Genomic DNA, 112,929 nt, shown 5'->3' with positions numbered 1-112,929 from the left:
TCAGGCGGTGGTGGGGTTGGCCGTTGCCGCCATTCCCGAGGGGTTGCCCGCTATCGTGACCATAGTGCTGGCCATAGGTACTCGCATCATGGCAGGGAAGCAGGCGATCGTCAGACGACTGCCAGCGGTGGAGAGCCTGGGGTCGGTGACCATCATCTGCTCCGACAAGACCGGTACCCTGACCTGTAACGAGATGACGGTGGTGCGGGCCATGCTGTGGGAGGAAACCTGGCGTGTCGCGGGGGTGGGATATACCCCGGTCGGCGCCCTCTCTCCGCTGACTCGCGAGCGAGAGGTTGGTGAACCCTTACCCGCCGCCATCACTGCCCTGGCGCAGTGTGCCCTGCTCTGCAATGACGCCCATCTGTTGGCGCATGAGGGGGAGTGGCAACTGGCCGGAGACCCGACCGAAGGAGCCTTGCTGGTCTTTGCGCTGAAAGCGGGTTTGACGGTAGAACACGACCAGCAGGCCCATCCAAGTGTCGATCTGATCCCCTTCGAGTCAGAGCATCAATATATGGCCACCTTGCATCAGGGGGGCTTGCTGCTGCTCAAGGGGGCCCCCGAGCGGGTCATGGCCCTGTGCCAAATGAGTCAACAACAGCATGCGCAGTGGCAGGTGCGTATCGAGCAGGCGGCCAGCCAGGGTGAGCGGGTGCTGGCCCTGGCCGCTGCACAACTTGATGGTGCTAGTTGCCAACTGACCCCTGACATGTTGCAGGGGATGACCCTGCTTGGCATGGTCGGCATGGTGGATCCTCCGCGGGAGGATGCGGTTCACGCGATTGCCGAGTGTCAACGGGCCGGGATCCGGGTCAAGATGATCACCGGGGATCACGGTGCCACCGCCGAGGCCATAGGGCGTCAGCTGGGATTGTTGGCCTGTACCCCGACCACCGGGGGGGAGATGGATACTCTGGATCCGGCGGCGCTGGCCGAGCGAGTGCGTCATTGCGATGTCTATGCCCGTGCCAGCCCGGAGCACAAGTTGCGGCTGATCATGGCGATGCAGGCCAATGGCGAGCTGGTCGCCATGACCGGAGATGGGGTCAATGACGCCCCGGCCCTCAAGATGGCTGACATCGGGGTCGCTATGGGCCATAAGGGCACGGACGCGGCGCGGGAAGCCTCCGATCTGGTGCTGACCGATGACCACTTTGCCACCATTGCCCGAGCGGTGCGCGAGGGGCGGGTGGTCTTTGACAACATCAAGAAATCCTTGCTGTTTATCCTGCCCACCAACGGGGGACAGGCCGGGGTGTTACTGCTGGCTATCCTTGCCGGTGTGGCCATGCCGATCACCGCCGCCCAGATCCTCTGGATCAATATGGTGACGGCGGTCACGCTGGCGCTGGCCTTCGCGTTCGAGCCTGCCGAGCCGGGCGTGATGGATCATCCGCCTCGGCCTGCGGGGCAATCCTTGATCACCCCCATTCTGGCGGCGCGGATTGCCTTCGTCACCCTGTTGATGATTGCAGTGACCTTTGCGGTGTTCGAGTGGGAGTTGGCGCGGGGAAGCTCGCTGGAGCAGGCGCGGACGGCCGCGGTCAATATGCTGGCGTTGGGGGAGTTGGCCTATCTGTTCAACGTCCGCAACTTTACCGCCCCGGCTTGGGGAAGAGGGGGGCGGAGGGGGAATCCGGTAGCGATCTGGGTCTGTTTGATACTGGTGATGTTGCAACTGCTCTTTACTTATCTGCCCTTGATGCAGCAGGTATTCCACAGCGAGGGGCTAGATGTGACCTCGTGGGGGCTGATCCTGCTGTTTTCTGTCTTGATATTTCTGCTCGTGGAGTGTGAAAAAGCCTGTTGGCGTTGGCGGCAGGTCACCCGGATTTGAATCTCGCTGGGGAGTGACAACGAATGCATCAGATGTTTGCCGAGTTTGCCCTCTTGTTGCTGCTATCCGCGCTGGCGGGGGGGATTGCCATCTGGTTGCGTCAACCTGTGCTGATTGCTTACATCGCGGTTGGGATTGTGGTGGGCCCCGCGGTACTTGAGTTGGTATCCCCCCATGGCTCGATGGCTTACGAGCAGATTGATCTGCTGGCTCAGATTGGCGTGGTGGTGTTGCTGTTTGTGGTGGGTCTCAAGCTTGATCTGCAGCATGTGCGTCATCTTGGTCCCGTTGCCCTGGCGACCGGGCTGGGCCAACTCTGTTTCACCATAGTGATTGGTTTTGGTTTGATCCTGCTGCTGGGCAAGCCACCGCTGGAAGCCATCTATGTGGCGGTAGCGCTCACCTTTTCCAGTACCATCATCATCGTCAAGTTGCTCTCGGATAAACGGGAGCTGGACTCCCTGCACGGCCGGATCGCCGTCGGTTTTCTGATCGTGCAGGATCTGGCGGTGGTGTTGGCGATGATGGCCATGAGTACCCTGCGCACCGAGGGCGGTGGTTGGGATCAGGTGATACTCTCCCTGACGGTGAGGCTGGTCGCGGCGGGAGTGACTATCTTCGTGCTGATGCGTTATCTGCTGCCCTACCTGGTGCGGCGGATGGCGCGATCTCAGGAGCTGCTGCTGATCTTTGCCATCGCCTGGGCCACCGGCCTCGCGGCGCTGGGGGAGTGGACCGGCTTCTCCAAGGAGGCGGGTGCTTTTCTGGCTGGATTTACCCTGGCGTCCAATCCCTATCGGGATGCGATTAATGCCAGATTGACCGGCATTCGTGACTTCTTGCTGCTGTTCTTCTTCATCGACCTGGGTGCCAAGCTCGATTTCAGTACCTTGGGCGATGAGCTATTGCCTGCCGTGCTGCTCTCACTCTTTGTGCTGATTGGTAACCCCTTGATCGTGATGATCATCATGGGCTATATGGGCTATCGCAAGCATACCGGTTTTATGGCAGGCCTCACCGTGGCCCAGATCAGCGAGTTCTCTATCATCTTTGTGGCCATGGGGATCTCGCTGGGTCATGTGGGCAGTAGCGCGCTCGGATTGACCACGCTGGTGGGGCTTATCACCATCGCCCTTTCCACCTATATGATCCTCAACTCTCACTGGTTGTTTGCGCGCCTCTCTCCCTTGTTGGGCTGGGTCGAGCGGGCGCACCCCTATCGTGAAAACAGTGATGAGCAGGGCACCCTTGCCGAGCCTGGGGTGGATCTGCTGGTGGTGGGGCTGGGGCGCTATGGTGAACATTTACTCAAAGGGCTGTTGCAGCAAGGGATCAGGGGGATGGGGGTCGATTTTGATCCTGAGCTGGTGGGGCGATTGCGGCGGGAGGGGTTGCCGGTGCGCTACGGAGACGCCTGTGATGCCGGTTATCTCGATAGCTTGCCGCTGTCGACCACGCGGGGAGTAGTGAACACCCTGCCGGACCTGCACTCCACCATGAGGCTGCTTCACTCCCTGCGGGAACATCGCTATCAGGGGCAGGTGACGCTGGTGGCACGCCATGAACAGGATAGCTGCGTGTTGGAGCTGATGGCGGGCGCTCATGTGATCTATCCCCATCGGGATGCGGTGCAGTACGCCATCGGCGAGCTGCTTACCCGGTTGGGCAGACCCCAGTCCCATTGACATGACTCTACGCTAGCGCATTAGCCAGCGCATGCAGTTGCTGGCGCAGCCAGCGGTGGGCCGGATTTTCTCCCGCCGGGCCATACCACACCAGGCTGTGGCTCACCCTGCCGTAGTCAAAGGGTACCGGTCGGATGACCAACCTTGAGTGCGTCGCTATCTGTGTCGCCCAGCCACCGATGGCGGTGAGGATCAGGTCGGTGTGGGGCAACAGGGCGGCCGCACTGGTGAAATCAGGCAGGGTGGCGCCTATCTGTCGCCTTGCCTGTTGTTGAGCCAGGCTCTGTTCGAAAAAGGGGTTGGCCAGTTCACTGTCGCGAATGGCGAGATGGCGCCAGCTTAAGTAAGCATCGAGGTCCCAGGGACGACTCAGGGCCGGATGGTCGACCCGCAGCAGGCATACCAGCTGATCTTCGCGCAGGGTCTCCCATACCAGGCCGGGGTGACGGGGCAGGGGTTGGCTCTGATCATGGGGCAAGATCACGAAGTCGAGTCTGCCCGCTGCCAGTGCCGCCAGGCCCTGTTCATCCTTGCTCCAAATTTCGGGGACCAACCCCGGTACCTGTTGCATCAGCTGGCCGAGAAGGGGGCCAACCGGCCAGGTCATCAGGCTCTCCCGCAGTCCCAATTTCAGGGTGCCTTGCCACTGCCGGGGATCAAAGGCGCTCTGGCAGGTGAGGCCGTTGAGCTCGCTTAGCAGCCGGTGCAACGTGGGCCCGAGCCGTTCGGCAAAGGGGGTCAGCAACAGCTGGTTGCCCTGACGGTAGAGCAGCTGATCGCCGAGCAGATCCCGCAACTGGTTGAGGGTCTTGCTGACGGTGGAGGGGGTAGTGCAGAGCCGCTCGGCGGTGCGGGTGACGCTCTGGCTGTCGAGCAGCAGGTGCAGGGTCACCAGATGGCGTCCGCCGAGGCGTGAGAGCGCGATGAGATCCATAAAACCTTCCGGGATGAAGCCCGTGCGGGCGAGGATGAGGGGAACGTCTGGCAGCCGGGATTGCCCCTCCAGACGGAACAAACAAAAAGCCCCGCCGAAGCGGGGCTTGCACGGATTACCCCTTGAGCACGGCGGCCATGGCGTCGGCCACATAGTCGACGTTGCGGCTGTTGAGGCCCGCCACGCACATGCGACCCGAGCGCACCAGATAGACGGCGAACTCTTCGCGCAGGCGGTCAACCTGCTCCGGCGTGAAGCCGGTGTAGCTGAACATGCCGCGCTGATTGATGAAGTAGCCAAAATCACGGCCCGGCACCTTGGCGCAGAGCACCTCGTAGAGCTTCTGGCGCATCGCCTTGATGCGGGTGCGCATCTCGGTCACCTCGCCAACCCACAGGGCGTGCAGCTCGGGCTGGCTCATCACGGCCGCGGCTACCTGACCGCCGTGGGTGGGGGGGCTGGAGTAGTTGCGGCGCACGGTTGCCTTCATCTGGCCCAGCACCCGGCCCGCCTCTTCGGCATCTTTGCAGATGACCGACAGGCCGCCGCAGCGCTCGCCGTAGAAGGAGAGGTTCTTGGAAAACGAGTTGCTGACGAAGAAGCTGACACCGGCGGCCACCATGGCGCGGATGGCGTAGGCATCCTCTTCCAGCCCGTCACCGAAGCCCTGATAGGCGATATCCATAAAGGGAATTAGCCCCTTATCCACCACCAGCGCTATCACCTGGTCCCACTGGGCAGAGGAGAGATCCACCCCGGTCGGGTTGTGACAGCAGGGGTGCAGCAGCACTATGCTCTTCGCCGGCAGGCTGCTCAGGCAGTCGATCATGGCATCGAACTGGACGCCGCCGGTGGCCGCATCGTAGTAGGGGTAGTCGTGCACCTGGATGCCGGCCCCCTCGAACATGGCCTTGTGGTTGTCCCAGGTGGGATTGCTGACCCACACCTCGGAGGTCGGGAAGTAACGCTTGAGCAGGTCGGCGCCGATCTTGAGCGCGCCGGAGCCGCCTATGGTCTGGATGGTGGCGATGCGACCCGCCTTGACCGCTTCATGGTCGGCGCCAAACAGCAGGTGCTGCACCGCAGTGCGGTAGTTGGCGGCACCCTCCATCGGCTGATAGGGGCGCGGCGCCGGCGCGGCGGCGCGCTGGGCTTCGGCCTGCTGCACCGAGGGCAGCAGCGGAATGCGGCCCTGCTCGTCGTAATAGAGGCCGATCCCCAAGTTTACCTTCTGCTCGCGGGTGTCTTTGTGGAAGGTCTCGACCAGGGTCAGTATGGGGTCGCCAGCATAGGCATCGACGTGTTCAAACATGGGGGGTCCTTGCGAAGTGGAATCCAGTATAAGGGGATCAATGATCGGCGGTCATGATGGCGTAAAGCAGGCGAGGGCTCAAGTCTGAAACGGGCCCGCCGTGCACAGCCCTGGCCCCTTTTGCTGTAAAGGGGTCGGGTCCGGACTCGTTCCCATGGCTGGCGCCAGTGGCGAGCCGGTCGGGGAGCCTTTACTTCAGATAGGATCGCAATACCCGTACCACCTGATCCAGATCCTCCAGCCGCTCGGCCGGGGTCGCCTCTTCGGCGCCGAGATGCTCGCGCATATGGCCTTCCAGCACCTCCAGCATCAGGCCGTTGACGGCGCCACGGATGGCGGCGATCTGCTGCAAGATGGCGGCGCAGTCGGTCTCCTGCTCCAGCGCACTCTCCAGGGCGCCGGTTTGTCCCTTGATGCGCCTGACCCGGGCCAGCAGCTTCTTCTTGTCGTGAACCGTGTGTGACATGGGATCCTCTCGCACAATAAAACTATACTGGGGTATAGTATATTGCATCATCGCTCTCAGGAGAAATCCATGTCATCCCTCACCTCATGCCACTGCCATCAACCCGTCGTGCACCAGGGGAATCCGCTGGCGGAACAGAAAACCCGCTGGGCCGTGTTGCTCACCCTCGTCATGATGGTGGCGGAGATCGGTGGCGGCTGGTTCTACAACTCCATGGCGCTGCTGGCGGATGGCTGGCACATGAGCTCCCATGCCCTGGCCCTCGGCCTCTCCGTCGTGGCCTATCGCGCCGCCCGCCACTTCGCCCGGGATCACAGATTCAGCTTCGGTACCTGGAAGATAGAGGTGCTGGGAGGTTTCAGCAGCGCCCTGCTGCTGGTGGGGGTGGCGGGCCTGATGCTGTTCGAATCGGTGGCCCGGCTGCTGGATCCCAGCCCGATCCACTATCAGCAGGCCATCGGCATCGCCCTGCTCGGCCTCTTGGTGAACCTGGCCTGCGCCTGGCTGCTCAAGGATGATCATGACCATCATCACGGTCATGCTCATCATCACGACCACGACCATGACCATCACCACGGCCACGTTCATCATCACGATCATCACCAGGGTCACGACCATGATGCTCACCCCCACGACCACGGCCATCAGGATCTGAACCTGCGTGCCGCCTACCTCCACGTGCTGGCGGATGCGGCCACCTCTGTGCTGGCCATCATAGCCCTGGTGGGGGGCATGCTGTGGGGGGCCGACTGGCTGGATCCCCTGATGGGCATAGTGGGGGCCGTGCTGGTGGCGATCTGGGCCCGGGGGTTGCTGCGGGACACGGGGCGGGTGCTGCTGGATGCGGAGATGGACGCTCCCCTGGTGGCGGAGATCCGCGAGGTGATAGCCGAGCTGCCTGACGCCGAGATCCGCGATCTGCACGTCTGGCGGGTGGGACAGGTGCAGTATGCGGCCGTGCTCTCCCTGCGAATGGCGGTCCCAGTCCCGGCCCAGGCGATCCGCGAACGGCTCGCCATCCACGAGGAGCTGGTGCACCTGACCATAGAGATAGCGCAGGGATGAGGCCAGCCGGGCCTCCGGGGCCCGGCCTCAGTGTGGCGGGCGCTCGTTTTCCCCCTTGGCCTGATCCTGCCAGAGCGAGCCCAGCATCAGCTTGAGCAGCAACCCAGGGGGATCATCCAGCAGTCGACCCGGCTCCAGCAGCAGGTGGCCGTCGGCGCGAAAGCCCAGGCTGGCGTGGGTCTTTCCCTCGTCATCCAGGATCTGGATGATGCCGACCAGGGTTCCCCGCTCACCGGGCTGACAGCGCAGCCGCAGCTCGCGCGGCTCACCCAGCAGGGTGAAGGCCCGGCAGAGGGGCGGCGTTTCTTCGTAATCGGGCCAGCTGAAGAAGTGATACTGCTCGGCGAGCCCCCCGGCCTGCTGGCAAAATTGGTGGAACAGCTGGGCAATCCCCTGATACTCCTGATCCAGCCGTTTTGCCTGCTCCTCGATCCGTTTCATAGGCCATGACTCCTTGCTATCCATTTGAACGGAAATTGATTTTTCCGCCATGAACCCCTCTCTTGTGCTGGTATGGGCCCAAAGCCGGGGCGGGTCTGTGAGCGCGATCCAATTTTCGTTATGAAAACGTTATCTTGTTGAAACGGATTGGTTTTTTTTGCCCTGCTGCTCACATTTACAACAATCTCCGCTGATTAATATGGCATCGCTCGGCTACGACCGGGTACCTCGAGTATCGAGACCAACTACAGCGGGAATTATAAAAAAATGGATATGAAAAAGACCAAAGTGGCGCTGGTAACAGCCTCACTGCTCGCGCTTTTGTCAGGCTGTAACGACAACAGTTCTTCGACTCCTACCCCCACCCCTCAGGATGAGCCTGTCGCTCGTCTTCCCAACGTCCAGCCCCCGGCCGAGCTGCTGGTGGCCGGTCCCGATGAGGCCGTGATCGCCCTGGTGGATACCCAGAGCAGCGCGGCGCGCGGTATCACAGGGCCCTTCGCCAGCCACAGCCTGCACCTGTGGAATAACGATGCCTGCAGCGCCATCGATAAGACCAAGGTTCCCAGCTATGACGATTGGGACAGCAAGGCGAATGTTCCAGCCGATGCGGACAGCTTCGGCCCGGCCTGGGTGGTGCCGCTGGCCAAGATGGAGGGCTGCATCAACTTCATCGCGCGCAACGGCGATCTGGCCAACCTGACCGGCGCCAACATGGAGGTCATCTTCAGCGATCACCCGGATCGCACAGTGGCCATAGTCGCGGGCAAGAACGAGATCTTCGGCAGCCGTGCCGAGGCCTTCACCGCCGCCTTCGGCGTGGCGGGGGCCAGTGCCCACCTCATCGACGGCAACACACTCATCTGGCAAGGGGGCAAGGACAAGCCCTATGTGCGCCTCTACCACACCGAATCAGGCACCATCACCGCCAATGCCGAAGGGGTATTCGACTTCCCCTATATCAAGCTGACCCCGACCAGCCTCTCGGCCTCGCAGCAGGCCAAGTACCCGCACCTCAAGGATGCCGCCGCCTTTGCCCTGCCATCGGGCGCGGATCTCAAGCCCCTGCTCAAGGGGGAACTGGTGGCCATAGGCACGGATGACGAGGGTGTGTTGCAGGGGGCTACCCTGGTGCAGAGCGCCGGTGCCCTCGATGCCCTCTATGCCGATGCCGCCACCAAGCTGGCCTATGGCGCCATAGTGGAAGGGGGCAACGTCACCTTCCGGCTCTGGGCTCCGACCGCCAGGTCGGTCAAGCTGGCGCTCTTTGACGAGCAGCACAAGGCCCTCGGCGAGCGCGCCATGACACAAGACGAAGCCAGCGGCAGCTGGAGCCTGCAGGGCGGCAGTGACCTGGTGGGCAAGTACTATCGCTATGCCGTCGAGGTCTATCATCCGGTCAGCCGCAAGCTGGAATCCTACCAGGTGACAGACCCCTACTCCCTGAGCCTGGCTATGAACTCCGAGTTCAGTCAGGTGGTGGATCTGGACGATCCTGCCCTCAAACCCGAGGGCTGGGACAGCCTCAAGGCCCCCCACAGCCAGGCCAATCCCGCCGACATCACCATCTATGAGGCCCATGTCCGGGACTTGACCGGCAATGACGACTCCACTCCGGCCGAGCACCGCGGCAAGTTCCTCGGGCTGACCGACAGCGACAGCGTCCCCGTCACCCACCTGAAATCCCTGGCCAAGAGCGGCGTCAGCCACCTGCATCTGCTGCCGGTGTTCGACATCGCCACCGTCAACGAGGATCCGGCCAAGGTAGCCAACATCGGCGATGACTTCAGCAAGCTGTGCGAGGTCAATGCCGAGGTCAAGAACTCCAGGTTCGCCAGCCACTGCGGCGGCGGTGAGACCATTGCGGCGGTGCTGGAAGATCTGCAAGCCAGCGACAGCAAGGAGAATCCTGTGGTGCAGGAGCTGTATGGCTATCTGCGCGGGGTGGACTCCTTCAACTGGGGCTATGACCCCTACCACTACAGCACCCCGGAAGGTTCCTACGCCACCAATGCGGAGGGGACGGCCCGGATCAAGGAGTTCCGCGAGATGGTCATGGCCATCAAGCAGAACATCGGCATGAACGTGGTGATGGATGTGGTCTACAACCACACCAACGAAGCTGGCCTGGGGCCCAAATCCGTGCTCGACAAGATAGTGCCCTGGTACTACCAGCGCCTCAATCCCGAGACCGGCTCGGTCGAGAACTCCACCTGCTGCTCCAACACGGCGCCTGAACACGCCATGTTCGCCAAGCTGATGGACGACTCCCTGGTGACCTGGGCGCGGGACTACAAGATCGATGCCTTCCGCTTCGATCTCATGGGTCATCACCCGAAAGATCAGATGGTGCAGGCCCTGGCCGAGGTGAAGAAGGTCAATCCCGAGATGTACTTCTACGGCGAGGGCTGGAACTTCGGCGAAGTGCAGGATGACAAGCGCTTCGTGCAGGCGACCCAGAAACACCTGGCCGGCACCGGCATCGGCTCCTTCTCCGATCGGTTGCGGGATGCGGTGCGCGGCGGCAGCCCGTTCGACGGCGGTGAGGCCATTCGCAAGACCCAGGGCTTCGGCAACGGCGCCCTGGTGGATGCCAACGAGCTGGACGGCGTGGATCTCGCCACCGCCCTGCATCAGTCAGACCTGGTGCGCCTCGGCATGGCGGGCAACCTCAAGGAGTTCGTGCTGACCGACAAGGACGGCGTGCCGAAGAAGGGCGCCGACATCGACTACAACGGTCAGGCCGCAGGTTATGCCCAGGATCCGACCGAAGTTCAGAACTACGTCGACAAGCACGACAACCAGACCCTGTTCGACAACCTGGTCTACAAGGCGCGGGGAGGGGCCGATCTGGTGCGGATGCAGGGGGTATCGCTGGCCACCGCCATGCTGGGGCAGGGCATTCCCTTCACTCACGCCGGGGTCGAGCTGCTGCGCTCCAAGTCCATGGAGCGTGACAGCTACGACTCCGGTGACTGGTACAACCGAGTCGATTACACCCTCGGAGACAACAACTTCGACAAGGGCTTGCCGCGCAAGGACAAGGACGAGGCCAACTACGCGCTGATCGAGCAGGTGCTCGGCCAGCACGCCACGCCGGGGTCGGCCGAGATGCAGCAGATGGTGAGCTTCTACCAGGAGCTGTCCGAGCTGCGTCAATCCTCCCGTCTGCTGCGTCTTGGCAGCGGGGCTGAGGTAATCAAGCGGGTCGACTTCCGCAACACCGGGCCGGATCAGGTGCCGGGTCTCATCGTGATGAGCGTGGACGACGGTGCGAGCGCGGGTGCGGATCTGGATACCGCCATCGACGGCCTGGTGGTGATGATCAACGCCAGCAATGCCCCCCAGAGCATCGGCGACTTCCGTGACGGCAACGATCAGCCCATCGATCTCTCCGGCATGGTGCTGAGTGGCAAGCATCGCGGGGTCGACAGCATCGCCAGTGGCGCCGGCTATGACAACGGCCAGCTGACCCTCGGAGCCTGGTCTGCCGCCGTCTTCGTCAAACCACAGAGTGGCGCCCAGGGCGCGGGCCTGCCGGTGGGCAAGAAGACTGACCTGAGCACCCTGCCCCCCTTCGGTGACACCGCGCTCTTCATGAAGGGCTTCCTGGATACCAGCTTCGGGGAGAAGAACCCGCTGACCTTCACCAGCAACTTCATGTACGAGTTCAGCGCTGAAGTGACGGCGGATCAGCTTGGCAACACAGAGCTGAAGGTGGCCGACGCTGGCTGGAACATCAACTACGGCAGCTGCAACGCCGGTGACAAGCTGGTGGTGGGCACGCCGCTGACCCTGTGTGCCGGTGGTTCAACGGGCAACGTCGGGTTGGCGCTGGACAAGGCAGGCAGCTACAAGTTCGTCTTCACCGCCATGAACAAGGAGAAGCCGACCTTGAGCGTCAGCTACACAGAGCCGGTGCAGAGCTGCAAGGTGCTGGATACGGTGGCGGGCAACCCGCTGGGCTTCCCGCTCTATGTTCGCGGCAGCCTGAGCGACTGGAACGCACAACCGGCTTACCAGCTGAGCTACAAGGGGATGGAGGGCAACCTCGCCATCTATCAGGCCGCCTTCAACTACGGGGGCAGCTTTGACTTCAAGTTTGCCAACGATGACGGCAACTGGAGCAAGCAGTTCTTCGTCAAGGATGCCGGTGGCACCCTGATCGCGCTGGAGCCCGAGCAGTCCTATCCGCTGCAGCACGGCGATGGTGGCATGGGCAACAACAGCATGACTCTGGCCCAGGGCCTGTGGAGCTTCCTGGTCAAGGTCGATCCGGCCAAGACCTCTGGCGAGGTGGGCACAGTGATAGTCCAGGAGTGCAGCGCCAAGTAAGCTATCCCATCGAGCCCGGGACTGGCTCGGCAGCCCCGGGTTGAATTCCACCTCGCCAAGGGTGGGATAACCCCGAGAGAGTAAGCAAAGCGCGACTGCCAGAGGGCAGCCGCGCTTTTTCTTTGCAGGTATGGGGGGAAGGGAAAGAGAAAAGCCGTCACCCCGGGGTGACGGCTTTGTGTTGCTGGCTGAACCTCAGCGCTTGCGCAGCAGTCGCAGGGCGTTGGCGGTGACCAGAGCGGTGGCACCGGTATCCGCCAGCACGGCTATCCACAGACCCGTGATGCCGAGCAGGCTGGTGACCAGGAAGATGGCCTTGAGCCCCAGCGCCAGGGCTATGTTCTGGTGGATATTGGCGAGCGCGGCGCGGGACAGCCGGATCATGGCGGCCAGGCCGCCGAGCTGGTTGTGGGTCAGGGCCGCGTCGGCGGTCTCCAGCGCCACGTCGGTGCCGCCCCCCATGGCGATGCCGATGCTGGCCCGCTTCATGGCGGGGGCGTCGTTGATGCCATCCCCTATCATGGCCACCTTGCGGGTGCTGGCGAGCTGGCTTATCTCCTCCACCTTGCCCTCAGGCAGCAGGCCGGCCCGCCACTCCATGCCGAGCTCATTGGCGATCGCCTCGGCGGCGCGCGGGTTGTCCCCGGTCAACATGATGCTTTGCAGGCCAAGCTCCCTCAGCTCACGCAGAGCCGCCACGGCGTCTGGCCGGATCTGGTCCCGCAGCGCCAGCAGTGCGACCGGTGTGGTGAGAGCAGTTCCCTCTCCCTCTGGGAGAGGGTGGGGTGAGGGTGCCTGACAGAGCACCACCACCGTCTTGCCCTGTGCCTCCAGGTGGCTGACTTGCTGGTTGATGGCCTCGTCGAGGCTAGGGATCCGGCTCGGGGCCAGCAGCTGCCAGAGGGCGCCGTCGATGAGTCCCTCCACCCCCATGCCGGGGAGGGCGCGCAGATCCTGTGCGTTGGCCAAGGTCAGCCCCTGCTCGCTCGCGGCAGCCACCACGGCGCGGGCCAGGGGGTGGTGGGAACCCTGCTCTATGGCGGCGGCCAGGGCCAGCAGTTCGGCCTCCGGTCGGCCATCCAGGCTTGTCAGCTCGGTCAGCTGGGGCTTGCCCAGGGTCAGGGTGCCTGTCTTGTCAAAGGCAACTGTGTCTATATGGGCCAGTCGCTCCAGGGCCGCACCGCCCTTGATCAGGGCCCCTTGGCGGGTTGCGGCGGCCAGGGCCGAGGTGACCGCCGCCGGGGTGGAGATCACCAGGGCGCAGGGGCAGCCGATGAGCAGCAGCGCCAGGGCGCGGTAGATCCACTCGTCCCAGCCCTGGCCGAAGGCGAGCGGCGGTACCAGCATCACCAGCAGGGCGACCAGCATCATGGCCGGGGTGTACCAGCGGCTGAAGCGGTCGATGAAGCGCTCTATGGGGGCGCGCTGGCTCTCGGCCTCCTCGATGAGGTGCAGGATGCGATCGATGGCGTTGTTGCCGGGCTCGGAGACCACCTCGAGGCGCAGCACCCTATCCGCCGCCAGACTGCCGGCGGGCACCTTGTCACCCTGACGGCGCTCCACCGGGATGGACTCGCCGGTCAGGGCGCTCTCGTCAAAGGCCCCAAGGGCATCGATCAGGCGGGCGTCCGCAGGCAGACGGGCGCCGGGGGCGATTTCGATGATGTCGCCCGGGCGCAGTTCGTCGGCGGCCACCTCTTCCCGTCTTTCACCTTCTGCGGTGGTACGAATGCGCAGCGCCTGGTCGGGCACCAGGGCCATCAGGGCGGTGACCCCGGCGCGGGCACGACCGGCGGCGTAGGCCTCCAGGTGTTCCCCCAGCATGAAGAGCAGCAGCACCATGGCCGCCTCTGCGGTCTCGCCGAGGAAGAGGGCACCGAGCGCCGCCACCGTCATCAGGGTCTCGATGGCGAAGGGGGAGCCGCTCTTGGTCAATGCCCAGGCCTTGCGGGCGACGGGCCAGAGCCCCCAGAGTGTCGCCAGGGTAAAGAGCGGCTGGCCGAACTGGGCCGGCAGCAGGGCCGCCACCAACATCAGGGCGGCCAGGGAGAGGGGTTGCCCATATTTGCCAAATAAGTTGCCGAGCAGGGTCAGCAAGGGGCTGCGATGCTTGTCATCGGCGGCCTTGGCACTGGCCTCGCCCTTGAGCCGGAAGCCAGCGGCAAGCACGGCTGCGGTGACGGGATCGGGGGAGAGGTCGGGGGCGAGATCCACCACCAGCTTCTCGGTGGCAAACAGCACGCGGGCCTGCTGCACGCCGGCCACCCGACCGACGGCGGTCTCTATCTTGCGGGCGCAGCTGGGGCAGTCCATGCCCAGCACCTGCCAGCTGTGGCGGCGACTGTTCTGGGTCGGCGAAGCCAGGGGCTCGGGGCTGTCGGCGACCGACTGATGATCATGACCAGCATGGTCGCTATGGTCATGAGCCGGCTGCGAGTCACAGCAACCCTGACTCTGGCAACTTCCTCTGGGGGGCTCTTCATCCCCCGGTGATTCGTTTACCCCCTGCTCCTGATGGGCATGGGAGGCCGTACCGGCGCTGCAGCTGACTGGGGCCGCATTGTCGCAGCAGTGGCTGTCGTGCCCGTGTTCGTGTTGATGGGGGGCGGCCTTGCCGATGGCCTTGATGGGGGCGGCATGGGAATGGCTGCAGCAGGATTTGCTCATGATGAGTCCCTCTTGAGTGGATCCCGCCCCTGCGGGATCCCTAATGTCTGAGCCCAGTGTAAACCTTGGTGTTAAGTCCAAGGTCAAGCCCCTCTTTGCACCATCTCAGCGGGACGGGCGAGACAAGGCGGCAACAAATCCCTCTTGTTAGCGGGTGTTTGTCCCCTGCCGCTGGGCCTATACTGGGAACCCTGGATCCCCCATCGATAATCAAGGACCTAACATGAGCAATACCGTCACCCTGCAAGGCAACCCCGTCTCCGTCTCCGGCCACTTCCCCGTTGCCGGTGAGCAGGCCAAGCCCTTCTCCCTGGTTGCTGGCGATCTGTCCGATGCGACCCTGGCGACCTTCGCCGGAAAGCGCAAGATCCTGAACATCTTCCCGAGCGTCGATACCCCGACCTGCGCCACCTCCGTGCGCAAGTTCAACGAGCAGGCCAGCGCCCTGAACAACACAGTGGTGCTGTGCATCTCCGCCGATCTGCCGTTCGCCCAGGCCCGTTTCTGCGGCGCCGAGGGTCTGGACAAGGTAGTGAACCTCTCCACCCTGCGTGGCGTCTCCTTCCTGCAGGACTACGGCGTGGCCTTCTCCTCCGGTCCCCTGGTGGGCCTGGCTGCCCGTGCCATCGTGGTGCTGGATGAAAACGACAAGGTGCTGCACAGCGAGCTGGTGGCCGAAGTGGCCGACGAGCCGAACTACGCCGCCGCCCTGGCCGCCCTGTAAGTTTCGTCTTGCCCTGATTGCCGACGGCCTGCTGATGCAGGCCGTTTTTATTGCGGGCGCCGTGGCCCTAAGGGTTGAGGTGAACAGACTCGCTGGCCCATATACCCCCACTTCTTCTCACCGACCTTTTACTTATGGGGTCAGGCTGGCTAGACTTCGCCTCCCACTTCTTCCTGCCGCGTAGCCCCATGACTTTTAACGAACTCCACCTCGATCCCGCCCTGCTGGCCGCCTTGCCTGCCGAATTGCATACCCCGACTCGCATCCAGCAGCTTGCCATTCCGGCGGCGCTGAAGGGCCAGGATCTGCTGGCGCTGGCCCAGACCGGCAGCGGCAAGACACTGGCGTTCGGCCTGCCGCTGCTGCAGGGGCTGGACTCGGCCTCCGATCGGGTACAGGGGCTGGTGCTGGTGCCGACCCGGGAGCTGGCGACCCAGGTGAGCGCCGCGCTGCAGGGCGGAGCCGAGGCGTTGGGGCTGCGTCTCCTGACCCTGTGCGGCGGCGTGGCCCAGGAGCAGCAACAGGCCGAGCTGGCCCTGGGGCCCCAACTGCTGGTGGCGACCCCGGGGCGACTGCGGGACTTGCTGGCCCAGTGGCTGCTGGGACTGAGCCACCTGCGCACCCTTGTGCTGGATGAGGCTGATCGCCTGCTGGAGATGGGCTTCTGGCCCGATATCCAGTGGCTGATGAACGCCATGCCTGCCGAGCGGCAGAACCTGCTCTTCTCCGCCACCCTGCCAACCGAGCTCGAGACCCTGGCCACCGGCCTGCTGACGAACCCGGTGCGCATCGAGGCAACCCCCCTCAACAGCCTGGTGAGCGAGATCGAGGAGCGGCTCCATCTGGTCAACAAGAGCAGCAAGGTGCCGGCGCTCATCGGCTTGCTCAAGGGGCAGGAGTGGCCTCAGGTGCTGGTGTTTATCAGCGCGCGGGACGATGCCGACGCCGTGGCCAGAAAGCTCGCCAAGGCGGGCATAGCGGTGGCGGCCCTGCACGGGGAGAAGGAACAAGGGGTGCGGGAGCAGGCGCTTGCCGATTTCAAGGCGGGCAGGGTGCGGGTGCTGGTGGCCACGGATCTGATGGCGCGCGGCATCCACGTGGAGGCACTGCCTGTGGTGATCAACCTGGACTTGCCCGCCAATGCCCCCGTCTATGTGCATCGTATCGGCCGCACCGCCCGCGCCGGGCGCAAGGGCCTCGCCCTCTCCCTGGTCTGCCATGGGGAGGCTGAGACCCTCGCCGCCATCCGCACCCTGACCGGTCGTGCGCTGCCGCTGGCCGAGCTTGAAGGCTTCCCGGTCACCGACCAGCCTGCGAGCGGGGAAGGCAAGCGAGCCCCCAGGGACAAGCAGGCGAATCGCCGCACCGCCAACAAGCGCAGCGTCAAGCAGTTCAAGGGCAAGGCATGACGAACTGACCTCTTCCATGAGTCGACAGTGAACCCGGCTCATGAGGGTTCACTCAGCGCAGGTCCTGCTCCTGGCCGAAGAAGTCCCGTCGCCACTGGCCGAGCACCGCCGCCCTGTGCTGCTGCCAGCGTGCGGCGCCCATGGTGTCCCGGCTTGCCGCCAACTGCTGCTCCAGCTCGGCCAACTGCTGCTGATAGCGGGCACCTTGCTCCGCTGGCAGCCACTGCGCCATGCTGACCTCGGCCCGGGGGAAGTGGCGGCTCAGGCTTCCCCGCAACGCCTCTTCCCACCCTTGCCATATCCCGCCGGGAGAGGGCTCCTGCCAGGTCAGATGGAGCAGCAACAGCATACTCAGCAGGGCGGCATAACCGAGAGGCTTGGGCATCATAAGATCCTTGTCGAGGCTCGCCGGGAGCTGGGGAACGGGATCCATTCACCCAGATTTTCGTGACAAGGAGATGAAGGGGTCAGCGGCGTGTCGGGAGGGGAAAGGGCAGCGCGTCCAGAGACGCGCCAGGCTACACGGGGGGCAAACTCAGTCGTGGAACTGATTGATCAGGCGGGAGAGGTTTTGCAGCCGCTCCACCAGCAGGGTGATGCCATCGAGGGCCTGCCTGCTGTTGTCGGCTGTGTGGCTGGCCAGCTGATGGATCTGGTGAATGCCCTGGTCCAGGGTGCTGGTCACATCCGCCTGCTGGCTGACGGCCTGGGCTATCTCGTCACTGGTGTGAGTCACCTGGGCCAGCATCTGGTTGATCTGGTCGAGCACCTCGGCGGTGGCGCCCATGTGCTGCTGGCAGAGGACAGAGGTCTGGGCCCCCTGGGTCATGCCATCGGAGAGCTGCCGGGTACTCTGCTGCAGCGCCCCTATCATGTCGCTGATCTCGCCGGTGGAGCTGCGGGTCTTCTGGGCCAGCGCCCGGATCTCGTCTGCCACCACCGCAAAGCCGCGCCCCTGCTCGCCGGCCCGTGCCGCCTCTATGGCCGCGTTGAGGGAGAGCAGGTTGGTCTGATCCGCAATCTGCCCGATCACCTCCAGGATCCCGCTGATCTTCTGGCTGTCCTGGGTCAGGCGCGCCAACACCCCCTGACTGGCATCCAGCTCCTGGTGGAGCTGGTTGACCGAGGCACGGGTGGTCGCCAGCGCCTGCTGGCCGCTGGCTGACACCTGCTGCACCTCGCTCACCAGGGCGTTGGCCTGATGGGCGTTGTCGGCCACGTCGCGGATCGACTGACTCATCTGGGTGATGGCGGCGGCCAGCTGCTCGCTCTGGGCCCGCTGTTGCTGCAGGTGGGTGTCTATGGTCTGGATATGTCCCCTGTCATCTTCCGCCGCCTGCAGTATCTGCTGGTTGGTATCTGCACTGCGCCCTACCACGGCCCTGAGCTCGGCCTTCTTCATGCGCAGCAAGAGTTCGATGGCCGCCAGGCTGTCCTGCCGTCTGGCATAGAGCACCTGACAGAGGGGCGTGCCCAGCTCCTCCCCCGCCATGGCCAGCAGCCGGGCCAGCCGCTGCTGCAGGTGCCAGCCATGCCCCATCTGGGCCAGCAGGCAGAGCAGGGTGAGCCCGCCCCAGGCGGCCTGGCCCGTGATCAGGCTGGCCCCCATGCCGACCAGGGCGGTGCCCGAGAGCAGCAGGCTGAGTTGCCCCGGCTCCAGGGTGAAGCGACTCTGCCAGGGCAGCGTCTTGCCTGCCCGGATCCGGGCATAGAGCCGCTCCGCCCAGGCGATGTCGTGATCCTGGGGGCGGGTGCGCACCGACTGGTATTCGATGATCTGCTGCCGTTCGTTGAGGATGGGGGTGACATAGGCATTGACCCAGTAGAACTGGCCGCTCTTGGCGCGGTTCTTCACCAGCCCCATCCAGCTCTTGCCTTGCTGCAGCCGCTGCCACATGTCGGCGAAGGCGGCCCTTGGCATGTCGGGGTGGCGTACCAGGTTGTGGGGAACCCCTTCCATCTCGGTGGCGCTGTAGCCGGCCACGTCGCAGAAGTGCTGGTTGGCATAGGTGATGTGGCTGCTGGGGTCCGTGGTCGAAATCAATGATATGTGATCGGGGAAACGGATCTCCCCTTCTTGCCGGGTGGTGGTCATGTGCGCATCCTGAATGAGCCAAGCAACTGATAAATTTGTTTTTATTGTGTGTTGTTGTTACGGCTTCATTGTAGGGGCGACCCAAGTGGCCATCTTGGCTTGGGTCAATAAATCAACACTATGACGACTGAAAAAAGTAGTAGATGAAGGGCGACTTCAGGGCGGGCTCAACTGCGGGGGGTGAAGTCGTGGATCTCCCCCGTCCGGGGCTTGAAGCGGGGATCCTGACTCTGATCGCGGGAGACCCAGGCCATGGCCTGGCAGAAGCTCTCCTGCTTGGCGAACTCGTCACGGGCCTGATCGATGGCCCGCTCGGCGTTGCGCCGCTCCATCTTGCTGGCCTTGCGATCGCTGAACTGCTTCTGCTGGCTCAGCATCCATTCGAGGAAGGCCTGGCGGCATTGGCTTTCATCGGCGGCCTTGGCCGGGAGGGCAAACAACAGGGCAAGCAGGAGCAGACAACGCATAGGGAGATCTATCTAACGGACTGATGGACGAAGAGAGGCGGCATTTTATGCCGGGAACTTGAATGGGTACAGTGCGAAGAGGGGGCCAGCCGGGCTGGCCCCGAGGGATCAGTGCTTGACCAGGTAGAGCTGGCGGCTGTAGGCCACATCTTCCGGGTTGTTGATGGGATAGCCCTTGAGCCAGGGCTTGATCAGACGGGCGTTGGTGTACTGGTAGATGGGGGCGATGGGCGCCTCCTCTTGCAATATGGTCTCGGCCTCGTCGAACAGGCGTGCCCGCTCGGCGGGATCCTGGCTGCTGGCCGCCCGGGTCAGCAGGGCGTCGTAGCCGGGGTTGGCGAAGCGGGCCATGTTGCCGCTGTGGTGGGATCCCCACAGACCGAGGAAGGCGGAAGGGTCGTTGTAATCGGCGACCCAGGAGGAGCGGATCACCTCGAACTGGCCGCTCTGGCGGCTGTCGAGGTAGGTTTTCCACTCCTGATTGGTGAGCTCGACCCGGGCCCCCAGCTTCTGCTTCCACAGGTTGGCGATGGCCAGCGCCATCTTCTTGTGAATTTCAGCCGTGTTGTAGAGCAGGGTGAGCTTGAGGGGGTTGCCTGGGCCATAGCCCGCCTCTGTCAGCAGCGCCCTGGCCTTCTCGTCCAGCGCCTGCTGGCTGCTGGTGGAGAGCAGGTTAGGCTTGGGGACGAACCCGGCGGTCACATCCGGGGTGAAGTGGTAGGCGGGTTTTTCCCCCGTGCCCAGCACCTTGTCGGCGATGAGCGCCCGATCGATGGTGTAGGAGAGCGCCTGACGCACCCGCACGTCGTTCAGGGGAGCCCGCTGGGTGTTGAAGGCATAGTAATAGGTGCCGAGCTGCTCCGGGGTATAAACCTCCCCCGGGATCTGCTTCATCAGCTTGTGGTACTGCTCCTTGGGGAAGGATTCGGTGATGTGCAGATCCCCCGCCAGATAGCGGTTGGTGGCGGCACTCTCCTGATTGATGGGGACGAAGGTGACCCGGGTCAGCACCGTATGGGCGCGATCCCAGTAATAGGGGTTCGGGGTCAGCTCCAGCTTCTCGTTCACCACCCTGTGGTTCAGGACGAAGGCGCCGTTGCCGACCAGCTTGCCCGGCTGGGTCCACTGGTTGCCATATTGCTCCATGCTGGCCCTGTGCAGGGGGGAGAGGCTGGGATGGGTCAGCAGGCTCAGGAAGTAGGGCACCGGCTGGGAGAGGGTCACCTGCAGGGTGTGGTCATCCAGGGCTTGCACCCCGAGCGCCTCGGGAGGCAGCTTGCCCTCGACTATCTCGTCCACCTTGTCGAAGTGGGCCAGCTGGGCAAACCAGGCGAAGGTGGCCGCCTCTTCGGGATCCACCAGCTTGCGCCAGCCATAGACGAAATCGCTGGCGCGTACCGGATCTCCGTTGGACCAGCGGGCATCCGGCCGCAGGTGGAAGGTAAATTTCTGGTTCCCCTCGTTATCCCAGCGAGATGCCACACCGGGCAGCACCTTGCCGTCCGCCCCCTGGGTCAAGAGCCCCTCATAGAGATCTCTGAGCACTTGCAGCTCGGGCAGCCCGACCAGTTTGAGCGGGCTCAGGCTGGCCGGTTCGTCCTTGAGATGACGCACGACGGCCTGTTCGGCGGCGAGTTGGGTACCGGCCGGCACATCGGCGGCCTGGACACAGACACAGCCCAGCAGGGCCAGCAGGGGGCTCCATCCTTTCATGGCGAATCCTTCAAATTGTGTGAAGCGAGGAGAAAACTCGGCGAGAATTCATCGCCGGCAGACGGGGAATCATGATATCCCCTTTGCTGGTCAGACCGCCAGCGTGAGTCCCATGATATCCGGGGCTGCAACCCTATGTACGCCCGACCCGAGTGCGGGCAAGAGGAGCAAACGATGAGAGTATGGATGTTATTGGCCTGTGTGCTGAGCCAGGGTGCCTGGGCTCTGGCCCCTTGCGAGAAGACCAGTCAGGTGGGGAGCTGGTGCGAGGTGAGCATAGATCAACTGCATCCGACTCAGGGCGGGGTAGGGCAGTTGCAGGTCGACACCACAGTGGCTGAACTGGCGGACAAGAGCGAGAAGCAACTCGACAAGCTGATGAAAAAGAAAGAGATACCCGTGGTCATCGCCCCTGATGGCGGCTACTGGCTGGTGGACAGGCACCACCTGACCAAGGCGCTGTGGCAACAGGGGGTGAAGGAGGCGAGGGTCAAGGTGATCGCCCGCTTGCAGGACAGGGCCAGTTTCTGGAGCCAGATGCAGAACAACCATTGGGCCTGGCTCAAGGATGAGCGGGGCCAGCCGCTCACCCCGGAACAGCTGCCCGGCCATATCGGCGAGCTGCCGGATTATCCCTACCGCACCCTGGCGGGCCTGCTGCAGGATGCGGGCTACTTCAGCAAGCAGGATCAGGTCTACTTCGTCGAGTTCGCCTGGGCCAGCTGGCTCGGCCAGCAGATGGCGTGGCAGCCGGTCAATGCCGCCAATCTGGCGGATCGCCTCGCCGAGGCCAAGCGGCTGGCCTGCAACAGCAAGGCCAGTGCCCTGCCCGGCTATCCCGGCAAGCAGTGTCGCCTCAACCCGCCACGCAGTGGCAGCTGACGCGGGATCAAGAAGGGGCGCCCAGGCGCCCCCTCGTCACAATCCCTGGCAGGCCCCTTGCCAGCGGGCTGCGGCCTGTTCCAGCAGCGCCACCTCTCCTTGCTGGATCAGCGGCAGCAGGGCCTGCACCTTGTCATCCGGCCAATCCCACCAGGCGAGCGCCTGCAGCCGGGCAATATCATCGTCGCCAAAGCGCATCCGCACCACCCTGGCCGGGGTACCCGCCACCATGGCATAGGGCGGCACATCCTGATTGACCAGGGCCCGGGCGGCTATGATGGCGCCATCCCCTATGGTGACGCCCGGCATTATCATGGCTTCCATGCCGATCCAGACGTCATTGCCGATGCGGGTATCGCCAGCGGGTCTGTAGCTGCGCTTGAGCGCCGCCACCTCGGCGAACGGGTAGGTGCTGATGAAGTCGGTGTTGTGGGTGTGGTTGCCCCCCATGATGATCTTCACCCCGGCGGCTATTTGCACGTAGTCGCCGAGATGGAGCCTGTCTATGTGCCAGAGCGGCTCCCAGCCGGTGTCGGCTGAGCGGCTCCAGCTGTCGCCGTGCAGGTAGCGCACGGCTTCCTCTTCGAAAGGGCCGTCCCAGGCACCCGAGTAGTAGCTGTGTCGCCCCTTGAGGCAGATGTTGGGATTGGTCACCGTCAGGTGCAGGTACTCGACCTGCGACCAATGTTGGCAGATGGTCATGGCTGTGTTCCTCGTTGAATGGATAGGTATTGGGTGCGCGGTTCGGCGCAGCTAATAGATCCAGACCAGCAGGCGGGGCACACACAGGGTGGAGCAGCCCAGCGCCTGGGATGAACGGGGTCGTTGCATGAGGAAGGGCTCCCGACAGAAGAGGCCAGATGGTAAGGGATGGGGAGGGCGATGCCAAGGAGCAGGGGGAGGAGTTGGTCAAAACCTGCACAAAGGGTCTGGTTGATATTTATTCTCGATTAGCCATGATACAGGCTCCACTCGTATCGGCAGGAGAGAGGACAATGACGAATCAGAACTGGCAGCGTTACATGCTGGAGGCGGAGAATGCCCTTGGCATGGGGGCACTGGGCACGGCCATCTGCCTCTATCAGCAGGCCCTGGGCGAGGTGTATGAGCTGGCGTCCGGGGATCTGGACGAACTGGCCAGCATGCGGGTCGCCACCTGTCACCGCATGGCCGACTTCTGGCGCGCCATGGAAGAGCCCGCCTATGAGCTGCGCTACCTCAAGCTCGCCTCCGAGCTGGTCACCGCCCTGGTGCCCCAGTGCCCGAACCGGGAGTGCGAGTCTCTCATCAGCGAGCTGGGCTGCTGCCGCGCCGCCCTGCTCTCCTTCTTGAAGCGCCACCCCAACCCCGAGATCGCCAGGTTGATCCAGGTGCAGGACAAGGTGCAGGGCTGCGAGTTGATAGGCCGCTTCCGCCTCAACTAGCGGTTGTGCGCCCGAGCCGCCGTGCGATGCGGCTCTGGGCTTCTTCCCCTTGCAGGGCGAGGGAGAAGGCGCGGGCCTCCAGATCGATGACGAAATGCACCGCCTGCCTGAGCTCCTGCTTGAGCAGCGCCTTGCTCTTTTGCAGCGCCTTGGGTGCTTTGGCCGCGAGCTTCACCCCCTGGGCTCGGGCGAAGGGGAGCAGTTCCTCCACCGCCAGCACCCGGTTGGCCAGCCCGAGCCGCAGCGCCTCCCCGGCGTCGATGGCCTCCGCCAGCAACAAAAGCTCCGCCGCCTTCAGGTGGCCCACGGCGCGGGGCAGCAAGAGGCTTGAGGCAAACTCCGGCACCAGCCCCAGCTCGACGAAGGGCAGTTGCAGCCGGGCGTTCTCCCCCAGATAGACCAGATCGCAGTGCAGCAGCAGGGTGGTGCCTATACCCACCGCCGGGCCGCCCACGGCGGCGATCACCGGCTTGGGGAAGTCGGCCAGGGTGTGGAGGAACTGCAAGATGGGGTCATCCGCTTCCAGGCTGGATTTGCCCATAAAGTCCGCGAGATCATTGCCCGCGGTGAAACAATCGCCTTGTCCCTGTATCAGCAACACATGCACGGCGTCATCTTGTGTCGCTTGGCGTAGTGCTGCGGTGAGAGCGAGATACATCTCGGTATTGAGGGCATTGCGCTTGTCGGAACGATTGAGGGTCAGGGTGAGCAAACCATCCTGCTGCTCGGCAACGATAATGGGGTCCATGTCTAAATCCTTGTTATCACAGGCTGTCAAAAGCTTACCGCTGCGGTAATCTTCACGGCGTTTAACAACATCATAAAAGGATTTCAACCATGTTTAAACGTGTGTTTTATTCCAGCCTGGCCCTGCTGCTGGCCGCCCCTGCGCTGGCCAAGGTCGAGGCCGTCGACGGTTATGTGCGCCTGCTCCCCCCGGGTTCGCCCAACACGGCGGCCTTCATGGTGCTCAAGAATGACGCGGACAAGCCGGTGACCCTGACTACTGCTGCCTCCCCTGACGCGGGCCGTGCCGAGCTGCACACCCATTTGCACGAGAACGGCGTCATGAAGATGCGCCAGGTGGAGAGCATCGAAATTCCGGCCAGGGGGGAAGCCGTCCTCAAACCCGGCAGCCTCCACATCATGCTGTTCGAGGTGCGGGATATCTCGGAGGGTAGGCCCTTCCCCCTGACCCTGACCCTGGACGATGGCCAGACCCTGAGCCTGAGTCTGCCGGTGAAGCCGGTCGAGCCGATGAAGGGCATGCAGCACTGACATTAATGGACGCTTGTTCAGCTTTTTACTCTAGGTATTCCTTGCTCACCGAGTAAAATGACGGCCTTTCCAGTCCATAATGGAGCTATGTAATGAAGAAGACCCTGATTGCCGGCAGCCTGATTGCCCTGTTCAGCCATGCAGCCATGGCCGCCGATGACTGGCGTTTCGCGGCGGGTGCCGATATGTGGAACTCCCAGGGGAGCGGCCAGGTCAGCGGTGTCGGTGCCGATGGCAGCTATGACGACAACTACAACTGGAGCGGCTACCTGCAACTGGAGCACGGCATCTTCCTGCTGCCGAACGCCAAGTTCGAGATGTCCGATTTCAGCACCAGCGGCGGCTCCTTCAGCAACGATCTGCTGGCCTATGATCTGAGCCTCTACTATCGCCTGTTCAACAACGATCTGTTCCAGATCGATCTGGGTCTGACCGGTCGCCGTTACGATGGCGACTTTAACACCCAGCACTACTCCTACGACAAGGACGTGCTGATGGCCTACACCGGTGGTGAAGTGCGCATCCCGGGGACAGGTTTCGCGGCCTTCGGCGACATGCGTGTGCAGGATGCCGACAACTATGACTACCGTCTGGGTGGTTCCTACAAATTCTCCACAGTGCCGCTCAAGATCCGTGCCGGCTGGCGTGAGGCCGAGATGGACTTCGACCGCGTCGACCAGACCATCGACGGCTGGTTCATCGGTGGCGAATTCACCTTCTAATCTGACGAAGGGTGGCGATGCGCCACCTGGTCGTGTTTGACGGGCAAGGGTGAGGAGGCGAGATAATGGGTCATATCGTAGTGACTGGCGCGGGCTCCGGCCTTGGGCGCGCTCTGACAATCGGACTGGTTGAGCGCGGCCATAAGGTCTCCATGATGGGGCGCCGTTATCACAAGTTGCAGGAGCAGGAACAGCGGCTCGGCAGCGCCGTGGTCGGCATCGCCGCCGATCTGGCCCACCACGAAGAGGTGGAGATGGCCTTCGGTGCCGCCGTGGCCTGGGGCGGTTTGCCTTCCCTTGTGATCCACTGTGCCGGCGTCGGGGAATTCGGCCCTGTCGGTGTCTACACCGCCGAGCAGGTGCGCCGGGTGGTGGAGAGCAATCTCGTCTCCACCATACTGGTGGCCCAGCAGACGGTACGCCTCATCGGCGAACAAGGCGGGGTGCTGGCCAATGTGCTCTCCTCCGCGGCCCAGACCGGCAAGGCCAACGAGAGCCTCTACTGCGCCTCCAAATGGGGGATGCGCGGCTTTCTGGAGTCCCTGCGGGCCGAGCTGAAAGGCTCGCCCCTGCGGCTGGTGAACCTCTACCCGAGCGGGATCCGCAGCGAATTCTGGGACAACTCGGATCATGTGGACCCGAGCAGCTTCATGACTCCGGAAGACGCGGCGGCCTACATGCTGGATGCACTGGAGGCGAGAAGCAGCTGCCACGTGACCGATCTCTTTATCGGTCGCAATGGCTGAAGCGCCGTGAGCCGGCCCTGTCGCCAGATGACAAGGAAATAAAAAGCGCGCCATTTGGCGCGCTTTTTTCATTGATGTGTAGTGCTAAATTATCTTCTTGCCTGCCTGTATTTACGCCGGGCCATCATGGATTTGAAGGCGGGTAAATTTAATGTCGACATGGCATGAATGAGTGATGATGCATGTCGGCACATATTATTTCCGAGCCGCATATTCCCGCAGGAAGGATGGGATCACCTGTTTTGGCTTCTTGCCAAGGGTCAGCAGCAATTCAAAATCCGGATCGATAATGCCATATCGACACGCCAGCTCTTCCAACAAGGCAAGCCAGAGGTGGGCCGTCACCTCGGCATCCGCCAGGGCGCGGTGAAACACCCCGTCATTGGGCAGGCACCGGTATTGCACCAGGGTACCTAGCTTGTGATCCGGGGCATCGTGAAACAGGCGCCTCGACAGCAGCAGGGAACAGGCGAACTGCCCGCAGTATTGCGCCGGCAATCGCTCTATTTCCGCATCCAGAAAGCGCTTGTCGAAGGAGGCGTTGTGGGCGACCAGATTGTCATCACCGATAAAGTCGACGAAATCCGCCATCACCTCGTTGCAGGGGGGAGCCTGTTTCAGCATGGCATTGCTGATCCCGGTATATTGCTCGATGAAGCTGCTCACGTTGAAGCCCGGATTCATCAATGCCGAGAAACGCTCACTGATATGGCCATCCTTGATTCTGACGGCACCGATCTCGATGGCTCTATCCCCTTGTCCGGGTGAAAGCCCTGTGGTCTCGAAGTCGAGCACGACAACGGTATTGGCTGAGGCGATGGACATAACTTCTCGGGCAAGCTGGGTAAAGAGCGTCAGTCTAGGAAATCAGCCGTGCCGTGTACAGGGCAATACAGTTATCTCATTGGTTCACGCTGGAGACGCATTTTTGTGCATCATGGCTGAAAGCCATATAAAAAGCCCCGAGTGCCGTGGCACTCGGGGCTTTCTTATGAACAGCGAAAGGTGGTGTCGGCGTTATCAGCGACCCAGCTTGGCCTTGAGCATGGCGATGATGTCGCCAATGGCCACTTCCTGCTTCTCGCCGGTGCGGCGGCACTTGTACTCCACCACGCCGTTGTCCAGGCCGCGATCGCCGATGACGATGGCGTGCGGCACACCGATCAGCTCCATGTCGGCGAACATCACGCCCGGACGCTCTTTACGGTCGTCAAACAAGACGTCCACACCGGCGGCCTTCAGCTCGGCGTAGAACTGCTGTGCCTGCTCGGCCACGCGCTCGGACTTGTGCATGTTCATCGGCACGATTGCCACTTCGAACGGAGCTATGGCCTCCGGCCAGATGATGCCGTACTGGTCGTTGTTCTGCTCGATGGCGGCGGCCACCAGACGGGAAACACCTATACCGTAGCAACCCATCTCCATGGTGACGGACTTGCCGCCCTCGTTCAGCACGCTGGCCTTCATGGCTTCGGAGTACTTGGTACCCAGCTGGAAGATGTGGCCCACTTCGATGCCGCGCTTGAGCAGCAGCTTGCCCTGACCGCAGGGGCTGGGGTCGCCTTCCACCACGTTGCGCAGGTCGGCCACTTCATAAGTGGCGATGTCGCGATCCCAGTTGGCACCGGTCAGGTGGAAGCCGGTCTCGTTGGCGCCGCAGACAAAATCGGCGAGATGGGCGGCGCTGCGATCGACGATGATGCGACCGGCAAAGCCGACCGGGCCTATGGAGCCTGCATCGCAACCGGCGGCAGCTTTAATCTGCTCGTCGTTGGCGAAGGTCAGCGGGTTGGCAACACCCAGAAGCTTCTCTGCCTTGATTTCGTTCAGCTCGTGGTCGCCACGCAGCACCAGGGCGATGACGGCCTGCTTGCCGTGCTCGTCCGCTTCGGCCAGTACCAGCAGGGTCTTGGCGATGGCGGTCGGGGCCACGGCCAGGAAAGCGGCAACCTCGTCGATGGTGTGGACGGCCGGGGTGGCAACCTTGGTCAGGGCTTTGGTTGCGGCAGCGCGCTCACCGGCCGGCGCCAGGGCTTCGGCCATCTCGATGTTGGCGGCGTAATCTGAGCTGTCGGAGAAGGCGATCAAGTCTTCACCGCTCTCGGCCAGCACCTGGAATTCGTGGGAGCCGGTGCCGCCGATGGAGCCGGTGTCGGCCTGCACCGGACGGAAGTTCAGACCCATGCGGGTGAAGGCGGCGCAGTAGGCAGCGTGCATCTTCTCGTAGGTCTCGATCAGCGAGGCCTTGTCGATGTGGAAGGAGTAGGCATCCTTCATCAGGAACTCGCGGCCGCGCATCACGCCGAAACGGGGACGCACCTCGTCACGGAACTTGGTCTGGATCTGGTACAGATTCAGCGGCAGCTGTTTGTAGCTGTTCACTTCGTAACGCACCAGCGCAGTGATCACCTCTTCGTGGGTCGGGCCCAGCACGAAGGGACGGTTGTGGCGGTCGGTCAGGCGGCACAGCTCGGGACCGTAGTCATCCCAGCGGCCGGACTCCTGCCACAGCTCGGCGGGTTGCACCACCGGCATGGAGACTTCGATGGCACCAGCATTGTTCATCTCTTCGCGAACAATGTTCTCGATCTTTTTCAGTACCCGCAGACCGGTTGGCAGCCAGGCGTACATGCCGGAGGCCAGTTTACGGATCATGCCGGCGCGCAGCATCAGCTGGTGGCTGATGACTTCAGCGTCGGAGGGGGTTTCCTTGAGAGTGGAAAGCAGATATTGGCTGGTACGCATCGCGGTAGACCTTCGCTAGTTCGGGCCCTTGGCCCTGGAAAATTTCAAGTGCGGAATTTTAACAGGCCGAGCCCCGTGGCCCAAGGGCTAAATTCAGCCAGGCAGGGGGGAAGGGCCGCGTTGGCGCGGGCCTTGTCCCCCCGGGCAGGGGAGGGGGAGCGGGAGATCGCGGGGCAAGCCATATGCTGGATACTTATCCAGTTATTCTTTATGCTATGACCCAATTTGCAAGAGTCTGCGTGGCGAGGAAGAGAACATGATCGGTCGCTTGAGAGGCGTCATCATCGAGAAACAACCCCCTGAGGTGCTGATCGAAGTGGGGGGCCTGGGCTATGAAGTGCATATGCCCATGAGCTGCTTCTATGATCTGCCTGAGCTTGGGAAGGAAGCTGTCATTCACACCCACTTCGTGGTGCGCGAAGATGCGCAGCTGCTCTATGGCTTCAACCACAAGCAGGAGCGGGCGCTGTTTCGCGAGCTGATCAAGACCAACGGGGTCGGCCCCAAGCTGGCGCTGGCCATCCTCTCCGGCATGACGGCCACCCAGTTCGTGATGAGCGTCGAGCGCGAGGAGATAAGCTCCCTGGTCAAGCTGCCCGGCGTGGGCAAGAAGACTGCCGAGCGGCTGGTGGTGGAGATGAAGGACCGCCTCAAGGGTTGGGTCAGCCACGATCTCTTCTCCCCTGCCGCCATCAGCCTGCCCGCCCAGGAGAGCCAGCTGCGCGCCCCCGATGCCAGCGAAGAGGCGGCAAGCGCCCTGGTGGCGCTCGGTTACAAGCCGCAGCAGGCGAGCCAGATCGTGGCCAAGGTGGCCAGCGAGGGCATGTCGGTGGAAGCCATCATCCGTGAATCCCTGCGCAGCCTGGTGTGAGGATGACAATGAAGCAAGCGGACCATCCTGGGTCACTTTACTGTGACCGCGGGGATGCAGAGCGTGAGGTAGTGCATGATTGAAGCGGATCGTCTCATCTCGGCCGGTGCCGCCCGCGAGGACGAGGTCATCGACAGGGCCATCCGGCCCAAGAAGCTGGCGGATTATACCGGGCAGGATCACGTCTGCGACCAGATGGAGATCTTCATCGAGGCCGCCCGCCAGCGCGGGGAGGCCCTCGATCATCTGCTGATCTTCGGCCCGCCGGGGCTCGGCAAGACCACGCTCGCGAATATCGTGGCCAACGAGATGGGGGTCAACATCAAGACCACCTCGGGCCCCGTGCTGGAGAAGGCGGGGGATCTCGCCGCCCTGCTCACCAACCTCGAACCGAACGATGTATTGTTCATCGACGAAATCCACCGCCTCAGCCCGGTGGTGGAGGAGGTGCTCTATCCGGCCATGGAGGATTACCAGCTCGACATCATGATAGGAGAGGGGCCTGCCGCCCGCTCCATCAAGCTCGATCTGCCTCCCTTCACCCTGATCGGGGCCACCACCCGGGCCGGCTCCCTGACCAGCCCGCTGCGGGACCGTTTCGGGATAGTCCAGCGCCTGGAGTTCTACAACGTCAAGGATCTCACCGACATCGTCTCCCGCAGCGCCCGCTGCCTCGGGCTCGACATGTCGGGGGACGGTGCGCTGGAGGTGGCTCGCCGCTCCCGGGGGACCCCGCGGATTGCTAACCGTTTGTTAAGACGGGTGCGGGATTTCGCCCAGGTGAAATCCGATGGGCGTATTGATGGACCCATAGCGGCCCGAGCCATGGACATGCTGGACGTGGACAACGAGGGGTTCGACTTCATGGACCGCAAGCTATTGTTGGCCGTCATCGACAAGTTTATGGGGGGGCCTGTGGGGCTCGACAACCTGGCCGCTGCCATAGGGGAAGAGAAGGACACCATAGAGGACGTGCTGGAGCCTTATCTGATCCAGCAAGGCTATCTGCAACGTACACCCAGAGGGCGGATCGCGACACCGAGAGCTTATGCGCACTTTGGCCTGCAACGGCCAGATGAGCAGTAAAAGCAGCCTTTTGAACGACAAACCGCCCCAAGGGCGGTTTTTTATTATCCGGGCAAAAAAAAGCCCACGGCGGATGCGGTGGGCAAAGACAATTCAGGATGGATGTTCACAGACAGTGAGTGCGTCTGCAGACCGGTCGGGAAAATACAAAGGAGCCGTCGCGAGGCCTCAGAGTCGGTTCATTTGATAGAGTTGAACGAACGAAAGCTTGTAGTAACGGATAGTCTTGGCAACAAACTTTTTCATCATTAATCCCAACAAACAGGTTCGAAATGTTCATCGAATACGTACCGGGAACCCGGAATGACCGGCCTGTATCCAGAGGTGTGCCCTCACTGCGAGGCGCATTGTAGGGGCTCTTGCCGGGCCGGACAAACAAGAAAATCTATGTGTTTCGGATTAGATAAATTAATGATTTGGCGAGATGGTCCTATCCGCATAAACATGTGTTTTTGTTGGTTTTAAATTGATTTCATGATGGCCTTCGCCATTCTTTAAATAACGGGTTGATAAGGGCGTTCTTTCTCATCTCGTCTATTTATTTAACAGAATTGAAACTATTTAGATGATGGCTAAAATTGATTTAAATCAAGTATTTACAGTTTGATGTTTTTTGTGAGCAAGCTCCCAAAATTAATGGGGAACGGCTTGTAAGTTGCCTTGAAAAGGCATGTATTGATGATGGGTTTACATTGATTTCAATCAAATAAAGATGATATAAAACAGCCATCATTATAGGCGGGAATAGAACTGCAGTTATTGTTTACCAGATGTTAAACATTAGCTTTTTTTGTTCCTCTATATTGCCTTGTTGTTAATGTGGTGGCAGTCGAATCCGGTCAGTCCGCGAGGGGTGATCGACCATTCGGGGACTTCCAATGGAAGCTTTGTCCTTAAAACTTAAAATAGCCGTGCCAATAATCGGTGAGGAAACATCATGATTGCTGAGCATGTGGTAGACCTATCGCGGTTCCAATTCGCTGCGACGGCCCTTTATCACTTCCTGTTTGTACCCCTGACGCTGGGAATGGCCTTCATTCTGGCGATCATGGAGTCTGTCTATGTGATGACCAACAACACAGTGTACCGGGACATGACCAAGTTCTGGGGCAAGTTGTTTGGTATCAACTTTGCCCTCGGGGTTACCACCGGGCTCACCATGGAGTTTCAGTTCGGTACCAACTGGGCTTACTACTCCCACTATGTCGGCGATATCTTCGGGGCCCCGCTGGCCATCGAAGGCCTGATGGCCTTCTTCCTGGAGTCCACCTTCGTCGGTATGTTCTTCTTCGGTTGGGATCGCCTCAGCAAGCGCCAGCATCTGGCGGCAACCTGGCTGATGGCGCTCGGGACCAACCTCTCCGCCCTCTGGATCCTGGTCGCCAACGGCTGGATGCAGAACCCGGTCGGCGCCGAGTTCAACTTCGAATCCATGCGCATGGAGATGGTGAGCTTCGCCGAGCTGGTGTTCAACCCGGTGGCGCAGGTCAAGTTCGTCCACACAGTGGCGGCGGGCTACACCACGGGCGCCATGTTCGTGCTGGGCATCTCCTCCTACTACCTGCTGAAGAATCGTGATGTGGCTTTCGCCCGTCGCTCCTTCGCCATCGCGGCCGCGTTCGGCATGGCCTCCATCCTCTCCGTGCTGATCCTGGGTGACGAGTCCGGCTACGAGACCGGGGAAGTGCAGAAGGTGAAACTGGCGGCCATCGAGGCCGAGTGGAACACAGAACCGGCCCCGGCATCCTTCACCCTGTTCGGTATTCCGAACCAGGAAGAGATGCGCACCGACTACGCCATCAAAATCCCTTATGCCCTCGGCATCATCGCGACCCGTTCCCTGGACGGTCAGGTGACCGGTCTCAAGGATCTGAAGAGCGAGCATGAAGTGCGCGTGCGCAGCGGCATGACCGCCTACGATCTGCTGACCAAGCTGCAATCCGGCGACAAGTCGGACGAGACCCGCGCTCGCTTCGACGAGGTGAAGCAGGATCTGGGCTACGGTCTGCTGCTCAAGCGTTACACCCCTAACGTGACCGACGCGACAGACGATCAGATCAAGGCCGCCGTGGATGACTCCATCCCGCAGGTGCTGCCGCTGTTCTTCGCCTTCCGCATCATGGTTGCCTGCGGCATGTTGATGCTGGTGCTGATCGGTCTGGCCTTCTATGACAGCACTCGCCACAAGATCGGTGAGCGCAAGTGGTTGCTCAAGGCGCTGCTGTACGGCATCCCGCTGCCCTGGATCGCCATCGAGGCGGGCTGGTTTGTCGCCGAGTACGGTCGCCAACCCTGGACCATCGCCGAGATGCTGCCGACCTCGGTCTCCGCATCCAATATCCCTGCGTCCGAGATCTGGTTCTCCCTGATCGGGATCTGCCTGTTCTACACCGTACTGCTGATCATCGAGATGTACCTGATGTTCAAGTATGCGCGTCTGGGCCCAAGCAGCCTGAAGACGGGCAAGTACCACTTCGAACAGAGCAAGGCATAAGGAGAGTAACCCATGTTTGATTACGAAATGTTGCGTCTGGTCTGGTGGGTGCTGGTCGGCGTGCTGCTGATCGGCTTCGCCATCACCGACGGCTTCGATATGGGGGTCGGTGCCCTGCTCCCCTTCGTCGGCAAGAAGGATGTGGAGCGTCGGGTGATGCTCAACACCATGGGGCCGCACTGGGAAGGCAACCAGGTCTGGCTGGTCACCGCGGGTGGTGCCCTGTTCGCGGCCTGGCCCATGGTCTATGCGGCGGCCTTCTCCGGCTTCTACATCGCCATGATCTTGACCCTGATGGCGCTCTTCTTCCGTCCGGTCGGCTTCAAGTACCGCTCCCTGCAGGAAGGCGCCCAGTGGCGCACCAGCTGGGACTGGGCGCTGTTCGCCGGTAGTGCCATTCCTCCCGTCATCTTCGGGGTGGCCTTCGGCAACCTGCTGCAAGGGGTTCCCTTCAGCTTCAACCAGTTCCTGATGCTGACCTACCACGGCAACTTCTTCGGCCTGCTCAACCCGTTCGGTCTGCTGGCCGGTCTGGTGAGCCTGTTCATGATAGTGACCCAGGGCGCTGCCTGGCTGATGATGAAGACCGAAGGTGAAGTGCTGGCCCGCTCCCGCACCGCCGCCATGATCTTCTCCCTGCTGACCCTGGTGCTGTTTGCCCTGGCCGGTGTCTGGGTGAGCGGCATGGATGGTTATGTGATCGTGGGCGCCGTCGCCACCGACGCCGTCACCAATCCGCTTCACAAGGAAGTGGTGGTGCAGGCCGGTGCCTGGATGCAGAACTACAACCTCTACCCCTGGATGATTGCCGCCCCCGTGCTGGGTCTGGTGATGAGCCTGCTGACCGCGCTTGCGGCCAAGCTGGGCAAGGGCTGGATGGCGTTCCTGTTCTCCTCCTTAGGCATTGCCGGCATCATACTGACCGCGGGCTTCTCCATGTTCCCGTTCGTGATGCCCTCCAGCCTGGAGCCGTCCCAGAGCCTGACCATGTGGGATGCCACCGCCTCCTTCAACACCCTCAAGGTGATGACGGTAGTCGCAGTCGTCTTCGTACCGACAGTGCTGGCTTACACCATCTGGACCTACATCAAGATGTTTGGCCGGGTGAGCAACAAGCACATCGAAGACAACCAACAATCGCTCTACTAAGAAGGTGCCCTGATATGTGGTATTTCACCTGGATCCTGGGGCTGTTGCTGGCCTGTGCGTTTGGGATCATCAATGCGCTCTGGCTGGAGCACACCGAGAACCTGGATCGTCAGATCGATGAAGACAAGTGACAGGCTCGCCCGGCTGGCCGCTCCCCTGGAGCGCCAGCCATGGCAAGGTCTGATGTTGCTGGCGGCGGCCCTGCTGGGCGTCGCCATCTTGCAGGCACCGAATCTGGTGGCCGCCAACACCAGTGACCACGGTCTCTGGCTGGCCCCCTGGCTGATGTGGGCGGTCTGCTGCGGCGTCATGCACGGACTGGGGTTCCACCCCCGCAGCCTGGTCGGGCGCCTGCTGTTTTTCCCCTGGCTCGCCTTGCCAAGCCTGTTGTACGGGCTCTGGCTGACCAGCGGTTATTACCTGTCATAAACACAGAGGGAGGCCAGACATTTTCTGCCTCCCTCTGCTTTTGTACCCCGCAGTGCGGCCGTGGTTTTGCCCCCGGCGGATCGGCCGTTATTGCCTGCCATAAAAAACAGGGGGAGATGGGATTTCCCTGTCTCCCCCTGCTTCTTTCCTATTCAGCCCTGCGCTATGATAGCCCCCCATCTGACTGTCGAATGGATCACAGATTTTTATGGGGGAAGTCTCTGAGTTTCCGGTACGTGTCTACTACGAAGACACAGACGCCGGAGGCATCGTCTACAACGCCAATTATCTCAAGTTTATGGAACGGGCTCGCACCGAGTTCCTGCGCGCCGGCGACATCGAGCAAGATGTCCTGTTGCAGGCGGGGATCGCCTTCGTGGTGAGTCGCACCGAGATCGATTTCCGCTCCGCGGCCCGCTTCAATGAACTGCTGACCGTATTGACGCAAGTGACTGAAGTGAAACGTGCTTCCATGCGCTTTTCACAGCAGATCCTGGCGGCTGATGGACGACTGATCACCCAGGCCATGGTACAGATTGCCTGTGTCAGTCATCCGCAAATGAAACCTGTTGCAATACCTGAAAAAATCAAGGGAGTGCTGTTAAGTGCACGCTGAAATTTCGTTTATTGGTCTGTTCTGGCAAGCCAGTCTGCTGGTGAAACTGGTCATGATGACCCTGATGGGCATGTCGGTCGTCTCCTGGGCGCTGATCATCCAGCGTTCCAAGGTCATCAAGGCGGCCAACCTCGCCTCGGAGCAGTTTGAAGACAGATTCTGGTCCGGCGTCGACCTCAACCGTCTCTATCAGGAGTCCTCCTCCCGCCGCGATGACATCGAAGGCATGGAAGACATCTTCTATTCCGGCTTCAAGGAGTATGCCCGCCTGCTCAAGGCTGGTGCCCGTGGCCAGGATGCGGTGATGGACGGTACCTATCGTGCCATGCGCGTCTCCCTGTCCCGTGCGGTGGACGAGCTGGAATCCAACCTGCCAGTGCTGGCGACCGTCGGCTCCATCAGTCCCTATATCGGCCTGTTTGGTACCGTATGGGGCATCATGAACGCCTTTATCGCCCTGGGGCAGGTGCAGCAGGCGACCCTGCAGATGGTGGCACCGGGCATCGCGGAGGCGCTGATCGCCACCGCCATGGGTCTGTTCGCGGCCATTCCCGCGGTTATTTTCTATAACAGATTCACCAACAAGGTGGAGAAGCTGGAGAACGCCTACGCCAACTTCATGGATGAGTTCACCACCATACTGAACCGTCAGATTGCACAGCAGCAGGGTGACAAGTAAATGCAAACCTATCAGCGGATCCGGCGCAAGAAGGTGTGCGAGATCAACGTGGTTCCCTATATCGACGTCATGCTGGTGCTGCTCATCATCTTCATGGCGGTGACGCCGGTGATCACGCAAGGGGTCAAGGTGGACCTGCCCCAGGCGGAGTCCGAGCAACTGCCCGAGGACGCCAAGCCCCCCTTCATCGTCAGCGTCAACACCGAGGGTGAGTACGTCATCAAGGCCGGTGAGGCGGATGACGAGCCAGTGCCGAGCGGCACGCCCGAGGCGATGCAGCAATACATCACCGAGAAGGCCATGGGCTATCTGGCCATCAACCAGAACGCCCCCGTGGTGGTGGCCGGTGACAAGTCCGTGCGTTACGAAGAGGTGATCCTGCTGATGGTGGCCCTCAAGAATGCGGGCGTGCCTCAGGTTGGCCTGATGACGGATCCGGTGAACTGACGGAGATGGATGTGAAGCGTGGTATTTCCGGTTATCTCGTCGCGTCGCTGCTGCTGCATCTGATCATCGGCATCATACTGCTGGTCGGCGTCGACTTCAGCAAGCCCAAGCGTCCCGAGTCGAAGGGACAGATCGTCAATGCAGTGATGCTGGACAGCGAGTTCCTGGAGCAACAGGCACAGCAGATCCAGCAGCAGAAAGCTCAGCCCAAGGCTGCCCAGCAGCAGAAAGAGAAGGACAAGGAAGACGCCGATCAGGCCCGGCGCGAGCTGGCGAAGGAGCAGGAGCGTCTGCGCATCGCCGAGACCAAGCGCAAGGAGGCCGAGGAGGCCACCCGCAAGGCCGAGACCGAGAAGCAGAAGAAGGTAGCCGAGCAGAAGCAGGCGGAAGAGAAGGCCCAGAAGGCCGAGGAAGCCCGCAAGCTGGAAGAGCAGAAGACCAAGAAAGCAGAAGCCGAACGCAAAGCGGCGGAAGCAGAGAGCAAGGCGCTGGCGCTGAAAAAGAAAAAGGAACAAGAGAAGAAAGAGGCCGAAGAGAAGGCCAAGGCGGCAGAGGCCAAGGCCAAGAAGGCTGAGGCCGACAAGAAGGCCAAGGCCGAGGCTGAGAAGAAAGCCAAGGCGGAAGCCGAGAAGAAGGCCAAGGCTGAGGCAGAGAAAAAGGCTGCAGATGAAGCCGCCAAGAAGGCAAAAGCTGACGCAGAGAAGAAGGCGAAGGCCGAGGCTGACAAGAAGGCCAAGATAGAGGCGGAGCGCAAGCGCAAGGCGGCCGAAGAGGCCAAGTTGCAGAAAGAGATGGAAGCCATGATGCAGCAGCAGCTGGAGGCTGAGGCCAATTCCCGCAGCCAGGCCGCATCGGCTGCCGCCAAGGGGGAGGTCGACAAGTACGCCGCCCTCATCAAGGCAACGGTCGAGCGCTACATGATTTTGGATCCCACCATGCGGGGCAAAACCTGTACTATCGGTGTCAAATTGGCCAGTACCGGCTTCGTCATCTCGGTGGACAGCGGCCAGGGTGACCCGGCGGTCTGCCGCTCCGGCAAGGCGGCTGTGCTGAAGGCGAATCAGTTGCCGGTGCCGAAGGATCCGGCGGCGTTCGAGATGTTGAAGGAGTTTAACCTCAAGTTAGAACCTAGCATCTAGACATGATAAAACGGGGTCATTGACCGTGGTTGGCAGCATCTGCTGATAAAGGAATTTCACCTCTCATTTTTATTGGAACAGAGTATTTAAGCCATGATAAGAAAAGTGTTTTTTGCTTTGGTTGGCTGCCTTCTGCTAGGCCAGAGCGCTCAGGCGGCCTTGGACATCGTCATCACCGGCGGTATTGACAGTGCGCGCCCCATCGCCATCGCCCCCTTCAAGTGGGAGGGCAATGGTCAACTGCCGCAGGACATCGCAGAGGTGGTCTCCAATGACCTGATGCGCAGCGGCAAGTTCAAGCCGCTGGCCCGTGGCCAGATGCCGCAGACCCCGAGCACCAGCGGCGAGATCAACTTCGCTCCCTGGGCGTCCCAGGGTGTGGAGGCCGTGGTGGTCGGTTCCATCGCGGCAGTCGGTGATGGCACCTACAAGATCAACTTCGAGCTGGTCGATGTGCTGAAGGGCCAGCTGGCCAAGACCCAGGGCGGCGAAGCGAACGGCTACATCCTCGACAGCCGCATGGCGACCATACCGGGTGCCCAGATGCGCCAGTTCGCCCACCGCATCTCCGACATCGTCTACGAGCGTCTGACCGGTGAGCGTGGTGCCTTCCTGACCCGTCTGGCCTATGTCTCCGTCCAGCAGGGCACCCAGTTCCCGTACCAGCTGCGGATCTCCGATTACGATGGCTACAACGAGAAGACCCTGCTGCGCTCCCGCGAGCCGCTGATGTCACCGGCCTGGTCGCCGGATGGCAGCAAGCTGGCCTATGTGAGCTTCGAGAACCAGAAGTCCGAGATCTATGTGCAGGACATCTATACCCAGCAACGCAGTCTGATCACCAGTTTCCGCGGCATCAACGGTGCCCCCGAGTGGTCACCAGATGGTCGCCGTTTGGCTATTGTTTTGTCCAAAGATGGGCAGCCTGATCTCTATGTTGTTGATGTTGCTAGCAAGCAACTCACTCGAGTCACAAATAACCGTACCATAGACACCGAACCCTCCTGGATGCCGGACGGTCAAACTTTGCTGTTCACCTCTGAACGTGGTGGCAAACCCCAGATTTATAGCGTAAATTTGGCGACTGGCGTCACTCGCCGGATGACCTGGGAAGGGGATTCCAATCAGGGGGCATCCATCACGCCGGACGGCAAGTCCATGGTGGTGGTGACCCGGGTTCAGGGACAATATCGCATCGCTCGCCAGGATATGGAGAACGGAGCCATGTTGGTACTGACCCAGAGTGCTCTGGACGAGTCGCCAAGTGTGGCACCCAATGGCAGCATGATCATTTATGCCACCATCTATCAGGGTCGTAAGAGTCTTGCGTTGGTGTCGACCGATGGTCGCTTCAAGGCAGTGCTTCCGACCAGTAGCGGTGAAATTCGTGCACCAGCTTGGTCGCCCTTCTTGAATTGATAAAAAAATCGATTGTTTTTTGTTTTGTTATAAAGGTTTAAGGAAATAGCATGCAACTCAATAAACTGCTCAAGGGTCTGGCCATCGCACTGCCACTGTTCACCCTGGCTGCCTGTAGTTCTTCTTCCGACTCCGACGCCGCTGGCGCCGAGTCTGGCATGACCGACGGCATGGGCGGTGTACAAACCGGTGGCGCCAACGGCATGTTGTCCCCGGAAGAGCAGATGCGTCAGAAGTTCGAAGCTCTGCAGCGCGATAACGTGATCTACTTCCCGTACGATGGTTACGACATTCAGGGTCAGTACGCCGACCTGCTGGATGCCCATGCCAGCTACCTGCGTGAGCGTCCGAGCGTCAAGGTATTGATCGAAGGCCACGCCGATGAGCGCGGTACTCCGGAATACAACATCGCCCTGGGTGAGCGTCGTGCCAAGGCCGTTGCCAAGTATCTGCAAACCCTGGGTGTGCAGGCCGAGCAGCTCTCCATCGTCAGCTATGGCGAAGAGAAGCCGCTGGATCTGTCCCACACCGAGGATGCCTTTGCCAAAAACCGCCGTGCGGTCCTGGTTTACTAAGGTTTGAACCGAACGAAGTTCGTTTATATGCAAGCGGCCATTTCGATGGCCGTTTTATTTGCACTAAACGCCAAGGTTTGATCCGAATGAAATCTGTATAAGCGAGCGACTATGGCGCTGGCCGTTTTATTTGCACTAAACGCTAAGGTTTGATCCGAATGAAATCTGTGTACAAGCAAGCTGTTGTTGCGCTGGCCGTATTGGTTGCTCTGAATGCGCATGCGGCGGCGCCTGTCAGCGATCTGGGCGGTGACTCGGGTGGTGTTGTCCTTAGCGGCAACAACGGCGCTATCGTGCCTACCGGTAGCCTGGAAGACAGGGTCGCCCTGCTGGAGCGCACCCTGAATGCCCGTCTGCGCCTGCAGGCCGAGCTGCAGCAACAGGTCGACTCCCTGCAAGGGGAGGTCTCCGAACTGCGTGGCCAGCTGGAGCAGCAGACCTACCAGATGGAGCAGTCACAAGAGCGTCAGCGCCAGCTCTATCAGGAGCTCGACAAGGTGGCCAACAGCCAGCCTGCCGCCGCAGCGCCCGCGACCCCGGCAGCCGGCGCCACGACACCTGCCGCCGCGGCCAACTACTCGACCAATCAGGACGAGAACCAAGCCTATGACGCCGCCGTGAACATGGTGCTCAAGGAGAAGAACTACGACAAGGCCATTCCTGCCTTCGAAGGGTTCATCAAGCAGTTCCCGAGCTCCAGCTATGTTCCCAATGCGCACTACTGGCTCGGCCAGCTGATGTTCAACAAGGGTGACAGAGCCGGTGCCGCCAGCCAGTTCTCCACTGTGGCGAACAAGTACAGCAAGTCGCCCAAGCGGGCCGATGCCCTGCTGAAGCTGGGTATGCTGGCGCAGCTCGACGGCAAGAAAGCGGAAGCCAAGGCCTTCTATGAGCAGGTGATCAAGGGTTATCCCAATACCTCGCCGGCCCAGTTGGCCAAGCAGAGCCTCGGCAAGCTGTAACATTGCTGCATGTCACTGTTTTCGTAACAGTCTTGTAAATACCGCTCTGCTTTGTATGCGCAGTGAACAAACAGATTTAATTTAAGATTTTTCTATTGCGCCAGGATGATAAATCCGTAATATAGGCCGCCGTCAGAGCCGGTGCAGCAGTGCGCTCGGAACTGGTCGTGGTGAGGGTCGTTAGCTCAGTCGGTAGAGCAGTTGACTTTTAATCAATTGGTCGCTGGTTCGAATCCAGCACGACCCACCATTTCTTCACAACGGGTGAAGACAGCATTCCCAGGTCGTTTAGCTCAGCTGGGAGAGCACCTCCCTTACAAGGAGGGGGTCACTGGTTCGAGCCCAGTAACGACCACCATGATTTAACATTGCCCGCCACATGCGGTCGGTGACAGGTTCAAGATGGGTCGTTAGCTCAGTCGGTAGAGCAGTTGACTCTTAATCAATTGGTCGTAGGTTCGATCCCTACACGACCCACCAATCTTGGCCACAGAGTATCCCAGGTCGTTTAGCTCAGCTGGGAGAGCACCTCCCTTACAAGGAGGGGGTCACTGGTTCGAGCCCAGTAACGACCACCATGTTTTAACACCGTCCGCCACATGCGGTTGGTGACAGGTTCAAGATGGGTCGTTAGCTCAGTCGGTAGAGCAGTTGACTCTTAATCAATTGGTCGTAGGTTCGATCCCTACACGACCCACCAATCTTGACCACAGAGAATCCCAGGTCGTTTAGCTCAGCTGGGAGAGCACCTCCCTTACAAGGAGGGGGTCACTGGTTCGAGCCCAGTAACGACCACCATGCTTTAAAAATGATACAGATGGGTCGTTAGCTCAGTCGGTAGAGCAGTTGACTTTTAATCAATTGGTCGCTGGTTCGAATCCAGCACGACCCACCATCATTCAGTCTTGCCCCAGGTCGTTTAGCTCAGCTGGGAGAGCACCTCCCTTACAAGGAGGGGGTCACTGGTTCGAGCCCAGTAACGACCACCACTTTCTTGAAATAGAAAGAAAAAATGATACAGATGGGTCGTTAGCTCAGTCGGTAGAGCAGTTGACTTTTAATCAATTGGTCGCTGGTTCGAATCCAGCACGACCCACCATCATTCAGCCTTATCCCAGGTCGTTTAGCTCAGCTGGGAGAGCACCTCCCTTACAAGGAGGGGGTCACTGGTTCGAGCCCAGTAACGACCACCATGCTTTAAAAATGATACAGATGGGTCGTTAGCTCAGTCGGTAGAGCAGTTGACTTTTAATCAATTGGTCGCTGGTTCGAATCCAGCACGACCCACCATCATTCAGCTTTATCCCAGGTCGTTTAGCTCAGCTGGGAGAGCACCTCCCTTACAAGGAGGGGGTCACTGGTTCGAGCCCAGTAACGACCACCATGCTTTGAAAAAAATGATACAGATGGGTCGTTAGCTCAGTCGGTAGAGCAGTTGACTTTTAATCAATTGGTCGCTGGTTCGAATCCAGCACGACCCACCATCATTCAGCTTTATCCCAGGTCGTTTAGCTCAGCTGGGAGAGCACCTCCCTTACAAGGAGGGGGTCACTGGTTCGAGCCCAGTAACGACCACCAGATTGAAAAAAAGCCCGCAGCAATGCGGGCTTTTTTTATTCGCTCGTCAGGTGCGCAGCCGATCGAGTTCGTTGGCCAGCGTGGTTGCCGCCTGCTCCAGCTCCTCGCTCAAGAGGTGGCTGGCACTCGCCTCCTGCCCCAGGGCGGTGGCGGTATCCCCAATGCGCATCAGATTCTGGTTGATGCTATCGCTGACGGCGCTCTGCTGCTCGGCGGCGGTAGCCACCTGGCTGATGTGATCATGGATCTGCTGGATCTGGCTCACCACCTGATTGAGTGCCTCGAAGGCCTGCTCGGTTCCCTCGACCGTGCTGACGGATCGGGTGATGCCCGTATTCATCAGCTGCTGGCTGCTGGTGACCTCGGTTTGCAGACTGCCGATGAGCTGGCCTATCTCGTCGGTGGATGAACGGGTCTTGTTGGCTAGGGCTCTCACTTCATCTGCCACCACGGCAAAGCCCCTGCCCATGTCGCCAGCCCGCGCCGCCTCTATGGCCGCATTGAGTGCCAGCAGGTTGGTCTGCTCGGCGATGGCCCGGATCACGTCGAGAATGTGGCTGATGTTGGTGCTGCGCTGGGCCACCTGCGCCACCGCCTTGTCCGCCTGGTGCATGTCCTCTACCAGAGTGTGGATCTCGCTGCGGGCCCGGCTCAAGGTCTGCTGGGCCCTTTGTATATGGTGGGTGGCCGTTTCCGACTCTTGCGCAGCCTGCTCGGCGTGACCCGCCACGCTGACCGCCGTGGTGCTCATCTCGTGCATGGCACTGACCACGCTCTCCAGCTCCAGACTCTGCTCGTCCAGGCTGCTGCGCATGGCATCCGCCGTCTGCTTCATGCCCCTTGCCTGCTGGTGTACCTGCTGGCCAATCTGCTTGCTGCCCTGCACCATGGCCCTCAGTTTGCCGAGGAAGGCATTGAGGTGTTTACCGAGTTCGATGAGCTCCTGGTGGGTGTCGATGCGCATCTGCTGGGTCAGATCCCCCTCATTGCTGGCGAGGTGGGAGACGTGGCGGCTGATGAGGGAGAGGGGGGCCGTGATGCTCTGAATGAACCAGACGAGCAGAGCCAGTGCCACCATGGTGATGACGACTATGGTCATCAGCTGCTGTTGCTGGGTGGCTTGCAGCAGGCTGCCAAGCTGGTTGCTGATGGTGTTGGCCTGACTGAGGGCGAGTGCCTTGGGCACCTTGATCATCAGCCACCACTGGCTGTCGGCGGCGTCGATCTTGATGGGTTGCTGCAGGATGAAGTCGCTGTCGCTATCCCTGGGCTTGCCATCTGGCGCCACCAGTCCGGCCTCCGTCAGGGGGCGCCCCAGCTTGTCTGCATGGCGGTTGCTGCCGACGATAAAGCCCATCTTGCTGACCAGGGTCACCTCGGCCTGATTGTCATACAGACTCTTGCCGAGGCGCTCGGCCAGTTGCTGGAAGATGGGCAGGTTCATGTCGACCCCGGCGATCCCGGCAAACTTGCCCCCCTTGAGGATGGGGACCGTCAGGCTGGTCATCAGCATCTGCTTGCCAGGGCTTATCTCGTAGAGGTAGGGCTCCATCAGACAGGGGCGCAGGCTGTCACGGCCACAGAGATACCACTCGCTGTTGCGAATGCCGAACTCGTTGCGCGAGGTATCGAACTTGGCTTCGCTGGTTGCCGCATCTATCTGTTGCTGCGCAATCTGGCCATTCAGCTCCCGGGTGAAGTACACCTCCAGACTGCCCTTGCCCGCGACCGAGTGTGTTGCCCCCGTCTGCCAGCTGGCATCCTGCCCGTCATAGCCATCGGGTTCGAACTGGGCATAGATAGAGCTGATCCCCTCAGCCTGACGCAGGCGGCTGCCAAGCAGCAGCTCCACCTGCGGGCGGCTCGGCATCAGCTCCGGCTGTGCCATGCCGTCTTCGAGCTGTGCGGCTATCCCCAGCGGTATCTGGTAGGACTGCTGCAACAGGTCGGCGATTTGCACGGCATAGCGCTCGGCCTGGAATTGCAGGGTGCGCGATACCTCCTGCTCCAGGGCGCCGCGAGTCTGGGTCATGATGTCATTGCGCAGGGTGTTCAGGGAGGCAGACTGCATCAGGGTCATGGCGACGCCACTGGCGAGAAAGAGGCCCAGGGTGAGCAGCAGCAACTTGGTTTTGAGCGAGCGTTGTTTCATTCGACAACTCCTTTTGGCAAGAATGACAACGATACATCCGGGCGGGTTCTGACCGTTTTACTGTACTGGATTTGTTGATGGGTTTGTGCGCGGCTTCTGGTTATAATTTTGGCCTTTCCAAGCGTTGATGGAACAGTCGCAATGAGCAATGCACTGAGCAGTGTCCCTCCGGTCATCGAGATGGACTATCCCTTTCCGGTCAAACCGGCTCCCCTGACTGCCGAACAGAAGGCGGCCCTGATCATCGAGATCAAGGCGCTGCTCGAGGCGCGTCAGGCCGTGCTGGTTGCCCACTACTACACGGATCCCGAGATCCAGGCGCTGGCCGAGGCCACCGGCGGTTTCGTCGGCGACTCCCTCGAGATGGCTCGCTTCGGTCGTGATCACGCCGCCCAGACCCTGATCGTGGCCGGTGTGCGCTTCATGGGGGAGACCTCCAAGATCCTGAGCCCCCACAAGCGGGTGCTGATGCCGACCCTGGAGGCGGAGTGCTCCCTGGATCTGGGCTGCCCCATCGACCAGTTCTCCGCCTTCTGCGATGCCCATCCCGACCATATAGTCGTGGTCTATGCCAATACCTCGGCGGCGGTGAAGGCGCGGGCTGACTGGGTGGTCACCTCCAGCATCGCGCTGGAGATAGTCGAGCACCTGGACAGCCAGGGCCACAAGATCATCTGGGGGCCGGACAGACACCTGGGTGCCTACATCGAGAAGAAGACGGGCGCCGAGATGCTGCGCTGGCAGGGCCACTGTATCGTCCACGACGAGTTCAAGGCCAAGGCCCTGCGCGAGCTCAAGGCCCAGAACCCGGATGCGGCCGTGCTGGTGCACCCGGAGTCCCCGGCTTCCGTCATCGAACTGGCGGATGCGGTGGGGTCTACCAGCCAGCTCATCAAGGCGGCCCGCGAGCTGCCCCAGCAGAAGCTGATCGTGGCGACCGACCGCGGCATCTTCTACAAGATGCAGCAGGCCTGCCCGGAGAAGGAGATGGTGGAGGCACCGACCGGTGGCGATGGCGCCACCTGCCGTAGCTGCGCCCACTGTCCCTGGATGGCGATGAACGGCCTGGTGGCGATCAAGGAGGCTCTGACCGATGGCGCCGAGCGTCACGAGATTTTGGTGGACGAGGAGTTGCGGGTGAAGGCGCTGATCCCGCTGGATCGCATGCTGAACTTCGCCGCCGAGCTCAAGCTCAAGACTCAAGGTAACGCCTGAGTGTGCGAAGAGTTGAATAGAAAGGCTGAATAGAAGAGGGCACCCGTTGGGGTGCCCTCTTTCGTTATGGGTTTCGCGAAGACGAAGATCAGATGATCACGGTAGAGAAGCTGTGCTCCTCGTTAGGCGCCACAGTGATGCCGGCGTCGGCGGTGATGGCTGCCTCGACACAGAGGCTGGAGTGATAGCCCTCATCGCCCGCCCCGCGGGCTCAGATGATCACGGTGGAGAAGCTGTGTTCCTCGTCCGGTACAACAGTGATGCCAGCGTCGGCGGTGATGGCTGCCTCGACACAGAGGCTGGAGTGATAGCCCTCATCGCCTGCCCCGGGCTCAGATGATCACGGTGGAGAAGCTGTGCTCCTCGTCCGGTACAACAGTGATGCCGGCGTCAGCGGTTATGGCTGCCTCGACACAGAGCATGGTGCGGTAGCCGTCGTCGCTCATGTCCGCCATGGCGGTGGCCCCTTCCAGCCAGGGGGTCCAGACCACGACGCTGTCGTTGTTGCCGCTCACCACTTTAGTGGTGCGATCGCCATCCTTGACCATCACCATGGCCTCGGCTTGGTGGTAGACCCGATCAATGGCAGCTGTGAGCGTCAGAGCGCCCTGCTGCTGCCCATCCTGACCCGTCAGCTTGTCGGCATAAGGCTCACCCAGGCCGGTCACGCTGACGGCCTCTGGGCGGCTTATCTGCAGATAGGTGTGCAGGGCCGCATTGTAGGTGAGGGGCGTCTTGCCGGTGTTGCGGGTGGTCATAACCAGGGAGAGCTCCTTGCCCACCAGCACATCCAGTTCCAGCTCGAAGGCGTGGGGCCAGAGGGCACGGGTTGACTCATTGTCACGCAGAGACAGATGGACCAGGGTGCCATCCCCGTGATCGGAGACACCATCCAGGGTCCACAGGCTGGTGCGGGCGAAGCCATGGGCCGGCTTGCCGCTGCCGACGCGAGCGGGGGAGGGGCCGAACCAGGGCCAGCACAGGGGGATGCCGCCCCGAATCGGCTTGCTGCCATTCAGCACTGCCTTGTCGCTGAGCCAGAGCGAGGCGGGTTCGCCGTGGCGCTGGTAGCGCAGTACATGGGCGCCAAACAGGCTGATCTCCGCCCTGGCATGCTCGTTGTTGATGGTCAGCAGAGGCTGGCCATCAGCGGGGTGGCTGAGGGTACAGTGGGCTGTCAGAGTACGTGTCGGTTGCATGGAGACTCCTGTGCTCGCGCACATTCAAGAAAGAGGTCGGCAGATCCAGAATACAAAAAGGCGGCCAATGGCCGCCTTTTTTCAAGCTACGCGATTGCGCATCCCAAATTACTTGGAGATGTGAGCGATCAGGTCCAGAACCTTGCTGGAGTAGCCCATTTCGTTGTCGTACCAGGATACGACTTTAACGAATTTGTCGTTCAGTGCGATACCAGCCTTGGCATCGAACACGGAGGTCTGACGCTCACCCAGGAAGTCGGTGGAAACCACTTGATCTTCGGTGTAGCCCAGTACGCCCTTCATGGAGCCTTCGGAGGCTGCTTTCATGGCTGCGCAGATTTCTGCGTAGGTGGCAGCTTTCTTCAGGTTGACGGTCAGGTCAACAACGGACACGTCCGGAGTCGGTACGCGGAAAGCCATACCGGTCAGTTTGCCGTTCAGTTCCGGGATAACAACGCCAACAGCCTTGGCTGCACCGGTAGAGGACGGGATGATGTTCTGAGCCGCACCGCGGCCACCGCGCCAGTCTTTGGCAGACGGACCATCAACGGTCTTCTGGGTAGCAGTGGTAGCGTGGACGGTGGTCATCAGGCCGGATTCGATACCGAAGGTATCGTTCAGAACCTTGGCGATCGGGGCCAGGCAGTTGGTGGTGCAGGAAGCGTTGGAAACGATGTCCTGGCCAGCGTAGGTAGAATCGTTAACACCCATGACGAACATAGGGGTAGCGTCTTTGGACGGGCCGGTCAGTACGACTTTCTTGGCACCGGCAGCGATGTGCTTGCGAGCAGTGGCGTCGTCCAGGAACAGACCGGTAGCTTCGGCAACAACGTCAACACCGATGGCATCCCATTTCAGGTTTGCCGGGTCACGTTCAGCGGTAACACGTACGGTTTTGCCGTTAACGATCAGGTTGCCGTCTTTAACTTCAACGGTGCCCTTGAAACGACCGTGAGTTGAATCGTACTTCAGCATGTAAGCCATGTAGTCAACGTCGATCAGGTCGTTGATACCAACCACTTCGATGTCAGCACGCTCAGCGGCCAGACGGAAAACGAAACGACCGATACGGCCAAAACCGTTAATACCTACTTTGATAGTCATAATTGGTTACCTAACTGTTCAGTAGTCAAAGAAAATTCCGTTTGTAAATTTACTAGAACTCACCGGTGAGTCAACCAACAATCTGCGCGAAATTGCGCTATATCATGAAAAACTGTGAAATTTATTTTCGTTTTATGTAACTGGCTACCAACTTTTGTCGAATGCATCATCAGCGGATCCGGTCGCAGAGATCAACAATAGTGCCTGCCCGGTCACACATCCGGCCGGGGAGATATGTAAAAATGTGCGCGGTTTAGCATGGCCAAAGAGCCACTGTTCAAGTACCACCCATAAAAATTAATCACAAATAGTGTAGATAGAATCCACAGCGGGAATTCTCAAACTATGACCACCCTGATTGAACAGCTGGCTGCCGCCAAAGGTATCGCCAGTGAGTATGTTGATGCCTGGGGCCACCCGGCCCAGGTATCCGAAGAGAGCAAGGCCGCCATGCTGGGCGCCATGGGCTACCGCGTCGACGACGAGGCCGCCCTGACCGAGCAGCTGGAGCAGGAGCACCGTCAGCACTGGTTGCGGCCTCTGGACCCCGTGATGGTGGTGCGCAGTGGTGAGCCCATCAGCCTCGAGGTTCGTCTGCCCATAGAGTTCGTCAATGACGCCCTCCACTGGCAGATAGTGCTGGAGCAGGGTGCCCTGTTGTCCGGCCAGCTGACCCCCATCGAAGGGGAGCTGGTCGGCGTCGCCGAATTTGAAGAGATGGAGTGCCAGGCCTATAGGGTCGCGCTGGATGTGCAGCCGGAGCTCGGCTATCACCAGCTGGTGCTGCTGGAAGAGGGCAACGACGAGCCGCTCGCCACCATGCGCCTCATCGTCGCACCCAAGTCCTGCTACAAGCAGGCGCCGATTGCCAACGGCCGCAAGGTGTGGGGCCCGAGCGTGCAGCTCTACTGCCTGCGCAGCCGCCACAACTGGGGCATAGGTGATTTCAGCGATCTTGGCCAGCTGGTCGAGAAGGCCGCAGCCTGGGGAGCCCACTTCGTGGGGCTGAACCCCATCCACGCCCTCTATCCGGCGAATCCCGAGAGTGCCAGCCCCTACAGCCCCTCTTCCCGTCGCTGGCTCAACGTGGCCTACATCAACGTGGAAGCCGTGCCCGAGTTTCTTGCCAACGAGCGGCTCAAGGCCGATGTGGCGAGCCCGGCCTTCCAGCAGCATCTGGCCTCCCTGCGGGCCAAGGAGAACGTGGATTACACCGGCGTCATCGAGACCAAGATCGGCATGCTGCGTCAGGTGTTCGATGAAGCCAGCTTCAGTGCCGAGCGTCAGGCCGCCTTCGATGCCTTCGTTGCCGCCGGTGGCGACAGCCTGCAACAGCAGGCCGCCTTCGATGCTCTGCAGGCCCACTTCTATGGCAAGGGTGAGAACGCCTGGGGCTGGCCGGTCTGGCCGGATGCCTTCCGCGATTACCACAACCCGGAAGTGGCGGCCTGGATGGCCGAACACCAACAGGACGTGAATTTCTACCTCTACCTGCAGTTCCTGGCCGATGAGCAGTTGGCGCAAGCCGATGCCCGCGCCAAGGCGGCCGGCATGGTGATGGGGATCTACCGGGATCTGGCGGTGGGCGTCTCCGAAGGCTCCACCGAGATCTGGGCCAACCGGGATCTCTACTGCCCGAAGGCCTCGGTCGGTGCGCCGCCCGACATCCTGGGCCCCCTCGGTCAGAACTGGGGCCTGCCCCCGATGAACCCGAACCAGCTGTTCGAGGCGGCCTATCAGCCCATGGTGGATCTGTTCCGCGCCAACATGCGTGCCTGCGGCGCGCTGCGCATCGACCACGTGATGGCCTTGCTGCGCCTGTGGTGGGTTCCGCCCGGAGCGTCCGCCGCCAAGGGCGCCTACATCTACTATCCGGTCAACGACCTGCTGGGGATACTTGCCCTCGAGTCCCACCGTAACCAGTGCCTGCTGATCGGTGAAGATCTCGGCACCGTGCCGGAAGGGATAGACGTCACCCTCAAAGAGAACGGGGTTCACTCCTACAAGGTGTTCTTCTTCGAGCGCTCCAAGGACGACGGCGGTTTCATCTCCCCGGCCCACTACACCGAGCAGGCGATGTCGGCCCTGACCACCCACGACATGCCGACCCTGAAGGGCTTCTGGCATTGCGACGATCTGGCGCTGGGCCGCGAGCTGGGCCTGTACCCGGATGAAGAGGTACTCAAGACCCTGTATGCTGATCGCCACCAGGCCAAGCAGCGGATCCTTGACAGCCTGCATGCCCATGGGGTCATCTCTGGCAACATCAGCCATGACGTGAACTGGGTCGGGATGAACACCGAACTCAACCATGGCCTGCAACTGCATATGTCCCGCGGCAGCTGTGCCCTGTTCAGTACCCAGCTGGAAGACTGGCTGGAGATGGACAAGCCGGTCAACGTGCCGGGCACCAGTTACGAATACCCGAACTGGCGTCGCAAGCTTTCAAAGGATCTGGAAGATATTTTTGCCGATGAGGCGCTCAAGACGCTGGCGGGCAAGATGAGCCAGGCCCGTGACGAGGCCAGTCGTTGAGCCCCTGCTGTCAACATGTGACTCACTTTCATCCGCTTCGGCCCAGGCTGGAGCGGATGTTCAGCCATGAAAGGAAATGTCGATGCCCGTTGAACGTTTGGTTGCCGCCCGCTGTGCCGATCCCTTCTCCCATCTAGGCCTGCAGGCCAATCCGGATGGGGCAGGCCTGAAACTGACGGCCTGGTTGCCCGATGCGCTCGAGGTCCGGGTCAGGGACCTCAAGTCAGGCAAGATAGTTGCCACCCTGACCTCCGCCGACGAAGCGGGCCTTTTTGAAACTGTTTTCACTCGCCGCAAGAATCCCTTCCCCTACCAGCTGATCGCCAGCTACGCCGATGCCAGTGCCGAATCCATCGACCCCTATCAATTCCAGGCTGCCGCCTGGGAAGGCCTGGCCGAGCTGAGCTTCCAGCCGGAAAACCTCTATCACACCCTGGGCGCGCAGCTGCGCACCGTGGAGCACCTCGGCCAGCAGGTGGCGGGGGTGCGCTTCGCCGTCTATGCGCCGAGCGCCACGGCCGTGAGCCTGATCGGCGATTTCAACTTCTGGGATGGCCGTCGCCACCCCATGCAGCGCAGCCAGTGCGGTCACTGGGTGCTGTTCGTGCCGGGCCTCAAGGCCGGGGATCGCTACAAGTTCGAACTCAAAGATCCGGCCGGCCATCGGCTGCCCCACAAGAGCGATCCGGTCGGCTTCTACTGCGAGCAGTACCCGTCGTTCGCCTCCGTCATCCACGACCACGAGCAGTACCAGTGGCAGGATGCCGCCTGGCGCGAGAGCCAGCGCAACGACAAGCGGGAGCAGCCGCTCTCCATCTACGAGCTGCACGTGGGCTCCTGGAAGCGTCACCCCAACGGCGACAGCCTGAACTGGCGCGAGCTGGCGGTGGAGCTGGTCAACTATGTCACCGAGATGGGCTACACCCACATCGAGCTGATGCCGGTCTCCGAGCACCCCTTCAGCGGTTCCTGGGGCTATCAGCCGGTGGGCATGTTCTCCCCCACCAGTCGCTACGGCAGTGCCGATGACTTCAAGCATTTCGTCGACGCCTGCCACCAGGCCGGCATAGGCGTCATCCTCGACTGGGTGCCGGCACACTTCCCGGCGGATGCCCATGGTCTCGCCCGCTTCGACGGCACCCCGCTCTACGAGTACGAGGATCCGCGCCGTGGCTGGCACCCGGACTGGAACTCCTACATCTACGATTTCGGTCGCAACAACGTGCGCCAGTTCCTGGTGGCGAGCGCCCTGTTCTGGCTCGACAAGTTCCACATCGACGGCCTGCGAGTGGATGCGGTGGCCTCCATGCTCTATCTGGACTATTCCCGCAACGCCGGTGAGTGGGTGCCGAACATCGACGGGGGCAACCACAACTACGAGGCGATCAGCCTGCTCAAGTGGACCAACGAGGAGGTATACGGCAAGTATCCCCACACCATGACCATAGCCGAGGAGTCCACCGCCTTCGCCGGTGTCTCCAAACCCACCTTCCTCGGTGGCCTCGGGTTTGGCTTCAAGTGGAATATGGGCTGGATGCACGACACCCTGAGCTACATGCAGAAGGAGCCTATCCACCGCCGTTATCACCACAACGAGATGACCTTCTCCATGGTCTATCACTATGACGAGAACTTCATCCTGGCCCTGTCCCACGACGAGGTGGTGCACGGCAAGCACTCCCTGCTTTACAAGATGCCGGGGGACGAGTGGCAGCAGGCCGCGAACCTGCGGGCCTACATGGGCTTCATGTATGGCCATCCGGGCAAGAAGCTCAACTTCATGGGCACCGAGATCGCCCAGAGCAACGAGTGGAATCACGATGCCCAACTGCCCTGGCACCTGCTGCAATTCCCCAAGCACGGCGGCCAGCAGCGCCTGATCCGCGATCTCAACCGGCTCTATCGTCATGAAGCTGCCTTGTATCAGGCGGATTATGAGCGCGGCGGCTTCCGCTGGCTGGATCACAACGATGCCGACAACAGCATCTTCGCCTGGCTGCGCGCCGACAAGCAGGGGGCCAATCCTGTGGTGATCGCCTCCAACTTCACCCCGGTGCCGCGCCTCGCCTATCGCCTCGGGGTGCCAGCGGCGGGCCGCTATGCCGTGGTGCTCAACACCGACAGCGAGCATTACTGGGGCAGCAACTATGATGTGGGTTTGGCCTTCGTCGCCGAGCCGACCCCATGGCAGGGGATGGCGCACAGCATAGTGCTGGACTTGCCGCCGCTCGCGACCTTGTTCATCAAACAGGAGTCCTGATGTTTGTAATGGAAAATGGGGTGGACTACCCGCTGGGAGCCCGGCTCGACGAGGCAGGCTGCCACTTCTGTGTCTGGGCCCCCCAATCGGACAAGGTGGAGCTCTGTCTGTTCGACGAGCAGGAGCAGGAGCTGGTCCGGCTGGCCCTGCCCGGCCGGCGCGGCCAATACAGATTCGGCTATGTGCGCGGGGTGCGGGCCGGTCAGCGTTACGGCTACCGGGTTCATGGCATGCCCCAGGAGGGCATGCTGTTCGACCCCGACAAGCTGCTGATCGACCCCTATGCCAGGGCGCTCAGCCGGGCGACCCGCTGGGATGACGATCTCTATCAGGGGGACAGCGCGGCCATGGTGGCCAAGTCGGTGGTGGTGGACGATGCCTTCGACTGGCAGGGGGTCGGCAAGCCCGGGATCCCGCCCGAGCGGGTGGTGCTCTACGAGACCCATGTCAAGGGCTTCACCCGCCAGCATCCCGGGGTGCCCGAGGCGCTGCGGGGCACCTATCTGGGGGTCAGTCACCCGCTGATGATCGAACACCTGCTCTCTCTCGGGGTCACCTCGGTGCAGCTGATGCCGGTGGCCGCCTTCATGTCGGAGCCCCGCCTGGAGCAGCTTGGCCTCACCAACTACTGGGGCTACAACCCCATCGCCTTCTTCGCCCCCGAGCCGCGCTATGGTGCGGGGGAGGCGGTGACCGAGTTCAAGACCATGGTGCGCGAGCTGCACCGGGTCGGGCTCGAGGTGATACTGGACGTGGTCTACAACCACACCGCCGAATCCGGTGTCGACGGCCCCATGCTCTCCCTCAAGGGGTTCGACAACGCGGGTTACTACGCCTTCGAGACCGGGGCCCATGGCCCTGACTACCAGCGCCACGCCAACGTCACCGGCTGCGGCAACAGCGTCAACCTGGATCACCCCAACAGCCTGCGACTGGTGCTCGATGCCCTGCGCTACTGGGTCACCGAGATGCAGGTGGATGGTTTCCGCTTCGATCTGGCGGTCACCCTGGCGCGGGAGGCGGGGGAGTTCGATCCCATGAGCGCCTTCTTCAAGGCCCTGCTGGCGGATCCCGTGCTGGCGCGGGTGAGGCTGATTGCCGAGCCCTGGGACATAGGCCCCTTCGGCTATCGCCTCGGCCAGTTCCCGAGCCAGTGGCTGGAGATAAACGACCGCTATCGCGACACGGTACGCGCCTTCTGGCGCGGCGATGCGGGCAAGATGGGAGACTTCGCCACCCGGCTGGCGGGGTCGCGGGATCTCTTCCCGAAGAACTGGCGCTCCCCCCACACCAGCGTCAACTACCTCTGCTATCACGACGGCTTCACCCTGGAGGATCTGGTCTCCTACAACCAGCGCCATAACCAGGCCAACGGCGAGGACAACAGAGACGGCCACGGCAACAACCTCTCCTACAACCACGGGGTGGAGGGGCCGACCCTGGACCCCAGAGTGAACAACCTGCGCCAGCAGCAGAAGCGCAACCTCATTGCCACCCTGCTGCTCTCCCAGGGCACGCCGCACTTCCTGGCCGGGGACGAGATGGGCCGCAGCCAGCTTGGCAACAACAACGCCTACTGCCAGGACAACCAGATAAGCTGGGTCAACTGGCAGCTGCGCCCCGAGGATGAACGGCTGCTCGCCTTCACCCGTCAGATGATGGCGCTGCGGGCGGAGTCGGGGGTCTTCGCCAACCTGCAACTGAGCGACGATAGCTGGAACGGCGCCTCGACCAGCTGCCACAGCGTCAACTGGTATCACCCCGATGGCCATCAGCTCACCGATCAGGACTGGCACGCTCCCATGGGGCAGGCGTTCGCCATGGACATCGGCATGCTGGCGTGCGGCGGGGAGCGCTGGTACGTGCTGTTCAACGCCAGCGACTACGACATCCAGTTCCGCCTGCCGCCGCCGGGGGAAGGGCTGGAGTGGATCCAGACCATAGACACCGCCACCAACGACGGCCTGCCCTTCCTGCCGGACGACATCAAGCGGCAGGTGGCGGTGGGGCGTGCCCACTCCCTCAAATTGCTGGAGCGGGTTTCGCTGCCGGCGGTGGCGCTGGCCAAGGAAGGGGTGGTCGCCACGCCGGATGTTGCCGCCGTGTTGCCAACGGGATCACAGTTCCCGCTGGCGGGGTAGAGTCGGGGCGTCCGAGTGGGTATGCTGGGCGCCGTGATAAATGGCAAGGAGTCGGTATGAACGGCAACAATCCCGAGCAATGGTGCAACAAGTTGAATACTGAGAGCCGAGCAGTGTCATGTTTGGCAAGGGGTTAATATGAGCAGCAACAATCCCGAGCAATGGCGCAGCAAATTGAGTGCCGAACAGTTTCACGTTTGCTGGGAGAAGGGCACAGAGCGCCCTTACAGCGGCGCCCTGCTGCACAATCGCAAGAGCGGTGACTACCTCTGCGTCTGCTGCAAGGGCGTACTGTTCCATGCAGATGCCAAGTTTGACTCCGGCTGCGGCTGGCCCTCCTTCGATCGGGCCATCGAGGGGACAGTGACCTACACAGAAGATCGCAGCCACGGCATGGCAAGGGTGGAGATCACCTGCAGCCAGTGCGGCTCCCACCTGGGGCACGTCTTCCCGGACGGGCCGACCGAGACAGGCCAGCGCTACTGCGTCAACAGCCTGAGCCTGGACTTCGAACCCGATACGGACGCCTGAGAGTGTCAGAAACGAAAAATGGCGCCTCCGCTTGCGGAGGCGCCATTTTTTATGGGGTCCTGGTTGGCCCTCAGATCAGCAGCAGGCTGGCCCCCACCAGCAGGGCGGCGAGCGCCAGTATGGGCAGCCTGATGACGCGCAGCAGATAGAAGGCGACGGCGGCCAGCGCCAGATCGGCCGGGGCCAGCACGGCGCTCTGCCACACCGGCTGATAGAGGGCGGCCAGCAGCAGCCCCACCACGGCGGCGTTGATGCCGGCCACAGCCCCCGCCAGTCTGGGGTGGGCCAGCCAGCTTTGCCAGCAGGGGCCCAGGGCCCACAGCAGCAAAAAGCCCGGCAAAAATAGTGCGAGGGTTGCCAGCAGGGCGCCCGCCAGCGGCGCGGCGGGCAACAGCTGGGCGCCGAGGTAGCTGGCCAGTGTGAACATGGGGCCGGGCACCAGCTGAGCCAGGCCGTAGCCGGTCAGGAATTGTTGCTGGCTGAGGCTGTGGCCGACGCTCTCCTGCAACAGGGGCAGCACCACGTGGCCGCCGCCGAACACCAGACTGCCCGCCCGATAGAAGTCCGCGACCAGCTGGCTGGCGGGACCCTGGGCCAGCGGCGGCAGGCCGACAAACAGCAGGGCAAACAGCAGCAGGGTAGGCCAGTGGGGTTGGTGAGCCAGATCCTTTGAGGGGGCCTGCGCCGGCTCGCTCTGCTCACGGTAGGCGCAGAGCAGGGCCGCCCCCAGCAGCATGCCCAGCTGGGTCAGCAGGCCAGGCTGCCACCAGAGGGCGGCGGTGGTCGCCACCATGACCCCCTGTTGCAGCGCCGTCTTGCAGAACTGGCGGCTCATGGTGAGCACGGCATCCGCCACCACCACCAGCGCCAGCAGCTTGAGGCCGTGCAGGGCGGCATCCAGCCAGAGGTTGTTGCCGAGCTGCCCGAGGCCGATGGCGGCGGCCAGCAACAGCAGGAAGGAGGGCAGGGTGAAGCCGGCAAAGGCGGCAAGCGCGCCCCCAAGGCCCGCCCGCTGGCGGCCGATGGCGAGGCCGAGCTGGCTGGAGGCGGGTCCCGGCAACAGCTGGCACAGGGCCAGCAACTGGGCAAACTCGGCCTGGCTCAGCCAGCCCAGGCGCTGGACGAAGGTGCGCTGGAAGTAGCCGATATGGGCGGCCGGCCCGCCGAAACTGATGCAGCCAAGCCACAGAAATTGAAGGAATACCTGTCCCACCACTCACTCCCCGTTGTCATCGTTGATGGGCGAGATGATATGACAAAGCGATGACTTTTTTATGACAATTCACGCTGATGTGGCTGTGGCAAGTAGCAACGTCCGGCCAGCCAGCAGGGGATGGTGATTAGGTCGGCTGGCCTGGTTGCGGCAAGTAGCAGTGATCGGCCAGCCACCAGGGGATGGTCACTCTGTCGGCTGAGGCAGATAGCAGCGCCCCGCCAGCCAGCAGGCGATGGGGATTAGGTCGGCTGGCCTGGTTGTGGCAAGTAACAGCGCCCGGCCAGCTGGCAGGGGATGGGGATTAGGTCGGCTGGTCTGGTTGTGGCAAGTAACAGCGATCGGCCAGCTGGCAAGCGATGGTCACGCTGTCGGCTGGTCTGGTTGTGGCAAGTAGCAGCGCCCGGCCAGCCAGCAGGCGATGGACTGGCGGCTGGCATCGAAGTGGGGTTCGGGCAGCGCGCGGGGATCGCACCAGACCCAGCCCTCGCACTTGTCCGGCTCCAGCAGTTGCGCCTCCCCTTCCACCTCGGCCAGCAGGGTGACAGAGATGTAGTGCAGTCCGCTCTCGCGCCAGGTCTCCAGGTTGTTGGTGACGGCAATGACGCTGGGGTTGGTGATGAGAAAACCTGTCTCCTCTGCCACCTCCCGGATGGCCGCCGACTCGAAGCTCTCGCCAAGCTCCAGATGACCACCAGCGATGGACCAGTAGGGGGCGTGGCTGCCCTTGCGCTTGCCAAGCAGCACCTGGCCCTGATGATTGACGAGGATGACACCGACCCCGACGCGGGGATAGAGCGTAGACATAAGAAGAGCTCCTTGCAAAAACTGGATGGCACCATAAAAAACGGGCCCACCTTAGGACGGATGGGCTCGTTTCGCAAGTCGCCGCTGGAGGAGCCTGGGGGCGCGGGATCTTGCCGTTTCTCTATCTGCCAATCAGATGGCTATCGCGATATCGCATCTACCAGGCAGATGGTAGAAACGGGGAATGAGGCTCCCCGGTGCGTGGCTGTCCGTCAGTCCAGCCTGATCGACCTCTTGCCGTAGCTGTGCCCATCGTCGATAAAGGCCGGGGCGGGCCGCTTGTCAGCCCAGCCTGACCAGCATCTTGCCGGTGTTGCGGCCCTCGAACAGCCCGATAAAGGCCTGCGGCATGCTGGCCAGCCCCTCGCTGATGGTCTCCTCGGCCTGCAGGGCGCCGGCCTCGAAGGCGGGGATGGCCTCGGCCAGGAACTCCCCGTAGTGCTGCCAGTGATCGGAGACCAGCAGCCCCTGCATCAGGATGCGCTTGCGGATCATCTGGGAGAGGTTACGCGGGCCGCTCCCCTGGCCATTGCTGTTGTACTGCTCGATGAGGCCGCACAGGACGATGCGCCCGTGCAGCGCCATGTTGTTGAGGGCCGCGTCCAGCATGGCGCCCCCCACGTTCTCGAAATAGACCTGAATGCCTTCCGGAGCGAGGCGGGCCAGCTCGGCGTCGAGATCCGGCGTCTCCCGATAGTTGATCACCGCATCCGCGCCGAGCGTCTTGAGGTAGGCGACCTTGTCGGCCGAGCCGGTGGAGCCGATCACCCGGGCACCGGCCCGCTTGGCGAGCTGCACCGCCATGGTGCCGACCGCGCCTGAGGCGGCCGAGACCAGCAGGGTCTCACCAGCCTGCAGGCGGGCGACCTTGTGCAAGCCCGCCCAGGCGGTCATGCCCGGCATGCCGAGGGCGCCGAGGAAGAGTTGGGACGGCAGCGCCGTGGCGGGCAACCGGGTCAGCTGCTCCCCCCTGGCGACGAAGGCATCCCGCCAGCCCAGCATGCTGCTCACCTGATCACCCGCCTTGAAGTCGGGGTGACGGGAGGCCTGCACAGTGCCGATGGCGCCGCCGTCGAGGGGGCCGTTCAGGGGGAAGGGGGGCACATAGCTCTTGGCCTCGCTCATGCGACCACGCATATAAGGGTCCACCGACAGCCACTGGTTGGCCACCTGTACCTCTCCCTCCTGAAGCGCGGGCAGGGGCACCTCCTTCAAGATAAAGTCGCTCTTGGCGGGCAGGCCGGTGGGGCGGCGCAGCAGTTGGATCTGATGGCTGATCGGGGTCATGGTCTTTCTCCAGCGAGGTTGGGGGCCGTCGGCGCCTCGCCAGCCTGGGGGCAGAGGCGGCGGCGCGGCATTCTATTTGTGTGCAAACTAAAATCAGGTTAAACCCGAAAAGGCGGGGTGACAACTGTTTTGCGTGCAAATTATTCAGGCGTCAGTTGTCCTGGGGTATACTGGCCCCAGTCGTCAGCGAGGTGCCCCATGAGTGAATTGAAAAAGCAGGTCTGTTTTGCCCTCTACAGTGCCTCCAATGCGGTGATGCGCGCCTATCGGCCGCTGCTGGACAAGCTGGATCTCACCTACACCCAGTACCTGGTGATGCTGTCGCTCTGGGCGCGGGACGAGGTCAGTCTCAAGGAGATTGGCCAGGAAACCGGCCTGGACGCGGGCACCCTGACCCCCATCGTCAAGCGGCTGGAGAGCAAGGGCTGGCTGACCCGCACCGTCTCCAGCGAAGACGAGCGGCAAAAATGCATCCGCCTGACCGAGGCGGGACGCCAGCTGCAGCAGGGAGTCAGGGAGTGTTGTCTGGCTGACAACTTGCGCAATCAGGTGGATCTGGCCGATGCCGAGCTGGCCGAGCTCAAGCGACTCTGCGATCGCGTGGCGACCCAGCTCGGGCGCTGATCTCTCTCCCTTCTTGCCTGGAGCCATCCGATGAAACCCTGGTTACCCTTGCTTGTTCTGCTGCTCGGTGGCTGCGCCGACACCTCCTATCCCCGCTCCGAGCTGCAGATCGACGATGCCGATGCCTGGCAGGCCCTCTGCAAGGACGGGGTCCGGGTTCGGGCCGTCACTGACGAGGGGATTTGCGCGGATCACCGCGGCCTGGCCATGTGGACGAATAAGCCAAGGGCGGTTCGAATGGCAGAGGAAGCCGCCAAATAGTGTGATCCAGACGCCATAAAATGACACAGCCGGCCCCTTGGCCGGTTTTTTTCGCGATCTCGCCTGCACTTTGCGGCCTTGTTCATGGTGCACTCATGCTTCCCTTTCCATACTGGCCCCACAGTTTCATGAGAGGAGAGAGAGATGCAGTCATCCATCGTCGGGCTCTCCATTCTGTGGGGGCTGGCCAGTTTTGGTGTTCAGGGGGATTTCATCGAGAGCCGTGATTCCGTTGCGCCGTCCTGGCAAGCCGAGTCCAGAGTGGAGATGGAAGGTTATCTGATTGAGTCGCTTGGCGAAGATCGCTGGGTGTTCGACAACGGCAGCGAGAGCCTGCTGGTCTCCCTGCCCGAGGGGCAGTGGGTGTCAGAGGGGGAGCGGTTGCGACTGAGCGGTGAACCCCAGCAGGAGCAGGCCGGTTGGCTGTTGCAGGTGCAGGACGTCAGCCAGGTCGGCGTCTGACCCTGTCACTCCCTGACATCAGAGACGACAAAGAGGAGGCCTGGGCCTCCTCTTGCTTTTTGCGCCTCTGGCCCTCAGCCCAGGTGCCGGGCTGTCAGCCCAGGTGGTTGAGGGGCAGCGCCGTCTTGTGCTTGATGCGGCGCAGCACGAAGCTGGAGCGCACCCCGGTCACCCCGGAGATATGGGTCAGCTTGTCCAGCAGGAAGTGCTGGTAGTGCTCCATGTCCCGCACCACCACCTTGAGCTGGTAATCGGCGTCATTGCCGGTGATGAGGTCGCATTCGAGCACCTCGGGCAGCTCCTGGATGGCCCGATCGAAGTTTTCGAACCGCTCGGGGGTGTGCCTGTCCATGGAGATGTGAATGTAGGCGGTGAGGGTGAGTCCCAGCTGGCGGGCGTTGAGCAGGGTGACGTGGGTATCGATGAGACCGGCGTCCTCCAGCGCCTTGACCCGGCGCGAGCAGGGAGAGGGGGAGAGCCCGACCAGTTCGGCCAGCTCCAGGTTGCTGATGCGGCCATTCTCCTGCATCAACTCCAGAATATGCCTGTCTATGCGATCAAGTTTCAGCATTCTCCGTTCCTCGTTGCAATTACTGATTCATTTTTCCTAGATTAAGGGTGAACTATTGCAAAAACAACTGAAAATACCTACTACTTCACAACCACTCACCGCACCGGCAGGAGTACCATGGTTTCATCTTCCGGTGGCAAGACAGATGCCCGACCAGGCCTCTGTGGTGAAGGACCTTACCGGGTCAACAACCCCATCAGCCGTCCGACCTTATCGGGAAACGACGGGCTGGAACGAGAGCATCCCCTCCCCGAAGGCAACAAAGCAGGCATCCCGGCGCCTGCTTTGTTGTTTTTGCGCTCTGGCATCCTCAGGCCTGCGGCGGCCGGATGCGATAGAGGCAGCGCCTGTCCCCCTCCAGCAGGTACTGCTCCCGCTCCACCCCGGCCGGTGCCAGCAACTGGCGAAACAGCGCCAGCTCGCTCCTGCAAAATCCCCGACAGGCCCGCGCCGCGGCGCAGATGGGGCAGTGACTCTCCCACCATAACCAGCTGCCATCCTCCTCCTGGCTCATGTCCGCCATATAGCCTTCCCGGCTGCGCAGCTCCTTGAGCGCGGCCAGCCGATCCGCCAGCGCCGGCTGGGTCAGCCTGGCCTGATAACGGCTCAGCATCTGCTGCTCCCGCCGCGCGATCAGTTGATCCAGGCCGCTCTCGCCAAACAGCTGCTGCACGTCGTCGATAAGCTGCAGGGTCAGCTCGCTGTGGGTGTCGGGGAAGCGCTGCCAGGCCTGCTCGGTCAGGTGCCAGAGCCGTATCGGGCGACCTCGGCCCCGCGCCTCGTCGCTAAAGCCCACCCAGCCGTCAGCCTCCAGCGCCGTCAGATGCTGGCGGGCGCCCATGGAGGTCATCTGCAACTGCTCCCCCAGCGCGGCGGCACTCTGGGGGCCGTGAGTCTTAAGCAGATAGAGGATCTTGTCGGTGCTGGCGTTCATGGGGTGGATCTCGTTGTCGACAGGTGCGGCATATTGAGCGGAAGCGGTTCGCGCCGATTTTGGTATGCGTGCGGTCATTATGGGCAGCGGCCTCATTTAAATCAATAATTCACTTTACTTAATACCGCTCCCTTTGCAGTATAAATAAACCAATGACTTTATTTAATGAGGCGGAGATGGAAGGGATCAAGGGACAGGCGACCCTCTGGGTATTGGTGATGACGGTGACCCTGGCGGTGGCGGGCTTCAGTCTGCCCTCGCCGGTGCTGGCGCCGCTGATGCTGGATCCGGCCCAGGGTATGCTGACGCCACAAGCGTCGGACTGGAGCCGCAAGGTGTGGCTCGGGGTCATCATGGGGCTCTATCCGCTGTTTCAACTGCTGGGGGCCCCCTGGCTGGGCAAGCTGTCGGATCGCCATGGCCGCAAGCCGGTGCTGACCCTCTGCCTGGTCGGAGTGCTGGCGGGTTATGTGCTGATGGCCCTGGGGATCGCCTGGCGCTCCCTGCCGCTCTTGCTGCTCAGTCGGGTGGTGGAGGGCTTCTTCAACGGCGACATCGCCATAGTGCAGGCGATGGCGGCGGACATGAGCACCACCAGGACCAAGGCGCGCAACTTCGCCCGCATCAACATCGGCATGAACCTGGGCTGGGTGCTGGGCCCCATGATAGGGGGCTATGCTGCCGTGGTGTCGGGAGATTACAGCCTGGCGGCCTGGCTGGCGGTAGCCATGACGGTGGGCAACCTGCTGCTGGTGCTCTGGCTGTTGCCCAATCGGCCGCCGGCGCCCGCCGAGCAAGAGCTGGTCTCCCTCTCGACCCGCCAGCTGCTGCTGCAACCTCGCCTGCTGCCCTACTTCGTGCTGACCCTGCTCAGCTACGGGGCTGTGCAGCTCTACTTCACTTACTTCAACGTCTGGCTGGTGGAGCGGCTGGCCTGGGATCCTGTGCAGCTGGCGCAGGCCGCCGTGCTGGTGAGCGTGCCCATGATGCTGGGTTCCTGGCTGGGGGAGCAGCTTGCCCGGCACTGGCGCGGCAGCTCCCTTGGCATAGTCGGGCACCTGGTGATGGCGGCGGGCATGCTGATGTTCATTCTGCCGACCCAGTGGTGGGGGCTGGCGCTCACCTTTATCCCGGCCGGCATCGGCATGAGCCTGGGGGAGCTCGCCACCTCGGTGGCCATCTCCAACCGCAGCCATGCCAGCCAGCAGGGGCAGGCGATGGGGATCTACCGCGGCCTGGCGGTGGGCAGCGAGATCCTGGCGGTGGTGCTGGGCAGCCTGGCGCTGCTGGCGGGCACCGAGTGGCCCTTCTATCTGGCGGCGCTCTGCGGCGTGATCTGTGCCCTCGGTTTCTACGGGTTGCGCAGACGGGCGGACAGACGAAGCGCCCTGGCCGCCTGCGCAGAGCCGGGCTGAGGCGGCTGGATCACAGATTGGCGCCGGGGTGGCAGGCGGGGCTTGCATCCCGGCGCCGAGTTTGGGACGGTATGGCTCTTTGTCCCCTTTTACCCCGTCGCCCGGCGAACCTGGCCAGCACAGGCCTTCATCATGCGCCCCGCGATGCTCAGTCTTTGGAGGTGATATGAGTCATTATCAAGCCATTGCGCTGGACGCGGGATTGTACGGTGCCGCATTCGTTTCGACATTCTTGGAGGTGATATGAGTCGTTTTCAGGCCATTGCTTTGGATATGGACGGTACCCTGCTGACCCGGGATCACAAGATCTCGTCCGCCACCCGGGCCGCCCTGGCCCAGGCCCGCGCCCACGGCATCAAGGTGCTGCTGGTGACGGGTCGCCACTTCATGACGGCCCGTCCCTTCCATCACGAGCTGGCCCTCGACACCCCCCTCATCTGCAGCAACGGCGCCTACCTCTATGATCCGGCGCAAGGCAGGATCCTGGCCGGGGATCCCCTGGCGGTGGCGCCGCTGACCGCCCTGCTGGCCGAGGTGCAGGCGCAGCAGATGGGCGCCCTGTTCCACCTCGACGGGGGCATAGGCTATCTCGGCTGCGAGGAGCATGTGGGCCGGATGCGGCGCTGGTCGGCGAACCAGCCGGATCACCTCAAGGTCTCCCTGCTGCCGGCGGAGGATATCGACAGCTGGCTGCAAAAGCCCATCTGGAAGCTGGAGCTGTTCAATCAGGATCCCGGCCTGCTGCACCGCTTCGTGGGGGAGGTGGTGCAGCAACTGCCCTTCACCCAGGACTGGGCGGCGCCCTATGCGGTGGAGCTGGTGCAGCCCGGGTGCAGCAAGGGCAACCGGCTGGCCCAGTGGGCGGCGAGGGAGGGAATCGCGATGGAGAAAGTGGTGGCCTTTGGGGACAACAACAACGACATCAGCATGTTCGAGCAGGTGGGGCTGGCGGTGGCCATGGGCAATGCGGCGCCCCAGATCCAGGCCCATGCGGACAGGGTCACCGCGGATCACAACGAAGACGGCATAGCGCTGGCGCTGCAGCGCTGGGTCCTGCCTTCCTGAGGGGCAACAGAAAGGGGCCTGCGCGGCCCCTTGTTTGTCAGCTCCCGAAGGAGAACTGGATCACCCGATCCGGGAAGCGGATCCGGTTGTAGTCACGGCGCACTCCCTCGTAGTGGCGGATGGCGCGCTCGCGCTGGGCCCGGTAGTAGTCTCGCTGCTTGCTGTCGCTCTCGCCCCGGATCTGCTGATCCAGTTGATAGATGGTGCGCTCGGTGCGCTCCAGCTCCTGTTGCAGCTCGCCGAGGCGCTGCTCCAGCAGGAACTCCTTGCGGCCGCGCTCGAACTGGGTGAGGAAGCTGGTGTCGTTGGGGCAGACCCCCAGGTATTCGCTCCCCTCCCGCCCCTTGCTGTAGGCGAGCTCGGGGATGCAATAGAGCTCCAGCCCCTTGGCGTAGCCGCGCTGCCACTCGTCTTCGTCCACCCTGAGGCCGTACTCCCCGCAGGTCTGCTTGTAGTCGCGGGTGGCCGTCCGGGTCTTGCCCTGCTCCCCGTCCTGATAACCCTGGTTGTACCAGCTCATGGCGCGGCACTCCTCCTCCGACAGGGAGCTGCACCCGGCGAGCAGCAGGGGGAGGGTCAACAGCAGGATCTTGGGGGACATGAAGGGGCTCCGACAGCAAGGATGGTGGGGCATTCTAGAAGAGGAAGCCCGCCCGGGACAAGCACCGGGCGAGGGGGTAGCATCATGATGCTTTTATCACTATTTTCAAGCCGTTGTGAACGGGTTTCCGGCGACCTTTTCTTGCCGGGGGAGGCAAGGTAAACTGCGCCTACTTTTAACTGGCACGTAACAAAAACAATGAAAGTCCTGACCGTCGATTATCGCTCCCCCGACGCGGCCGAGCGCTTCACCGAATCCCTGCGCACCACCGGCTTCGGGGTGCTGACCCACCACCCCATCCCGAAGGAGCTGGTGCAGTCCATCTATGACAACTGGTATCGCTTCTTCATGAGCGAGCAGAAGCAGGATTTCCTGTTCAACCGCGAGACCCAGGACGGCTACTTCCCGCCCTCGGTGTCCGAGGTGGCCAAGGGCAACACCCAGAAGGACATCAAGGAGTACTTCCACCTCTACCCCTGGGGCCAGATGCCGGAAGAGCTGAGGGCGCAGGCGATGGAGTACTACCGCCTCGCCAACGATCTCGCCGCCGAGCTGCTCTCCTGGGTGGAGCAATACACCCCGGCGGACATCGCCGCCCGTTACAGCTGCCCGCTCTCTTCCATGATCGAAGAGAGCCAGAAGACCCTGCTGCGAGTGCTGCACTATCCGCCGTTCGACGGCACAGAGGCGCCGGGTGCCATCCGCGCCGCCGCCCATGAAGACATCAATCTGCTGACCATTTTGCCCGCCGCGAGCGAGCCAGGCCTGCAGGTGAAGGGCTCTGACGGGGAGTGGATGGATGTGCCCTGCGATTTTGGCACCCTCATCATCAACATAGGTGACATGTTGCAGGAGGCCTCCCACGGCTATTACCCCTCCACCACCCACCGCGTCATCAACCCGACCGGCGGCAGTGCTTCCAAGTCCCGCATCTCCTTGCCGCTGTTCCTGCACCCGCGCCCGGACGTGGTGCTCTCCGAACGTCACACAGCCCACAGCTACCTGATGGAGCGGCTGCGGGAGCTGGGGGTCATCTAGTCCCAAAACGCACACTCATGACAGCAAGAACCGGAGCAAAAACGCTCCGGTTTTTATTTTGTGGCACGATTGGTGGGTTATCCGAATTTTATTGGTTAATGATGCTAAAAACCGAGTTTTATATCGGATATACGCCGAGTGATTGCGCGCCTCCGGGCGTACTCTGAGCGCCATTTCTCGGGCCCCGCTGGCGGGCCCCTCGATTGGAGTTCCCATGAAGCAGTCCCAATGGTCATCCCGGCTCGGTTATATCCTGGCCGCCGCAGGCTCCGCCGTCGGTCTCGGCGCTATCTGGAAGTTTCCCTATGTGACGGCCGCCAACGGTGGCGGTGCCTTCCTGCTGGTGTTTTTGCTGTTCAGCTTCACCCTGGGGGTGGCGGTGCTGATGGGGGAAACCTTGCTCGGCAGCCTGACCCGGCGCGGGGTAGTGGGGGCCTTCGGTGAGTTGATGGGCAAGCGCTGGCGCTGGGTCGGCGCCATGGGGCTCTTGTGCAGCCTGCTCATCTTCAGCTTCTACAGCGTGGTGGGGGGCTGGACCCTGGGTTACACCGGCATGGCGCTTGCGGGAGAGTTGCGGCAGGGGGACGGTGCCGCGCTGACCGCCCGCTTCAACGACTACGTCGGTGATCCGCTCTGGCCGGTGCTGACCCACCTGCTGTTCGCCGCCCTCACCTGGTGGTTTGTGCAGGGCGGGGTGCAGAAGGGGGTGGAGCGCACCCTACGCTGGATGATGCCGGCCCTCTTCATCATGATCTTGCTGCTGGTGGCCTTCGGCCTCACCCTGCCCAATGCCATGGCCGGGGTGCGTCACTTCCTGATGCCGGACTTCAGCAAGCTCGGCATGTCCGGGGTGCTCGATGCCATGGGGCTGGCCTTCTTCTCCCTCTCCATTGGTCTGGGCATCCACACTACCTATGGCGCCTACCTGCCCTCCAGCGAAGGGGTCGGCCGCTCCAGCCTCTGGGTGGTGCTGCTGGCAAGCCTGATCGCCGTGCTGGCGGGCCTGATGATCTTCCCGGTGCTGGCGGCGACCGGCATCGATCCCGCCGCTGGGCCCGGTCTCACCTTCATGACGATGCCGGCGGTGTTCCAGCAACTGCCCTTCGGCCAGGGGCTGGCGGTAGTCTTCTTCGCCCTGCTGGTGGTGGCGGCGCTCTCCTCGGCCATCTCCTTGCTTGAGCACCTGCAGTGCTTCGTCTGCGAGAGCCTGGGCTGGTCGCGTCGTGCTGCCTGCAGCCTCATCATAGCCATGGTGATGGCGGGGGGTATCCCGGTCAGCCTGTCGTTCGGCCCCTGGGCGCAGGTGACCCTGTTTGGCAAGAACATCTTCGAGCTGCTGGACTTCATTACTTCCAACCTGCTGATGCCCCTGTTCGGGTTGGCGCTCACCCTGCTGCTGGGCTGGCAGCTGGGCCTGCGGGCCTTGCCCCAGGGGCTGGCACCGCACTGGCGCGCCCTGCTGATGGGCTGCTGGCGCTGGCTGGCGCCCCTGCTCATCGGCGGCATACTGGTGCGGGGTCTGCTGTAACCCCTGCCGCACGGGTGGGCCCCTGGCCCGCCCGTTGCCTGGGTACACAGGGCATCCTCACTGGCAGTATTGACTGCCTCGAAAAATCCATGAAATAGAGTTTTATCAAAACTTTGATTCAATACTCGGCATATAGATTGTCAAATATTCTGTTTTGCGGGTGAAAATGGACTATTGGCTGTCAACTTCTCTTGCCGTGGTTTAGGCTGTGGCTCCTGTTTCGCGTCCAGGTTACCCACAGCATGTCACCCCTCATCGCCCGGTTCGGCCGATTTTTCAGCTCGCAAGAGAGGTGACCCTGCACGCGCACTCAGTCTGAATGTTCATTGCAAAGGTCGCCCCCGGGCGGCCTTTTTGTTGCAACCCAGTCGTTGCGACCCAGGTTGCACTTACCCATGGAGTATCGATTCGATGTTGTCTTCCCCGGAGGTTGTATGAGCCAGGTTCAGTGGTCTTCCCGTCTCGGTCATGTGCTGGCGGCGGCCGGCACCGCCATCGGCCTCGGCGCCATCTGGAAGTTTCCCTATGTGACCGCCACCAATGGCGGCGGCGCCTTCCTGCTGGTGTTTCTGCTGTTCAGCTTCACCCTGGGGGTGGCGGTGCTGGTGGGGGAGACCCTGCTCGGCAGCCGCAGCCAGCGCGGTGTGCTCGGCGCCTTCCACAAGCTGGTGGGGCCGAACTGGCGCTGGATGGGCTACATGGGGATCCTCTGTGGCTTCTTCATCTACAGCTTCTACAGCGTGGTGGGGGGCTGGACCGTGGGCTATGCGGCGCTGGCTGTGGCGGGCAAGCTCAACCTCGGCGAGGGCTCGGCGCTGACCGCCCTGTTCAACGGCTATGTCAGCCATCCCTGGTGGCCTGTGCTGACCCATCTGGTCTTCGCCGGGCTCACCTGGTGGTTCGTGCAGGGAGGCATCCAGAAGGGAGTGGAGCGGGCGCTGCGCTGGATGATGCCGGCGCTCTTCATCATGATGCTGCTGCTGGTGGGGGTGGGTCTCTCCATGCCGGGGGCCATGGCCGGGGTGCGCCAACTGCTGCTGCCGGACTTCTCCATGCTGACCGGCCAGAGCGTGCTGGATGCCCTGGGGCTGGCCTTCTTCTCCCTCTCCATTGGCCTTGGGGTGCACACCACCTATGGCGCCTATCTGCCCAATAGCGAAGGGGTGCTGCGCTCCGGGGTCTGGGTAGTGACCCTGGCGAGCCTTATCTCTGTGCTGGCGGGGCTGATGATCTTCCCGGCGCTGGCCTCCACCGGCATAGACCCCACTGCCGGGCCAGGGCTCACCTTCATGACAATGCCCGCCGTGTTCAGCCATCTGCCGTTCGGTCAGGGGCTGGGGGTGGTCTTCTTCCTGCTGCTGCTGGTGGCGGCGCTCTCCTCCTCCATCTCCATGCTGGAGCACCTGGTGCGCTTCACCTGCGAGGAGTGGGGCTGGTCGCGCCGTGGCGCCTGCCGGGTGCTGACCCTGCTGATCATGGCCTCCGGCATTCCGGTCAGCCTGTCATTCGGTCCCTGGGCCGACTACACCCTGTTTGGCAAGACCCTCTTCGACCTGCTGGACTACCTCACCTCCAACCTGATGATGCCCCTGTTCGGTCTGGTGCTGACCCTGCTGCTGGGCTGGCGGCTGGGGGAGACCATACTGCCCGAGGGGCTCTCCCCGGCCCTGCGTCTGTGCCTGCTCTGGTGCTGGCGACTGGTGGCGCCGCTCTTGATCGGCGGGATCCTGGTGCGGGGTCTGATCTGATCCCGCTGCCATGCCGGATGCCGGAGTCTCGCGGATCGAGTCGTAGATGAACACAGGGGTTGGCCACAGGCCAACCCCTGATCACATCTGGGGCGGGCTCACTGCAGGCCGGGCCCTTTGGCGGAGAAGGGGCAGTCGCGCTGGCGGATCAGCAGATCCCCGGCCCCCGACTCTCCCTGCCAGACGAGCTCGAGCTGGCCGAGGCGACCCAGGTGGCGCAGCTCGAACTCGTAGCGCAGGCAGGGGTTGTCAGTGGGCAGCCGGGTCATGGACGCCGGCAGGCGGTAGTCGTAGCGCAGCAGGGGGCCGTCCTGCAGCCGGCTCTGGGCGGGCACCAGGCCCTCCGCCGTGGGGGAGGGGGCGTTCAGGTAGCGGCGCAGGGCCAGGGGCGCGTCTATGGCCTTCTGGTAGTGGAGCCCGTTCATGGCGGCCAGCTCCTCCTCCAGCCTTGTCAGCTCCCCTTCCAGACCACTCAGGGCCTGGCCCAGCTGCTGATGGCTGGGGGAGGCGCAGCCTCCCAGCAGCAGGGTGACGAGCAGCAGGGCGGGGCGGACGGGCAGCATGGTCACTCCTTCGGGATCAGGGCCACAGACTATAGCAGGGGATTGGTGGGGGGCGCCGCGCGCAGCAGCCCGGCGAGGCGCTCCAGCCCCTCGGCGACGCGGGCGTCGGTGGCGGGCTGGCTCAGGCTCAGGCGCACCCCTTGCGGGGCGGCAAACTGGCCGGCGGCGAAGTGTTCTCCGCTCGCGACCCCGACGTCAAGGGCGTTGGCCGCCTCGGCGAACTCCTGACTGCGCCAGGGCTCGGGCAGCGGTAGCCAGGCGTGCATGGAACCCGGCTGCCAGCGGGCCCCCGGCAGCAGGTGGCGCAGCAGCTCCCCCCGACGCGCCAGGATTTTTCGCTGTTGTTCGATGAGCGGCATGATCTGGCGCTGGCTCACCAGCTTGCAGGCCAGCTCGATGAGCAGGGGGCTCACCATCCAGCTCGACAGCCGCATGGCCTGGGCGAAGCCGTTGCGAAGGGCGGGGGGAGTCAGCACGAAGCCGACCCTCAGGCCGCCGCAGGCGATCTTGGCCAGGCTGCCGAGGTAGATGACCCGCTCCGGCGCCAGGTTGACCAGGGGCGGCAGCATCTCCTCGGGCAGCAGGCCGTTGACGTCGTCCTCGACGATCAGCAGATCATGGCGGCGGGCGATGGCGACTATCTCCTCCCGCCGCGCCAGGCTCATGGTGGCCGTGGTGGGATTCTGCAGGGTGGGGGTCAGGTAGAGCAGCTTGGCCCGCCGCTGGCGGCAGGCGGCCTCCAGGGCGGCGGGGATCAGCCCCTCCTCGTCCATCGCCAGCCCCATCACCTGATTCTTCAGCTGGCGCGCATTGCCCAGCATGCCGGGGTAGCTGAGCCCCTCGCAGAAGAGGGTCTCCCCCACGCAGCCGGTGGCCAGCAGGGCCAGCATGATGCCGTGCTGTGCCCCATGGCTGAACAGCAGCCTCTCCTCGCTTCCCCGGATGCCCTGCTCGGCGAGCCAGTCGATGAACAGCTGGCGCTGCGGGGCACGCCCCGCCTCCTTGTCATAGCCGAGCAGGCCGTTGAGATCCCCGTCCGCCAGTTCGGTCAGCATGGGCTTGATGATGGCGGCCCTGTCCAGCTGCACCGGCAGGTTCTGCCACAGCTCGATGCGGTGATTGTCCTCGTTGCGGATCACCCATTCGTTGGCGGGATCCGCCGCGGCCCTGACCCAGGTGCCATGACCCACCCTGGCCGCCAGCAGACCCCGCCGCTCGGCCTCGGTGTAGGCGCGGGTGATGGTGCCCACCGTCACCCCCAGCCGGTCCGCCAGCGCCCTGTGGGTGGGCAGCCGGGTCTGGGGAGGCAGGGCGCCATCGGCAATGGCCTGCTCTATGGCCTTGACCAGTTTCAGGTAGAGGGGGCCTTCGAAGGGGGTGAGGTCGGGTATCCAGATTGTCATGGTGACAATAAATCCATTGATCCAATATTGTCCCCAATATAGCGTGATATTCAGCCTGTTAACAACCCGATAGCTCACATTGTACCGATACAATGTGACAAGAAAGGAGTCACCCCATGACCATCGAATGGTACGCCACCCTCTTTGGCTTCGCCCTGCTCACCTGCGGCACCCCGGGGCCCAACAACCTCATGTTGACAGCTTCCGGTGCCAACTTCGGGGTGCGCCGCACCCTGCCACACCTTATCGGGGTCGCGGTCGGCCAGCCGGTGCTGCAACTGGTGCTGGCGCTCGGCTTCTATCCGCTGTTCGAGCGCTGGCCCCTGCTCAAGATGAGTCTGCAGGTGCTCGGCAGCCTCTATCTGCTGTGGCTGGCCTGGCGCATCGCCGTGGCCGGTGCCCCCGGGGATCCGGCAAGGCGCGCCCGCCCGCTGACCCTGCTGGAAGGCCTGGGCTTCCAGTTCCTCAATCCCAAGGCCTGGATGATGGGGATCTCCGCCATCAGTCTGTTCAGCCTGCCGGGGAGCGACTACTGGCCGAGCATGTGGGGCATCATGTCGGTCTTCCCCATGGCGGGGCTGCCGGTCTGCTTTGCCTGGGTGCTGTTCGGTCATCAGCTCAGCCGCTGGATCAACTCGGACAGAGGCTGGCGCCGTCTCAATGGCAGCCTGGGGGCCCTCACCGCCCTGTGTGTGGTGATGCTCTGGTATTAATGACTGCCTGATTATTCATGCAAAGAAAATGCATTGCTGACCTTGTCGTCAGGGCAGAGGCTCTGCATATTAGGAGGCTTGCCGCGCTCTTGCCGCACTACTTGCCGCGCTCTTGCCGCACTAAAGGATGAGATTGAGATGGATCTGAACTGGTTGCTTCCCCTGGCGGGCTTTGCCCTGATCACCTGTGGCACCCCGGGCCCCAATAACATGCTGCTCACCAGCGCCGGGGCCGCCCAGGGATTTCGCCGCTCCGTTCCCCTGCTGGTGGGGGTGGTGGGGGGCATCAACCTGATGATCCTGGCCACGGCCCTGGGGCTGGGGGTGATGTTCGAGAAGGTGCCGCTGCTGCACGACGGCCTCAAGCTGGTGGGCTCGGCCTACCTGCTGTGGCTGGCCTGGAAGGTGGCCACCGCCAGCGGCCCGGCGGACGGCAGCCGGCCGCTCATCCCGGCCCATCAGGGGGCCATGTTGCAACTACTCAACCCCAAGGCCTGGATGATGGCGCTCTCCGCCATCAGCGGCTTCACCCTGGCGGGGGAGGCTTACTGGCCGTCCGCCGTCTGGGTGCTCGGCATCTTCTTCGTGACCGGCCTCTATACCGGGGCCTTCTGGGTGCTGTTCGGTGCCCAGGTGCGCCGCCTCATCCGTACCGCCAGAGGCTGGCGTCGCTTTAACCTCGGCATGGGGATCGCCACGGCGGCCTGCGTGCTGATGATCTGGGTTTAGGCCCTGGCCTGAGCCTTTACCGGCTGTCTTGTTGGCCCTTCGGGGCCTTTTTTGTCTGTGGGTGGCCGTCACCCGATGTGAAAAGGAGCGGTTATGAAATGTATCGGTCTGCTGGGTGGCATGAGCTGGGAGTCCACCGTCAGCTACTACCAGGCGCTCAACCGTGGCGTGCGGGCGCATCTCGGCGGTCTGCACTCGGCGCGGGTGCTACTCAATAGCGTCGATTTTGCCGAGATAGAGCGGCTGCAACATGCCGGTGACTGGCCCGCCACCGCCCGTCTGCTGGCGGCCGAGGCCCGCGCACTCCAGGCCGGTGGCGCCGATTTCCTGATGATAGGGACCAACACCATGCACAAGGTGGCCCCCGAAATTGAAGCCGCCATCGAGATCCCGCTGCTGCACATCGCCGATGCCACCGCCCGCCGCCTGCAGGCAGAGGGGGTGACCCGGGTCGGCTTGCTCGGTACCCGCTTCACCATGGAGCAGGATTTCTACAAGGGACGGTTGGAGGCGCAGTTTGGGCTGGAGGTGCTGGTGCCCGCAGAGGAGCAACGGGAGCGGGTGCACCGCATCATCTATGACGAGCTCTGCCTTGGGCAGATCCGCGAGTCGTCGCGGGCCGAATACCTGGCCATCATCGCCGATCTGGCCCGGGCCGGGGCCCAGGCCGTGATCCTGGGCTGCACCGAAATCGCCCTGCTGGTGGGGGAGTGCCAGGCCGCCGTGCCGCTCTACGACACCACCGCCATTCACGCCGACGCCGCCGTGGCGTGGGCGCTGGAGTAGGGCAGGGAGAGACAGGATCCCGTGGAGGCGCTGCGGCGCCTCCCCTCTTTCTTTCCCCTCATCCCCCCGATCCTGACTGTGAGTCAGCCTTCACTTCAGCAAGCGGATCGACGCTTTTATTGTCAAACGGCTCACATTTCCCCCTTTTGACTCTTGAGTCTGGTGCGCCAGGCGCCTAGTTTTCGATCACTGAAACGATTCAGCTATCACCAAAAACAAGAGACACGAGGATAAAGCCATGTTGAAGAAACTCTCCATTGCCGTGCTGCTCGCCCTGGGCGCGAGTGCTGGCCAGGCCGCCGAATTCCTGCTGACCGACGCCCAGCAGGGGCTGGATGTGGGGGACTGGAAGATCACCAGCGACAAGCTGGGGATCAAGAGCCCGGTACCCTTCTCCATCGAGAAGAGGCGCCTGCACGGCGGGCGCCAGGAGGGAGTGGATCTGCTCATCGTCGACAACGGGGTGATGAAGATCACCCTGGTGCCGACCCGCGGCATGGGGATCAAGGAGGTCAAGGGGGCCGATGTGCGCCTCGGTTGGGATTCCCCGGTCAAGGAGGTGGTCAACCCGGCCTTCATCGATCTGGAGAGCCGCGCCGGTCTCGGCTGGCTCGATGGCTTCAACGAGATGCTGGTACGCTGCGGCTATGAGTGGACCGGTCACCCCGGGGTGGATGACGACGGCCGCCTCAAGAGCCTGCACGGCCGGGTGCAGAACATACCGGCGTCCGTGGTCAGCGTGACAGTGGACGAGGAGCCGCCCTACGCCATCCACGTGCGGGGCCGGGTGGACGAGCGCACCTTCAAGATGAGCGAGCTGGTCACCTGGACCCAGCTGAGCGTGGTGCCCGGTCAGGCGGAATTTGCCCTGCAGGACAAGCTGACCAACCACGCCGACTACGAGAACGAATATCAGATCATCTATCACGGCAACTTCGGTGCGCCGATCCTGGAGGAGGGGGCGCGTGTCAGCACCCCGGTGAAGCAGATCTCTCCGTTCAACGACTACGCCAAGGCGGGGCTCAAGGGCTGGCAAACCTATCTGGGGCCGACCAAGGGCTTCGACGAGATGGTGTTCAACCTGGTGCCCTACAGCGATGCCGAGGGCAATACCCTGGCGGTGCTGAACAACAAAGCGGGCAGCGTCGGGGTGGCGGTGGGTTACAACACGCACCAGCTGCCTGTGCTGACCCTGTGGAAGAACACAGACACCCGGGCCCAGGGCTATGTGACCGGCATAGAGCCAGGTACCAGCTATGCCTACAGCACCAAGTACCAGCGTCCGCTGGGGCTGGTGCCCAAGATCCAGCCTGGGGAGACCAAGACCTTCGATCTGACCTATCGCCTGCTGCGCAATGGGGAGGAGGTGAAGCAGGCCCTGGCCCAGGTGGAGAAGATCCAGGCCGGCCGCCCCACAGAGCTGCGCGAGCAACCCCTGGTCAAGCTGCCCTGAGTCACAGGCTGATAGCAAAAAGCCGCTCCATGAGCGGCTTTTTCATGCCAGATGAGGGATCAGCCGTGGCTGAACTCAGACATGGCTATACATGGCCTCGATCTCGCTCTGGTACTTGGATTCGATGATCTTGCGGCGCAGCTTCATGGTGGGGGTGATCTCCCCGAGCTCCATGGAGAAGGCGCTCGGCAGCAGGGTGAACTTCTTCACCTGCTCGAACTTGGCCAGCTCCTGTTGCAGATCCGCGATCCGAGCCTCGAAGAACTCCACCACCTTGGAGTGGCGCAGCAGTTCGGTCTTGCACTGGTATTGCAGGTTGATGGAGCGGGCATACTCCTCCAGGGACTCGAAGCAGGGGACTATCAACGCCGAGACGAAGTGGCGGGCGTCGGCGACGATGGCGATCTGCTCGATGAAGCGATCCTTGCCCAGGGTCCCCTCTACCAGTTGCGGTGCCACGTACTTGCCGTTGGAGGTCTTCATCAGCTCCTTGAGGCGCTCGGTGAAGTAGATGTTGCCCTCGCCGTCCAGCTCGCCGGCATCGCCGGTACGCAGGAAGCCATCCGCCGTCATCACCTCGGCCGTGGCCTCCGGCTTGTTGTAGTAGCCGCGCATCACGGTCGGTGAGCGCACCAGCAGCTCGTTGTTTTCGCCGAGTTTGACCTCTATGCCGTCCATGACGGTGCCGATGGAGCCCAGCTTGAACTGGCTCTCTTCGTAGCAGCAGACGGTGGCCGTGGTCTCTGTCATGCCGTAGCCGTACTTGAGGTTGAGCCCCATGGCCTGGAAGAAGAGGTTGACGTCGTCCGCGAGGCGGGCGCCCGCCACCGGCAGGAAGCGGGTGCGGCCGCCGAAGCGGGCACGCAGCTTGCGAAACACCAGCCGCTCGGCCAGGGCCAGCTGCAGGTAGAGCAGGGGGGAGGCGGTCTTGCCCGCCTGGCGGGTGGCGACCATCCGCTTGCCGACCCCGGTGGCCCAGCCGAACAGGGCGCGACGCAGGCGCGGCGCCTGGGCAACCTTGGCCTGGATCATGGCGTAGGCCTTCTCGTAGAGGCGCGGCACGGCGCACATCACGGTCGGCTGCACCTCGCCAATCACCTCCATCACCTTCTGGGGATCGCGGATATAGACGTTCTCGGCGCCGCAATAGAGCACGTAGTAGCTCCAGGCGCGCTCGAACACGTGGCTCAGCGGCAGCATGCAGAGGGACACGTCCTGCTCGCCAAGATCCAGGCGGCGGTCGTGCATCTCGAAACAGGCGGCCATGTTGTTGAAGTCGAGCATGACCCCCTTGGGTTCACCCGTGGTGCCCGAGGTGTAGATCAGGGTCAGCAGATCGTCCATGCGGTAGTGCTGCTCGCGCTCCCTCAGCGCCTGCTCGCTCGGCTGATGGTTGCCGGAGACCAGGAAGCTCTGGAAGTGGCTCGCCTGCTCGCAGCCGCGCAGATCGACGGTGCCGTCCAGGGTGACTATCTGGTTGATCTCGCCACTCTCGAGCAGCAGGAGCGCCTGATCGAACTGGGGTTGTTCCCCCACGAACAGCAGCTTGATGCCGGCGTCCTTTACGATGTAGCGCAGTTGTTCGAGCGTGCTGGTGGGGTAGATGGGCACGCTGACGCCGCGGGCGGCCAGGATGCCGAGATCGGCCTGGGTCCACTCCGGCATGTTGCTGGCATAGATGCCGACCATCTCGGTGGGCTGGTGGCCGGCGCGGATCAGCGCCTGGGCACAGTAGTCCATGGCCTGGCCCAGGGTGCGCCAGCCGATGGCGCGCCATTGGCCATCCTGCTGGACGCGCAGGGCGGCCTTGTTGCCAAGGCGGGCAATACGCTCACGCATCACTCTAACCAGATGAAGCTGCGACATCTAAATCATCCTCAAGTAACAGTTGTGCGCCCGCAGGGGCACTAAAAACGGGGCTGGAGTTTAAACTCTAACATTACAGCTTACAAGTGTGCGCCATTTGTCCTGGATCACAAAGTCGTCAACTCGGGGAGAGTCAGGCATGATAAGGGCGAGGGTCGGATTCATTCAGGGAGATGCGCCATGGGGATCGGAGTCAAGAGTCTGTTGACGGGCATGTTGTTGCTGCTGGCGGGAGCCGGCGCACTCTGGTTTCTCCTTGGCGGATCAGAGGAGCAGGACAACCCCTGGCTGAGCGGGGCCGAGGGGTATGAGCAGGCGCAGCGGCTGGCGCTGAGGGAGGGATACCCCTTGCTCTACGTGATAGAGCGCGCCAAATGCCGACGCTGCAAGGCGCTCAATAACGAGCTGTGGCGCGCCCCCGAGATGCAGTCCGCTCTGGCGGGGCTGGCCAAGGTGCGGCTCAACCCGGATGCGGGGGATGGCAGCGAGCACATACTGCGCCGTTTCCCCAAGGTGGCGACCCCGCCCGGCATCTACATACAGCGGCCGGGTGAGCCGCTTAGGCCCATCAAGGTGGCGGTGGATATCCAGCAGATCTGGATGCCAGGCGTCACCTACGGGCGCGGCTTCTTCATGCCGCTCTCGGGGGCGGCCTTCGAGGCGGTGCTGAGGGTCACCCTCAGCCTGGAGGATCCCGCCATCGACAATGCCCCCCTGCCCTGAGAGGCGACTGGGGAGCGGGATGAGGGTAGACACGACAAGGGGGCTGCACGGCCCCCTTGTCTGTTGCGGGCGGTCTCTTAGCCGAAGTCGAACAAGCGGGACATCAGCACGGCGTCCTCCCGATCCTGGCCGGTGCCGTAGTAGTCGGCGCGGCGGCAATACTCGGCAAACCCCTCGCTCTCGTAGAGGCCGATGGCGGTGCGGTTGCCCGCCCGCACCTCCAGGAACCAGGCCTCAGCCCCCTTCCCCTTGCTGCGGGCCAGATACTCTTTCAGCAGCGCCCGGCCCAGCCCCTTGCCCTGACACTCGGGGTGCACGCAGATGTTCATCAGCGAGCTGTCTCCCGCCACCAGATCCGAGATATAGAAACCGGCGGGACGGCCCTCCACCAGCATCAGGCCGTTGAGATAGCGCGGCCCGAAGCAGGAGAGCAGGTTGGCCTGGCTCCAGGGCTCCTGGTGGGCGGCCCGCTCTATGGGGTAGATGGCGTTGAAATCGGATTCGAGCAGGGGACGGAAGCTGGGCAAGAGGTCAGACATGGTTACTCCGGACGGGATTCGGACTTGCGACGGACGGCATGGTCATGCCATGGTCGTGGCTTCAAGGATCTTGGCGGGTGGACGCTTCAACCGGGCTGGCGCTGCCGGCACTGCTGCCACAGGGCGCGCTTGTGCGCCGCGTTGGGCTTGAGCGGGCAGATGAGAGCATGGGGCCAGCGCGGATCCGGGGCCGTCAGCCAGAGCAGGGGGGGCGTTATCCCCTCGGGCAGCTCACCGAGCAAGGAGACCTCGTCCGTGCCTATGCCGAGCCACTGGCAGATATCCCCGAGCAAAGAGGGCGCGGGCAGCGCCTCGGCCTGCAGCCAGAGCTTGCCGGTCGGCACCGCCACCGGCTGGCGTGGGGCCGCCGCATCCTCTGCCGCCATCTTTACCTGCGGGTGCACAGTTGCCGCAGCGTCTGCCGGTGTGTCTGGCAGGCCCCGGGCTCTCAGTTGCCAGAGGGGGATGCCCATCCGGGCCAGGATGCGCTGACGCAGTGGGTCCAGCAGGGGATCTTGCATGCGAAGGCTCACTCTTGATCTGCATTGGGGTAAATTCTGATGCGCAGAGTACACTCTCGCAGGTTTTGCTGCACCCCCTTGCGTGCCGGGATTGTCCCGCCAGGGCTGTGCAGGGTCCCGACCGCGGGATGACCAGACTCAAAAGACCATGACAGTGAGGCGGGGCCAGAGGCCGGACCCCGTGGACACTATGACAATACCAGCTTCGGAACTGTGCCTATGCCGCCTTTAGCCCAGAATACTGTTCGTGCCACCCCCATCCATGAGCGCCTGCCACGGCTGCTGGCCGCCCTCGGGGAGGGGCTCTATGAGCGCCAGGACGCGCTGCGGCTCGGCCTGCTGGCGGCCTTGAGTGGCGAGAGCGTCTTCCTGCTGGGCCCCCCCGGCATCGCCAAGAGCCTGATCGCCCGGCGCCTCAAGCTCGCCTTTCACGATGCCCGTCACTTCGAATACCTGATGACCCGCTTCAGCACGCCGGAGGAGGTGTTCGGCCCCCTCTCCATTCAGGCGCTCAAGGAGGATGGCAAGTACCTGAGGCTGACTCACGGCTACCTGCCGGAGGCCGAGGTGGTCTTCCTCGACGAGATCTGGAAGGCGGGCCCGGCCATCCTCAACACCCTGCTCACCGCCATCAACGAGCGGCAGTTCCGCAACGGCGACAGCCAGCACCCCATTCCCATGCGGCTGCTGGTGACCGCATCGAATGAGCTGCCCGCCCCGGACAGCGGACTGGAGGCGCTCTACGATCGCATGCTGGTGCGGATCTGGATGGACAGGGTGCAGGAGAAATCCAACTTCCAGGCCATGCTGGCGAGCGATGGCCAATCCCACCAGAACCTGCCCCCCTCGGTGCAGATCCGGGGGGAGGAGTACGAGGCCTGGCAGGCGGAGATCGAGCAGGTGCGCCTGCCCGACGCCTGTTTCGAGCTCATCTATCAGCTGCGCCAGCAGCTCGACAGCCAGCTGGGTAACGGCTGCTATGTGTCGGATCGGCGCTGGAAGAAGGCGGTGAGGCTCATCAAGGCGAGCGCCTTCTTCAATGGCCGCGACGAGGTGGCCCCGCTGGATCTGCTGCTGTTCAAGGATTGCCTCTGGCACGACGAGGCCTCCCGCACCGCCTTGCTGGAGATGATCGGCGAGTTCTCCCGCCTCTACGGCTACCAGCAACTGGTGCTGACCCGCGAGCTGCTGGCCCTGCGCGAGCGGTTCAAGCAGCTCAAGGGGGCCGTCGCCCAGCGCCTCGCCTGCAAGGCGGTCAAGCGCAAGCAGTGGTTCGGCCGCCGCGCCCGCGGCATCGAGTTGCCGCTGGCCAACGCCAAACCCTTCGGCAAGCAGGTGCACTTCCAGCTGCTCACCCCGGCGCCCCTGGATGGCGGGGATCCCGAGCGCCTGACCGAGACCCTCACCTTCGATCGCACCCTGCTCTCCCACTGGCACCCCACCGGGGAGGCGCTGGTGGGCTGGCCCCTTGGCAACCCTAAGGAGGGGCACTACGAGCTGGTGCTGGACGAGCAGTTGCGGCTGCAGGTGCTGGATGTCCAGCGCCAGCCCGTGCCCCTGGTGCTGGTGGAGCGAACCCCCATTCCCGAGGTGGTGACGGCCCCCTGGCAGGCGGAGCTCGGTGAGCTGGCGAGCCAGGTTGTCCGGGTGCAGCAGAGCCTCAAGGGGCAGCGCAGCCTGTTCGATCGTCACCAGCCCCACCTGTTTGTCGGGGAGCACTGGCTGCGCCAGGTGGAGGACAGCTTCTTCGTGCTGAACCGGGACCTGGAACGGCTGGGCGAGGAGCTGCAGCAATGGCGGGATCGCCTGCCCGGGCTGGATGCCTGATGCGCTCCGGACTGACGCCGCCACCAGCCCTTGGCCGCCTGCCGCCCCGGCAGCATGGCGCCGTGCGTCCCTTGCATAGGGAGTGCCCATGCTAGAGATCGGCATGATGGATCTGGGGCTCCTCATCGGTGAGGGGGAGCTGGCGGGGGAGATGGCGCTGCTGCTGGCCTCCACCCCCAAGATCTCCGAATTCCTCAAACGCTCCCCGCTGCAGGGCAAGCTGCTGAAAAAACGCATCCAGAGCTGGAGCGAGCAGCTCGGCGAGGAGATGCGCCACAAGCCGGTGCCGGTGGCGCTGGAGCAGGAGTACCTGCTCTATCAGGCCCACAGATTGCTGTCCCTGCCCGAGCTGGTGGGGCGGCTGCCGGCCCTGCTTGAGGCGCTGGAGCAGCACAGCCCCTTCGCCGGGGATGCCCGCAGCCTAGTGCGCCAGATAGTGGCCCAGCCGACCGAGGGGCTGCGTCAGCTGTTCGTGGAGAAGTGGCGGGCCAGCCTGGTGGGCAGCCTGCTGCAGTTGCAGCAGCAGATCGCCGAGGCGGAGCGGGAGAAGCAGCGCCAGGAGATAGAGGATCAGCTGCTGGCGAACCGGACCCTGGCCGATGCCCTGGATCCGCACCAGATCTCCGCTGGTGGGCTCTGGGATCTGGCCCAGGGCAGCTGGCACAAGCGCAGCCTGGTGCTGGTGCAGCAATATGCCCGCATGTTGCAGCGCGAACCCCTGCTCGGGGAGATAGCGGCCCTGCTGGGGCGCAGCGAGCGGGATCGGCGGACCGACGCCCGGACGCTGCCCCCCGTGCCCATGCACGAGTTGGAAGAGGTGCAGACCGACGACGTGCCTGACGATCTGGTGGGGGTGCACCCGGCCAGCGATCTGATGCGCCTCTTGCCGAGCGAGGCGGTGATGCTGGCCCTGCCGGAGCTGGAGCTGGAGTTCTATCGCCGCTATCTGGAGCGGCGCCTGCTGAGCTATCAGTCGCGGGGCACCTTGCCGCGCCAGCGCCTGATGCAGCGCTCCCCGGAGCAGGGCGGGCAGGAGGTGCAGCCGCGGGGGCCCTTCATCGTCTGCGTCGATACCTCGGGCTCCATGGGAGGCTATCCGGAAGAGTGCGCCAAGGCGCTGTTCCTCGCCCTGCTCAAGCTGGCGATGGACGAGAAGCGGGGCTGCTATCTAATGTTATTTTCTACCGAGGTGGCGACCCTGGAGATCACCGCCGACACCGGGCTGGACAAGGCGGAGCGCTTCCTCTCCATGAGTTTCCACGGCGGCACCGATCTGGTGCCTTGCCTCGAGCAGGCGCTGATGCAGCTGGAGCAACCTGACTTTGCCAGGGCGGACGTGCTGGTGATCTCCGACTTCATCGCCCAGAGCCTGCCCCATGCCCTGCTCGATCGGATGAACCGGCGGCGAACACAGCAGACCCGCTTCCACGCCGTCGCCATGTCCAGGCATGCCAAGTCGGCCATATTGCGGGTGTTCGACAACAGCTGGCTGCTGGACTGCGGTCTGCGGGGCCGCCTGCTCAGGCGCTGGCAACGCGGCTAGGGGCGGGCTGGCGCCGCTCCGGTGTCAGATGTCGGCCCTGTGGTAGAGGCCCCGTTCGCTGACCTGATCCTGATCCAGCAGCGGCTGGCCGCTCGGCCTGGCGATATAGAATCCCCGCTTGCCACTACGCTTGACCCTGTACATGGCCTGATCGGCCCGGGCCAGCGCCGTGCTGAAATCATCCTGTGGCCGAATGGCCGCTATCCCCATGCTCATGCCCACGGCCGCCTCCCCATTGGGCAGCTCGAACGGGGTGGTAATGGTGTCGACACATTGACGGGCCAGGTGGCTGGTGCGGGGATCCTCGCTCGGCCAGGGCAGCAGCAGCACGAACTCATCCCCCCCGAGCCGACCCAGCCTGACCTCCTCGCCGCAGCAGTGACGCAGCCGCTGGCTGAGGGCCACCAGCAGCTCGTCCCCGGCGCGGTGGCCCAGGTTGTCGTTCACCTGCTTGAAGTCATCGAGATCGATAAAGCAGATCGCCTGATATTCCTGCGGAAACTGGCGGTGCAGGGCGGTGCGATTGAGCAGGCCGGTGAGGGGATCCCGGTGGGCGAGCTGGGCCAGCTGCTGCTCGTACTCCTTCTCGTGGGTGATGTCGATGTGGGTGCCCATCACCCGGATGGGGTTGCCCTGGGCATCCCGCTCCACCACCCGGCCGCGGTCCAGCACCCAGGTGATCTTGCCGTCCTTGGCGATCATCCGGTGCATCACCTGATAGAAGGGGCTTTTGCCCTCCAGGTGGTCGAAGAAGGCCTGCAGCACCCGCTCCCTGTCTTCCGGGTGCAGGTGCTCGCGCCAGATGTCGAAGTGGGCAGACAGCTCCTTGGGCTGATAGCCGAGCATGGATCCCCAGCGCCGGTTGAAGATGATGAGCTTGCCGGTGGGGACATGGTTCTGCCAGATGCACAGGCCGGTGCCGTCCATGGCGGCATCCAGCTTCTCCCGTGCGTCATCCGCGATGCGTTTGAGGCGCTCGTTCTCCAGCAACAACCTGTCGTAAGCCTCCCGCAGCTCCTCGTAGGTCATTCATCATCCCTTCCCTTGTGTCAGTTCGCTTATAGTCGATGCAGACTTTCCTTCTGTAAAGAATGAGATAGCAGGATTGAGCGCTGACAGGGCAATGCATGCCGTGGCTGTGCGCCCATGGCAAGGAGGGATATGATTGAGGCGGCGGGCACGGCGTCCGGGCCATCGAACGGGGAGACTGAATCAGCATGAAGATCCTGATGGGCGTTAGCCTGCTGTTATGGCTGGGAGTGACACCCGCCTTCGCGGTGTCTCCCCGGCTGACCGAGCCCGCGCTCTCCCGGGAGTTGCAGCAGCTGGAGGATGATGCGCCGCCCCTGCTGGCGTATCGCGCCCGTGTCGCCGCCCTGGTTGCCCATGTCGATGCCTATCCGCCCGAGGTGCAGGGTCGCATCGCCCGGTTGCAGTGCTGGGCCCAGCCGAGCGAGCGGGACGAGGAGTTCCTGCGCGCCGTGCAGTTTGCCGACCAGGCGCTGGCAGAGGTGAGGGGCCGCAAGGACAGGGTCGCCGAGAGCGGCCTGCTCGCCTGTCGCGGTTATCATCAGCAACTGCTCGGCAACATGGACGAGGCGAGGCAGGACTACGACGCCGCCCTGATCCTGGCGCGCAGGCTGGGGGATGAGCGGCAGCGGGCCGACATCCTCACCCTGCGGGGGGAGATGTACTCCTACCAGGGGGAGCTGGCCGAGGGGCTGATGGATCTTATCGATGCCCACCGCCGCTACGAGGCCCTGGGGCTGGAGGCCAAGGGGCGCGAGGTGCTGGCCAGGATCGCCAATGCCTATCGCCGGATGGGGCTCTTCGAGCGGGCCGAGGGCTACTTCCAGGAGCTGGAGCACGACTACCGGACGCTGGGGGATGTCGAGCGGCTGGTGGATATCCACACCCAGCAGGGGCTGCTCTATGTGGACACGGCAGAGTACGACAAGGCGCTGCCGCTGATGGTGGAGGCCGAGCGCTACTATGAGGCGCAGCGGCAGGACGGGGTGCTGGCCTGGAGCAGGATAGAGCTGGCCACCATCTTGCTCAGGCAGGGCAAGACGGCGCAGGCCATGGCCAAGCTGGAGCAGGCTGCCACCTTGCTGCATCAGGGGGAGGGGGCGGACAGCGTGACCCTGGGCCACTGGCACATCGTCATGGCCACAGCGCTGGATGCCATGGGCAAACCGGCCGAGGCGCTGCGGCACCTGGACGAGGCCGAGCCGATATTTGCCCGGGAGCAGAACCTGCGCTTCCTCGCCTGGGTGCACGAGGTGCGCGCCCGGGTGCTGGAGCATCAGGGGCGGATCGAGGAGGCCCTGGCCAGCCTCAAGGCCTTCGTGCAGACCCGTCATGCACTGGATCAGCGGCTGCGGGAGCAGCGGGCCCTGCAGATGCGCTTCGAGTTCGATCTGGCGCGCAAGGAGCTGGAGAACCAGACCCTCAGATCCCAGCAGCAGTTGCAGGCGGAGAAGCTCAAGCAGTTGCAGGAGCGGCGCTACTGGCAATATCTGGTGGTGGTCCTGTCGCTGCTGGTGATGGGGATACTGGTGATCCACCAGCGGGGCCGCACCCGCAAGATGCAGCACCTCGCCATGACAGACGAGCTGACCGGCATCCACAACCGGCGCCAGATCCAGGCCAAGGGGCGCAAATGGTTCGCCCAGGCGCGCGAGAGCGGCAAGCCCCTGTGCGTGCTGCTGCTGGACATAGATCACTTCAAGAAGGTCAACGACCGGCTCGGCCACCAGGTGGGGGATCAGGTGCTGACCGCGGTGGCCCAGTGCATCGAGGAGCAGGTGCGCAGCCTGGACAGGGTGGGGCGCAACGGAGGGGAGGAGTTTCTGGTGCTGCTGCCGGACACCGATCTTGAGGAGGCGGCCGAGGTGGCCGAGCGGGTCAGGATTGCCGTCTCCCGCCTCGTCATCGAGGGGGTGCCTGAGGATCACCCCATCCACGTCAGCATAGGCTGTGCCGAGTACAGGGCAGAGGATGACAATCTCGGGGAGCTGATCCGCCGGGCCGACGAGGCCATGTACGGCGCCAAGCTGGCGGGGCGCAACCGGGTGGTGAAGGCGGCCTGATCCCGAACAGCCCTCCAGCCCCTCATGCCGGGCTGGGTATTTTTCACTCGCGCGGGTATAATGTCGCGCAATTTTGCTTTGACTCAGGCGAGAAGGCCCATGTAACGCAGCGCTCCTCCTTTTTCCACCTGCGGGTTCCATGACCCGGCTGCGTGGCGTCGTTGTCTGCATGGGAGCCCTGATCCCAAGGTGCTGTCCCGCATTTATTCCCACGGGGGCCAAGGCCGCCGCTCAATAGAAGAACGTCGAATTATGTCAGCTGAATTTCTGAGTGAAGTCTCCAAGAGACGCACTTTTGCGATCATCTCGCACCCGGATGCGGGTAAAACCACCATCACCGAAAAGGTCCTGCTGTTCGGACAGGCCATCCAGCGCGCCGGTACCGTCAAGGGCCGTGGCTCGGGTCAGCACGCCAAATCCGACTGGATGGAGATGGAGAAGCAGCGCGGTATCTCCATCACTACGTCCGTGATGCAGTTCCCCTATGCGGACTGCCTGGTCAACCTGCTCGACACCCCGGGTCACGAGGACTTCTCCGAAGATACCTACCGTACCCTCACCGCGGTCGACTGCTGCCTGATGGTCATCGACGCCGCCAAGGGCGTCGAAGACCGGACCCGCAAGCTGATGGAAGTGACCCGGCTGCGCGACACCCCCATCCTCACCTTCATGAACAAGCTGGACCGCGAAGTGCGCGATCCCATGGAAGTGATGGACGAGGTGGAGCGCGAGCTGAAGATCATGTGCGCCCCCATCACCTGGCCCATCGGCTGCGGCAAGTCCTTCAAGGGGGTCTACCACCTCTACAAGGACGAGACCTATCTGTATCAGACCGGTCAGGGTCACACCATCCAGGAGAAGCGGGTGGTCAAGGGGCTGAACAACCCGGAGCTGGACGCCGCCATAGGTGAAGATCTGGCCGCCCAGCTGCGCGGCGAACTGGAGCTGGTGCAGGGCGCCTCTCCCGAGTTCGATCACGAGGCCTTCATCGCCGGCGAGATGACCCCTGTCTTCTTCGGGACCGCGCTCGGCAACTTCGGTGTCGACCACATGCTGGACGGCCTGACCGACTGGGCGCCGTCTCCGATGCCGCGCAAGGCCGAGAGCCGCGAAGTGGTGGCCACCGAGGAGAAGTTCTCCGGCTTCGTGTTCAAGATCCAGGCGAACATGGATCCCAAGCACCGCGACCGCATCGCCTTTATGCGCATCGTCTCCGGCACCTACTCCAAGGGCATGAAGATGCGCCACGTGCGCATCGGCAAGGACGTGAACATCTCCGACGCCGTCACCTTCATGGCCGGTGACCGGGAGCAGGCGGTCGAAGCCTGCGCCGGTGACATCATAGGGCTGCACAACCACGGCACCATCCAGATCGGCGACACCTTCACCCAGGGTGAGGATCTGAAATTCACCGGCATCCCGAACTTCGCCCCCGAACTGTTCCGCCGCATCCGCCTGCGTGACCCCCTCAAGCAGAAGCAGCTGCTCAAGGGGCTGGTGCAGCTCTCCGAAGAGGGCGCGGTGCAGGTGTTCCGTCCGCTCATCAGCAACGATCTCATCGTCGGTGCGGTCGGTGTGCTGCAGTTTGACGTGGTGGTGTCCCGCCTGAAGAGCGAATACAACGTCGAGGCCATCTACGAGGCGGTCAACGTCTCCACCGCCCGCTGGGTGGAAGGGACCGACGTCAAGAAGTTCGAGGAGTTCAAGCGCAAGAACGAGGTCAACCTGGCGCTGGATGGCGGTGACAACCTCACCTATATCGCGCCGACCATGGTCAACCTGCGCCTGGCACAGGAGCGTCACCCGGACGTCCAGTTCCGCCAGACCCGCGAGCACTGATCACCCCGCCCGCGCCCTGCGGGTGGCTGATGACAAGAGAGACCCCGCTTCGGCGGGGTCTCTTTTTTGTGTCGTTTAGCCTAATAAGAACAGGCGCTGGGGGCTATGGTCCAGCCTATTGCCGGTAGCAAACGGCCCTCACCCTGGCCCTCTCCCAGAGGGAGAGGGAACCATCCGGGGTCTGTCCGAAAGAGAGCGGAATCCTGTTTTTCACCCTTCTCCCCTTGCGGGAGAAGGGCTGGGGATGAGGGGGCGCTCTACTCCAGATCCAGCACCATGCAGATCTCGCAGGCGTCGTGGCCGGTACAGCCGAGGGGGCCCGGCAGGTGCTCGAAACCGAGCGACTCGTAGAGGCTGGTGGCCTCGCGCAGATCGGCCGTGGTCTCCAGATAGCAGCGTTGGTAACCGAGCGTGCGTGCCTCCGCCAAGGCCTGCAGCACCAGCCGCCGCCCCAGCCCCAGGCCGCGCAGGGCGGGCAGGAAGTACATCTTCTGCAGCTCGCAGGTCCCGGCTTCCCCCGCCAGGGGGGCTATGCCGCCGCCGCCTAGGATGGCGCCGTCCGGCCCCTCTATGACCCAATAACGGCTGTGCTCGCCCTGATAGGTCTCATGGAGGAAGTCGAGATTGGGATCCGCCACCCCGTAGCCCTTGTCGGCGGTGAGGCCGTATTCGGCAGAGACTGCGCGCACCACGGCGGCGATGGCGGCATTGTCCTCAGGCGCTATGGGCCTGATGCGATAGCCCTGCTGGCGGCGGGCGCGGGAGAGGGCGCTGCGATAGAGGCGCATGCCGTCCCAGAGCCGCTCGCGCTCCTCGGGGGCGAGCTGGGCCAGGGTCTCGGCCATGGCCTCGTCCATCTGCCGGTGCAGATCATGGAGCTGCGCGCATCCCTGTTCGGTGAGGGTCGCCTGTTTGCTGCGCCCGTCCGAGGGGTGCGGCTGCCAGGCGATCAGCCCCCGCTCGGCGAGGCGGGCCAGGGGGCGGCTGGCGTTGGACTTGTCGATGCGCAGCCGCTCGGCGAGCTGCTGATTGGTGGCGGGGCCATTCTCCAGCTCGATGAGCAGGTGGGCCTCGAGGGGGCTGAGGGCCAGGGAGCCGCACTGCTGGGAGAGCATGCCGAGTTCGCGTACCAGTTCCCGTGACAGGGCGCGCAGGGGGCGGGGATCCATCTTGTGAGTGTCCTTCTGGTTGTTACCTGCAACCAATATAGCCAACTGGTTGTTGGTGGCAACTACTTTATGAGGCAAAAGGCGGGCACAAAAAAGGGCCCGGGAGAGGGGCCCAAACATTGGAAACCCGCGCCAGGGCGCGGATCCCATCCTTGGTCAGGAACAAGCTGGCCGGGCAACGGCGGCCCGGCCTGTGGATGACTCGGATCTGGCGGCTTGTACCAGCTTCGACAGCATGGTGCCGGCCACAGAGCGGTCTCAGGGGGCGGCGCGGTTTATACCAATTCCGCCAGCATGGCCTCCGAGTAGGGCACCAGTGGCTCGGCGGCCTTGAGCTTGCTCAGGTAATCCGGGTTGGCGATGAGGGGGCGGCCGATGGCGACGAGGTCGAAGCGGTCGGCCTTGATGGCGTCGGCGGCGGTCTCTGCCGTGTAGTTGCCCACCCCCACCAGGTGCCCGTCGTAGTGGGCGCGCAGGTAGTCGGAGGCGCGGCCATCCAGGTAGTCGAAGGTGAGGCTGTCATCGAAGATGCCGAGGTGCACATAGGCCAGGGCACGCTTGTTCAGCTCGGCCAGCAGATGGTCGAACACGGCGCGATCCCGCGCATCCCCTTCCAGGTGCACATAGGCACCGGGGGAGAGGCGCAGGCCCACCCGCTCGCTGCCGATGCGGGCGTTGATGGCATCCACCACCTCCAGGGCGAAGCGGCTCATGTTCTCCGGGGTCTGGCCGTACTGGTCGGTGCGCAGGTTGCTGGAGTGGTGTAGGAACTGGTCGATGAGGTAGCCGTTGGCACCGTGGATCTCCACCCCGTCAAAGCCCGCCTCGATGGCGTTGGCAGCGGCCTGGGCGTAATCCTCGACCAGCTGGCCAATCTCGGCCACTGTCAGGGCGCGGGGCACCTGATACACCAGCTCGCGCATGCGCGGCACTGTGCCCTCATGGGCGACCGCGGACGGTGCCAGTACCTCGCCCTGATGGAAGAAGGGGTGGGAGAGGCGACCCACGTGCCACAGCTGGGCGAAGATCTTGCCCCCCTTGGCGTGCACGGCCTCGGTGACCTGTTTCCAGCCTGCGATCTGCTCAGGGCTGTAGATACCCGGGGTGTTGGGATAGCCCTGGCCGTCCGGGCGAATGATGGTGGCTTCGGAGATGATGAGGCCGATGTCGGCGCGACGGCCATAGTAGGCGGCCATCTGCGCGGTCGGCACCAGTCCCGGGCCCGCCATGCAGCGGGTGAGGGGGGCCATCATGAAGCGATTCGCGAGGGTGAGGGTGCCGTTGAGGCGGTAAGGTTGAAACAGGGTATCCATGCAGAGCGTCCTCGGGGGTGATTCTTGAATGGGCATTCAAGACGTTTTTTGGTTTGTACGCAAGCCTTTTTTGAGCAAGCATTCAACATGGATTGGTCTTGCCTGCCTGCTGGGGTAAACTTGCCGCCCTGTTCCCCGGTACGCCGGGCCCTTGCCAGCGGAGATCCCATGCGCAGTGCCGAATTTGATCGGGACCTTGTCCTGCGAAGCGCCATGGAGGCGTTTCGAGCCAGAGGCTATGCCAAGACCACCATGCAGGATCTGGTGGCGGCGACCGGGTTGCACCCGGGCAGTCTCTATGCAGCCTTTGGCAACAAGCGGGGCTTGCTGCTGGCGACGGTCGATCACTATGTGCAGGAGAAGGGCGCCCTGCGCCGTCGCTGCTTCGATCAACCGAGCCCGCTGGCCGGGCTGAAGGCCTACTTCACCCAGTTGGTGGACGATGCCCTGCAAGGCTCCTGCCTGCTGACCCGCACCCTGATGGAGCTGGCGGAGCAGGATGAAGAGCTGCACCTGCGCTTCAAGGTCATCTATGGCGAGCTGGAGAGCGACCTGGCGCAGCTGCTGCGTCAGGCCAGCGAGCGGGGGGAGCTGGCCCCCGGGGGCGACATCCCCACCCTGACCGCCTTCTTGCAGGTCAACATCCAGGGGCTGGTGACCTTCGCCCAGTGCCACCCAGACCGTGCCCTGCTGGGCGCGGTCGTCGATCAGCTGATGGCTGCCCTGACCCCTCGCCGCTGAATCCCGGCCCTCTGGGCCTATATTTGTCCCCGCTGCCTGCCCCCTTGAGGATATCGGCAGGAGGATAGGGAATGACCAGGAAGGCAACGTCTCGGGCGATACTGGCGTACTTCACCACGCCACAGCTCTCCATCGCACAGCGCTTCGCCGTCGGCAAGGCCCTGCGGGAACAGTTTCCTCGCGAAGCTCACTCCTGGCTGCCGCCCGCGCCCTATGACAGGGATCCCATCGCCGTGCTCAAGGCCCAGGCCGCCACTCGCTTGAAGCAGCTGGTGCCGGTGCGCCATGCCAGGATGCATGAGTCCCCCTTCGCCTTCCTGCGCGGGGCGGCCGCCGTCGCCCGCGGGGAGCTGCCGGTCGCCTCAGAGGCGAGGTGAGCGCTTCCCCTCACCCTGACCCTCTCCCGGAGGGAGAGGGAATCGATCGAGGAGCTGGTGGAGGCGAGGCTCGAAATAGGCTGTAGTGCTAAAGAGCCAAAAAGCCAAAGAGCCAAAGAGCTGGAGTCTTGGAGTCTTGGAGCTTTGAATCTTTCTTGCCTTGGCGTGTCGGTTGCCCCCGCTTTTCCACTGAACGCCGATCCGCTCCCTTCTCCCACTCCCTTGCAAAAGAATGTGATAAGAGCTGGGGATGAGGGGCTCACCTGGGCAGGCCCGCCGGTTGTCCACGAACTTTCCGTTGACGGGGACAGGCTCCCTTCTCCCACTCTCTTGCAAAAGAATGGGAGAAGGGCTGGGGATGAGGGGGTACTAACCTGAGTTGAATGTAGCCACTACACCGGACTCACCAGATCCTTCATCAAATCCTTCAGCCACACCAAGGCCGGTTGTTGCGCATGGACCGGATGCCAGACGCAGTTGAGATGGTAATCCGGCACGTCTTCGGGCAGGGGCAGGCTTTTCAGCGGCCAGTGGTTGGCAAGCAGCTCGGCCACCATGCTCGGCAGTACCAAGAGGTGGTCGCTCTGGCTGACGATGGCGGCGGCGGACATATAGCTCTGGCTGTTGACCGAGATGGTGCGGCTATGGCCCAGGCTCTGCAAATAGCGGTCGAGGCTCGCCTCCGAGGTGCCGAGCGGAGAGTGGAACACGTGGGGCATCTCGATAAGCTGCTCGAGCGTGATGCGCTCCTCCTCCAGCTCCAGGGTGGCGCGCACCAGCCCGGCCAGGGGCTCGGTGAGCCAGGTCTCCTTGCCCAGATACCCCGGCACCTGCATGTACTCGTCAAAGCCCAGCACCAGATCGATCTCGCCGCTCGCCAGCTCCGCCTCCGGCAATGTGTCGCGCAGTATGCGGATCTCTATGGTGACCCCGGGCGCCAGCCTCTTGAGGCGCTGGATGAGCGGCGGGATCAGCACGCACTCAACGTAATCCGTGGTGCAGAGCACGAAGCGGCGCTTCGACTGGCGCGGCTCGAACAGCTCCTCCTCGCTGAGCTGCTGCTCCAGCAGCCGCAGCACCTGCTGCACCCCCAGATGCAGCCGCTGGGCCCGGGGGGTCGGCAGCATCCCCTGGGGGGTGCGCACCAGCAGCGGATCGTCAAAGAAGGCCCGCAAGCGATTGAGGGCATGGCTCATGGCGGGCTGGCTGATAAAGAGCGACTCGGCGGCGCGGGTCACACTCCCTTGTGTCATCAGGGCGTCAAGGGCGAGCAGCAGATTGAGGTCGAGCTGGTGCAGTTTCATGGGGGATTATTCGCCGTGTTTATGGGACAATCCATCCTATTCATTTGATGGATGGGCACGCAACTTCTTACACTGCGACCCACTGTTATTTTTCCAGGGTTCCCAGATAAATCGGGGGCCTCAATCCATGCAAGGAGCCTTGCGATGAGCATCAAGACCATCAACTCCATTCCGGCCGCCGACGGCTTCACCATGCCCGCCGAGTGGGCGCACCAGCAGGCCGTCTGGATGATCTGGCCGTTCCGCCCGGACAACTGGCGCGTCGCCGGTCGCTTCGCGCAAGAAACCTTCGCCAAGGTGGCGGATGCCATCGGCGGTGCTACCCCGGTCTTTATGGGGGTGCCGGCCCAGTTTATGGAGCAGGCCCGCGTCATCATGCCCGCCCACGTCACCCTGGTGGAGATGAACAGCGATGACTGCTGGGCCCGCGACACAGGCCCGACCGTGGTCACCAACGCCGCCGGCGAGTGCCGTGGCGTGGATTGGGGCTTCAACGCCTGGGGCGGTCACAAGGGCGGTCTCTACTACCCCTGGGATCAGGATGAAAAGGTGGCGGCCCAGATGCTGGAGCAGCACGGCATGGATCGCTACGCCGCACCGCTTATTCTGGAAGGGGGCTCCATCCACGTGGACGGTGAAGGCACCTGCATGACCACGGCCGAGTGCCTGCTCAACGAAAACCGCAACCCGCACCTCTCCAAGGAGCAGATCGAAGCGCATTTGCGCGACTACCTGGGGGTGAAGAGCTTTATCTGGCTGGACGAAGGCGTCTACATGGACGAGACCGACGGCCACATCGACAACATGTGCTGCTTCGTGCGTCCGGGTGAAGTGGCCCTGCACTGGACCGATGATGAGACTGATCCCCAGTACGCCCGCTCCCTGGCCGCCCTCAAGGTGCTGGAAGCGGCGATGGACGCCAAGGGTCGCAAGCTGAAAATCTGGAAGCTGCCCCAGCCGGGCCCGCTGTTCTGCACCGAGGAGGAGTCTGCCGGCGTCGAGAGCGGCAGCGGTGTGCCGCGCGAGGCAGAAGGTCGTCTGGCCGGTTCCTATGTGAACTTCCTTATCACCAACGATCGCATCGTCTACCCGCTGCTGGATGCCGCCACCGACGGTGAAGCCCAGCGCATTCTGGAAGAGATCTTCCCGGAGCACACCGTGGTCGGCGTCCCGGCCCGCGAGATCCTGCTGGGCGGTGGCAATATTCACTGCATTACCCAGCAGATCCCTTCCGGTCAGTAAGAACCGGATGACGATCCTGCTGCGAGGCAGTTATTAGAGGCTTATGTGCAGCTCGCTTATGTGGAACAAACGGCTCATGTATTCACATACACTCCGGTTCCTGCGCTGCTCTTCACCTTGCTGACGGCCTCTCGCGACGGGTCGTAAACCGGTTTACGCCAGCTGAGGTTGGTATTCAAAACCCCACGCCGTGGGGTTTTATCGCTTGATGACCTGATGGTCGCAGGTGCCGATGCGGCGATCATCATGACAAACAGTCACCCTTCTACAGGAGATCAACATGATCGAAGTGACAGAGGTTTCCATTGCCGAGCTGCGCGGTGCGCTCGAATCCGGCCGCACCACAGCGGTCGAACTGGTCGGGGCCTATCTGGCCCGGATCAAAGCCTATGACGGCCCCGAGACACAAACCCGCCTCAACGCCGTCGTGGTGCCCAACCCCGATGCCCTGAAAGAGGCGCAAGCGTCCGATGCCCGCCGTGCCCGTGGCGAGACCCTGGGGCCGCTGGACGGCATCCCCTATACCGCCAAGGACAGCTATCTGGTCAAGGGGCTGACTGCCGCCTCCGGCAGCCCGGCCTTCAAGGATCTGGTGGCCCAGCGCGACGCCTTTACCGTTGAGCGCCTGCGTGCCGCCGGTGCCATCTGCCTCGGCAAGACCAATATGCCCCCCATGGCCAATGGCGGCATGCAGCGCGGCGTCTATGGCCGTGCCGAGAGCCCCTATAACGCGGAGTATCTCACCGCGCCCTTTGCCTCCGGCTCCTCCAACGGCGCCGGTACCGCCACCGCGGCCAGCTTCGCCGCCTTTGGTCTCGCCGAAGAGACCTGGTCGAGCGGCCGGGGCCCGGCCTCCAACAACGGCCTGTGCGCCTACACCCCGTCCCGTGGCGTCATCTCGGTGCGCGGCAACTGGCCCCTGACCCCGACCATGGATGTGGTGGTGCCCTACGCCCGCACCATGAGCGATCTGCTGGAAGTGCTGGACGTGGTGGTCGCCGACGATGCCGACACCCGTGGCGATCTCTGGCGCCTGCAGCCCTGGGTCAAGATCCCCAAGGCTTCCGAGGTGCGTCCGGCCTCCTATCTGGATCTGGCTGCCAAGCCCGACGCCCTCAAGGGCAAGCGCCTCGGCGTGCCGCGCATGTTTATCAACAAGGATGAACTGGCCGGCACCAGCGAACACCCCGGCATCGGCGGCCCGACCGGTCAGCGCATCCATACCCGCGAGGCCGTGATTGCCCTCTGGGAAGAGGCGCGCAAGGCGCTGGAAGCCGCTGGCGCCGAAGTCATCGAAGTGGACTTCCCCCTGGTCTCCAATTGCGAAGGGGACAGACCCGGCGCACCGACCGTGTTCAATCGCGGCATAGTGTCACCTGAGTTTCTCAACGACGAGCTGTGGGAGCTCTCCGGCTGGGCGTTCGACGACTTCCTGCGCGCCAACGGCGATCCCAAGTTGAACAAGCTGGCCGATGTGGATGGCCCCCAGATCTTCCCCCACGATCCTGGCACCCTGCCGAACCGCGAGGGCGATCTGGCGGCGGGCATGGACGAGTACGTCAATATGGCCAAGCGCGGCCTGAAACGCTTTGACGAGATTGCCTCGGTGCCGGACGGACTGCGTGGTCTGGAGCAGACCCGCAAGCTGGATCTGGAAGACTGGATGGACGAGCTCAAACTCGACGCCGTGCTCTTCCCCACAGTCGCCGACGTCGGCCCGGCCGATGCTGATGTGAATCCGGCCTCCGCCGACATCGCCTGGAGCAATGGCATCTGGGTCGCCAACGGCAACCTCGCCATCCGCCATCTCGGCGTGCCGACCGTCACCGTCCCCATGGGCATCATGGCCGATATCGGCATGCCGGTAGGCCTGACCTTCGCCGGTCGCGCCTATGACGACAACAAGCTGCTGCGCGTCGCCTCGGCCTTCGAGTCCATCGGCAGCAAGCGCCAGGTGCCGCCGCGCACGCCGCCGCTGGGGTAAATATCCCGAGTTAGTCTGGTGATAATGATAAAACCCACCGGTTATACGGGTGGGTTTTTATTCTTCATAATAATCAGGAACATAAGACGACTCCTGAAGAGTGATCTCGGCGTCGTCCATATCTAAAGATATTAGGGAATCAATAAATTCAATGTCGTCTACTGTGGCGCGAGCAACAAGCTCATCATCATAATTTAAGCTCACATCGACGAACGTTTTCTCTTTGTGATTAATGTGTAATCTATCGGTCACTATAAAAACGTATTCTCTGTCTTCAGGATCCCACGGAGAATCTTCATAATTTGCAGCTGAATATTCTGCACTCACCGAAATTTCAACTTCCAATTCGTAGGTTGCCCTATGTGGGCTAACTTCTATAAGGTTTTTGTCGATTACACTTACTTGGTTAACAATAATACGTTCGATATCGACATCTAAGTAATAGCTACTGTCAGGATAAAATTCCATATCTGAAAGTTTAGCGTGAATGGTTTCTATAATTTCGGATTCAAGTCTAGTGAACACCTTATCCGCAAAAGATACCGGTTCGCTTAATTCAGCTTCATTTCTTATAACTAAGTTGATTAGCTCATCTACGGTTTTTAGATGGAAAATATTTTCATATTGCTCTGCATATGCCTTCATATCTCCATCGCAACTAATTACATAAAGTAGATGCTCTCTTTCCTCACTTACTTTGCGCACAGCTTCTAAAACAAATGCATCAGGAAACTCATTCTTTTTGTTTTCTCCACAGAAAGGTGGAAGGCTATTAAAGTAATTCTCAAAAACAATTGATGCATCAACAATGTTTATTGGGACAACCTCAGCATTACTAATCGTTAAGAATTTATCAAATGCATCCATCAGAATCTTGTTAATGTCATCTTCTTTTAGGTCTGAAAAAATTCCATGACAATCAAGAGTTGGGGTGTTTCTGAGAATCATTGCCTCCTTCTGAGCCTTTTTTATTGTGCCGGCCGCTTTTTTCGCTTTCTCTTTCAGGTGTTTTTTAACCTCCTGAATTGTTATTTCGGTTGTCAGCAAGTGTAATTTTCTTTTTTCTAAGAAACCGCAGAGCTGATCTAATTTATGAGAGTCAAATTGAAAATTTTTGTTTTCGAATGCTGATGTATCAATGAAAATAAGCCTGCTTTGGAGTTCCATGGCCATAAGTGCTCAAATTATCTGCCTAAGAGTAGATTTAGATTGATTTTTTCTGTCTTAATAGTCAACTAAACCTTGTCCTCTTTAGAGGGCATCAGGTTCGAATCGCGAGGCGTATTCGGACGATCGCGAATAGGTCATGGCCGAGAGGCCGCTGATATCCAGAGTGTCCTGCCTGTCTTGCCATGACTCGGTACGTGGCGGTAAACGGACGATTACGCTGCGCTAATCGTCCCTACATTATGTGGCTTATTGTTACCTCCCCCTCATCCCCAACCCTTCTCCCGCAAGGGGAGAAGGGCGCAAATATGCGTCTCTGATTTGGTCTGGCAACCGGGCTTGGAATTGGCACGGACCATCCCCTCTCCCTCGGGAGAGGGCTAGGGTGAGGGGGCGCTGTCTGTGCCGCCGGTTGGTTTTTAACTTTTGCCGCCCTCAATCCCTCGTACCGCCAGCAGCCCTGTTTATCGTGGTTCGCTACCGGTCTCCCCTGATTTTTCCTGCCTTCCCCAGACTTCACCTTCCCTTCACAGAAGCTCATGCTTCCCTCACAAATCCCTCCTATCTTCTGCCCACTGATAAATGGGCCCGCTTGCCATTGGGGTGGCAAGGGGCCAAAGAGAGGGGAGCAAGACGATGAAATCGTGGATCAAATACGGGTTGGCCGGGGCCTTGATACTGGTGGCGAGCTTCTGGGGCGGTAGCGTGCGGGCGGCGCAGACGCCCCTTGGCCCGGATGGCGCCTTGCCGGGGTTGACAGTCACCAAGGTGGTGATCCCGGTTGTCGATGTGCTTCCGCTGTGGGAGCCGTCATCGGCTGCTGCCGGGCGCAGTACCTCAGGGCATGGATAGCGGCCTGTTCATCCGGACCAGGGTGATGACAGCGCGGCACATCGCGTATCAGCACAGGCCGGGTGGACTACTGCGCCTGATATTGGGCATCAAGCCAGGCGATGGCATCTTGAGGGTCGTTGAATGCCTGGATATGGCCCGGGTGGGTGAGGGACAGGCAGGAGAGGGCGATGTGATGGAGCACCTTGGCCGAATAGAGTGAGGCGATGGCCACCAGGTTCTTCTGGGCGAGCCACACATAGGTCTCCTGCAGATGGTACAGGGCGGAGAGCACCACCCCCTGATGCTGGCGATGGTCCACCAGGGCGCAGAAAGGCTTCCCGTCCAGGCTGTTCACCACCCGCTTTATCTCCGTAATCCACGCCAGCATACCCTCTTCATTGAAAGGGCCGATCAGCTCACAGATGACCAGGTGATCATGCACATTGAAGATGAAATCACCGTGTTTTTTCTCAAAGGACATACAACATCCGAATCCATGACCAGAGGGCCGCGAGATGATGCTTATTCATTTCATATGCATCAATACCCGAATGAGGGGCGCAGCCCTTGTTCGAGATTTTATGGGGGTTAGTCAGAGGTCGTGAGCGAGGTCATCTGATCTGACAAGGGCCTCCCCGGGGAGGCCCTTTTTGATGATGCGCTTGAATCTATGCGCTTCACCTTGAGGTTAGCGAAAGCGAAACAGCTCCCGGTGCAGCGGGGTGGCCAGATGGGCATCCAGGGTCTGGGCCATGGGCTCGGGGCCGCAGAACCACACCGGGGTGTGCTGGCGCTCACCCAGGGCGGCCAGATCCAGCCGACCGAGCTCGGACTCCAGGTGCAGCCGGTACTCGACCCCGGCCCGGTGGCACAGCTCGGCCAGATGGGCGTGATAGGGGGCGACCTCGGCGGTGGGGGCGCATTGCAGCAAGGTGGTGCCGGGGCGTGTCTCGCGACGGCGCACCAGGGCCTCCAGCCAGGCGACGAAGGGGGTGATGCCGATACCGGCGCCCATCCAGAGGGCGGGGGCCGAGTCTGGCAGGGCGAAGGCGCCATAGGGGCCGGTCACAATGGCCGCATCCCCCACCTTGAGGTGGCGGTGCAGCCAGCGGGTGTGATCCCCGAGGGCGCGCACGGCCAGGGTCAGGGTGCGACCATCCGCCGAGACATTGACCAAGGTGTAGGGGTGGGGCTCACCGCGCCCGGCGAAGTCGAAGAAGGCGAACTGGCCCGGACTGTAGTGGCGAAGGGCGGTGGCAAGGGCAATCTTGATCTCCAGGGTGCGTTCGTCCAGAGGGGTGAGGGCGCTCACCGTTCCCTGGTGGCGCGCGTCCCGGCCTACCCGGCCAAACAGGGAGTAGAGCGCCCCCATGGCCCCCAATCCGCCGCCGATGAGCAGGGTCAGGCCGACCGGGGTCAGGGCGCCGATGCGTGGCAGCAGGCAGAGTGCGTGCAGCCAGCCCATCAGGTAGATGACCGGGGCCAGCCGGTGGACCACCTTGAAGCGCTCGTAGCGCACCACCGCAAGCAGGCTCACCACCACCAGGGCCAGCAGCAGATAGAAACTCCACTCCCCCAGGGTATTGCCGAGGCTGTGCCAGAGGGCATCGTTGCCAGCACCAGCACCAGCACCAGCACCAGCACCGCGACGGGCGGGGCGGGTCAGCCAGTCGGCGGCGACGGCCCACTTGGGGGCCTCCACCAGCAGCCAGTGGGCCATCAGGGTGCTGCTGGCCCAGAGGGCGCTGCTGCGGTGCAGGTGCAACATGCGATCCAGCCCGCCGCACCAGACCTCTAGCCTCGGCAGGCGCAGGGCCAACAGCAGGGAGAGGGTCATGGCGCCAAGGCCAAGCAGGCCGGTCAGGATCAGCAGATCGTGGCGCCAGGGCCAGAGGCCGGAGGGCCACTGGGTCAGGCCAAGCAGCCAGATCAGGGTGAGTGTCAGGGGCAGGGTCCAGCGAAGGGATGCGGGTTTCATGGGGTTCTCCTTGTCCATGCCTCTATTGCACTCCCGCTTTGTGGCCAGAGTGTGCCCTTTTACTACCTCTTTTGTAGCAGAGTGTGGCAAAGGGGTCGGCCGGTCAGGGGAAGAGGGCAGAGCTGGAGGGGGCAAGTAAAAGAGCGGTAGGAGAGCGATAGGAGAGCGATAGGAGAACGTTAGGAGAGCGGGAGCCAGCCCCATTCACCCGCACCAGGATAGTGGTGAAGCGGGGGGCTGCATGGCCGAGCCCCCCGCAAGATCCCCTGTGTCAGGCTTTTCGCCCCTTGCCACCCTTGTTGCCCGCGAGGGCCTGTTTTCTGGCCTTCTGCTTCTGGGCGGCCTTGCCGCTGCGGCGCGGCTCGGGGTCGAAGCGGGTGAGATCCGGCTCAAAGCCCGGGAACCACTGCTGGGGCAGCCGGGTGTCGAGCACGGCTTCGACTTTCTCCAGCAGGGGCGCATCCTCCGGGCTGAACAATGTGATGGCGAGCCCCTTGTTGCCGGCGCGGCCGGTGCGACCTATGCGGTGGACGTAATCCTCAGGCTGATGGGGGAACTCCAGATTGATCACATAGTTGAGATCGCTGATATCCAGCCCGCGAGCCGCCACGTCGGTGGCGACCAGCGCCTGCAGGGTGCCGGCGCGAAACTCCAGCAGCACCTTCTCCCGCGCGCTTTGCGACAGATCGCCGTGGAAGGCGAGCGCATTGATGCCCGCCTTGCCGAGCTGCTGGGCCAGCTTGTCCGCCCCCTGGCGGGTGCGGCTGAAGATAAGCACAGGGGCCCAACCCTTCACCTTGATGAGGTGCTCCACCAGCGCCAGCTTGCGCTCCCCATCCACCGCATAGACCCGCTGCTCCACCTCGGCCGCCGTGGTGTTGCGCGGTGCCACTTCGATCAGCGCTGGGTCGCGCAGCAGCACCCGGCTCAGGGCAAAGAGGTTGTCGTCGCAGGTGGCCGAAAACAGCAGGGTCTGGCGATCCGCCGGTATCTGTCTGAGCAGGGCTTTGATCTCGTCCATAAAGCCCATGTCGAGCATCCGGTCCGCCTCGTCGAACACCAGATGGCGCAGGCTCCCAAGGCTCAAGGCCCCCTGGCGCAGGTGATCGAGCAAGCGGCCCGGGGTGGCGATCAGGATATCCACCCCGGCTTGAAGCGCCTCCACCTGGGCGGCTATGCTGACCCCGCCGTAGACCAGGGCGCTGGTGAGGCTCGTGCCTTGCCCGTAGCGCGTGACGCTATCAAAGACCTGTACCGCCAGCTCGCGGGTCGGCACCAGCACCAGGGCTCGAATGGGGCGAGGAGCTTCGTTTGCTGGCTGCTGCATCAGTTGCTCCAGCAGCGGCAGCACGAAGGCGGCGGTCTTGCCGGTGCCGGTCTGGGCCCCCGCCATCAGATCCCGCCCCGCGAGAATGAGGGGGATGGCGCTGGCCTGAATAGGGGTCGGCGCGGCATAGCCGAGATCGCTCAGGGTCTGCTGCAGGCGGGGGGAGAGGGCCAGTTCGGCAAAGGAGGCAATGGACATAGGGCACCAGTGTGGGGTTATCGCGGCCAGGGCCGGGACGGGAACAATGATCGTGGCCGGGATGGTAGCAGATAGAGGGGGCGCGGCAGAAGCCGGGCCGATCAGGTGACCGGGTTGGTGCCCGGGTCTCGGATCAGCCTGATCTCCTGCCCCTGGTAATAGGCGATATTGTGCTTGCCATGCTGCTTGCCATGCTGCTTGACGTGGTAGAGCAGCTCGTCGGCCAGTTGCACCGCCTCGGTCACCGACAGGTATTCGCGAAGGCGGATCATCCCTGCCGAGAAGGTGATGGGGACAGCTCAGCTGTGTGGCACCCTGATGTCAACTGCTGCTGGGATGTTCGGCCCCGTCAGCATGAGCGGCGCAACAATCAGATGGCGCTTGAACGCAGATCTGTGGTTCGCCATTTCTCACAGAAGGTCGCCGTGGCAATGGAGCCGCCGAAGTTGAGAGCCTCGCAGGGGCTCAGGCTGAGAGAGTGAGAGTAGAGGGTGAAGTCTGGCATGAAAAAAGAGGGCATGACGCCCTCTTGCTGGTGCGGGAAGGGTGCGCCTTACCGTGCCTGGTATTTCGGTGAGTAGGGGCCATGGAGAATGCCGTTGGGCATGTCGGCGCTAAGCAGCCTGACGCTGGTGATCCCGGCGATCTCATGGCCCTTGTCGGTGATGGTGTTGGCAATCTGATTGACGACCGCCACCACCAGCATGCCGATGAGGCCGCCCCCCGAATTGCTCTGCTGTTCGGCACTGCTGGCGCTGGCACTGCCTTCCCACAGCAGCTTGCCGGTGCGCAGATCCACCAGGCGGGCGCTGGCGGTGACCACAGTCTCGCTGGAGATGACCAGATAGCTGGTGCCATAGTCCTTGATGTCGAGGTAGAGGGCGGTATCGGCACCGTAGATCTCGTGGAGCTTCTTGATGGGCAGGGCATGGATGTCCGTCGGCTCGGTCACCCCGTTCTGCCGGAAGGTCTCGTTGGTGACCGCTACCGGCAGCACGTAATAGCCGGACTCGGCGAGCGGGTAGGTGATCTGGGACTGCAGGCTGGCCCCCGCCTTGATATCAGGCGAGTGATTCACCGGTGGCAACACCAGGATGGAGGTCGGTCTGCTCTCCTTGAAGTTGCCGTAGTCGTAGCCGGGGCCCTTTGCGCAGCCGCTCAGCAGCAGGGTGCCCAGTGTCAGGGCAAGGAAGGTACGCAGTGTCATTGGGTCGCCCCCTTCTGGTTGGACATCAGGAAGTTCATGAAGGGTGCCGATTCAGGAAAGAGGCGTTTCTCGGTCTCGAACTGCTCGCGGGTTTGCGCATCCTTGCCGAGCTGGGCATAGAGCATGCCCAGGTGAGCGTGGAAGCCGGGCGGCACCGCCTGACCCTTGGCGCTGGCCTCTTGCTGGTTTTTCTCCAGCGCGTCTATCTGGGCTTCGACCCCGGTGTCGTCACCCTGCATGTGCTGGTAAACCACCCCCTGGTATTGATCCCAGTTGTAGAGCGTCTTTGGCGCCTGGGCACAGGCACTCAGCAGCAGGCCGCTGGCCAGCAGCAGGGAAAGCTTGGACATGGTCATCTCGTCTCTCCTTATTGGGCCGGACGCCAGGCGCCGGTCTCGATGCCGCTCACCAGGTTGTTGACGGCTTCCCGGATGGCGAGATCCAGCACCTTGCCGTTGAGGGTGGAGTCGTAGCTGGCGGTGCCGCCGAAGCCGACGATCTCGCGGTTGGAGAGCTCGTACTCCCCGGCGCCCTGGGAAGAGAAGACCACTTCAGAGGTGGTGACGTTGACGATGTTGAGGTTGACCTTGGCGTAGGCGATCTGGGACTTGCCGCGGCCCAGGATGCCAAACAGCTGATGATCACCGACCTCCTTGCGGCCAAACTCGGTGACGTCACCTGTGACCACATAGTCGGCGCCCTTGAGCTGCTGGGCCTGCTGCTTGATCCCGGCTTCCGCCTTGATCTCTTCCATGTTGTCGCGATCCAGCACGCTGAAGCGGCCGGTCTGCTGCAGATGGGTGATCAGCACGGTTTTCGCCTGGCTGCCCAGTCGGTCCACGCCGTCGGAGAAGATGCCACGCATGTAGCTGGAGCGGTTATCAAACTTGCCGACGGCGATGGGGCTGCGCGTGCCCTGATAGTGGCTCTGATAAGAGGCGACCTTGGGCACTTCCAGGGAGCGCGACGACTCGCTCGCACAAGCTGTCAACAATCCCGCCATCAAAATGACACCAGATGAAACAACAAACTTCTTCATGTAACGTCCCGTTATTTAAGGAAAAAAACAACGGCGGACTCTAGCATGGTTCGCTGCGAAGAAAGTGCCCCGTATGGGGGGCATGGCCGCTCAATCGTTGTGCATGTGGCGCCTCATCGGTAGCTGTATCACCCCGCCGCTTCTCGCCCGCCTCCTGACGGGATCCGTCATCCGTCGATCAGGGCGACGCTCCCGGCATCCAGATGGTGCATCCACTCCCGCAGGATCATCAGGGCGGCGGCGACACGCCTCTCCCTCGGCCAGGGGCCCAGGGCTGTGCAGCTGTACCAGGGGGGATCCCGACGAAAGGGGCGCTTCCCCCCCATTCGGGCAGCAGGGGTTGCAAAGGGGCCATGAAATGGCATTCTGGACGTCTAGATTTCTGTTTCTCTGTTGCATCCTTCACAAGGAGTCCTGATATGGATATTCGTACCGCTCCCCGCGCCCTCGTCCTCGCCCTCTCCCTGGTGGGGGCTGGTGCCTTCGCCAGCGAGGCCCTGGTGTTCCAGACCGATTTCGGCCTCAAGGATGGCGCCGTCTCCGCCATGAAGGGGGTCGCCTTCGGGGTGGACAGGACACTGCCGCTGCAGGATCTGACCCACGAGATCCCGGCCTACAACATCTGGGAAGCCTCCTACCGCCTCTACCAGACCCTGCAGTACTGGCCCGAGGGTACCGTCTTCGTGAGCGTGGTGGATCCCGGTGTGGGCACGGATCGCAAGTCGGTGGTGCTCAAGACCAAGAGCGGCCACTACATCGTCTCCCCTGACAACGGCACCCTGACCCTGGTGGCGGAGCACTTCGGCATCGACACCGTGCGCCAGATAGACGAGAAACGTAACCGGCTCAAGGGCTCCGAGAAGTCCTACACCTTCCACGGTCGCGACGTCTACGCCTACACGGGAGCTCGGCTCGCCTCCGGCGCCATCGGCTTCGAGCAGGTGGGGCCCCTGCTGCCCGCCGAGGTGGTGACCATCCCCTACCAGCCGGCGGTGGCCGAGCAGGATGGCACCCTGAAGGGCACCATCCCCATTCTGGATGTGCAGTACGGCAACGTCTGGACCAACATCGACGACACCTTGCTCACCCAGGCGGGGATCAACAAGGGGGATCAGGCCTGCATCAGGATAAGCGAAGGGGATGCGCTGAAATATGAGGGCAAGGCCCCCTACGTCAGCAGCTTTGGCGATGTGCCGGAAGGTCAGCCGCTGGTCTACCTCAACAGCCTGCTGCAGGTGTCGGTGGCGCTGAACATGGAGAGCTTTGCCGCCAAGCACCAGGTGCAGTCCGGCGCCAACTGGCATGTCAGTCTGAAGAAGTGCGGCTAGAGGGAAGCTGTCAGCGGGCGCTATCCGGTACAAACGGCATATCAGCCGGAAGAAGTGCGACCAGGGCTCAGCCCTTCTGTCTGTGTTACCTCTTCCGGGGCGGTGAGGCCTGTGCCCACCGCCCCTTGTCATGGGCAGGCGACGCCTCTTACCAGGTCAGACGGTTATCTCATCCCTTGTCATCCTTGTTTAATAAAGTGCCCCCATGCTGTGGCCGGACGCAGTGAGTGAGCCATGACGCAATGATTGCGCAGAGAGAACAAGGAAAAGCCGATGAGCCGTTTTGACGAGAGAGACAGTGCCAACCACCCCCGCGAGCAGGAGCCGGCGTTCAACCGCCTGATCGAGGCCGGCCTTAGCCGCCGTGGCTTCCTCAAGGGAGTCGGCGCCGCCAGCATGGTGGCTTTTTTTGCCGCAAATCCGGTGGCCCGCGCCGTGGCCGCCGCCACCCAGCCTTTGCTGGGCTTCCAGGCCGTGCCCGCCTCGGCGGCCGACACCATAGTGGTGCCGCCCGGCTACAAGGCCGAGGTGCTGATCGCCTGGGGGGATGCCCTGTTCGCCGATGCCCCCGCCTTCAGCCAGAGTAATGACGCCAAGGCCCAGGCCCGCCAGTTTGGCGACAACAACGACGGCATGAGCTTCTTCCCCCTGGGGCCGGATCGCGCCCTGCTCGCCGTCAACAACGAATACACCAACTACGAATACCTGTTCGCGGATGGTGGCAAGGCGCTCAGTGCCGCCGCCGTCGCCAAGGCCCAGGCGGCCCACGGGGTCTCCCTGGTGGAGCTGGTGCGCACCGATGGCAAGTGGCAGGCCAACCCCAAGGGGGCCCTCAATCGCCGCATCACCGCCACCACCCCCATGACACTGAGCGGTCCGGCGGCGGGTCATGCCCTGCTCAAGACCCAGGCCGATCCCGAGGGGCGCACCGCCCTCGGCACCTTCAACAACTGCGCCAACGGCCAGACTCCCTGGGGCACCTACCTCACCTGCGAGGAGAACTTCAACGGCTACTTCGGCAGTGCGGGCAAGCCGGTGCTGGACCAGCGTGCCGCCCGCTATGGCCTGGCCGCCGAGGATGCGGGCTTTGGCTGGCACCAGTTTGACGAGCGCTTCGATCTCGCCAAACACCCCCAGGAGCCGAACCGCTTCGGCTGGGTGGTGGAGATAGATCCGCGCGATCCCGCCTCCACCCCGAAGAAGCGAACCGCCCTTGGCCGCTTCAAGCACGAGAACGCGGCCTTCACCATCAACCAGGATGGCCGCGCCGTGGTCTACCTCGGCGATGACGAGCGGGGCGAGCACATCTACCGCTTCGTCTCGAAGAACAAGGTGGCGCCGGGCAATGACCCTGCCAACCGGGATCTGCTGGACGAGGGCACCCTCTATGTGGCCCGCTTCGAGGCCAAGGAAGGGGAGCTCAAGGGCACAGGCCAGTGGCTGCCCCTGGTGCACGGCCAGCAGGGGCTGACCCGGGAGAACGGCTTCGCCGATCAGGGGGAGGTGCTCATCTTCGCCCGGGAGGCCGCGACCCGGCTCGGCGCCACCACCATGGACAGGCCCGAATGGGTGGCCGTGCATCCCCACAGGGCCGAGGTCTACTGCACCCTGACCAACAACAAGAACCGGGGCCTCAAGGAGAACCAACCCCTGGATGGCGCCAACCCCAGGGCCGAGAACCCCTATGGCCAGATCATCCGCTGGCGCCCGATGGGGGAGGATCACGGCAGCGACAGCTTCGAGTGGGATCTCTTCCTGCTGGCGGGCAACCCGGAAGTAAACAAGGAGGGGTTGATGGCGGGCAGTGCCAACATCACCCCGGACAACATGTTCAACAGCCCGGATGGCATCGGCTTCGACGAGGCGGGGCGGCTCTGGATCCAGACCGACGGCGACTACTCCAACGAGAAGCAGTTTGCCGGCATGGGCAACAACCAGATGCTGTGCGCGGATCCGGCGAGCGGCGAGGTGCGCCGCTTCCTGACCGGCCCGGTGGCCTGCGAGATCACCGGCCTCACCTTCAGCCCGGACTGGCGCACTATGTTCGTCGGGGTGCAGCACCCGGGGGAGGAGGGGGCCCCCTCCCACTTCCCGGACGGCGGCAGCGCCATTCCCCGCTCCGCCGTGCTGCGCATCACCCGGGACGACGGCGGCATCATAGGGGCCTGATGGCACGGCCGCAGCGCCTTATGCCATCGATGAGAGAGCCGCCTGCGGGCGGCTCTGTCGTTGACGGGCGCAACGGGCGGGCAAGGACAGTGACCCTTCAGGGCGGCAACATAGAGGCGCGCAACCGGCCGCAGGGGAGGGGGCTGGTGTCCTGGCGCCAGACTAAAAATATATCGCCAAGAAGCGATTGATAATGATTGGCATTTGACCGGATAATCGCCGGCTTATCCGACCACTCCAATCAACACGATGAAACCCATATTCCTGCTGGCCAGCTTGCTGGCCCTGAGTGCCTGCCATGACAACCGCAGCGAGAACCAGAATCCCGACGTGCCGGTCACGCCGCCCGTTGTCACGCCTCCTGTTGTAACCCCTCCCATTGTCACGCCGCCCGTTACCCCGCCGGTGACGCCCCCCGTCACGCCACCGCTGCAGACTCATACCCGGGCCGAGCTGACCCTGACCATTGATATCGGTGAGCGGCTGGCATCCGGGGCTACCCTGAGCCTGCGCCAGCGCGCCACCGGCATGGAGACGAGTGCAATCCTGAGCGGTCAGGGCAACCCGACCCTGACGCTGCCTGCCGGCCTGCTGCTGGCGGCGCCCCTTGAGCTTGTCGGGGAGCAGGAGGGATACATACTGAGGGCCGTCACGGCCAGGGTGGCGGATCTCGCGGCCGGTGAGTCCCGAGCCCGGCGCGCCGCCACCCCCTCCCTGCGACTGGACGAGGAGGAGACGGCGCTCTTCCTGCTGGCGGATCGCAACGGGGACGCAGTGCTGGAGATGGCGGAGTGGGGGTTGACCGGCGAGATCCGCCTGCAACAACAGGTCGAGATGCAGGAGTATGCGGCCCTGCTGCGAGCCCAGCGGCTGGGGGCCGAGCTCAACTATCCCGACAGTTGGCAGATGCTGCTGGCCCTGCGGGACGACAGCGCCGCCCGCAACTGGTATCGCCGCAGCAACGGGGAGGCCATCCAGGCCGCCCGTTTGCAGCTCTACCCGGCCAGTCCCGTGATGCCGGAGGAGCCGGAGACCGCCGAGCTGCTGCGACTGGATGAGCAGGGCCGCCTGCTGACCCAGGGGGCATGGCACTGTCTGCACGATGCCCGTTCCGTCTCCGGGGTCAAGGGCAGCCAATTCTGGTTGCCGGGGGAGGGCTTTGCCGCCTCGGCCCGCGTCACGAGAGCGGCGCTGGTGGCGCCGAGCAGCTGCGGCCAGCCGTCATGGCGTCTGCCGACCCAGGCCGAATTCGAGCGCCTGCTTGGCAGCGACAAGCTGGGGTGGCGCTATCCCAACACCTTCACCACCCCATTGCCCGAGTGGATCTGGTTGCAAGATGGCACCGGGCTGGCGCGGCTCTACCAGCCGCTGACCAAGGCGTGGCGCGATGAGGGGGAGGCCAGCCTGCTCTGGTTCGCGCTCTCCCCCTATCCGGTACGCCCTTCGGTGACGCGCAGCAGCGAGATGCCGGATCTGGCCTCCCTGCGGGCGCAATATGCCGGTGACCCGGGTCAGTGGCCGGCGGCCATGGTGGACGAAGGAGTGGAGTGGCAGGAGCTGGGCCCCCTGCCCGCCATGCCCTTCCCGGCCGACAACCCCTACAGCCGGGCCAAGGTGGTGCTGGGCCAGCAACTCTTCTTCGACAAACAGCTATCCCAGGCCCGTGACATCAGCTGCGCCAGTTGTCACGACCCCCAGAAGGGGTGGGGTGATGGGCTGAGCGTCTCGGTGGGTCATCTGGGGCAGAAGGGGACCCGCAATGCGCCGACCATCCTCAATGCCGGTTTCGGCAGCAGCCAGTTCTGGGACGGACGGGTCGCCACCCTGGAGGAGCAGTCGCTCCATCCCATCAGCAACCCGGTGGAGATGGCCCTCGATCACGATGAACTGCTGGCGCGGCTGCGGGCCAGCAGCGACTACCCGGTCGCCTTTGCCGCCGCCTTCGGTGACGAGGCGATCACCCTGGATCGGGTCGCCAAGGCCATCGCCACCTTCGAGCGCACCATCATCAGCAGCGAGAGCCCGCTGGAGCGCTTCGTCAAGGGGGACGAGCAGGCGATGAGCGACAAGGCGCTGTGGGGCATGCACCTGTTTCGCACCGAGGGGCGCTGCATGAACTGCCACTCGGGCCCGCTGCTGAGCCAGCACAAGTTCGAGAGCCTGGGGCTGACCTATTACGGCCGCAACCTCGAGGACAGGGGTCGCTTCCTGCAGACTAGGTTGAAGGCCGACATGGGGCTGTTCAAGACCCCCAGCCTGAGGGACGTAGCCTTCACCGGTCCCTATATGCACAACGGCGTCTTCCCCATCCTGGCCCAGCGTCTCGGTGGCTCGGTGCAGGGGGTGGTGGCCATGTACAACTTCGGCGTCACCAAGTGGAGCAGCGGGGTCGGCTTCCCGACCGGGGTGGATGTGCACGATCCCTTCTTCCCCAAGGCCTCGGATCGTCTTCATGCTCTTGGGCTCTCCAACGACGAGCTGGAGGCCATCGGCGAGTTCCTGCGCAGTGCCTCCGCCGAGCCAAGGCGCACCCCGGCCACAGTGGCCGAGCTGGGACTGAGCCAGGTGGATGACGATGAGGCCGTCGGCGCCATCCCGGTGGAGCTGGTGGTGACACCCGCCCAACCCCGGTTGGAGGTGGGGCAGAGCCTCTCCCTGCAACCTGGCCTGCGGCTGAGTGACGGCAGCGAGACTCCGGTGCTTGAGGCCGTGCAATGGCGCAGCGATCAGCCCGAGCGGCTGAGGGTCGACGGCAGTGGCGTCATCACAGGCCTGGCCGTGGGGCCTGCCAGCGTGCAGATAAGCGCGGGGAGCCGCACCCTCAGGGTGGCGGTGCAGGTGGTGGATGCCCAGCCCGACTTTGGTCTGGGTTGCCATCAACCCGAACTGGCGGCAGGGGCGCTCTCCTTCCTCTGCCCGCTGACCCGTGGCGAGGCCGACCGGATCGGCATCGACTACGATGGCAGCGCCAGGGATGAGGACGGGGACTACAACCCCTATGCCATCGACTATGTGGTGATGAGCCAGGGGCGGGCGCGGGAGTACTGCCAGCAACTGGTGGCCCGCGGTCACGATGACTGGCGCCTGCCGGGAGCCGATGAGCTGGCGAGCCTGTTTGCCACTTATCATCAGGCCGGTGAAGAGATGAAGCTGCTGACGGAGCATGGCTGGCCGCTCTACAGCCGGGTCTGGAGCAGTGACGCTCCCAATGACGAGGGGGAGGCCCCCCTGCTCGATCTGGGTGACGGCGAAGTGATGGGCGATCTGCCAGAGGAGGCCCACGGGGCCGTCTGCGTGCGGGCCGGCTAACCCCGGCATGTCAGGATGACGAACAACGGGCGCTGCGGCGCCCGTTGTTCATTGTCATGCCAGGACTCAGAACTCGTTGGAGAGCGCCTTGTAGCCCTTGACCAGATCGATGTTGGTGTGGGCCACGTCTTCGGAGAACTCGGTGGCATCCACGGTGACGCGGGGGATCTGGGCCAGATCGCTCTGCTGGTTGATGCGGGTGGTGGAGGGCACATAGAAGCCGGGGGGCAGATCGCAGCCGTCGATCACCGAGTTGTGACGCACCACGGATCCTTCGCCGATGTGGCAGTTGAACAGCACGCTGTTGAAGCCGATGAAGACCCGGTTACCCACTTCGCAGGGGCCGTGCACTATGCTGCGATGGGCTATGGAGCTGTATTCGCCTATGGTGACGGCGGCGCCGGACTTGGAGTGGATCACTACGCCGTCCTGAATGTTGGAGTTGGCACCGATGACGATGGGCTCCATGTCGCCGCTCTCGTCCACCTCGTCGGCACGGATCACGGCGTAGGGGCCGACAAACACATTCTCCTTGATGATCACCTTGCCGCAGATGATGGCGGTCTTGTCGATGTAGGCGGACTCGTCGATAACGGGAAGGTGACCGGAGGGATTCTTGCGGATCATGTCATGTCCTGTTGCTGATGAAATCGGGGAAAATGGCGGGACGCAGAGGCTCGCCGGAGAGTCAGCTTACGCCTCTGATCCGGGAGGGGGAACCCTTTACTGGTCTGACCCACTCTTGGTAAGGGCATTTCATATGGTTGTTCTTTGACTTCCTTGTATGGGAGCATGGGGCCTGACCACAGGCCGTGTTCCTCGCCAGAAGGGGGCCTGATTGCGATGACGGAGACGATGACATGAAGAAGATGCTGCTGCTCCTGGCCGCGTTCTTGCTGTGTGCCCAGGCCGCGCAGGCCAAGGGACGGCCCGGTGAGTTTGACTACTACGCCCTGGCGCTCTCCTGGTCACCGGAGCACTGCGCCATCAAGCCGGCCGATAGAGAGCAGTGCAGCCGCCAGTTGGGATTCGTGCTGCACGGCCTCTGGCCCCAGTACCAGCGTGGCTACCCCGGCAACTGTACCCGCGAGCGGCTGGATCCCGCCATGGAGCAGGCGTTTGCCGGTCTTTATCCCAGCCGCTTTCTCTATGGTCATGAGTGGGAGAAGCACGGCACCTGCTCCGGCCTGAGTCAGCAGGCATTCCATCAACTGGCCAGGGATCTGCGCCAGAAGGTACGGATCCCGGCGGCCTATCAATCCCCGGTCGAGCCGCTGCGCAAGAGCCGCTTCCAGCTCAAGGCCGATCTGGCGAGCGCCAACCAGTGGCTGGCCCCCGACAACATCACGGTGGCCTGCGCCGATGGTGGCCGCTTCCTGCGGGAGATCTACATCTGCGTCAATAAAGAGGGGACAGATGCGGTCACCTGCTCCGCCGAGATGCAAAAGCGCGAGCGCCGCTCCTGCGGTCAGCCGGATTTCCTGCTGCGCAGCGTGCGTTGACCACTTATCTTCATCGGGCCCCTTGCGGGCCTGATGTGCAACTACAGCCATCGGAAAGGAGCTCTGCAATGACCGACGTGAAACAGTTTTCGGCACGGGAACGCAGCCTGCTGCTCGGTGTAAAAGGGGTGGGTCCCACCGTCATAGGGCGGCTCGAACAGCTGGGCTACCACAGCCTGAGTGAGCTGGCCGAGGCGGATGGCGGCCACATAGTCCGGCTGGTGGCCAGCATGTTGGGTTCGACCTGCTGGCAGAACAGCCCGCGGGCCAGAGGGGCCATAGACGGCGCCATAGCGCTGGCGCGCAGTCAGGTGGCTGCCTCCGTCACAGAAGGAGAGGGCGGCGCATGAGACTCTTTGCCGAGCTGGGGATGCGCTACCCCATCATCCAGGCGCCCATGGCCGGGGTGCAGAACACTGAGCTGGCCATGGCGGTGACGAGGGCGGGCGCCCTGGGATCCTTGCCAGCGGCCATGCTCAGCACGGCCGAGCTGCGCAAGGCGCTGGAACAGCTGGCGGCCAGTGGCCCTGGCCCCTTCAACATCAACTTCTTCTGCCATCGACAGAGTGAGCCTGATCCGGCCGAAGAGCACCGCTGGAAAGAGGCGCTGGCTCCCTACTATGCCGAGTTCGGGGTGGATGCCCGAGCCGTGACGACGGCGCCCGGCCGCGCCCCCTTCAATGCGGAGCACGCCGCCCTGCTTGGCGAGTTCAGACCCGCCGTGGTCAGCTTTCATTTCGGTCTGCCGGCGCCCGAGTTGCTGGCCCGGGTGAAAGCCACGGGGGCAAGCGTCTTTGCCAGCGCCACCACGGTAGCGGAAGCCCAGTGGCTGGCGCACCATGGCGCCGATGCCATCATCGCCCAGGGGCTGGAGGCGGGAGGGCATCGCGGCCACTTCCTGAGTCAGGATCTCGGTCTGCAACAGGGCACCTTCACGCTATTGCCACAGATAGTGGCGGCAGTGGATCTGCCTGTCATCGCCGCCGGGGGCATAGTCGATGGCAAGGGGATCATGGCCGCTCTGGCACTGGGGGCCAGCGCAGTCCAGATGGGAACGGCATTCCTCTGCTGTCACGAGGCGACGACCTCGCCCCTGCACCGTGCGGCGCTGCAGGGATCCCATGGCCGGCACACCGCATTGACCAATCTGTTCAGCGGCCGTCCGGCGCGGGGGATAGTCAACCGCTTGATGCGGGAGCTGGGCCCGCTCTCGGAGTTTACCCCTCACTTCCCTTATGCCAGTGGCGCACTGGCACCGTTGCGCGCCGCTGCTGAAAAGGTCGGTGACAGCGGCTTCTCGCCGCTCTGGGCCGGACAGAATGTCTCGGGCTGCCGGGATCTTCCCGCCAGCGAGCTGATGGCGTGCTGGGTCAAAGAGGCTGGATTGGGGTAAGCGCTACTATATATGCCTCTTTATATAGAAGCGGCCGTTGGCGCTGTGCGTCAGACGCGACGGTACGGTGATGATTGGTGAGTGCCTGTAGCGTTGTGAGGCGCTTATCCGGAGACAAAACCCCGCATTTCACCCATATCTGTGGATAAGTCTGTACAAAGGCTGTGTGTTGATATGAATAACTAATAAATGGCCGTTTTTTGCAATTTTATTGCAGTCAGCCCTTGCCAATGTGATCAATGTCTCTATAATACGCCACATCGACAGGGCAAGCGGCAACGCAAACAACCCGGTCGGTAACCTCGAAAAGCCTTTGAAAATAAGGCTTGACTCGAGAAGGCGGTTGAGTAGAATTCCACTCCCGCAGCAACACGCTGTTGCGTCGCTCTTTAACAATTTGAATCAAGCAATCTGTGTGGGCACTCACAGCATCGAGCATCAAAAACAATTTTTGATTTTCAATGTCTGGTGAAGTGACCAAGACAACTTCGGTTGTCACAGTTTATTTCAGCAATTCATTGAGCCGCTGAAGTTCATTGCCCCGGTAATGAATGAACGCAAACCAAACTTAAATTGAAGAGTTTGATCATGGCTCAGATTGAACGCTGGCGGCAGGCCTAACACATGCAAGTCGAGCGGCAGCGGGAAAGTAGCTTGCTACTTTTG

At 62.7% G+C, this 112,929-nt stretch carries 99 protein-coding genes, 14 tRNA genes and 1 rRNA gene (1 of these 114 only partly in view); 72 read left to right on the top strand and 42 right to left on the bottom strand.

The annotated features are described in order from the left end of the window. Together ACB030_RS11200 and ACB030_RS11195 are read left to right on the top strand one after the other, a co-directional pair. Positions 1-1,840, top strand: partial view of a cation-translocating P-type ATPase gene (locus ACB030_RS11200; RefSeq protein WP_371159768.1) — the 3' portion only. It extends 842 nt beyond the left edge of the window; 1,840 of the gene's 2,682 nt are visible here — the last part of the coding sequence; its start codon lies beyond the left edge, outside the window; it ends in the stop codon at positions 1,838-1,840. A 23-nt stretch (positions 1,841-1,863) separates the two neighbouring features. Next, positions 1,864-3,525, top strand: coding sequence for a cation:proton antiporter (locus tag ACB030_RS11195; RefSeq protein ID WP_371159766.1), 1,662 nt, complete (start codon positions 1,864-1,866; stop codon positions 3,523-3,525). Positions 3,526-3,532: 7 nt separating this feature from the next. On the opposite strand, the gene ACB030_RS11190 is transcribed toward ACB030_RS11195, so the two are convergent. The 3 genes from ACB030_RS11190 to ACB030_RS11180 form a co-directional block, all read right to left on the bottom strand. Beyond that, the gene (locus ACB030_RS11190) at positions 3,533-4,459 is read right to left on the bottom strand and encodes a LysR family transcriptional regulator (RefSeq protein WP_371159791.1); all 927 of its coding nucleotides are present in this window, start codon (positions 4,457-4,459) and stop codon (positions 3,533-3,535) included. 115 nt (positions 4,460-4,574) lie between these two features. Continuing rightward, positions 4,575-5,771, bottom strand: coding sequence for an aromatic amino acid transaminase (locus tag ACB030_RS11185; protein ID WP_371159764.1), 1,197 nt, complete (start codon positions 5,769-5,771; stop codon positions 4,575-4,577). Positions 5,772-5,961: 190 nt separating this feature from the next. Further along, entirely contained in the window at positions 5,962-6,237 is a 276-nt protein-coding gene (locus tag ACB030_RS11180) for a metal/formaldehyde-sensitive transcriptional repressor (protein ID WP_205641023.1), read from the bottom strand. 69 nt (positions 6,238-6,306) lie between these two features. Between ACB030_RS11180 and dmeF the strand changes: the two genes are divergently transcribed. After that, entirely contained in the window at positions 6,307-7,302 is a 996-nt protein-coding gene (gene dmeF, locus ACB030_RS11175; protein WP_371159761.1) for a CDF family Co(II)/Ni(II) efflux transporter DmeF, read from the top strand. Between the two features lie 27 nt (positions 7,303-7,329). On the opposite strand, the gene ACB030_RS11170 is transcribed toward dmeF, so the two are convergent. After that, entirely contained in the window at positions 7,330-7,743 is a 414-nt protein-coding gene (locus ACB030_RS11170; protein WP_111913645.1) for a hypothetical protein, read from the bottom strand. A gap of 267 nt (positions 7,744-8,010) precedes the next feature. Between ACB030_RS11170 and pulA the strand changes: the two genes are divergently transcribed. Continuing rightward, positions 8,011-12,078, top strand: coding sequence for a pullulanase-type alpha-1,6-glucosidase (gene pulA, locus ACB030_RS11165; RefSeq protein ID WP_371159759.1), 4,068 nt, complete (start codon positions 8,011-8,013; stop codon positions 12,076-12,078). A gap of 195 nt (positions 12,079-12,273) precedes the next feature. Here the strand turns inward: pulA and ACB030_RS11160 are convergent, their stop codons facing one another. Then, positions 12,274-14,745: a zinc/cadmium/mercury/lead-transporting ATPase gene (locus ACB030_RS11160; protein WP_371159757.1), complete on the bottom strand. Its 2,472-nt coding sequence runs from the start codon at positions 14,743-14,745 to the stop codon at positions 12,274-12,276. A gap of 223 nt (positions 14,746-14,968) precedes the next feature. Here ACB030_RS11160 and tpx point away from each other — a divergent pair, with 223 nt between their 5' ends. Together tpx and ACB030_RS11150 are read left to right on the top strand one after the other, a co-directional pair. After that, complete coding sequence (tpx, locus tag ACB030_RS11155) at positions 14,969-15,469, top strand: thiol peroxidase (RefSeq protein WP_042044238.1); 501 nt, start codon at positions 14,969-14,971, stop codon at positions 15,467-15,469. Between the two features lie 188 nt (positions 15,470-15,657). Then, complete coding sequence (locus ACB030_RS11150; protein ID WP_371159754.1) at positions 15,658-16,878, top strand: DEAD/DEAH box helicase; 1,221 nt, start codon at positions 15,658-15,660, stop codon at positions 16,876-16,878. Positions 16,879-16,930: 52 nt separating this feature from the next. Here the strand turns inward: ACB030_RS11150 and ACB030_RS11145 are convergent, their stop codons facing one another. From ACB030_RS11145 to ACB030_RS11130, 4 genes are all read right to left on the bottom strand, one after another. Continuing rightward, entirely contained in the window at positions 16,931-17,263 is a 333-nt protein-coding gene (locus ACB030_RS11145; protein ID WP_303809566.1) for a hypothetical protein, read from the bottom strand. A 150-nt stretch (positions 17,264-17,413) separates the two neighbouring features. After that, the gene (locus ACB030_RS11140; protein WP_289986918.1) at positions 17,414-18,973 is read right to left on the bottom strand and encodes a PAS domain-containing methyl-accepting chemotaxis protein; all 1,560 of its coding nucleotides are present in this window, start codon (positions 18,971-18,973) and stop codon (positions 17,414-17,416) included. 167 nt (positions 18,974-19,140) lie between these two features. Beyond that, the gene (locus ACB030_RS11135) at positions 19,141-19,440 is read right to left on the bottom strand and encodes a hypothetical protein (RefSeq protein ID WP_025325786.1); all 300 of its coding nucleotides are present in this window, start codon (positions 19,438-19,440) and stop codon (positions 19,141-19,143) included. Between the two features lie 108 nt (positions 19,441-19,548). Continuing rightward, positions 19,549-21,153 carry an ABC transporter substrate-binding protein gene (locus ACB030_RS11130; RefSeq protein WP_371159752.1) on the bottom strand — a complete coding sequence of 535 codons (1,605 nt, stop codon included), beginning with the start codon at positions 21,151-21,153 and terminating at the stop codon, positions 19,549-19,551. Positions 21,154-21,327: 174 nt separating this feature from the next. Between ACB030_RS11130 and ACB030_RS11125 the strand changes: the two genes are divergently transcribed. Then, a complete protein-coding gene (locus ACB030_RS11125) occupies positions 21,328-22,035 on the top strand; it encodes a ParB-like protein (RefSeq protein ID WP_371159750.1) in 708 nt (235 codons plus the stop codon). Between the two features lie 36 nt (positions 22,036-22,071). On the opposite strand, the gene ACB030_RS11120 is transcribed toward ACB030_RS11125, so the two are convergent. After that, positions 22,072-22,737, bottom strand: a complete 666-nt coding sequence (locus ACB030_RS11120) for a CatB-related O-acetyltransferase (RefSeq protein WP_371159748.1) — start codon at positions 22,735-22,737, stop codon at positions 22,072-22,074. Positions 22,738-23,030: 293 nt separating this feature from the next. Here ACB030_RS11120 and ACB030_RS11115 point away from each other — a divergent pair, with 293 nt between their 5' ends. Continuing rightward, complete coding sequence (locus ACB030_RS11115) at positions 23,031-23,459, top strand: DUF2753 family protein (RefSeq protein WP_106884927.1); 429 nt, start codon at positions 23,031-23,033, stop codon at positions 23,457-23,459. Here the strand turns inward: ACB030_RS11115 and ACB030_RS11110 are convergent. After that, positions 23,452-24,207, bottom strand: a complete 756-nt coding sequence (locus ACB030_RS11110) for an enoyl-CoA hydratase-related protein (RefSeq protein ID WP_371159746.1) — start codon at positions 24,205-24,207, stop codon at positions 23,452-23,454. The two genes, ACB030_RS11115 and ACB030_RS11110, sit on opposite strands and share 8 nt — an antisense overlap. Before the next feature lie 89 nt (positions 24,208-24,296). Between ACB030_RS11110 and ACB030_RS11105 the strand changes: the two genes are divergently transcribed. The 3 genes from ACB030_RS11105 to ACB030_RS11095 all read left to right on the top strand — a co-directional run bounded on the left by ACB030_RS11105 (position 24,297) and on the right by ACB030_RS11095 (position 26,205). Then, on the top strand, positions 24,297-24,737 hold the full coding sequence (locus ACB030_RS11105; protein WP_371159744.1) for a copper chaperone PCu(A)C: 441 nt from the start codon (positions 24,297-24,299) through the stop codon (positions 24,735-24,737). A 92-nt stretch (positions 24,738-24,829) separates the two neighbouring features. Then, the gene (locus ACB030_RS11100) at positions 24,830-25,459 is read left to right on the top strand and encodes a TIGR04219 family outer membrane beta-barrel protein (RefSeq protein WP_371159742.1); all 630 of its coding nucleotides are present in this window, start codon (positions 24,830-24,832) and stop codon (positions 25,457-25,459) included. A gap of 65 nt (positions 25,460-25,524) precedes the next feature. Further along, the gene (locus tag ACB030_RS11095; protein WP_371159740.1) at positions 25,525-26,205 is read left to right on the top strand and encodes an SDR family oxidoreductase; all 681 of its coding nucleotides are present in this window, start codon (positions 25,525-25,527) and stop codon (positions 26,203-26,205) included. A 195-nt stretch (positions 26,206-26,400) separates the two neighbouring features. Here the strand turns inward: ACB030_RS11095 and ACB030_RS11090 are convergent, their stop codons facing one another. Both ACB030_RS11090 and ACB030_RS11085 read right to left on the bottom strand, forming a co-directional pair. Next, positions 26,401-27,030 (bottom strand): PolC-type DNA polymerase III, encoded by a 630-nt coding sequence (locus tag ACB030_RS11090; protein ID WP_371159738.1) that lies wholly within the window; start codon positions 27,028-27,030, stop codon positions 26,401-26,403. Between the two features lie 195 nt (positions 27,031-27,225). Next, on the bottom strand, positions 27,226-28,950 hold the full coding sequence (locus ACB030_RS11085; RefSeq protein WP_371159736.1) for a proline--tRNA ligase: 1,725 nt from the start codon (positions 28,948-28,950) through the stop codon (positions 27,226-27,228). A 256-nt stretch (positions 28,951-29,206) separates the two neighbouring features. Here ACB030_RS11085 and ruvA point away from each other — a divergent pair, with 256 nt between their 5' ends. The 27 genes from ruvA (at position 29,207) to ACB030_RS10950 (ending at position 42,394) form a co-directional block, all read left to right on the top strand. After that, positions 29,207-29,821: a Holliday junction branch migration protein RuvA gene (ruvA, locus tag ACB030_RS11080; RefSeq protein WP_043128860.1), complete on the top strand. Its 615-nt coding sequence runs from the start codon at positions 29,207-29,209 to the stop codon at positions 29,819-29,821. A gap of 75 nt (positions 29,822-29,896) precedes the next feature. Then, positions 29,897-30,907 (top strand): Holliday junction branch migration DNA helicase RuvB, encoded by a 1,011-nt coding sequence (gene ruvB, locus ACB030_RS11075; protein ID WP_025325798.1) that lies wholly within the window; start codon positions 29,897-29,899, stop codon positions 30,905-30,907. 937 nt (positions 30,908-31,844) lie between these two features. Beyond that, complete coding sequence (cydA, locus tag ACB030_RS11070) at positions 31,845-33,401, top strand: cytochrome ubiquinol oxidase subunit I (protein ID WP_371159733.1); 1,557 nt, start codon at positions 31,845-31,847, stop codon at positions 33,399-33,401. Between the two features lie 12 nt (positions 33,402-33,413). Beyond that, positions 33,414-34,550, top strand: a complete 1,137-nt coding sequence (cydB, locus tag ACB030_RS11065) for a cytochrome d ubiquinol oxidase subunit II (RefSeq protein WP_371159731.1) — start codon at positions 33,414-33,416, stop codon at positions 34,548-34,550. A gap of 14 nt (positions 34,551-34,564) precedes the next feature. Further along, complete coding sequence (gene cydX, locus ACB030_RS11060) at positions 34,565-34,681, top strand: cytochrome bd-I oxidase subunit CydX (protein ID WP_005331536.1); 117 nt, start codon at positions 34,565-34,567, stop codon at positions 34,679-34,681. Beyond that, positions 34,668-34,979 (top strand): cyd operon YbgE family protein, encoded by a 312-nt coding sequence (locus ACB030_RS11055; protein ID WP_371159729.1) that lies wholly within the window; start codon positions 34,668-34,670, stop codon positions 34,977-34,979. Before cydX ends, ACB030_RS11055 begins: the two co-directional genes overlap by 14 nt. A 208-nt stretch (positions 34,980-35,187) precedes the next feature. Continuing rightward, complete coding sequence (gene ybgC / locus ACB030_RS11050) at positions 35,188-35,595, top strand: tol-pal system-associated acyl-CoA thioesterase (RefSeq protein ID WP_005331541.1); 408 nt, start codon at positions 35,188-35,190, stop codon at positions 35,593-35,595. Between the two features lies 1 nt (position 35,596). Beyond that, the gene (gene tolQ, locus ACB030_RS11045; protein ID WP_213345242.1) at positions 35,597-36,274 is read left to right on the top strand and encodes a protein TolQ; all 678 of its coding nucleotides are present in this window, start codon (positions 35,597-35,599) and stop codon (positions 36,272-36,274) included. Continuing rightward, the gene (gene tolR, locus ACB030_RS11040; RefSeq protein ID WP_042036135.1) at positions 36,275-36,721 is read left to right on the top strand and encodes a protein TolR; all 447 of its coding nucleotides are present in this window, start codon (positions 36,275-36,277) and stop codon (positions 36,719-36,721) included. It begins immediately after the preceding gene. 5 nt (positions 36,722-36,726) lie between these two features. Then, entirely contained in the window at positions 36,727-37,860 is a 1,134-nt protein-coding gene (tolA, locus tag ACB030_RS11035; protein WP_371159726.1) for a cell envelope integrity protein TolA, read from the top strand. Between the two features lie 93 nt (positions 37,861-37,953). Beyond that, on the top strand, positions 37,954-39,279 hold the full coding sequence (gene tolB, locus ACB030_RS11030) for a Tol-Pal system beta propeller repeat protein TolB (RefSeq protein ID WP_043128866.1): 1,326 nt from the start codon (positions 37,954-37,956) through the stop codon (positions 39,277-39,279). A 50-nt stretch (positions 39,280-39,329) separates the two neighbouring features. After that, positions 39,330-39,854: a peptidoglycan-associated lipoprotein Pal gene (gene pal, locus ACB030_RS11025; RefSeq protein ID WP_005331552.1), complete on the top strand. Its 525-nt coding sequence runs from the start codon at positions 39,330-39,332 to the stop codon at positions 39,852-39,854. Positions 39,855-40,012: 158 nt separating this feature from the next. Then, a complete protein-coding gene (gene ybgF / locus ACB030_RS11020) occupies positions 40,013-40,816 on the top strand; it encodes a tol-pal system protein YbgF (protein WP_319912526.1) in 804 nt (267 codons plus the stop codon). 174 nt (positions 40,817-40,990) lie between these two features. Continuing rightward, positions 40,991-41,066, top strand: a tRNA-Lys gene (locus ACB030_RS11015). A gap of 32 nt (positions 41,067-41,098) precedes the next feature. Next, positions 41,099-41,174: transfer RNA gene (locus tag ACB030_RS11010), tRNA-Val, on the top strand. Between the two features lie 46 nt (positions 41,175-41,220). Then, positions 41,221-41,296, top strand: a tRNA-Lys gene (locus ACB030_RS11005). A gap of 22 nt (positions 41,297-41,318) precedes the next feature. After that, a tRNA-Val gene (locus ACB030_RS11000) sits at positions 41,319-41,394 on the top strand. Positions 41,395-41,440: 46 nt separating this feature from the next. Beyond that, positions 41,441-41,516, top strand: a tRNA-Lys gene (locus tag ACB030_RS10995). A gap of 22 nt (positions 41,517-41,538) precedes the next feature. After that, positions 41,539-41,614 (top strand) — tRNA-Val (locus ACB030_RS10990). 21 nt (positions 41,615-41,635) lie between these two features. Then, positions 41,636-41,711: transfer RNA gene (locus ACB030_RS10985), tRNA-Lys, on the top strand. An 18-nt stretch (positions 41,712-41,729) separates the two neighbouring features. Next, positions 41,730-41,805 (top strand) — tRNA-Val (locus ACB030_RS10980). A gap of 34 nt (positions 41,806-41,839) precedes the next feature. Beyond that, positions 41,840-41,915: transfer RNA gene (locus ACB030_RS10975), tRNA-Lys, on the top strand. Between the two features lie 18 nt (positions 41,916-41,933). After that, positions 41,934-42,009 (top strand) — tRNA-Val (locus ACB030_RS10970). Between the two features lie 21 nt (positions 42,010-42,030). After that, positions 42,031-42,106, top strand: a tRNA-Lys gene (locus tag ACB030_RS10965). A gap of 18 nt (positions 42,107-42,124) precedes the next feature. After that, positions 42,125-42,200, top strand: a tRNA-Val gene (locus ACB030_RS10960). A gap of 24 nt (positions 42,201-42,224) precedes the next feature. Beyond that, positions 42,225-42,300: transfer RNA gene (locus ACB030_RS10955), tRNA-Lys, on the top strand. 18 nt (positions 42,301-42,318) lie between these two features. Continuing rightward, a tRNA-Val gene (locus tag ACB030_RS10950) sits at positions 42,319-42,394 on the top strand. A 46-nt stretch (positions 42,395-42,440) separates the two neighbouring features. On the opposite strand, the gene ACB030_RS10945 is transcribed toward ACB030_RS10950, so the two are convergent. Continuing rightward, positions 42,441-44,546, bottom strand: a complete 2,106-nt coding sequence (locus tag ACB030_RS10945; RefSeq protein WP_371159723.1) for a methyl-accepting chemotaxis protein — start codon at positions 44,544-44,546, stop codon at positions 42,441-42,443. A gap of 141 nt (positions 44,547-44,687) precedes the next feature. On the opposite strand from ACB030_RS10945, the gene nadA reads away from it, so the two are divergent. Next, on the top strand, positions 44,688-45,761 hold the full coding sequence (nadA, locus tag ACB030_RS10940; protein WP_371159721.1) for a quinolinate synthase NadA: 1,074 nt from the start codon (positions 44,688-44,690) through the stop codon (positions 45,759-45,761). Positions 45,762-46,093: 332 nt separating this feature from the next. Here nadA and ACB030_RS10935 read toward each other — a convergent pair whose 3' ends face one another. Next, positions 46,094-46,960: a D-hexose-6-phosphate mutarotase gene (locus ACB030_RS10935; RefSeq protein WP_371159719.1), complete on the bottom strand. Its 867-nt coding sequence runs from the start codon at positions 46,958-46,960 to the stop codon at positions 46,094-46,096. Positions 46,961-47,068: 108 nt separating this feature from the next. After that, positions 47,069-48,064, bottom strand: coding sequence for a type I glyceraldehyde-3-phosphate dehydrogenase (gene gap, locus ACB030_RS10930; protein ID WP_005324581.1), 996 nt, complete (start codon positions 48,062-48,064; stop codon positions 47,069-47,071). A gap of 345 nt (positions 48,065-48,409) precedes the next feature. Here gap and malQ point away from each other — a divergent pair, with 345 nt between their 5' ends. The 4 genes from malQ (at position 48,410) to msrB (ending at position 55,531) form a co-directional block, all read left to right on the top strand. Then, positions 48,410-50,599 carry a 4-alpha-glucanotransferase gene (malQ, locus tag ACB030_RS10925; protein WP_371159717.1) on the top strand — a complete coding sequence of 730 codons (2,190 nt, stop codon included), beginning with the start codon at positions 48,410-48,412 and terminating at the stop codon, positions 50,597-50,599. 82 nt (positions 50,600-50,681) lie between these two features. Then, positions 50,682-52,859, top strand: a complete 2,178-nt coding sequence (gene glgB, locus ACB030_RS10920; RefSeq protein ID WP_371159715.1) for a 1,4-alpha-glucan branching protein GlgB — start codon at positions 50,682-50,684, stop codon at positions 52,857-52,859. Further along, on the top strand, positions 52,859-55,000 hold the full coding sequence (gene glgX / locus ACB030_RS10915; protein WP_371159714.1) for a glycogen debranching protein GlgX: 2,142 nt from the start codon (positions 52,859-52,861) through the stop codon (positions 54,998-55,000). The genes glgB and glgX overlap by 1 nt, the downstream gene beginning before the upstream one ends. A gap of 138 nt (positions 55,001-55,138) precedes the next feature. Continuing rightward, the gene (msrB, locus tag ACB030_RS10910; protein WP_371159712.1) at positions 55,139-55,531 is read left to right on the top strand and encodes a peptide-methionine (R)-S-oxide reductase MsrB; all 393 of its coding nucleotides are present in this window, start codon (positions 55,139-55,141) and stop codon (positions 55,529-55,531) included. Positions 55,532-55,601: 70 nt separating this feature from the next. Here msrB and chrA read toward each other — a convergent pair whose 3' ends face one another. The 3 genes from chrA to ACB030_RS10895 form a co-directional block, all read right to left on the bottom strand. Next, on the bottom strand, positions 55,602-56,744 hold the full coding sequence (gene chrA / locus ACB030_RS10905; protein ID WP_371159710.1) for a chromate efflux transporter: 1,143 nt from the start codon (positions 56,742-56,744) through the stop codon (positions 55,602-55,604). A gap of 363 nt (positions 56,745-57,107) precedes the next feature. After that, a complete protein-coding gene (locus ACB030_RS10900) occupies positions 57,108-57,551 on the bottom strand; it encodes an NUDIX hydrolase (RefSeq protein ID WP_371159708.1) in 444 nt (147 codons plus the stop codon). 282 nt (positions 57,552-57,833) lie between these two features. Further along, complete coding sequence (locus ACB030_RS10895; RefSeq protein WP_371159706.1) at positions 57,834-58,838, bottom strand: NADP-dependent oxidoreductase; 1,005 nt, start codon at positions 58,836-58,838, stop codon at positions 57,834-57,836. Positions 58,839-59,036: 198 nt separating this feature from the next. Between ACB030_RS10895 and ACB030_RS10890 the strand changes: the two genes are divergently transcribed. From ACB030_RS10890 to ACB030_RS10880, 3 genes are all read left to right on the top strand, one after another. Continuing rightward, positions 59,037-59,462 carry a MarR family winged helix-turn-helix transcriptional regulator gene (locus ACB030_RS10890; RefSeq protein WP_162627388.1) on the top strand — a complete coding sequence of 142 codons (426 nt, stop codon included), beginning with the start codon at positions 59,037-59,039 and terminating at the stop codon, positions 59,460-59,462. Between the two features lie 30 nt (positions 59,463-59,492). Beyond that, on the top strand, positions 59,493-59,723 hold the full coding sequence (locus tag ACB030_RS10885; RefSeq protein ID WP_371159703.1) for a hypothetical protein: 231 nt from the start codon (positions 59,493-59,495) through the stop codon (positions 59,721-59,723). A gap of 144 nt (positions 59,724-59,867) precedes the next feature. Next, positions 59,868-60,185 (top strand): hypothetical protein, encoded by a 318-nt coding sequence (locus tag ACB030_RS10880; RefSeq protein ID WP_005324594.1) that lies wholly within the window; start codon positions 59,868-59,870, stop codon positions 60,183-60,185. A 94-nt stretch (positions 60,186-60,279) separates the two neighbouring features. On the opposite strand, the gene ACB030_RS10875 is transcribed toward ACB030_RS10880, so the two are convergent. Both ACB030_RS10875 and ACB030_RS10870 read right to left on the bottom strand, forming a co-directional pair. Further along, entirely contained in the window at positions 60,280-60,756 is a 477-nt protein-coding gene (locus tag ACB030_RS10875; RefSeq protein WP_033129694.1) for an Lrp/AsnC family transcriptional regulator, read from the bottom strand. 310 nt (positions 60,757-61,066) lie between these two features. Beyond that, positions 61,067-61,690 (bottom strand): helix-turn-helix transcriptional regulator, encoded by a 624-nt coding sequence (locus tag ACB030_RS10870; protein ID WP_371159700.1) that lies wholly within the window; start codon positions 61,688-61,690, stop codon positions 61,067-61,069. Positions 61,691-61,866: 176 nt separating this feature from the next. Between ACB030_RS10870 and ACB030_RS10865 the strand changes: the two genes are divergently transcribed. Beyond that, positions 61,867-63,105 (top strand): MFS transporter, encoded by a 1,239-nt coding sequence (locus ACB030_RS10865; protein ID WP_371159698.1) that lies wholly within the window; start codon positions 61,867-61,869, stop codon positions 63,103-63,105. A 243-nt stretch (positions 63,106-63,348) separates the two neighbouring features. Then, positions 63,349-64,170, top strand: a complete 822-nt coding sequence (locus ACB030_RS10860; RefSeq protein WP_371159696.1) for a Cof-type HAD-IIB family hydrolase — start codon at positions 63,349-63,351, stop codon at positions 64,168-64,170. Between the two features lie 37 nt (positions 64,171-64,207). On the opposite strand, the gene ACB030_RS10855 is transcribed toward ACB030_RS10860, so the two are convergent. After that, the gene (locus ACB030_RS10855) at positions 64,208-64,771 is read right to left on the bottom strand and encodes a DUF2799 domain-containing protein (protein ID WP_338888468.1); all 564 of its coding nucleotides are present in this window, start codon (positions 64,769-64,771) and stop codon (positions 64,208-64,210) included. 198 nt (positions 64,772-64,969) lie between these two features. On the opposite strand from ACB030_RS10855, the gene ACB030_RS10850 reads away from it, so the two are divergent. The 3 genes from ACB030_RS10850 to ACB030_RS10840 all read left to right on the top strand — a co-directional run bounded on the left by ACB030_RS10850 (position 64,970) and on the right by ACB030_RS10840 (position 69,085). After that, on the top strand, positions 64,970-65,809 hold the full coding sequence (locus ACB030_RS10850; RefSeq protein ID WP_371159694.1) for an isopenicillin N synthase family dioxygenase: 840 nt from the start codon (positions 64,970-64,972) through the stop codon (positions 65,807-65,809). Positions 65,810-66,023: 214 nt separating this feature from the next. Next, a complete protein-coding gene (locus tag ACB030_RS10845; protein WP_371159692.1) occupies positions 66,024-67,337 on the top strand; it encodes a sodium-dependent transporter in 1,314 nt (437 codons plus the stop codon). A gap of 434 nt (positions 67,338-67,771) precedes the next feature. Beyond that, complete coding sequence (locus tag ACB030_RS10840; protein WP_371159690.1) at positions 67,772-69,085, top strand: sodium-dependent transporter; 1,314 nt, start codon at positions 67,772-67,774, stop codon at positions 69,083-69,085. A gap of 98 nt (positions 69,086-69,183) precedes the next feature. Here ACB030_RS10840 and ACB030_RS10835 read toward each other — a convergent pair whose 3' ends face one another. Next, entirely contained in the window at positions 69,184-69,648 is a 465-nt protein-coding gene (locus ACB030_RS10835; protein WP_371159688.1) for a hypothetical protein, read from the bottom strand. Positions 69,649-69,677: 29 nt separating this feature from the next. Continuing rightward, positions 69,678-71,051 (bottom strand): PLP-dependent aminotransferase family protein, encoded by a 1,374-nt coding sequence (locus ACB030_RS10830; RefSeq protein ID WP_371159686.1) that lies wholly within the window; start codon positions 71,049-71,051, stop codon positions 69,678-69,680. Positions 71,052-71,167: 116 nt separating this feature from the next. On the opposite strand from ACB030_RS10830, the gene ACB030_RS10825 reads away from it, so the two are divergent. The 4 genes from ACB030_RS10825 (at position 71,168) to ACB030_RS10810 (ending at position 74,732) form a co-directional block, all read left to right on the top strand. Continuing rightward, a complete protein-coding gene (locus tag ACB030_RS10825; protein ID WP_205641053.1) occupies positions 71,168-71,764 on the top strand; it encodes a LysE family translocator in 597 nt (198 codons plus the stop codon). Between the two features lie 138 nt (positions 71,765-71,902). Beyond that, positions 71,903-72,493 (top strand): LysE family translocator, encoded by a 591-nt coding sequence (locus ACB030_RS10820; protein ID WP_371159685.1) that lies wholly within the window; start codon positions 71,903-71,905, stop codon positions 72,491-72,493. Between the two features lie 93 nt (positions 72,494-72,586). Continuing rightward, positions 72,587-73,279: an aspartate/glutamate racemase family protein gene (locus tag ACB030_RS10815; protein WP_371159683.1), complete on the top strand. Its 693-nt coding sequence runs from the start codon at positions 72,587-72,589 to the stop codon at positions 73,277-73,279. A gap of 238 nt (positions 73,280-73,517) precedes the next feature. Further along, positions 73,518-74,732 (top strand): aldose 1-epimerase family protein, encoded by a 1,215-nt coding sequence (locus ACB030_RS10810; protein ID WP_371159681.1) that lies wholly within the window; start codon positions 73,518-73,520, stop codon positions 74,730-74,732. Between the two features lie 75 nt (positions 74,733-74,807). On the opposite strand, the gene ACB030_RS10805 is transcribed toward ACB030_RS10810, so the two are convergent. Then, positions 74,808-76,598 (bottom strand): long-chain fatty acid--CoA ligase, encoded by a 1,791-nt coding sequence (locus tag ACB030_RS10805; protein ID WP_371159679.1) that lies wholly within the window; start codon positions 76,596-76,598, stop codon positions 74,808-74,810. Positions 76,599-76,778: 180 nt separating this feature from the next. Here ACB030_RS10805 and ACB030_RS10800 point away from each other — a divergent pair, with 180 nt between their 5' ends. Continuing rightward, the gene (locus ACB030_RS10800; protein ID WP_371159677.1) at positions 76,779-77,321 is read left to right on the top strand and encodes a hypothetical protein; all 543 of its coding nucleotides are present in this window, start codon (positions 76,779-76,781) and stop codon (positions 77,319-77,321) included. Positions 77,322-77,398: 77 nt separating this feature from the next. Here ACB030_RS10800 and rimI read toward each other — a convergent pair whose 3' ends face one another. After that, positions 77,399-77,848 (bottom strand): ribosomal protein S18-alanine N-acetyltransferase, encoded by a 450-nt coding sequence (rimI, locus tag ACB030_RS10795; protein WP_371159789.1) that lies wholly within the window; start codon positions 77,846-77,848, stop codon positions 77,399-77,401. A gap of 98 nt (positions 77,849-77,946) precedes the next feature. After that, complete coding sequence (locus tag ACB030_RS10790) at positions 77,947-78,381, bottom strand: hypothetical protein (protein WP_371159675.1); 435 nt, start codon at positions 78,379-78,381, stop codon at positions 77,947-77,949. 219 nt (positions 78,382-78,600) lie between these two features. Here ACB030_RS10790 and ACB030_RS10785 point away from each other — a divergent pair, with 219 nt between their 5' ends. After that, positions 78,601-80,208, top strand: coding sequence for an ATPase RavA domain-containing protein (locus ACB030_RS10785; protein WP_371159673.1), 1,608 nt, complete (start codon positions 78,601-78,603; stop codon positions 80,206-80,208). An 88-nt stretch (positions 80,209-80,296) separates the two neighbouring features. Next, positions 80,297-81,751, top strand: a complete 1,455-nt coding sequence (viaA, locus tag ACB030_RS10780) for an ATPase RavA stimulator ViaA (protein WP_247627829.1) — start codon at positions 80,297-80,299, stop codon at positions 81,749-81,751. Between the two features lie 24 nt (positions 81,752-81,775). On the opposite strand, the gene ACB030_RS10775 is transcribed toward viaA, so the two are convergent. Continuing rightward, positions 81,776-82,780, bottom strand: coding sequence for a diguanylate cyclase domain-containing protein (locus ACB030_RS10775; protein WP_371159670.1), 1,005 nt, complete (start codon positions 82,778-82,780; stop codon positions 81,776-81,778). Between the two features lie 188 nt (positions 82,781-82,968). Here ACB030_RS10775 and ACB030_RS10770 point away from each other — a divergent pair, with 188 nt between their 5' ends. Together ACB030_RS10770 and prfC are read left to right on the top strand one after the other, a co-directional pair. Then, positions 82,969-84,843: a diguanylate cyclase gene (locus ACB030_RS10770; RefSeq protein ID WP_371159668.1), complete on the top strand. Its 1,875-nt coding sequence runs from the start codon at positions 82,969-82,971 to the stop codon at positions 84,841-84,843. Positions 84,844-85,092: 249 nt separating this feature from the next. After that, positions 85,093-86,682 carry a peptide chain release factor 3 gene (gene prfC / locus ACB030_RS10765; protein WP_106887777.1) on the top strand — a complete coding sequence of 530 codons (1,590 nt, stop codon included), beginning with the start codon at positions 85,093-85,095 and terminating at the stop codon, positions 86,680-86,682. Between the two features lie 257 nt (positions 86,683-86,939). Here the strand turns inward: prfC and ACB030_RS10760 are convergent, their stop codons facing one another. Together ACB030_RS10760 and ACB030_RS10755 are read right to left on the bottom strand one after the other, a co-directional pair. After that, complete coding sequence (locus ACB030_RS10760) at positions 86,940-87,851, bottom strand: GNAT family N-acetyltransferase (RefSeq protein WP_371159666.1); 912 nt, start codon at positions 87,849-87,851, stop codon at positions 86,940-86,942. A gap of 275 nt (positions 87,852-88,126) precedes the next feature. Further along, positions 88,127-89,164 carry an alkene reductase gene (locus ACB030_RS10755; protein ID WP_371159664.1) on the bottom strand — a complete coding sequence of 346 codons (1,038 nt, stop codon included), beginning with the start codon at positions 89,162-89,164 and terminating at the stop codon, positions 88,127-88,129. A 168-nt stretch (positions 89,165-89,332) separates the two neighbouring features. Between ACB030_RS10755 and ACB030_RS10750 the strand changes: the two genes are divergently transcribed. Together ACB030_RS10750 and ACB030_RS10745 are read left to right on the top strand one after the other, a co-directional pair. Then, positions 89,333-89,905: a TetR/AcrR family transcriptional regulator gene (locus tag ACB030_RS10750; protein WP_371159662.1), complete on the top strand. Its 573-nt coding sequence runs from the start codon at positions 89,333-89,335 to the stop codon at positions 89,903-89,905. Positions 89,906-89,976: 71 nt separating this feature from the next. Then, entirely contained in the window at positions 89,977-90,282 is a 306-nt protein-coding gene (locus ACB030_RS10745) for a DUF2252 family protein (protein ID WP_371159660.1), read from the top strand. A gap of 392 nt (positions 90,283-90,674) precedes the next feature. On the opposite strand, the gene ACB030_RS10740 is transcribed toward ACB030_RS10745, so the two are convergent. Continuing rightward, entirely contained in the window at positions 90,675-91,586 is a 912-nt protein-coding gene (locus ACB030_RS10740; RefSeq protein ID WP_371159658.1) for a LysR family transcriptional regulator, read from the bottom strand. 144 nt (positions 91,587-91,730) lie between these two features. Between ACB030_RS10740 and aguA the strand changes: the two genes are divergently transcribed. Together aguA and ACB030_RS10730 are read left to right on the top strand one after the other, a co-directional pair. Then, positions 91,731-92,828 carry an agmatine deiminase gene (gene aguA / locus ACB030_RS10735; protein ID WP_371159656.1) on the top strand — a complete coding sequence of 366 codons (1,098 nt, stop codon included), beginning with the start codon at positions 91,731-91,733 and terminating at the stop codon, positions 92,826-92,828. Between the two features lie 280 nt (positions 92,829-93,108). Beyond that, complete coding sequence (locus ACB030_RS10730) at positions 93,109-94,812, top strand: amidase (RefSeq protein WP_371159654.1); 1,704 nt, start codon at positions 93,109-93,111, stop codon at positions 94,810-94,812. A gap of 57 nt (positions 94,813-94,869) precedes the next feature. Here the strand turns inward: ACB030_RS10730 and ACB030_RS10725 are convergent, their stop codons facing one another. Continuing rightward, positions 94,870-95,985 carry a PIN domain-containing protein gene (locus tag ACB030_RS10725; RefSeq protein WP_371159652.1) on the bottom strand — a complete coding sequence of 372 codons (1,116 nt, stop codon included), beginning with the start codon at positions 95,983-95,985 and terminating at the stop codon, positions 94,870-94,872. 630 nt (positions 95,986-96,615) lie between these two features. Here ACB030_RS10725 and ACB030_RS10720 point away from each other — a divergent pair. Further along, a complete protein-coding gene (locus ACB030_RS10720) occupies positions 96,616-96,831 on the top strand; it encodes a hypothetical protein (RefSeq protein ID WP_371159650.1) in 216 nt (71 codons plus the stop codon). Between the two features lie 67 nt (positions 96,832-96,898). Here the strand turns inward: ACB030_RS10720 and ACB030_RS10715 are convergent, their stop codons facing one another. From ACB030_RS10715 to ACB030_RS10680, 8 genes are all read right to left on the bottom strand, one after another. Continuing rightward, positions 96,899-97,201, bottom strand: a complete 303-nt coding sequence (locus ACB030_RS10715) for a hypothetical protein (protein WP_371159648.1) — start codon at positions 97,199-97,201, stop codon at positions 96,899-96,901. Between the two features lie 300 nt (positions 97,202-97,501). Continuing rightward, complete coding sequence (locus ACB030_RS10710) at positions 97,502-98,809, bottom strand: ferric reductase-like transmembrane domain-containing protein (protein ID WP_371159646.1); 1,308 nt, start codon at positions 98,807-98,809, stop codon at positions 97,502-97,504. 253 nt (positions 98,810-99,062) lie between these two features. Then, positions 99,063-100,316, bottom strand: coding sequence for a DEAD/DEAH box helicase (locus tag ACB030_RS10705; protein ID WP_371159644.1), 1,254 nt, complete (start codon positions 100,314-100,316; stop codon positions 99,063-99,065). A 101-nt stretch (positions 100,317-100,417) separates the two neighbouring features. Next, positions 100,418-100,588 carry a hypothetical protein gene (locus tag ACB030_RS10700; protein ID WP_371159642.1) on the bottom strand — a complete coding sequence of 57 codons (171 nt, stop codon included), beginning with the start codon at positions 100,586-100,588 and terminating at the stop codon, positions 100,418-100,420. Positions 100,589-100,869: 281 nt separating this feature from the next. Beyond that, positions 100,870-101,523, bottom strand: coding sequence for a DUF799 domain-containing protein (locus ACB030_RS10695; protein ID WP_371159640.1), 654 nt, complete (start codon positions 101,521-101,523; stop codon positions 100,870-100,872). Beyond that, a complete protein-coding gene (locus ACB030_RS10690; protein WP_247627810.1) occupies positions 101,520-101,879 on the bottom strand; it encodes a DUF4810 domain-containing protein in 360 nt (119 codons plus the stop codon). Before ACB030_RS10690 ends, ACB030_RS10695 begins: the two co-directional genes overlap by 4 nt. A gap of 11 nt (positions 101,880-101,890) precedes the next feature. Further along, the gene (locus ACB030_RS10685; protein ID WP_241672849.1) at positions 101,891-102,526 is read right to left on the bottom strand and encodes a CsgG/HfaB family protein; all 636 of its coding nucleotides are present in this window, start codon (positions 102,524-102,526) and stop codon (positions 101,891-101,893) included. A 203-nt stretch (positions 102,527-102,729) separates the two neighbouring features. Beyond that, complete coding sequence (locus tag ACB030_RS10680; protein ID WP_371159638.1) at positions 102,730-102,888, bottom strand: hypothetical protein; 159 nt, start codon at positions 102,886-102,888, stop codon at positions 102,730-102,732. Between the two features lie 93 nt (positions 102,889-102,981). Here ACB030_RS10680 and ACB030_RS10675 point away from each other — a divergent pair, with 93 nt between their 5' ends. The 3 genes from ACB030_RS10675 (at position 102,982) to ACB030_RS10665 (ending at position 109,368) form a co-directional block, all read left to right on the top strand. Continuing rightward, entirely contained in the window at positions 102,982-103,890 is a 909-nt protein-coding gene (locus tag ACB030_RS10675; RefSeq protein ID WP_371159636.1) for an S-adenosyl-l-methionine hydroxide adenosyltransferase family protein, read from the top strand. Between the two features lie 273 nt (positions 103,891-104,163). Next, positions 104,164-106,059, top strand: a complete 1,896-nt coding sequence (locus tag ACB030_RS10670) for a PhoX family phosphatase (protein WP_371159634.1) — start codon at positions 104,164-104,166, stop codon at positions 106,057-106,059. Positions 106,060-106,308: 249 nt separating this feature from the next. Continuing rightward, a complete protein-coding gene (locus ACB030_RS10665; RefSeq protein WP_371159632.1) occupies positions 106,309-109,368 on the top strand; it encodes a cytochrome c peroxidase in 3,060 nt (1,019 codons plus the stop codon). 66 nt (positions 109,369-109,434) lie between these two features. Here ACB030_RS10665 and ACB030_RS10660 read toward each other — a convergent pair whose 3' ends face one another. After that, positions 109,435-109,995: a carbonate dehydratase gene (locus ACB030_RS10660; protein ID WP_106884870.1), complete on the bottom strand. Its 561-nt coding sequence runs from the start codon at positions 109,993-109,995 to the stop codon at positions 109,435-109,437. Positions 109,996-110,228: 233 nt separating this feature from the next. Here ACB030_RS10660 and ACB030_RS10655 point away from each other — a divergent pair, with 233 nt between their 5' ends. The 3 genes from ACB030_RS10655 (at position 110,229) to ACB030_RS10645 (ending at position 112,263) form a co-directional block, all read left to right on the top strand. Then, entirely contained in the window at positions 110,229-110,870 is a 642-nt protein-coding gene (locus ACB030_RS10655) for a ribonuclease (protein ID WP_371159629.1), read from the top strand. A gap of 68 nt (positions 110,871-110,938) precedes the next feature. Beyond that, on the top strand, positions 110,939-111,220 hold the full coding sequence (locus ACB030_RS10650; protein ID WP_371159627.1) for a helix-hairpin-helix domain-containing protein: 282 nt from the start codon (positions 110,939-110,941) through the stop codon (positions 111,218-111,220). Next, positions 111,217-112,263, top strand: coding sequence for an NAD(P)H-dependent flavin oxidoreductase (locus tag ACB030_RS10645; RefSeq protein ID WP_371159625.1), 1,047 nt, complete (start codon positions 111,217-111,219; stop codon positions 112,261-112,263). The genes ACB030_RS10650 and ACB030_RS10645 overlap by 4 nt, the downstream gene beginning before the upstream one ends. 217 nt (positions 112,264-112,480) lie before the next feature. Here ACB030_RS10645 and ACB030_RS10640 read toward each other — a convergent pair whose 3' ends face one another. Then, the gene (locus tag ACB030_RS10640) at positions 112,481-112,762 is read right to left on the bottom strand and encodes a hypothetical protein (RefSeq protein WP_371159623.1); all 282 of its coding nucleotides are present in this window, start codon (positions 112,760-112,762) and stop codon (positions 112,481-112,483) included. A gap of 71 nt (positions 112,763-112,833) precedes the next feature. Here ACB030_RS10640 and ACB030_RS10635 point away from each other — a divergent pair. Next, positions 112,834-112,929, top strand: a 16S ribosomal RNA gene (locus ACB030_RS10635); the annotation flags it as partial.

The organism is Aeromonas sp. S16(2024) (assembly GCF_041403065.1).
In the GTDB taxonomy this organism is placed as follows: Bacteria; Pseudomonadota; Gammaproteobacteria; order Enterobacterales; family Aeromonadaceae; genus Aeromonas.
The sequence above is the reverse complement of the archived record's forward strand: the minus strand, read 5'-3'. Positions and strand labels throughout refer to the sequence as shown.

Excerpts from the sequence above, each read along its gene's own strand:
- ACB030_RS11195 (WP_371159766.1), top strand. The coding sequence starts at position 1,864 with ATGCATCAGATGTTTGCCGAGTTTGCCCTCTTGTTGCTGCTATCCGCG.
- ACB030_RS11190 (WP_371159791.1), bottom strand. The coding sequence starts at position 4,459 with ATGGATCTCATCGCGCTCTCACGCCTCGGCGGACGCCATCTGGTGACC.
- ACB030_RS11185 (WP_371159764.1), bottom strand. The coding sequence starts at position 5,771 with ATGTTTGAACACGTCGATGCCTATGCTGGCGACCCCATACTGACCCTG.
- ACB030_RS11180 (WP_205641023.1), bottom strand. The coding sequence starts at position 6,237 with ATGTCACACACGGTTCACGACAAGAAGAAGCTGCTGGCCCGGGTCAGG.
- dmeF (WP_371159761.1), top strand. The coding sequence starts at position 6,307 with ATGTCATCCCTCACCTCATGCCACTGCCATCAACCCGTCGTGCACCAG.
- ACB030_RS11170 (WP_111913645.1), bottom strand. The coding sequence starts at position 7,743 with ATGAAACGGATCGAGGAGCAGGCAAAACGGCTGGATCAGGAGTATCAG.
- pulA (WP_371159759.1), top strand. The coding sequence starts at position 8,011 with ATGGATATGAAAAAGACCAAAGTGGCGCTGGTAACAGCCTCACTGCTC.
- ACB030_RS11160 (WP_371159757.1), bottom strand. The coding sequence starts at position 14,745 with ATGAGCAAATCCTGCTGCAGCCATTCCCATGCCGCCCCCATCAAGGCC.
- tpx (WP_042044238.1), top strand. The coding sequence starts at position 14,969 with ATGAGCAATACCGTCACCCTGCAAGGCAACCCCGTCTCCGTCTCCGGC.
- ACB030_RS11150 (WP_371159754.1), top strand. The coding sequence starts at position 15,658 with ATGACTTTTAACGAACTCCACCTCGATCCCGCCCTGCTGGCCGCCTTG.
- ACB030_RS11145 (WP_303809566.1), bottom strand. The coding sequence starts at position 17,263 with ATGCCCAAGCCTCTCGGTTATGCCGCCCTGCTGAGTATGCTGTTGCTG.
- ACB030_RS11140 (WP_289986918.1), bottom strand. The coding sequence starts at position 18,973 with ATGACCACCACCCGGCAAGAAGGGGAGATCCGTTTCCCCGATCACATA.
- ACB030_RS11135 (WP_025325786.1), bottom strand. The coding sequence starts at position 19,440 with ATGCGTTGTCTGCTCCTGCTTGCCCTGTTGTTTGCCCTCCCGGCCAAG.
- ACB030_RS11130 (WP_371159752.1), bottom strand. The coding sequence starts at position 21,153 with ATGAAAGGATGGAGCCCCCTGCTGGCCCTGCTGGGCTGTGTCTGTGTC.
- ACB030_RS11125 (WP_371159750.1), top strand. The coding sequence starts at position 21,328 with ATGAGAGTATGGATGTTATTGGCCTGTGTGCTGAGCCAGGGTGCCTGG.
- ACB030_RS11120 (WP_371159748.1), bottom strand. The coding sequence starts at position 22,737 with ATGACCATCTGCCAACATTGGTCGCAGGTCGAGTACCTGCACCTGACG.
- ACB030_RS11115 (WP_106884927.1), top strand. The coding sequence starts at position 23,031 with ATGACGAATCAGAACTGGCAGCGTTACATGCTGGAGGCGGAGAATGCC.
- ACB030_RS11110 (WP_371159746.1), bottom strand. The coding sequence starts at position 24,207 with ATGGACCCCATTATCGTTGCCGAGCAGCAGGATGGTTTGCTCACCCTG.
- ACB030_RS11105 (WP_371159744.1), top strand. The coding sequence starts at position 24,297 with ATGTTTAAACGTGTGTTTTATTCCAGCCTGGCCCTGCTGCTGGCCGCC.
- ACB030_RS11100 (WP_371159742.1), top strand. The coding sequence starts at position 24,830 with ATGAAGAAGACCCTGATTGCCGGCAGCCTGATTGCCCTGTTCAGCCAT.
- ACB030_RS11095 (WP_371159740.1), top strand. The coding sequence starts at position 25,525 with ATGGGTCATATCGTAGTGACTGGCGCGGGCTCCGGCCTTGGGCGCGCT.
- ACB030_RS11090 (WP_371159738.1), bottom strand. The coding sequence starts at position 27,030 with ATGTCCATCGCCTCAGCCAATACCGTTGTCGTGCTCGACTTCGAGACC.
- ACB030_RS11085 (WP_371159736.1), bottom strand. The coding sequence starts at position 28,950 with ATGCGTACCAGCCAATATCTGCTTTCCACTCTCAAGGAAACCCCCTCC.
- ruvA (WP_043128860.1), top strand. The coding sequence starts at position 29,207 with ATGATCGGTCGCTTGAGAGGCGTCATCATCGAGAAACAACCCCCTGAG.
- ruvB (WP_025325798.1), top strand. The coding sequence starts at position 29,897 with ATGATTGAAGCGGATCGTCTCATCTCGGCCGGTGCCGCCCGCGAGGAC.
- cydA (WP_371159733.1), top strand. The coding sequence starts at position 31,845 with ATGATTGCTGAGCATGTGGTAGACCTATCGCGGTTCCAATTCGCTGCG.
- cydB (WP_371159731.1), top strand. The coding sequence starts at position 33,414 with ATGTTTGATTACGAAATGTTGCGTCTGGTCTGGTGGGTGCTGGTCGGC.
- cydX (WP_005331536.1), top strand. The coding sequence starts at position 34,565 with ATGTGGTATTTCACCTGGATCCTGGGGCTGTTGCTGGCCTGTGCGTTT.
- ACB030_RS11055 (WP_371159729.1), top strand. The coding sequence starts at position 34,668 with ATGAAGACAAGTGACAGGCTCGCCCGGCTGGCCGCTCCCCTGGAGCGC.
- ybgC (WP_005331541.1), top strand. The coding sequence starts at position 35,188 with ATGGGGGAAGTCTCTGAGTTTCCGGTACGTGTCTACTACGAAGACACA.
- tolR (WP_042036135.1), top strand. The coding sequence starts at position 36,275 with ATGCAAACCTATCAGCGGATCCGGCGCAAGAAGGTGTGCGAGATCAAC.
- tolA (WP_371159726.1), top strand. The coding sequence starts at position 36,727 with ATGGATGTGAAGCGTGGTATTTCCGGTTATCTCGTCGCGTCGCTGCTG.
- tolB (WP_043128866.1), top strand. The coding sequence starts at position 37,954 with ATGATAAGAAAAGTGTTTTTTGCTTTGGTTGGCTGCCTTCTGCTAGGC.
- pal (WP_005331552.1), top strand. The coding sequence starts at position 39,330 with ATGCAACTCAATAAACTGCTCAAGGGTCTGGCCATCGCACTGCCACTG.
- ybgF (WP_319912526.1), top strand. The coding sequence starts at position 40,013 with ATGAAATCTGTGTACAAGCAAGCTGTTGTTGCGCTGGCCGTATTGGTT.
- ACB030_RS10945 (WP_371159723.1), bottom strand. The coding sequence starts at position 44,546 with ATGAAACAACGCTCGCTCAAAACCAAGTTGCTGCTGCTCACCCTGGGC.
- nadA (WP_371159721.1), top strand. The coding sequence starts at position 44,688 with ATGAGCAATGCACTGAGCAGTGTCCCTCCGGTCATCGAGATGGACTAT.
- ACB030_RS10935 (WP_371159719.1), bottom strand. The coding sequence starts at position 46,960 with ATGCAACCGACACGTACTCTGACAGCCCACTGTACCCTCAGCCACCCC.
- gap (WP_005324581.1), bottom strand. The coding sequence starts at position 48,064 with ATGACTATCAAAGTAGGTATTAACGGTTTTGGCCGTATCGGTCGTTTC.
- malQ (WP_371159717.1), top strand. The coding sequence starts at position 48,410 with ATGACCACCCTGATTGAACAGCTGGCTGCCGCCAAAGGTATCGCCAGT.
- glgB (WP_371159715.1), top strand. The coding sequence starts at position 50,682 with ATGCCCGTTGAACGTTTGGTTGCCGCCCGCTGTGCCGATCCCTTCTCC.
- glgX (WP_371159714.1), top strand. The coding sequence starts at position 52,859 with ATGTTTGTAATGGAAAATGGGGTGGACTACCCGCTGGGAGCCCGGCTC.
- msrB (WP_371159712.1), top strand. The coding sequence starts at position 55,139 with ATGAGCAGCAACAATCCCGAGCAATGGCGCAGCAAATTGAGTGCCGAA.
- ACB030_RS10900 (WP_371159708.1), bottom strand. The coding sequence starts at position 57,551 with ATGTCTACGCTCTATCCCCGCGTCGGGGTCGGTGTCATCCTCGTCAAT.
- ACB030_RS10895 (WP_371159706.1), bottom strand. The coding sequence starts at position 58,838 with ATGACCCCGATCAGCCATCAGATCCAACTGCTGCGCCGCCCCACCGGC.
- ACB030_RS10890 (WP_162627388.1), top strand. The coding sequence starts at position 59,037 with ATGAGTGAATTGAAAAAGCAGGTCTGTTTTGCCCTCTACAGTGCCTCC.
- ACB030_RS10885 (WP_371159703.1), top strand. The coding sequence starts at position 59,493 with ATGAAACCCTGGTTACCCTTGCTTGTTCTGCTGCTCGGTGGCTGCGCC.
- ACB030_RS10880 (WP_005324594.1), top strand. The coding sequence starts at position 59,868 with ATGCAGTCATCCATCGTCGGGCTCTCCATTCTGTGGGGGCTGGCCAGT.
- ACB030_RS10875 (WP_033129694.1), bottom strand. The coding sequence starts at position 60,756 with ATGCTGAAACTTGATCGCATAGACAGGCATATTCTGGAGTTGATGCAG.
- ACB030_RS10870 (WP_371159700.1), bottom strand. The coding sequence starts at position 61,690 with ATGAACGCCAGCACCGACAAGATCCTCTATCTGCTTAAGACTCACGGC.
- ACB030_RS10865 (WP_371159698.1), top strand. The coding sequence starts at position 61,867 with ATGGAAGGGATCAAGGGACAGGCGACCCTCTGGGTATTGGTGATGACG.
- ACB030_RS10860 (WP_371159696.1), top strand. The coding sequence starts at position 63,349 with ATGAGTCGTTTTCAGGCCATTGCTTTGGATATGGACGGTACCCTGCTG.
- ACB030_RS10855 (WP_338888468.1), bottom strand. The coding sequence starts at position 64,771 with ATGTCCCCCAAGATCCTGCTGTTGACCCTCCCCCTGCTGCTCGCCGGG.
- ACB030_RS10850 (WP_371159694.1), top strand. The coding sequence starts at position 64,970 with ATGAAAGTCCTGACCGTCGATTATCGCTCCCCCGACGCGGCCGAGCGC.
- ACB030_RS10845 (WP_371159692.1), top strand. The coding sequence starts at position 66,024 with ATGAAGCAGTCCCAATGGTCATCCCGGCTCGGTTATATCCTGGCCGCC.
- ACB030_RS10840 (WP_371159690.1), top strand. The coding sequence starts at position 67,772 with ATGAGCCAGGTTCAGTGGTCTTCCCGTCTCGGTCATGTGCTGGCGGCG.
- ACB030_RS10835 (WP_371159688.1), bottom strand. The coding sequence starts at position 69,648 with ATGCTGCCCGTCCGCCCCGCCCTGCTGCTCGTCACCCTGCTGCTGGGA.
- ACB030_RS10830 (WP_371159686.1), bottom strand. The coding sequence starts at position 71,051 with ATGACAATCTGGATACCCGACCTCACCCCCTTCGAAGGCCCCCTCTAC.
- ACB030_RS10825 (WP_205641053.1), top strand. The coding sequence starts at position 71,168 with ATGACCATCGAATGGTACGCCACCCTCTTTGGCTTCGCCCTGCTCACC.
- ACB030_RS10820 (WP_371159685.1), top strand. The coding sequence starts at position 71,903 with ATGGATCTGAACTGGTTGCTTCCCCTGGCGGGCTTTGCCCTGATCACC.
- ACB030_RS10815 (WP_371159683.1), top strand. The coding sequence starts at position 72,587 with ATGAAATGTATCGGTCTGCTGGGTGGCATGAGCTGGGAGTCCACCGTC.
- ACB030_RS10810 (WP_371159681.1), top strand. The coding sequence starts at position 73,518 with ATGTTGAAGAAACTCTCCATTGCCGTGCTGCTCGCCCTGGGCGCGAGT.
- ACB030_RS10805 (WP_371159679.1), bottom strand. The coding sequence starts at position 76,598 with ATGTCGCAGCTTCATCTGGTTAGAGTGATGCGTGAGCGTATTGCCCGC.
- ACB030_RS10800 (WP_371159677.1), top strand. The coding sequence starts at position 76,779 with ATGGGGATCGGAGTCAAGAGTCTGTTGACGGGCATGTTGTTGCTGCTG.
- ACB030_RS10790 (WP_371159675.1), bottom strand. The coding sequence starts at position 78,381 with ATGCAAGATCCCCTGCTGGACCCACTGCGTCAGCGCATCCTGGCCCGG.
- ACB030_RS10785 (WP_371159673.1), top strand. The coding sequence starts at position 78,601 with ATGCCGCCTTTAGCCCAGAATACTGTTCGTGCCACCCCCATCCATGAG.
- viaA (WP_247627829.1), top strand. The coding sequence starts at position 80,297 with ATGCTAGAGATCGGCATGATGGATCTGGGGCTCCTCATCGGTGAGGGG.
- ACB030_RS10775 (WP_371159670.1), bottom strand. The coding sequence starts at position 82,780 with ATGACCTACGAGGAGCTGCGGGAGGCTTACGACAGGTTGTTGCTGGAG.
- ACB030_RS10770 (WP_371159668.1), top strand. The coding sequence starts at position 82,969 with ATGAAGATCCTGATGGGCGTTAGCCTGCTGTTATGGCTGGGAGTGACA.
- ACB030_RS10760 (WP_371159666.1), bottom strand. The coding sequence starts at position 87,851 with ATGGATCCCCGCCCCCTGCGCGCCCTGTCACGGGAACTGGTACGCGAA.
- ACB030_RS10755 (WP_371159664.1), bottom strand. The coding sequence starts at position 89,164 with ATGGATACCCTGTTTCAACCTTACCGCCTCAACGGCACCCTCACCCTC.
- ACB030_RS10750 (WP_371159662.1), top strand. The coding sequence starts at position 89,333 with ATGCGCAGTGCCGAATTTGATCGGGACCTTGTCCTGCGAAGCGCCATG.
- ACB030_RS10745 (WP_371159660.1), top strand. The coding sequence starts at position 89,977 with ATGACCAGGAAGGCAACGTCTCGGGCGATACTGGCGTACTTCACCACG.
- ACB030_RS10740 (WP_371159658.1), bottom strand. The coding sequence starts at position 91,586 with ATGAAACTGCACCAGCTCGACCTCAATCTGCTGCTCGCCCTTGACGCC.
- aguA (WP_371159656.1), top strand. The coding sequence starts at position 91,731 with ATGAGCATCAAGACCATCAACTCCATTCCGGCCGCCGACGGCTTCACC.
- ACB030_RS10730 (WP_371159654.1), top strand. The coding sequence starts at position 93,109 with ATGATCGAAGTGACAGAGGTTTCCATTGCCGAGCTGCGCGGTGCGCTC.
- ACB030_RS10725 (WP_371159652.1), bottom strand. The coding sequence starts at position 95,985 with ATGGCCATGGAACTCCAAAGCAGGCTTATTTTCATTGATACATCAGCA.
- ACB030_RS10720 (WP_371159650.1), top strand. The coding sequence starts at position 96,616 with ATGAAATCGTGGATCAAATACGGGTTGGCCGGGGCCTTGATACTGGTG.
- ACB030_RS10715 (WP_371159648.1), bottom strand. The coding sequence starts at position 97,201 with ATGCTGGCGTGGATTACGGAGATAAAGCGGGTGGTGAACAGCCTGGAC.
- ACB030_RS10710 (WP_371159646.1), bottom strand. The coding sequence starts at position 98,809 with ATGGACAAGGAGAACCCCATGAAACCCGCATCCCTTCGCTGGACCCTG.
- ACB030_RS10705 (WP_371159644.1), bottom strand. The coding sequence starts at position 100,316 with ATGTCCATTGCCTCCTTTGCCGAACTGGCCCTCTCCCCCCGCCTGCAG.
- ACB030_RS10700 (WP_371159642.1), bottom strand. The coding sequence starts at position 100,588 with ATGATCCGCCTTCGCGAATACCTGTCGGTGACCGAGGCGGTGCAACTG.
- ACB030_RS10695 (WP_371159640.1), bottom strand. The coding sequence starts at position 101,523 with ATGACACTGCGTACCTTCCTTGCCCTGACACTGGGCACCCTGCTGCTG.
- ACB030_RS10690 (WP_247627810.1), bottom strand. The coding sequence starts at position 101,879 with ATGACCATGTCCAAGCTTTCCCTGCTGCTGGCCAGCGGCCTGCTGCTG.
- ACB030_RS10685 (WP_241672849.1), bottom strand. The coding sequence starts at position 102,526 with ATGGCGGGATTGTTGACAGCTTGTGCGAGCGAGTCGTCGCGCTCCCTG.
- ACB030_RS10680 (WP_371159638.1), bottom strand. The coding sequence starts at position 102,888 with ATGGGGGGGAAGCGCCCCTTTCGTCGGGATCCCCCCTGGTACAGCTGC.
- ACB030_RS10675 (WP_371159636.1), top strand. The coding sequence starts at position 102,982 with ATGGATATTCGTACCGCTCCCCGCGCCCTCGTCCTCGCCCTCTCCCTG.
- ACB030_RS10670 (WP_371159634.1), top strand. The coding sequence starts at position 104,164 with ATGAGCCGTTTTGACGAGAGAGACAGTGCCAACCACCCCCGCGAGCAG.
- ACB030_RS10665 (WP_371159632.1), top strand. The coding sequence starts at position 106,309 with ATGAAACCCATATTCCTGCTGGCCAGCTTGCTGGCCCTGAGTGCCTGC.
- ACB030_RS10660 (WP_106884870.1), bottom strand. The coding sequence starts at position 109,995 with ATGATCCGCAAGAATCCCTCCGGTCACCTTCCCGTTATCGACGAGTCC.
- ACB030_RS10655 (WP_371159629.1), top strand. The coding sequence starts at position 110,229 with ATGAAGAAGATGCTGCTGCTCCTGGCCGCGTTCTTGCTGTGTGCCCAG.
- ACB030_RS10650 (WP_371159627.1), top strand. The coding sequence starts at position 110,939 with ATGACCGACGTGAAACAGTTTTCGGCACGGGAACGCAGCCTGCTGCTC.
- ACB030_RS10645 (WP_371159625.1), top strand. The coding sequence starts at position 111,217 with ATGAGACTCTTTGCCGAGCTGGGGATGCGCTACCCCATCATCCAGGCG.